Raw genomic sequence first — 113224 nt, 5'->3', positions numbered from 1 at the left:
GCGGCGCCCTGGCGGCGGCCGGAATCCTCGCGCCGCCGGGCGCCGGGGCGCCCGAGGCGAGACGGCTCCCCAGCGCGGCGCCCGGCACGCCCCTCGCCCCGCCCGAGCGGGCGGACCCCGCGCACAGCCGCCCGCCCGGCTCGGTGACGGGCCGGTACGGCGGGCCCGAGGGCCGGCACCCGGCGGCCGCGGCGGCCCGGCCGACCGGCGTTCCCGCGCGCACGCCCGGAACGGGACCGTCCCGCCCGGCGGCCGTCCCGCGTACCGGCGAGAGCCCCGGAAACCGGGAGGCCCGCCCCCGCCCCGCGCCCTCCCGGACGCTGCTCAGCGCGGGCTCACAGGGCGCGGACGTCACGGACCTCCAGCGGCGGCTGAACCGGGTGCTGCGGCGCACGATCGCCGCCGACGGGCTCTTCGACGCCGAGACCCGGCGCGCGGTCGCCCGCTACCAGCGCGCCCACGGGATCACCCGGGACGGCGACGGCATCTACGGCGAGGCCACCCGGCGCGCCCTGGAGGCGGCCACAGCGGCCAGGGCGGCACGCTGATCCGGCCGGCCGCCACGCACCGCACGGGAGCGCCGGGCCGGCCTCACGCTCACGGTGCGACGGCCTCGTACAGGCTGAATCCCGCGAGGGCGATCATGAGTCCTGCCGCGACCTTGGTGATCAGCTTGAGCGGGACGAACTTCATGAGCGTCCGCCCGCCGACGATGCCGAGTCCGGCGACCGCCCAGAGCGCCAGCACGGCGCCGAGGCCCACGGAGAGCGGGTCGTCGTAGCGGGCGGCGAGGTTCGCGGTCATGATCTGCGTCAGGTCGCCGAACTCCGCGACCAGGATGAGCATGAAGCCGCTTCCGGCCACCTTCCAGAACGACTGGTCGGCGGGCGAGGCGACCTCCTCGTCGTCCCCGTCGTCCTTCTTGAACAGCAGCACGGCGGCGCCGATCAGGAACATGACGCCGACGATGCCCTGGACGAGCCGGTGCGGCAGGAGGGTCAGCACGCTGCCGGCGGCGACGGCGAGCGCGACGTGCACGACGAACGCGGCGGCCACCCCGGCGAAGACGTAGCTCGCGCGGTAGCGGGTGCCGAGCATGAGCCCGGCCAGTGCGGTCTTGTCGGGCAGTTCGGCGAGGAAGACCACGCCGAAGACGACGGCGAGGACGGTGATGCTGATCACGAAGGTCCCTCATCGGGTCGGGCTGCCGCACCGTCGCTGGACACACTTCGGCACGGCAGCGTCGTAAACATACGGACACTGCGGCCGAAGGTCTCGCTGGCGGTGCTCGGAGGACGGCGGGCGGCCGCCCGCGGCGGTCCGTGCCTGTCCGGTGAGCCTCGCTCCGGGCGCCGGGGCAGTCGCGCTGCCCAGTGTGTCGACGGTCCGGCGAAGAGCTACTCCCCTTCTGACTCGGTCGACTCTACGCGATGCAGCAGACCCCGGGCGACGAGTTCGAGCACCACTGCGACCGAGGTCACCTGCACCGCCATCAGCGCCACCAGCACGAACAGCTGCACCGCCCCGGCCAGCAGCGGGGAGGCCCCGCCGAGCAGCATCCCGACGAACGCGCCGGGCAGCGTGACGAGCCCGACGGTCCGCGTCTGGTCCAGGCCGGGCACCAGGGCGCCGGCCGCCGCCGTCCTGGCGACCTCCAGCCGCGCCTCCCGGGGCAGGAGCCCCAGCGCCATGCCGGCCTCCACCTCACCGTTCCGCACCGTCAGCTCCTCCAGCGCGCGCCGCCCGGCCAGCACGGTCGCGGTGAGCGCGCCCCCGGTGAGGATTCCGGCGACGGGGATGAGCGCGACCCCGCGCAGCGGCACCAGCCCGGTGAGCAGCAGCAGGCTCACGACGGGGACGACGGCGGCGGTCACCGGGAGCGCGGCCCACCACCAGGTGCGGTTGGCGGTGATGCGCCGTCCGGCCGTCCTGACCGCGACGGCGAGCATCAGCAGGACGAACGCCAGCAGCGTCGGCAGCGCGCCCGTCACCCAGCCGATCACGAAGGAGACGGCGGCGAGTTGGAGGGCCGCACGCAGTCCGGCGGTGAGCATCGCCCGCGCGTAGGGGCGTCCGTCGTCCTGGGTCAGACGGGCGAACGAGGCGAGTGTGACGGCCACGAGCAACAGCGCCACCAGGACGGCCCCGAGGACCGGAGTGACGGGCAGGAGGGAGTCAGCGGCCAACACCGGGGTTGACCCTATAGGGGGTCAGGAGGCATGCGGGTGAGGCGGGTTGGGGATTCTTTGCTGTGTCCGCCTCGCGGGGTCCCGCGGCGGACACAGCACGTCGGACGCCGCGTGACGGACCGGCGGGGCGACCGGAATCAGCTGACGGAGCACCAGAGGCTTGAAGTGACGTGCACATGTCGCCACCCTGTTACCTGCCCACCGCCGGAGCGAAACCCGGCACGGGCAGCATGAGACACCACCTCTCAACATCCCCCCACACCAAGGGAGTTCGTATGCCGCGCATACGCCAGAGGCTCTACGCGCGTCGACGCAGGTCGGCCGTCTTCACCGCATTCGCCGCGCTCTGCGCCGGCCTCCTGCTGTTCGTCACCGGCGGCTCGGCCCAGGCCGAACCGCCCGCCCCGCCGAGCGCCGAAGAGGCGACGAAGATGCTCGACGGGCTGACCGAGAAGGAGGAGGGCTCCTCCGACGGCTACGACCGCGACAAGTTCCCGCACTGGATCGACCAGGGCGACGGCTGCAACACCCGCGAGGCCGTCCTCAAGCGGGACGGCGAGGGCGTCGAGACCGGCTCGGACTGCTACCCGACGAGCGGCACCTGGACCAGCCCCTACGACGGCGGGAAGTGGACGGAGCCGGGCGACGTGGACATCGACCACGTCGTGCCGCTCGCCGAGGCGTGGCGCTCCGGCGCCAGCGAGTGGACCCAGGACAAGCGCCAGGCGCTGGCCAACGACCTGGAGACCTCGCAGCTGCTGGCCGTCACCGACAACGTCAACCAGGAGAAGGGCGACAAGGACCCGGCCTCCTGGATGCCGTCGAAGACGGACTACCACTGCGAGTACGCGCGGATCTGGATCTGGGCGAAGGACGCGCACGGTCTGACCGTCGACGCGGACGAGAAGGCCGCGCTCACCAAGGCGCTCGGCACCTGCTGAACCGGTTTCCCCGCGCGGCCGTCCGTCCACCACGCGTAGTGGAGGGCCACTTCCCGTGGCCGGAAAACCGCTGCTCGTGACCGGAAAGCCGGGCCGGAAACTCGCCGGTCCCCTCCGTCGTTCCGTAGCGTGCGGGGCGACGGAGGAGGGACCTGCACATGACTGCGTTGCGCCTGGGGCCGCTGCTGCGGTACGTCGACGAGGACACGGCGACCGTCTGGGTCGAGACCGACGGGCCGGCCGAGGCGGAGGTGCGCTGCACGGAGGGCACCGCCGGCGGCAGCGCCCGTACCTGGCAGATCTGCGGACACCACTACGCGCTGATCACCGTCGTCGGCCTGGAGCCCGGCAGCGAGACGCCGTACGAGCTGCTGCTCGACGGCGAGCGGGTGTGGCCGCTGCCCGGCTCCCCCTTCCCCCCGAGCACCATCCGGACGCCCGTCCCCGACACCACGGACGTCACGCTCGCCTTCGGCTCCTGCCGCTGGGCCTCCCGCCCGGCGCACAGCTCGCACGACCCCGTCGGCCCCGACGCGCTCGACGCCCTCGCCCAGCAGGCCCTCGCGGGCGGCCCGCGCCCGGACGTCCTGCTGCTCCTGGGGGACCAGGTGTACGCAGACGAGACCTCGGAGAAGGTCCGCTCCCGGCTGGCCAGGCGCCGCGATCTGGCGGAGCCGCCGTGGGACCAGGTGGCCGACTTCGAGGAGTACACCGAGCTCTACGACGAGTCGTGGCTCGATCCGGAGGTCCGCTGGCTGCTCTCCACGGTGCCCAGCTGCATGATCTTCGACGATCACGACGTCATAGACGACTGGAACACCAGTGAGGCCTGGCAGCGCGACATCCGCGCCACCTCCTGGTGGCGGGACCGCATCCTCGGCGGGCTCAGCTCGTACTGGGTCTACCAGCACCTGGGCAACCTCTCCCCCGGCACCCTGGCCGAGGACCCGCTGTTCGCGGCGATACGCGAGGCGGAGGACGGCACCAAGCTGCTGTACGACTTCGTCGCCCGCGCCGAGGACGACCCGCGCACCGTCCGCTGGAGCTACCGCCGGGACTTCGGCAGGGTGCGGCTGCTGATGGCCGACACCCGGGGCGCGCGCCGGCTGGCCGAGCAGGAGCGCGGGATGCTCCGGGACAGCGAGATGGCGTGGCTGCGCGAACAGGCCCTGGACGGCGGCCGGGACGGCTTCGACCACCTGCTCATCGGCACCTCGCTGCCCTGGCTGCTCCCGCCCGCCATCCACGACGCGGAGACGTGGAACGCGGCACTGTGCGCGGGCGCGCGGGGCGACCGCCTCGCGCGCCTGGGCGAACGCGTGCGCCGGGCCGCCGATCTGGAGCACTGGTCGGCGTTCCCGCGCTCCTTCCGCGAACTGTCCGCACTGGTCGAGGAGGTGGCCTCGGGCGACGCGGCGCCGGCGACGGTGTGCGTGCTCTCGGGGGACGTGCACCACGCGTACGTCGCCGAGCCGGAGTTCACCGGACGGGTCTCCTCCCGGGTGCTGCAACTGACCTGCTCCCCCATGCACAACAGCATTCCGGCCTTCATGCGCGCCGGGTTCCGGTTCGGCTGGAGCGGTGCGGGGCGCGTGCTGGGCACGTTGCTGGCCTGGCACGGCAGGACCGGCCGCCGTCCGTTCACCTGGCGCCGCACCGGTGGCCCGTGGTTCGGCAACCAGCTGATGACGCTGAGCCTCCGCGACCGCTCCGCGCACCTGGCCCTCGACCAGGCCAGGCCCTCCGAGGGGAGCGGCCCCGCCGAGGTCCGGGACGCCCTCCCGCCGAGCTCCGCCACCGGCAGCGCCTCGGGCGCCACGGCGCTCGCGCACCGCTCCCGGCTGCACCGGGTGCTGGACCGGACGCTGAGCTCCGGAACGGGCCCGCCCGCGGGGCCGGGTGAGCAATCCCACACCGGGGGCTGACGCTCGGAAACGGCGTTCCCGGGCGGCATGATGGGCGGCTCACGGCCTCGCGCGACACCTTCCCCGGGAGAGAGAAAACGTGGCACAGCACCACGCCATAGCCGTCGTCGGTTCCGGACCGCGCGGGGCGAGCCTGGTGGAGAGAGTCTGTGCCTCGGCTCCCCGACTGCTGCCCCCGGGCGACCGGTTGACCCTCCACGTCGTCGACCCCTCCCCGCCCGGCGCGGGGCGCGTGTGGCGTACGGGGCAGCCGGAGCGGCTGCTGATGAACACGGTGGCGTCCCAGGTCACCCTCTTCACCGACGACAGCGTCGAGATGGAGGGCCCCGTACGTCCGGGGCCGAGCCTGCACGAGTGGCACGAGCGGACGGCTTCCGGGGCGCTCGGGCCCGACGACTATCCGAGCCGGACGCTCTACGGCCGTTATCTGGAATGGGTGTTCGCCGAAACCGTCCGCACCGCGCCGCACGGGGTGACCGTCACGGTGCACCCGGCACGCGCGGTCCGCCTGGCCGACGAGACGGGCGCGGAGCACGCCCGCGCCGGCGCGCCCCTCCAGACCCTCGAACTCTCCGACGGCACCCGCCTGACCGGCCTCTCCGCCGTCCTCCTCGCCCAGGGCCACCTGCCCACCAAACCGGACGCCACCGAACGGCGGCTGGCCGCGTACGCGCGCGAGCGCGGGCTGCGTTACCTGCCGCCCGCCAACCCGGCGGACGTCACCGCCGCACTGGACGCGCTGGCCCCCGGCCGTCCCGTGCTGCTGCGCGGTCTGGGGCTCAACTTCTTCGACCACATGGCCCTGTTGACGACCGGACGCGGCGGCCGCTTCGTCCGCGAGGACGCGTCCGGGCTGCGGTACGTCCCCTCGGGCCGCGAGCCGCGGCTCCTCGCGGGTTCGCGGCGCGGCGTCCCGTACCACGCGCGCGGTGACAACGAGAAGGGCGCGCACGGGCGGCACACCCCGCTGCTGCTCACGCCCGAGGTGATCGCGGACTTCCGGCGGCGCGCCGGGGCCGGTGACCCGCCGGACTTCCTCCGTGACGTGTGGCCGCTGGTCGCGAAGGAGGTCGAAACCGTGCACTACGCGGCACGGTTGGCGGACCCGGAACAGCGCGCCGCCTTCCGCGCGCGCTTCCCGCGTACCGCGCACGGCGGCGCCGAAGAGGCTGCGGTGCTCGACGCGTTCGGCTTCGCGCGCACGGAGCGCTGGGACTGGGACGCGCTGGCGACGCCCTGCCGCCCGGCCCGGGGCGCGCACGGGGCCCCGGACGACGGGGAGTTCGCCTCCCCCGAGGCGTTCCGCGCGTGGCTGCTCGGGGTGCTGCGCCGGGACGTGGCGCAGGCGCGGTGCGGCAACGTCAGCAGTCCGGTGAAGGCGGCCCTCGACGTCCTGCGGGACCTGCGCAACGAACTGCGCGGGATAGTGGACCACGGCGGGCTGCGCGGCACTTCGCGCCGCGACCACCTGGACCGCTGGTACACGCCGCTCAACGCGTTCCTCTCCATCGGCCCGCCGCGCCGCCGCGTCGAGGAGATGGCCGCGCTGATGGAGGCGGGCGTCCTGGACGTCGTCGGGCCGCGGCTGGAGGTGGAGCCGGGCCCGGACGGGTTCACGGCGCACTCCCCGCTGGTGCCCGGATCGCGCGTCACGGCGCACGCGCTGATCGAGGCCCGGCTGCCGGAGCCCTCCCTCCGCCGCACCGCCGACCCGCTGCTCCGCGCGCTGCTGGAGTCCGGCGGCTGCCGCCCGCACACGGCCGACGGCTACGAGACGGACGGACTCGACGTCACCCCGCGCCCGTTCCACCTCGTCGACGCACAGGGGCGGGCCCACGCACGCCGGTTCGCGGTGGGGGTGCCGACGGAGGGCGTCCACTGGGTCACGGCCGCGGGCGCCCGTCCCGGCGTCAACTCCGTGACGCTGACCGACACGGACGCCGTGGCCCGCGCGGCGCTCCGCGCCTGCGTTCCCGGGAGTTCGGTGCGGGCGGGAACACCGGAGGGAGCGCGGACGGAGCGTCAACCGGCGCCGCGAGCGGGGCAGTCGGCGGCGGAGAGCGGGAAGGTGCAGACCGCAGCAAAGATTGAACTCACAAGTGTAGTGAGGTAATCCTTAACGTGCGGCGCTCTGGTCCCCCACTTCAGAAGGAGCACGCATGCCCGATGCGGTCAACTCCCCTGTCCCCGCAGCACCGTTCACCCGCGCCACCCAGCCGTACGCCCTGGCCGCGTACCGCGTCGTGATCGGCGGGCTCTTCGCCTGCCACGGCTTCTCCTCGCTCTTCGGCGTCCCCGGCAGCCCGCACGGAACGGCCCCCCAGCTCGTCTGGCCCGGCTGGTACGCGGCCGTCATCCAGCTCGTCTGCGGCGGTCTCGTACTGCTCGGACTCGGCACCCGCGGGGCCGCGTTCCTCGCCTCCGGCTCGATGGCGTACGCGTACTTCGTCGGGCACCAGTCCGAGGGGCTCTGGCCGCTGCAGAACGGCGGCGAGCCCGCCGCGCTCTTCTGCTGGGCCTTCTTCCTGCTGATCTTCACCGGCGCCGGCGCGCTCTCCGTCGACCGCCTCATCTCCCGCGGCCGCGGCGGTGAGGAGTACGGCGCCCCCGCCGACGGACGCCACCGCAGCCGCCCCCGCGACGGCCACCCCGTCCGCGCCTGAGGCACACGACGGCGGGCGGGGCGGGGGCCACTCGCCCCCACCCCGCCCGCCGGTCACCCGCTCACCTGCCGAACGGCACCGAGAAGCAGGCCAGCCGGTCCCCCGCGACGCCCGCCTCACCGTGCCCGGTGTGCGTGGCGTGCTCGTGGATCACCACGGAACGCGCCCCGCCCTTGCGGAAGTTCCAGTCGTTCCCGGACTTCGCCGAGGCGCGGCCCTTCGCGTCCGTCGACATGTCGAGCCAGACCTCGTTCCTGGGGTTCGCGTACGCGGGGTCCTTCGAGGGCTGCACCGGGTCCTTCCGGTTCTGGTAGTGCGGCCCCGAGGAGTCCGGCACGTCAGCGCAGGGCTTGGTGTGCACATGGGCGCCGAACGTACGGTTCGGCTCCAGGCCGCTCACCTTGACCGCCACCTTCGTCCGGCCGGCCTCGGAGCGCTGCGCGACGGCGATCCGCGCGCCCTCGGGAACGGCGCGGGTGTCGTACGTCACCGCGGGCGGGGTGGCGCCCGCGCCGGGGCGCGCGAACTTGCCGTGCGCCGTCAGCCAGAAGGTGTCGCCCTTCGTCCCGGAGCGCACGTCACCGCCCTCCCCCGCGTGCGCCGAGCCGGTCACGGGCGCGCCCGTGCCGCCGCCTCCCGGGCCCGCCGCGTGCGGGGACTGCGCCCCGGCCACGCCCGGGCCGACCGTCACCGTCGCGGCCGCCGCCATCGCCGCCACCGCGGCGGCCACCGCGGTCGCTTTCCCTGCTGCCATCTCGTCTCCTTCTCACGCTCCGGATGGTGCCGCGCCCGCCGCCTCGCGGAACCGGGCCTCCCTCCGGGACGGAGAGACGAAATCCGTGGCCCCGGTCACGACGGGTGGCTCACTCCGGACCCCGTCCCGGGGCACTGTCCGTCAACGACGCCGGCCGGTGCCTCGGCACGGGCCGGGCGGGCGTCAGCGGTGCATCCGTATCGCGTAAGCCCCTGAGACCGACACCACCCGCGCCCGGCGCGTCCGGGTGAGCACCCCGGGCGTACGCTGTACGGCGGCAAGTGGCGCTGAAGCGCCGCGCAGGATCTCGGGGGCGTGGAGGAACGGGGTCGACGTGCTCGAAACCCTCGGGACGGTGACAGGGTCCCCGTGGATCTTCGGCATCATCGCCGCGTCCGTCGTCCTCGACGTCTTCCTCCCGCTGCTGCCCAGCGGCGTCCTCGTCATCACCGCCGCGACCGCCGTGGCCGGGACCACGGCGGCGGACGCGGCCGACCTCCCGTCCCGCGCCGGACGCGCGGCCGAGGCCCACCATCTCGCCGGCCCCGTCGGCATGCTCGCGCTCGTGCTGTGCGCCACGGCCGCCTCCGTCCTCGGTGACGTCGTCGCCTACCGGCTGGCCCGGCGCGGCGGCGACCGCTTCGGCCGCGCCATCTCCCGCTCCCGCAGGCTGAGTACGGCCCAGCAGCGCCTCGGCCAGGCGCTCACGCGCGGCGGCGGCGTGCTCGTCGTCCTGGCCCGCTTCGCTCCGGCCGGACGGTCCGTCGTCAGCCTCATGGCGGGGACGGCGCACCGGCGCGCGAAGGAGTTCGTGCCGTGGTCCGCGCTCGCGGGCCTGGCCTGGGCGGCGTACAGCGTGAGCCTGGGCTACTTCGGCAGCCGCTGGCTCGGCGCCTCCTGGCTCGGGACGGCCGTCTCGGTGCTCGCCCTCGTCGTCGCCGGTTCGGTGGCCGCGTACTTCCTGCGCCGGACGCCGGCGCCGGAGCCCGCCGGCCTCACGGACGCGCCCGAGAGCGTCCCGCCCGTCGTCCCCGCCGAGCTGCCCGCGCCGCGTCCCGCGCCCTGACGCCCGCTCCGGGAGTCGGACAAGGTGGCCCGATCGGGCTGTTTTCGCCCGGTTCGCCGTCCGTCGCGTGCCCCTCGGGGGCCGGTTCCGGTTTGCCGTGTGCCGTCATCCGCACACGACACCCCGCGAGGTACCCCATGCGCGCCACCGCCGGAACCCTGCTCGTCGGAGCAGCCGCCTGCCTGACCGCCGTCGTCGCCAACCCCGCACACGCCGACGGGGACAGCAGCGCGATCCTCAAGGACGACCGGATCACCGCCCCCGACGCCGACGCGCTCCACGAGACGGGACAGGGCGTCGGCTACTTCCTCAAGGCACTCTCCAGCACGGCGGCGGCCGCCCAGCAGTCCGAGTGACCCACGGCCCCAAGTGACGCCTGCCGTACCGCCGTCGGCCGTTCCGGCGGCGGGCGGTCAGCGGCCGGACGGTGCGGTGCCGAGGCGCCGTTCCGGATGGAGCACCAGTTCCGCGGGGCGCTGCGCCAGCCAGCCGGACCGCCGGTGCGCGGGCGCCTCCGTCCGTACGTGGCGGAAGCCCTGCCCCAGGTAGTACTCCTGCAGCGCGGTGTTGGACCGCCAGCAGTCGAGACGCACCCAGCCGAGGCCCGCGCGGCGAGCGGCCAGTCCCGCCCAGTCGAGGACCCGCCCGCCCAGCCCGGCACCGGCGAACGCGCGGGCGGTGATCAGCTTGGCGACGTACACCGCGTCCCCCGGCCGGTCGTCCTCGCACCAGAAGTCCGGGTCGGCCGGCGCGAGCGTCACCGTCGCGGCGACGGCGCCCGCCCCGTCCCGCACCAGCCAGGTACGCCCCTGCTCCACGTCGGCGCGCCACTTGGCCAGCGCGCGGTCGCGGAAGCCCGGCGCGCGCCACTGGTCGATCCCCGCGCTCGCCAGCCACGCCTCCGCCTCGGCCCGCAGCGCCAGCAGCGCGTCCATGTCGGCCGCGGTGGCCCGGCCGGCGACGTGGCACCCGTCCGCCATGTCCGTCCTCCTCACTGCACCGCCCGTCGCGGCTCCCTACGGAACTGTGCACGCGAAGGGCGCCCGGAACTCGGCGCCCCGGCGCGTCACTTCCGGCGCAGCCGGGGAAAGCCGGGGACGGCGGCCAGGAAGAAGAGGGTGGTGAGGATGTAGGGCCAGGTGAGGGTGTGGCCGCCGAACGGGGCGAAGAACGAGGTGACGGCGACGGTCAGCACCGTGGAGGCCGCGGCGCCGACGACGGCGTAGCCGAGGCTCCACGGCCCGCGCTCCAGGAAGACGGCGCCCAGCGCCATGGCGACCAGGACGGCGTTGTAGCCCAGCAGGCCGTGCGCGACCCCGTCGGCCGGAGCTCCGAGCGCCCAGGCCGTGACGACGCCGACGACGCTGCCGAGGCAGGCCGTCAGCCCGACGTAGACGTCCGCGACGAACAGCCCGAGGAGGAACAGCAGCCCCACGTACCACTGCGGCATGAGGAAGATCTGCCCGACGTTGGCGAGCAGCGCGTGCGCCAGCCCCGACCAGTCGAGCGCGGAGGAGCCCGAGGCGGTACGCGGCAGCGCGGCGAGCGCCGAACCGCCGTGCCATATCCGCTGGAAGCCGGGCGCCGCGATGGTGACGACGCTGGCGACGAGGCAGAACGGCAGCGTGAACGTCGGCATCGCCCAGGGCCGCAGCAGGTGCACCAGCGCACCGGTGACCACGGCCGCGCCGAGGGCGCCCGCGACGGCGAGCAGCCAGGTGGAGGCGTGGCCGGGCCCGAGGAAGGACGCGAACGCCACCGCGACGAGGCACCCGTTGAACCCTTCGAGCCCCGCGCCGATCCGCTCCCGGTCGACGCCGAGCGCGTACGCGGCCGCGGTGCCGACGGCGGTGCCGAGCAGCCCGTACAGGCCGTACTGCCAGCCCGCGGCGAACAGCGCGGCGACGAAGAAGAGCCCGCAGGCCGCGTTCGGCATGAAGTCCACCTGCGCGACACCGCGCAGGAGTTCATAGCCGAACCGCACCGGTTGCCGCCGCGCGACGGCGGGCTCGGGCAGGTCCCACGAGATGACACGACTCATGCTTGTAACGTACACATTTCCCCGCGGACCCCAGGCGCCGGGGCCGGACGGGACCCGCACCCCCACACACGACGGGAGCCCCGCGAAGAATCTTCGCGGGGCTCCCGTTCCCACTGCTCACAGCAGCGGCGTCCGATGGGCACAACTGGGATCGAACCAGTGACATCTTCCTTGTAAGGGAAGCGCTCTACCGCTGAGCTATGCGCCCCCGTGGCGGACGAGGTCACAGACTACCCTGCCGTGCCATGGGAAGCCCAAACGGTTGCGGGTTCGTGAGGGTGTGAACGATCCGGCCCGTGTGTTCGTTGTGTCCGGGTGGGAGAATGACCTCCGATCCACAACTGGCCGCGGCACACGGGAGAGGTTCGTGACGGCGATGAACGGCGGCGGGACCCGCCGCTGGGGCTGGGGCGGTGGCCGCGCCGAGAACCGCAGGGCCGAGGCCCAGGCCGCCAAGGACGCCGCGGCCGCCGCGTTCTACGAGCTGGACACCGCACAGCGTGACCTGCGGATATCCATCGAGACCCTGAGCGCCGTCGACGATTCCCCGGCCGCCGCCAAGGCCGTCGCCGACTTCGCGGCCTTCGGCTCGCGGATCGACGAGGCCAGCCACGCGTACATCACCGTCGTCGACGCCCACGACCTCGACCGCGACGGCCTGGACGCCGCCGCTGCCTCCCGCGCGCAGGCCGAGCTGAACCGCACCAAGCAGGACATGGAGCGGGTGAAGGCCGAGCTGGAGCGCTTCGGCGAGAGCCTCGGACCGCTGCTGACGCAGGCCGAGAACCAGCTGGCGCGCGTCGCGCCGGCCGTGGAGCGGGCCCGGCAGGAACTGCTGGGGGCGAGCAACGCGCTGGACGCGGCCCGGAGTTCGGGGCTGCGCGCCGACGATCTGGCGGCCCGGCTGGCGGCACTCTCGCCGGAGCTGACGAAGCTGAACGAGGGCGCCGCGCAGCACGGCGTCAAGGAGACGCTGCAGCGGGCCGACCGTGTGGTGCACGAGGCCGGTGCGGTGCGCAGCGAGGCCGGGCGGCTGCCGGAGCGCGCGGCGGAGACGGACAAGCGGCTGGCGTCGCTGCGTACGCGGGCGCAGGCGCTGCACACGCGCGCCGGTCAGGTGGAGCCGGTGCTGAGCGAACTGCGCCGCCGGTTCAGCGCGGCGTGCTGGCAGGACCTGCAGCGGGTGCCGGACGAGGCCGTGCGGTCGGTGCGGCAGGCCGAGGAGAAGCTGGACGAGGCGCGGAAGGCACGCGAGGAGCAGCAGTGGGCGCAGGCGACGTCGCTGCTGTCGACGGTGCGGGCGCTGCTCGACACCACCGACGAGGCGGTGAAGGCCGCGGGCGACCGGCTGCAACGGCTGAACGAGGTCTCCTTCGACCACAGCCAGGAGGTCGAGCGCACCCGGTTCGCCATCCGGGACGCGCAGCGGCTGGCGATGGCGGGGCGCAGCACCCCGAAGCCGGAGCACGCCCGTCCGCTGGACGACGCCGTGGCGCGGGTCGACCGCGCGGTCGACTCGCTCACGGGGCGCCACCCCGACTACTGGCACCTGCTCACCGAGCTGGACGCCGTACGCGAGACGGTGCAGCGGACGGTGGACCGCATCCGGCAGGACCGCGCGGCCGACACCGGCTCCTGACCGGGGAGTTCGCCGCCCGTTCCGGAGGCTCGCCCCGTGCGGAACGGGGGTGCGCTCGGGCGGCTAGGCTGCGGGCATGCCGCGATACGAGTACCGCTGCCGCGAATGCGGAACCGGCTTCGAGCTGAGCCGTCCGATGGCCGAGGCCAACGCCCCCGCCGACTGCCCCGAGGGGCACGGCGACACCGTGAAGCTGCTGTCGACGGTCGCCGTCGGCGGCGCCGCGGCGGCTCCCGCCGCGCCGGCCGGCGGCGGGTGCTGCGGGGGCGGCTGCTGCGGTTGAGGCCGCTCGCGCCGGGGCTGATCCTGGGCAGGACGGGGCCCCTGCCAAGGAGGGCTGATCATGGCTGCCACCGGCGCACTTCCTCCGTCCCGCGCACGTCACGCGCGGCCGCGGCCGCGCCGTACCCGCGCGGTGCTGGACGAGCACCTGCCCGTCGATCACCGGCTGAGCAAGGTCTACCGGGTCGGTGCGGGGCTGATGGGGCTGGTGCTGCTCGCGTTCGGTGTGCTCGGGCTCGTCGACCGGATCGGGTTCTTCGACACCCAGGGCGACACGGTGGCCGGGCTGAACACCAACGGGGCGCTGAGCGTTCTGTCCATCGTCGTCGGCGCGCTGCTCTTCCTCGGGATGCTGCGCGGCGGGAACTTCGCCTCCTCGCTGAACATCGTGCTGGCCATCGGCTTCCTGCTCAGCGGCTTCGTCAACCTGGCGCTGCTGGAGACGGGGCTCAACTTCCTGGCGTTCCGCATCCAGAACGTGCTGTTCAGCTTCGTCGTCGGCGTGCTGCTGCTGATCTTCGGGATGTACGGGCGGGTCGGCAGCGCCCTGCCGCACGACAACCCGTACTGGCGCAGCCGGCACCCGGAACAGGCCGAGCGGGAGCGGCGGGCCGCGCTCGCCGCCCGCCGGCACGACCGTGACCAGCAGCGCATCCTCGGCCGCGGCCGGATCAGGGAACCCTGACGGCGGCCGGCTCGGAACCGTCGACGGCCGCCGCGGCCAGCCGGAGGATGCGTTCGCCCGCCGCGACTCCGCGCTCGGCCAGCGCCGTGACGTGCGGTGCCGCCCAGCCGCTGTCGGCGAGTTCGCCGTGGCCCGGGCGCCAGCCGCTGTCGGCGGCGAGCAGCAGGTCGGCGTCGAGCAGCGAGTCGCCCGCGGCGCAGGTCGCGGGGGCGCCGACCCGGCGGGCGACCTCGGCGACGGCGGCGCTCTTGGTGAGCGGACGCGGGACGGCGTACAGCTTGCGGCCCTGGAGCGAGACCGTCCAGCCGCGCGGTTCCGCCCAGGCGGCCAGCTCGCGCACCCGGCCGGCGGGCAGCTTCTCGCGGTCGATGACGAGGTACGCGAACAGGTCCTCGGCGACGCGGTCCTTGAGTAGCCAGCCCTCCGCCTCGGCGTCGCGGCGCAGCCGGGCGCGTACCTCGTCGAGCGGGGCGCAGTCCGCGAGGCGGGCGCGTACCCGCGCGTGCCAGCCGGGGTCGGACTCGCCGTCGACGAGCAGGTGCCCGCCGTTGGCGCAGACCGCGTAGCGGGGCGGCGGGCCCGGCAGCCGGATGCGCCGGTACTGGGCGCGGGTGCGGGTGGTGGCGGGGACGAAGACGGTCCGCCGGGCCAGATCAGCCAGCAGCCGCGCGGCGGTCTCCGTCATGTACGACAGCGGCCTGCCCTCGTACACCTCGACGCAGAGCAGGCGCGGCGCCTCGGCGTCGGGGCCGGTGAGGTGCAGCGCGGCGGCGGAGTAGACGAGGGTGCGGTCGAGGTCGCTGGCGAAGACGCCGGGGGTGGTGCCGGTCATGCGACAGCCTTTCCGTCCGCGCCGGTGGCGCCCCTGGTGTAGCGGGGGTGGATGAGGCCGACGCAGCTGTACGGCAGGTCGTCGGTCTCCTCCACAGGTACTCCGCGCTGCTCACTCAGCAGTCGTACGTGGTCCAGGTCGCTGCCCGCTCCCCTGCGCGCGAGGATCTTCCACGGGACGCGGCGCAGCAGGACGCGGGTGGTCTCGCCGACCCCCGGTTTGACGAGGTTGACGTCGCCGATGCCGTACTCCTCACTGATCCGTTCGACGGCCCGCCAGCCCGCCCAGGTCGGCTCGCGGTCGGCGGCGCGCAGGGCGGCGGAATCGGCGGCGGCGGACGCGCGTACCTCCTCGAAGCGGGCGGCGACGGTGTCGACGAAGAGCCCGGAGACGTCGGACCCGGCGAGCTCGCGGTAGAACTTGCCGCCGTGGAAGTCGTCCGGGCCGACCAGCCCCTCCCGCAGGACGGTGCGCGAAATCAGCCCGGAGACGGTCGAGTTGAGGCAGGCGGAGGGGATGAGGAAGTCCTCGCGGGTGCCGTAGGTGCGCACGCAGCCGCCCGGGTCGGCGAGTACGGCGAGCTCCGGGTCGAAGCCCGGGTACGGGGCGAGGGCCTCGGCCAGCTCCCGGGTGATGGCGCCCTTGCCCGTCCAGCCGTCGACGAAGACGACGTCGGCCGGGTCGTGGTGGGCGGCGAGCCAGCGCAGCGCGGTGGTGTCGATGCCCCGGCCGCGCACGATCGAGACGGCGTAGTGCGGGAGCCGGAGCCCGTGCACCTGCTGGGCCCAGCGCCGCATGAGCACGCCGACGGGTGTGCCCGCGCGGGCCAGCGACACCAGCACGGGGCGGGGGCCGCGCTCGGCCAGCACCGTCTCGGTGACGGTGCCGACGGCGCGGGCGATGCGGGCCGCCGCGTCGTCGAGGGCGCTGTGGAAGAGCCGCTGGTACTCGGCGCTCGGCTGGTACTCGACGGGGAGCGACTCCGCGTAGTGCGCGCCGCCGTTCTGGATGGCCTCCTCCCGCTCCTCCGTCGGCGCCTCCAGCGTCACCTCCGAGACGTCCTGGAGCAGCCAGCCGACGTCCTCGGGCGCGTACGAGGAGAAGCGGGGGCCGCGGAGCGGCTCCGGGAGTCGGGACCCCGGACCGGCTTCCGCTTCCGGTTCCGGTTCCGGCGTGTAGGACGGGACGGTGGCGAGCAGCAGGGTGTCCGTGTGCGGGGCCAGGCGGGCCAGCAGGCCGCCGGGAGCGTGGAGTTCGGGGGTGTCGCCGGCCGAGTCGACCACGGCGACGACGGCGTCGAACCGGCGCGCCGCCTCGGCCCCGGGCGCGATGTTGTAGGCGTACCGGTCACCGGGGCCGTCGGCGGGCGCGTCGTGCGCGGGGAAGGTGAGCGCGGTGCGGATGGCGTACGCGGGGTCGTCGACGGCGAGCACCGGTGAGCGGGTGGTGGTCGAGAAGCGCACCTCGGCGCGGTCCCCGAGCTGCTCCTCCAGGGCGCAGCCCAGCCGCATGGGGACGTACATCAGCTCCTCGCTGCCGAGTACGAGCACGCGCGGCGCACGTCCCGCGCCCTCGGTGACTCCCCGCGCGGCCAGCGCCCCGGCCAGCTGGGCGGCCAGGTCCGGGAGCGCGGCCTCCAGCCGCTCGCGGTGCGCCGGGGTGAACCCGTGCCGGCCGCCGTCCGGAAGCCCCTCGGGCCAGCGCAGGCCGACCCGTACGGCCTCGGCCGGTGTGTCTCCCCCGGCCTCCGCTGCGGATTCCGCTTCCGCCACCAGCCGCCGTCCCCGCTCCAGTACGTCCCCGGGGAGCGTGACGCGTCCCGCCGCGAGGGAGACGACGTCGAGCCGGGCGCCGAGCTCCGCCGCGAAGGCGTCCAGGTCCGCGACGTCCCGGGCGGAGCGCATGTCGACCAGCGCGACCACGACGTAGTGCGCGCGCGGATGGCGCCGGTGGAGCGCGGCGATGGTGTTGCGCACCGTCCTGCCGGTGGAGAACTCGTCGTCGACGAGCACCAACGGGCCCTCGCCTCCCAGCAGTCCGGGGTCCTCGGGCAGCAGCAGGTGCGAGGTCGCGTGGCTGTGCTCCTCCTCGAACCCGCCGACGGGACGCGTGCCCGGCACGGGGCGCCGCGTCGAGTGCAGGTAGGGGACGCCCCCGATGCCGTCGGCGACGCTGTGCCCCAGCCCGGTCGCGGTCTCCGCGTACCCGAGCACCACCGCCCGCCGTGCCCGCGCCTCCCCGAGCAGGGCCCGCACCCGCGCGCCGAGCCCGTGGCCCGCGCCGTGCACGGTGCCGGGACGCTGCGGCACGTGCTTGCCGAGCACCTGGGACACCAGCAGGTGCGCGCGCCGGGGGTTGCGCCGGAGCGCGAGCCCCAGCAGATCCTTCAGCCCGTCACCGGCGAGTTCCACGCCCAGCCGTTCGGCGACCCAGTCGCCGGACCACACCGCATCGCTCATCTGTCGCTCGTCGTCCCCCGGGGCCGTGGCCCCGCCGTCGTTCACGTCTGTCCGCATCCGCCTGTGCCTGTGCTCGAAGTGCCTGTGCCCGTCCGCCCGTTCACCCGCCCGGCGTCAGACCGGGCTCCGGGCGACGGCCGAGGTGCCGGCCGCGAGCAGGTCGACGAAGTCGACGCCCTCCCGTGCCACGCCGAACAGCTCGGCCCGCCGCAGCGTCCGTTCCGCCCACGCGCGGTGCGGCTTCACCTCGTTCATCTTGTTCGTGTACGCGGAACGCAGCACTCCGCCGCCGCTCCGCTCCGGGCAGAGCAGATCGCTCGCGTCGCTGTACTCCTCGTGGCTGACCACGGAGAGCGCGTGCACGGGCTGGACGTGCGAGGGGTGGATGCAGGTCTTGCCCAACAGCCCGTTGGCGCGGTCCAGTTCGACCTCGCGCAACAGCCCGTCCAGGTCGTGGTCGATGAGCGCGGCGCGCAGCTCCTCGGCCCGGCCCCGGAACGGGCTCTGCCGCAACTGGGGCTTGAACATGCGTTCCTGGAGCCGGAAGTACTCCCACACCGGCCCCGTGACGGTGAACCCGGTGCCGTCCGCGCGCCCCAGCACATTGACGACGTCCCCGATGACGGAGGCGACGAGCTGCACGTCGTACGCCGTCATCTCCGGCGTACGACGCAGGCCGTACGCCGAGCAGAAGTCCGTCACGCCGAGGCGCAGCGCGAGCACCCGGTCCCGGTACTTGTCCACCGTGCGGGCGATCCCGTCCAGCGTGCCCGCGCGGGTCTCCAGGTGCAGCAGCCCGGGCGACTCCAGGACGGGCATCGCGAACAGCGGCCGCCCGTGCGCCGCTTCGGCCGCGGCCACCGCCTCCAGGAACGGAATCCCCCGCTCCTCGGTGAACTTCGGCAGCACGAATCCCGTCAGATGCCGCGCGGCCGGACCCAGCCGCCGGACGAGGTCGCCGACCTGCTCCGGGGCGCGGACGCGGACGAACAGCAGCGGCAGGGCCTCGCCCTCCTCGGCCGCCGCGCCCAGCAGCCCGAACTGCCGCACGAGGTTCTCCTCGGCCGCCGCGACCTCGGCGTCGTCGATCGAGTCCTCCAGGCAGAGCACCATCGACACCACCCCGCACCTGGCCTGCTTGAGGACACCGGCGGCGAGGTGCTCGCGGGTGGCGGGGCTGTAGAGGGTGGCGCCGAGCGCGACGGCGAGGGTGTCCGCCGGGGAGTCGGCGGTGAACTCCACCGGCTCCTTATGGAAGAGCGCCCGCCTGTCCGCGGACGACAGATGGCCGAAGTGCCGCATGAAAGCCCGTCCCCACATCCTGCCCTGACCGACCGGGCCGTCTCTGCTCGCGCTGCTCCGCCCGGCACCGATGCCTGGGCGAGAACCAGCCACTTATCGTACGTACGAGACCCGGACAAGAGTTCCGCATGGGGTGAACGTGAAGTTACCTCCGCGTACACACGGCGGGCCCCGCGTTGTCGCGGAGCGCGCCCGGAGGGCAGGATGAAGCCATGACGCACGCCATGGTCAAAGGGTCGAACATCCAGCTGGAGACGGCGTCGGTGCGTGCCGTTCTGTGCTGGTCGGCCGGAGCCGAGGCCCCCGACGTCGACGCCTCGGCGCTGCTCCTCGGGGAGCCGGGCCGAGTGCGCACCGACGCGGACTTCGTCTTCTACAACCAGCCCGACCACCCCACCGAACCGGTGCGCCACCTGGCCAAGGCCCAGGAGGGCGACCGCTTCACGGACGCCCTGGAGGTCGACGCGGCCGAGCTCGACGGCGGCGTCGAGCGGGTCGTCCTCGCCGCCTCGGCCGACGGCGGCACCTTCGCCGGCCTGAGCGACTTCCACCTGCTGCTCTACGGCCGCGGCGCCGACGGCACGGTGCCGGACGAGCCGCTGGTCCGCTTCGACATCGCGCCGGAGACGGGCTCGGAGTCGGCGATGCTGTGCGGCGAGCTCTACCGCCGCGGCGACGGCTGGAAGTTCCGCGCCCTGGGCCAGGGCTTCGAGAGCGGACTCCTCGGCCTGGCCACGCACTTCGGCGTCTCCGTCGAGGGCGACGCGGACGGCGGCCGCGAGGACGCCCCGGCGGAGCCCCGGGAAGCCCCCGCGCCCGAGGCGGACCCGGACGCCACCGTCCCCGCCGCCAGCATCCCGCAGCCGCCGCCGGAGCCCGACTTCCCGCCGCCCGAGCCCGTACCGGAACCGCGCCCCGAACCCGGTCCCGTACCGGGGCCGCCGCCCGGACCGCCCCCCGGCCCCCCGCCGGGCCCGCCCGGACCGGAACCGGAACCGCCGGGGCCGGAGCCCGAGCCGCGTCCGCAGCCGGAGACGCAGGCCGGCGCCGCGGCGTTCACGGTGCAGGGCAGCCACGGGGCACCCGTCGGCGGCCCGCCCGGCGCCCCGCCGGCGGCCGCACCGGGGTACGACGCGCACGGGCCGACGCAGGCGGTGCCGCAGCCCGGCTACGGCTACCCGCAGCCGCCGCAGCACCCGCCCGCCACCCAGCCCGCGTACGGGTACCCGCAGCCCGCGTACGGCTATCCGCAGCCGGACCCGAACTTCACGCTGCCGCCGCAGGGGCCGCAGTTCGTCAACCGCTGACGGGGCACGCCAAAAAGGGCGGCCGGTACGGATCGTCGATCCGTACCGGCCGCCCTTTCGCTTTCCGTCCCCAACCGGCCCGTGCGCGGCGGAGGTTGGGGCTCAGCGTGCCCGGGTCAGACGCTGCCCTCCTTGAGCGCGCGTCCCCACTGCAGGCCCCAGCCGTACAGCCGGTCCAGCTCCGCCTGGAAGCCGTAGACGTAGCGCACCTCGCGGCGGACCATCAGCTCGCCCTTCTGGTGCTCGAAGAGCAGCACCGCGCAGGAACGGGCCTGCGGCGCGTGCTCGTCCAGCGCGACCTCGACCCGCGGCCCGTTGCTCGGGTGCAGCGTGACGAGCGCGTCCGTACGGTCGAAGGCCGGCGTTCCGTCGTAGATGTAGACGAAGAACAGCAGGCGCTTGATGTCGTCCTTGTGATCGAGGTTGACGTAGACGGACTCACCGGAGGGTGAGCCGAACCGGTCGTCCCCGCTCAGCTTCACGTACGGCGGGGAGTTCAGGTCCCCGAGGAAGCCGCCGAGCGGCTGGACCACACCCTTGGTGCCGTCGGCCATCTCGTACATGCACGCCAGGTCGAGGTCGACGTTCACCACGCCCTGGGTGTGCGTCTGCACCACCTCGGGCTTCAGCATCTGCAACGGGTGCCGCAGCGAACCGCGCTTCGGCTTCCGGTTCAGGTCCGAACTCCGCATCCGCCAGGACAGGTTGACCCGCATGCTGCCCGTGTCGGCGCCCTGCTTCGTCAGCGAGATCGACGCATAGCGCTTGGTCAGTTCGACGGCGTACGTGTTCGGCCCGCCGACCGTGTCGAATTTCGGACCGCGCCTCCCCATGCCCACGCCGTTCCGCCAGTTCTCCCAGAGGGAGACCATCACGCACCCCCACTCAACACCTGCTCCGGGTACTCCAACTGCTGGGAGCGTTCCGCAAACCGGCCCCGGTGACACACCGGCGGGACGACGTTCCCGTCCCGCCGGTGTGCCCCGCGTCAGCCCTGCTTGACGGGTTCCGGCTGCTTCTCGCCGTCTCCGCCGTCGCCGCCCTCGGCCTCCAGCCTGCGGTTGCGCCGCACGGAGGACCAGAAGGAGGCGGCGATCAGGCACACCCCGATCAGACCGGTGATGACCTCGTTGATCTCATACCGGATGGTGACGAGGAGGATCACCGCGAGGGCGCCGATCGCGTAGTGCGCGCCGTGCTCCAGGTAGACGTAGTCGTCCAGGGTGCCCTGGCGGACCAGGTACACGGTGAGCGAACGGACGTACATGGCACCGATACCGAGGCCCAGCGCCATCCAGAAGATCTCGTTGGTGATGGCGAACGCGCCGATCACACCGTCGAACGAGAAGGAGGCGTCCAGCACTTCGAGGTACAGGAACATGAAGAAGGCCGCCTTGCCCGCGAGTCCGACCATGCTCGGGTCCTTGCCCGCGCGCTTGGCCGCCTCCTCGGCTTCCTGTTCCTTCTCCTCCTCCTCTTCGAGCTTGTTCTCGAAGTGCCCGGAGAGCCCGCCCACGATGAGGTACGTGATGAGGCCCGCGATGCCGGACAACAGGACGGTGCCGGACTTGTCCGCGTGCGTACCGCCGTGCTGGTGCGCCTCGGTCGCGAGGTACATGGCGGAGAGGAGGAGCAGGATCAGCGCGATGCAGACGGACAGCATGTCCACCTTGCCGAGCTTGGCCAGCGGGCGCTCCAGCCAGGCCAGCCACTTGTGCTCGCGCTCCTCGAAGATGAAGTCGAGGAAGATCATCAGCAGGAACATGCCACCGAAGGCGGCGATCGCCGGGTGGGCGTCCGTGACGAGCTGCTGGTACTGATCCGGGTTGTCCAGGGCCAGTTGCACGGCCTCGATCGGCCCCACCTTGGCGCTGATGGCCACGATGACGACCGGGAAGACCAGCCGCATACCGAACACGGCGATGAGAATGCCGATGGTCAGGAAGATCTTCTGCCAGAAGGCGTTCATTTTCTTGAGCACGCCCGCGTTGACCACCGCGTTGTCGAAGGACAACGAGATCTCCAGGATGGAGAGCATCGCCACCAGAGCGAACGCCTCCCATCCCCAGGCAAAGGCGGCGAAGGCCAGACCGGCGACGGTGACGCCGAAGGACCAGCCGAAGGTTCTCAGAAGCACTGGGCTACCCAATCCGGTTTACGTACGATGTGGCGTTGGACTCAGGAGACATCGACTCCGAAGTCTAGGGCGATGCCTCTCAGCCCCGAGGCGTACCCCTGGCCCACTGCCCGGAACTTCCACTCCCCTCCGTACCGGTACAGCTCGCCGAAGATCATCGCGGTTTCGGAGGAGGCATCCTCGGACAGGTCGTACCGCGCCAGCTCCTGATCGTCGTCACTGTTGACGACCCGGATGTACGCGTCCGTGACCTGACCGAACGTCTGCCGCCTGCTGTCGGCTTCGTGGATCGAGACCGGAAAGACGATCTTGTCGACCTGGGAGGGGACCACCGACAGATCCACCAGCACGGTCTCGTCGTCCTCGCCCTCGGTGCCGCCGACCAGCTCGTCGCCGGTGTGTTCGACGGATCCCTCGGGGCTGGTGAGGTTGTTGTAGAAGACGAAGTACTCGTCACCCAGCACCCGGCCGCCGGCGCACAGCAGCGCACTGGCGTCGAGGTCGAAGGCCGCGCCGGTCGTGGAACGGGGCCGCCAGCCGAGACCGACGCGCACCCGCGTCAGATTCGGTGCGGCCTTCGAGAGCGAGACATTGCCCCCCTTGGCGAGCGTGACCCCCATGCGTCGCTTCCTCTCCCCGATGATGATGTTTTCCAGTGTGTCGACACGACCAGGCGCCGCACACTGCCTGAACCGGGAAGTGTGCGGCGCCGGTGGCTTCCGGGATCGACGCTCAGACGTTGACCCCGAAGTCCTGTGCGATACCCCGCAGACCCGAGGCGTAGCCCTGGCCGATCGCGCGGAACTTCCATTCCGCGCCGTGCCGGTAGAGCTCACCGAAGACCATCGCGGTCTCGGTCGAGGCGTCCTCGGACAGGTCGTAGCGCGCCAGTTCGTTGCCGTCCGCCTGGTTGACCACGCGGATGTAGGCGTTGCGCACCTGGCCGAAGCTCTGCTGCCGGGTCTCGGCCTCGTAGATGGAGACCGGGAAGACGATCTTCTCGACATCGGCCGGGACGCCGGCGAGGTTGACCTTGACGACCTCGTCGTCCCCGTCGCCCTCACCGGTCAGGTTGTCGCCGGTGTGCTCGACGGAACCGTCCGGGCTGGTGAGGTTGTTGAAGAAGACGAAGTTCTGGTCGTTGCCGACCTTGCCCTCGGCGTTGGCCAGCAGGGCGCTGGCGTCGAGGTCGAAGTCCGACCCGGTCGTGGTGCGGGCGTCCCAGCCCAGACCGACGATCACGGCGGTCAGATTCGGGGCCTCCTTGGTCAGCGAGACGTTGCCGCCCTTGCTGAGGCTGACTCCCACGAGTCCTCCTGGATACGTTGCGTAAGGAGCACGGGGTGCCCCCCGTGGTACGGATGTCGCCGGGTCAACGAGCGGATCCCGGAAAGGGGTTCCGCCCGCCGGCCGGTTCGCTCAGAGCGTGTCGAGCGCCTTCACGTACTCGTTCAGGTCCCGCGCGTCCGGGAGGCCGTTGACGACGTTCCAGCGCACGACGCCCTCCTTGTCGATGATGAAGGTGCCGCGCACGGCGCAGCCCTTGTCCTCGTCGAAGACGCCGAACGCCTTGGACGCCTCACCGTGCGGCCAGAAGTCCGACAGCAGCGGGTACTCGAGACCCTCCTGCTCGGCGAACACGCGCAGCGCGAAGGGCGAGTCGTTCGAGACCGCGAGCAGCTGGACGTCGTCGTTGACGAACTTGGGCAGCTCGTCGCGGAGCGCGCACAGCTCGCCGGTGCACACACCGGTGAAGGCGAAGGGGTAGAAGAGCAGCACGACTGCCTTCTTGCCCTGGAAGTCGGAGAGCGCGACCTCCTCGCCGTGCTGGTTCTTCAGCGTGAAGTCCGGAGCCTTGGTGCCGACCTCGATGGCCATGGGTGTTGAGCCCCTCTCTGGAAGAGATGTCCGTAAGCGTCCCGCGCCCTCATGGCCGCCCGGGCGGCGTGGGACGGGGACGCCGCCAAGTCTTTCACCCCGCACGAAACGACGTGCGCCCCCGTCGGCCTGAGCCGAAGGGGGCGCACGTCGTCATGTCCTGTCGTGTCGGGGCTGCCGCCCGGACGGGGTCACCGCTTGCCGGGGCCCTTGGGGGTGACCAGGCGGCTGCCCGTCCAGTCCTTCCCCGCGTTGACGTTGCTCGTCTGGGCCAGACCCGCCGTCTGCGACGCCTCGCCGATCTCGCTCGGCTCGACGTACCCGGGACGGCCCGTCTTGGGCGTCATCAGCCAGACCGGTGCACCCGCGTCGATCAACGTGGTGGCGTCCACCAGCGCGTCCGTCAGGTCGCCGTCCTCGTCGCGGAACCACAAAATCACGGCGTCGGCCACGTCGTCGTGGTCCTCGTCGACGAGTTCCGTCCCCGTGATGGCCTCGATTCCCTCACGGAGTGCCTGCTCGGTGTCGTCGTCGTAACCGAGCTCCTGGACCACCATCTCGGGCTTGAAACCCAGCCTTGCGGCGGGGTTGGTCCGCTCCTCCGCGTGGTCCGCGGTCGCGCTCACGGATTGCCTCCTGTCGTCTTTCCGGAATATGTCTTGTGCCCCGCGCGCACGCGGGGCAATGGGCGTAGTCCACACGGACGGGGCGGATCGCGCAAGTACCCGGCCGCCCAGCCCGCCCAAACGGTGACCTCTCCTCCCACAATGCACGATCACTGACGATTCGTACACGGCGGTCCGGCAGGATGCGCCGGTTTTGTACCCGCGCCACGGCCCCTTTGTACCGGCACTTCGCACGTCACAGCAGATCACCCGGGCCCGGAGGTATGTGCGACGGGCCCCTCGGGCAGGCGCCCGGTATCGCGCCGACGCACACACCCCGAAACCATTCATGCGCGTATGGTGGCGATTCGCCGCCTTCCTCACCGCTGTCCCTCACCGGGGCCGGATCCCGGCTTCTCGCGGCGTCCTCGCGGCGGGCTCCGACTCTCCCCGCGGGGGCGCGAGTTACCTCCGCGTAGAGGTGACGCGGGCGCGGCAGCGGTCCACGATGGAGGCGGCCCGACACCAGTCAGCGCAAGACCGAACAGCGAAGGAACAGCGTGGCTTCCGGATCCGATCGCAACCCGATCATCATTGGCGGCCTTCCCAGCCAGGTCCCGGACTTTGATCCCGAGGAGACCCAGGAATGGCTCGACTCGCTCGACGCGGCTGTCGACGAGCGGGGCCGGGGACGTGCCCGCTATCTGATGCTCCGCCTCATCGAACGAGCCCGTGAGAAGCGCGTCGCCGTACCGGAGATGCGCAGCACGGACTACGTCAACACCATCGCCACCAAGGACGAGCCCTTCTTCCCCGGCAACGAGGAGATCGAGCGCAAGGTCCTCAACGCGACGCGCTGGAACGCGGCCGTCATGGTCTCCCGTGCCCAGCGCCCCGGCATCGGAGTGGGCGGACACATCGCCACCTTCGCGTCCTCGGCCTCGCTCTACGACGTCGGCTTCAACCACTTCTTCCGCGGCAAGGACGAGGGGGACGGCGGGGACCAGGTCTTCTTCCAAGGCCACGCCTCCCCCGGCATCTACGCCCGCGCCTTCCTCCTGGACCGGCTCACCGAGGGCCAACTCGACGGATTCCGCCAGGAGAAGAGCAAGGGCGTGGACGGGCTGTCGAGCTATCCGCACCCCCGTTCCATGCCGGACTTCTGGGAGTTCCCGACGGTGTCGATGGGCCTGGGCCCGATCGGCGCCGTCTACCAGGCCCGGATGAACCGCTACATGGAGGCCCGCGGCATCGCCGACACCTCCAAGTCGCACGTGTGGGCCTTCCTCGGCGACGGGGAGATGGACGAGCCGGAGTCGCTCGGCCAGCTGTCCCTCGCCGCCCGTGAGGGTCTGGACAACCTCACCTTCGTCATCAACTGCAACCTCCAGCGGCTGGACGGCCCCGTCCGCGGCAACGGGAAGATCATCCAGGAGCTGGAGTCGTACTTCCGCGGCGCCGGCTGGAACGTGATCAAGCTGGTCTGGGACCGCTCCTGGGACCCGCTGCTCGCGCAGGACCGCGACGGCGTGCTCGTCAACAAGCTGAACACCACGCCCGACGGGCAGTTCCAGACGTACGCCACCGAGAGCGGCTCCTACATCCGCGACCACTTCTTCGGCGGCGACCAGCGACTGCGCGCCATGACCGAGAACATGACGGACGATCAGCTGCTGCACCTGGGCCGTGGCGGCCACGACCACCGCAAGGTGTTCGCGGCGTACAAGGCGGCCAAGGAGCACCAGGGCCAGCCGACGGTGATCCTCGCCCAGACGATCAAGGGCTGGACGCTCGGGCCGAACTTCGAGGGCCGCAACGCGACCCACCAGATGAAGAAGCTGACCGTCGACGACCTCAAGGGCTTCCGCGACCGGCTGCACCTGCCGATCCCGGACCGGGAGCTGGAGTCCGGCCTGCCGCCGTACTACCACCCGGGCCGGGACTCGGAGGAGATCCAGTACATGCACGACCGCCGGAAGGAACTGGGCGGTTACGTGCCGACGCGGGTCAACCGCGCGAAGCCGCTGAACCTGCCGGACGACAAGGCCTACTCCGCGGTGCGCAAGGGCTCCGGGCAGCAGCAGATCGCCACCACCATGGCGTTCGTCCGGCTGCTGAAGGACCTGATGCGGGACAAGGAGATCGGCAAGCGGTTCGTGCCGATCGCGCCGGACGAGTACCGCACCTTCGGCATGGACTCCTTCTTTCCCTCGGCGAAGATCTACAACCCGCTGGGGCAGACCTACGAGTCCGTGGACCGGGAGCTGCTGCTGGCCTACAAGGAGTCGCCGACCGGGCAGATGCTGCACGACGGCATCACCGAGGCGGGCTGCACCGCCGCCGCCATCGCCGCCGGCTCGGCCTACGCGACGCACGGCGAGCCGCTGATCCCGATCTACGTCTTCTACTCGATGTTCGGCTTCCAGCGGACCGGCGACCAGTTCTGGCAGATGGCCGACCAGCTGTCCCGCGGCTTCGTGCTCGGCGCGACGGCCGGCCGTACGACGCTGACCGGCGAGGGGCTCCAGCACGCGGACGGCCACTCGCAGCTGCTGGCCTCGACGAACCCGGCGGCCGTCGCCTACGACCCGGCGTTCGGCTTCGAGATCGCGCACATCGTGAAGGACGGCCTGCGCCGGATGTACGGCTCCACGCCCGAACACCCGCAGGGCGAGGACGTCTTCTACTACCTGACGGTCTACAACGAGCCGATCCACCAGCCCGCCGAGCCCGAGAACGTGGACGTCGAGGGCATCGTCAAGGGGCTGTACCGCTACAGCGAGGGCGAGTCGGGAACGCACCGGGCGCACGTCCTCGCCTCCGGGGTGGCCCTTCCCTGGGCGCTGGAGGCGCAGCGGATCCTCGCCGAGGAGTGGAGCGTACGGGCCGACGTCTGGTCGGCGACGTCGTGGAACGAGCTGCGCCGTGAGGCGGTGGCGGCCGAGGAGCACAATCTGCTGCATCCCGAGGAGGAGCAGCGCGTGCCCTACGTGACGCAGAAGCTGCAGGACGCGGAGGGCCCGAAGGTGGCCGTCTCGGACTGGATGCGCTCGGTGCCGGACCAGATCGCCCGCTGGGTGCCGGGGACGTACTCCTCGCTCGGCGCGGACGGGTTCGGCTTCGCCGACACCCGGGGCGCGGCGCGGCGGTTCTTCCACATCGACGCGCAGTCGATCGTGCTGGGTGTGCTGACCGAGCTGGCGCGCGAGGGGAAGATCGACCGTTCCGCGCTGAAGCAGGCCATCGACCGCTACCAGCTGCTGGACGTGTCCGCCGCCGACCCGGGCGCGGCCGGCGGCGACGCCTGAGCGGACGGTTCCACTGCCGGAGCGGGCCCTTCCCCGGGCCCGCCCGGCGGGGGCCGGGGCGCCGGCCCGGGGACACACCCCGGGTACGACGCTCCGGCCGCCCGGGCCCCGGCCACCGGCCGGGGCCCGACGCGTGTGCGGGCGCATGTCAGTGCTCCCAGACCTTGACGGCCCGCACCCGGTAGTCGGCCCGGGGCGTCCAGGAGCCGTTCGGGTACGTGCTGAAGTCGCCGGTCTCGGCGCACTCCCGGCTCTGGTACCCGGTGACGGAGCGGCCCGTGCGGTTGGCGAAGGACTCGGCGGCGGCGCCGTCCGGCAGCGGGACGCAGGTGTCGAGGTCGACGTCGGACAGCTCGTACACCCGGTGCTCGCCCTTGAAGCCGGCGCGCTCCCAGAGGCAGAGCTGCCCCGCCGCGCACTTCCCCAGCCGCTCGCCGGACTTGGGCTCGGCGGCCGTCGCGGGGCCGCCCGCCGCCGTCAGGCCCGTACCGGCGGCCGCGAGGGCCAGTGCCAGGACGGCGCGGCGGATGCCCGCGGGCCGGACGCACAGGAAACGCCTGATGGGCCGAATACGTCGGGACACGACGATCACACTCCCCCCGTGATGTGCCGGGACGTCCGTTCCGCCCGGCGTTGTGATCAGCTTGTCCGGCCGTGCGCGGGCCGCCAAGAGGTTGCCGCGCTCTTCACCGGGACAGGTGGCGGAGTTGTCCACAACTCGCGGGTAATCAGGATGAGTTGACCTCCGCCCCACGGGAACCGGTCCTCGCCCCCATCCCGTCTCCGCCCGACGGCCCCGTCCGCACGGCCTGCTTGACCTGCGGCGTCCCCGGAAAGCCGTGGGGGCGGGCCGTACGGCTCGGCGCCGTACGACCCGCCCCGGGTCGCGCTGTTCAGACCACCCGCGAGGCCGTCACACGTGGACGGACGGGCCCGCGTCGTTCGAGCCGCGCTTGGTGAAGAAGGCGACCGCCGCGCCGACGAGGGCGATGACGCCCGCGCAGGTGAAGGCGAGGCCCATGCCGGACATGAACGAGCCGTGCACGACGCCCGTCATGGCGTCGGCGATCTGCTCGGGGGTGCCCTTCGGCGCCGGCGGTGCGACGCCGACCTCGGCCGCGCCCTTGATCGCGGACTCCTGCTCCGGCGGCAGCGGCGGCAGCTTGGCGTCCGCCCACTTCTCCGGGAAGACGGAGTCGACGCGGGAGGCCATGACGACGCCGAGCACGGCCGTGCCGAGGCTGCCGCCGACCTGCATGGCGGCCTGCTGGAGTCCGCCCGCGACGCCGGCATGCTCCAACGGCGCGTTGCCGACGATGACTTCGGTGGCGCCGACCATGACCGGCGCGAGACCGAGGCCCAGCACCGCGAACCAGACGCCGGTGACCAGGGCGCTGCTGTCGGTCTCCAGACTGGAGAGCCCGAAGAGCGCGACGGAGGCGATGACCATCGCGCCGACCAGCGGCCAGCGCGGGCCGATCCGGGAGATGACCGCACCGGCCAGCGGGGAGCCGACGATCATCATGGCCGTCAGGGGCAGCAGCCGGACGCCGCTGTCCACGGGGCTCATGCCGTGCACGTTCTGCAGGTAGAAGGTGACGAAGAACAGGCCGCCCATGAAGCCGAAGGCCATGAGGACCATGAGCACCGTTCCGGCGCTCAGCGGCACCGAGCGGAACATGCTCAGCGGGAGCAGCGGTTCCCTGGCCTTGCTCTCCCAGACGGCGAAGAGGACGAAGGCCAGCAGCGCGCCGCCGAGGAAGGCCAGCGTGGAGACGTCGCCCCAGCCCCATTCCGGTGCCTTGATGAGCGACCAGATGAGGCAGAACATCGCCACGGACAGCAGCACGATTCCCGGGAGGTCGAAGGACCTGGGGGCGTTCTCCGCCCGGTGGTCGAGCAGGATGAACAGCCCCAGCACCACGGCGAGTACGCCGACGGGGACGTTGATGTAGAAGACCGATTCCCAGTTGACGTGCTCGACGAGGAGCCCGCCGACGATCGGCCCGGCCGCCGTCGAGGCGCCGATGACGGCGCCCCAGATGCCGATGGCGGCGTTGAGCTTCGCGGGCGGGAACGAGGCGCGCAGCAGCCCGAGGGCCGCCGGCATCAGCAGGGCGCCGAACAGCCCCTGGAGCACCCGGAAGGTGATGACGAGGGAGACGCTGCCGCCGAGACCGATCGCCCCGGAGGCGGCGGAGAAGCCGACGACGCCGATGAGGAAGGTCTGCCGGTGGCCGAAGCGGTCACCGAGTTTGCCCGCGGTGATGAGGGCGACGGCGAGGGCGAGCAGATAGCCGTTGGTGATCCATTGGACGTCGGCCAGCGAGGCGTTGAGGTCGCGCTGGATGGCCGGGTTCGCGATGGCGACGATCGTGCCGTCGAGGGCGACCATCGTGACGCCGATGGCGACCGTCACCAGCGTCAGCCAGGGGTGGCCGCGTACTCCGGCCCGCTTCGGTATGTCCCGGTCCCGCGGCGGTGGCGGTCCGTCCGCCTCTGCCGCGACGGAGGTGGTCTGAGAGCTCATGCGGCGAGGTTAATGACAGCGACTGACAATTGACAAACCAAATTATTAGTCGGTAGGTGTCAGGTGGCTCACAGGTATCGTGAGCAGCATCGATCGGAGGGTGACCAGCTGTGACAGGACTGCGTGAACGGAAGAAGCAGCGCACTCGGGACGCCCTCATCCGGGCCGCCCAGGAGCTGTTCGTCACGCGGGGGTACGACGCCACCACCGTCGACGAGATCGCCGACGCGGTGGACGTCTCGCAGCGCACCTTCTTCCGCTACTTCGCCAGCAAGGAGGAAGTGGCCTTCGCCCTCCACTCGTTGATCGACGAGCGGTATCTGGCCGCCGTCCGCGAGCGCCCGCCGGGCGAGCCCCCCGCCGAGGTCCTGCGGCGCACGCTCGACGAGACCTGGCAGAGCATCGGGGAGGCCATCCAGGAGATCGTCCCGCTGCGGATCCACATGCAGATGTGGCAGATCATCGAGACCACCCCCTCGCTCGTCGCCGCGCACCTGCGGAACTCGGTGGAGATGGAGGAGCAGCTCGCCGCCGAGATCGCCCGCCGGGAGGGCGTCGACCTCGACGAGGACCCGCACCCCCGCGTCCTGGTGGCCGCCTACGTCGGCGTGATGCGCGCTGCGGGACGCCGCTGGGGCGCCTCGGGCGAGATCACCGTCGAATCGGCCCGCCGCAGCGTCGAGTCCTACGTCGACCACCTGACGCCCGCGCTCGGCGAGGACTGGCGGACGTCCCGGCCGGGCTCCCCGTCACCGGCGGCGCCGTAGCGGGAGCCGCGCCGGGGGCGCGACGGAAGCCGCTCCGGCGTGCACGCACCGCTACGGAAGCTCCCCGCACGACGGCTGCGGAGCGTCACGAGTCGCAGCACTTACGCCGGATTTGGTCCAATTACCCGCGCTGAAACGTGAGACCGCTCACCGGATGCCCGAACACGCGCCGTCGTCTCCTAGGGTGTCCCCTCAGTGACTTCCTTCTCCGCATTCGGCAACCCCCTGTCCGGGTCCGGCTTCCCCTCCGAGGGCGGCACCGGCATCACCGCCTGGCGCGTACTGCTCACGCTGGCGGTGATCCTCGTGCTGCTGGCCACCACCGGCTGGACGGCCATCCGCAAGCACGACGGCGCCCAGGGTCCACGGGCGGCGGCGGTGCAGGCGTGGGAGAAGGGCAGCATCGGCGGCCGTGCGCTGCCGGGTGTGGAGGAGTCCGCGAGCGGCATCGCCCGCTTCTTCCACTCCCTGACGGCGGCCCAGCGGCAGACCCTCGCCGACCGCTATCCGCTCGTCGTGGGCAACCTCTCCGGAGCCCCCACCGAGCTGCGCTACGACGCCAACCGCACCGCGCTGGAACAGGCGCGGGACACCGAGCGGAAGCGGACGGCGGACGAACGGCTCACCGACGACGGCCGGCACAAGGCCGGGCGCCGGATGCACCGCTTCGAGTCGATGCTGAAGCCGGGCCGGCAGATCCTCGCCTTCGACCCGACGGGACGCGGCCGCGCCGCCGAGGTCTTCGGCGACCTCGACAAGGCCCAGCGGGTCTCCGTCGTCGTGCCGGGTGTGGACACCGAGCTGCTGACGTTCGAGAAGTCCAAGCGCGCCTACTCGGCGCCGGTCGGCATGGCCAAGTCGCTGCAGAAGGAACAGCGCCAGACGCGTCCCGACGTCCGTACCGCCACCGTCGCCTGGGCCGACTACACCGCTCCCGTGGGGCTCGGGGTGGACGCCGCCTCCGGTGAGATGGCGCAGGACGGCGCGGAGCGGCTCACCGACTTCGTGCGGGACGACCTGCCGGGCTCCTCGCGGGCCTCGCTGTTCTGCCACAGCTACGGCTCGGTGGTCTGCGGCGTCGCGGCCGACGACCTGTCGCCGCGGGTCACCGACATCGCCGTCGCCGGGAGCCCCGGCATGCGGGCCGACAGCGCCGAGGCGCTGGACACCCGGGCCCGGGTGTGGGCGACGCGGGACGACGACGACTGGATCGCGGACGTGCCGCACATGGAGTTCGGCGGTCTCGGACACGGCGCCGACCCCGTCTCCCCCGCCTTCGGCGCCCGCCGCCTCTCGGCCGAGGGCTCCGACGGGCACACCGGATATTTCGTTCCGGGGACCGGAAGCCTGGCCAATTTCGCCGCCATCGGGGTCGGTTCGTCCCCCGGTGTCGACTGCGCCACGGACGACCCGGACTGCACTGCCGCCACTGATTGACGCACGTCGCGCCATGAAGGGGGACGTGCGGGCGGCTCTTGCATACGATGGCCCACATGGGTGACGTACTGGCTGGAATTCACTCCACCTGGGAGTTCGACTCGGACTCCGTGCTCATCCGCTTCGAACGGGGGATCCGCACGCCGAAGCTCTTCCATGTGCTCGGAGAGCGGCGTATTCCGTACGAGGCGCTGAGCGCGGTCGAGCTCTCGCCGGGAGGAAAACGCGGCACTGTCGTCCTGCGCGCCGTACCGCGCGCAGGCGCCGATCCCCTGCTGGAAGCGGCCGAGGGCCAGCTGAAGGAGGGCAACGATCCCTACCGTCTGGTCCTTCCGGCGGAGCGGGAGACACTCGCCGAGTACTACGCGACGGAACTGCGCGCGGTACTCGGCCCGTACGCGGCCGAGCCCGCGGAACGACATCTGGTCGCCGCGCCTCCACCACCGCTGAGCTTCAAGGCGTACGACGGCAAGGCGAGCTTCGACGGGCGGGCCGTCTCCTTCCGCTGGTTCTGGACAGGCGCGTCCTCGGCCAAGTGGAAGGCGGGCGACCAGTCCTTCCCCGTGGACGAGCTGGACGGCGTGGACTGGCGCTCCCCCGAGGTCGCCGGCGGGCATCTGCGGCTGCGGGTGCGGGGCACCGAGGCCCCCGGCGAGGTCGACCGGGACCCGGCCACCGTGGTGTTCGGGCTGGGGTACGGGCTGGTGCACGAGTCGCTGCCGTTCGCCGCTTCGGTGCTGGAGGCCGTACGCGCAGCCGAGCCCGCGCCGGCCCGCGAGACCGCGCCCGCCACCGCTCCTGCCGCCGCGGGACCGCCCGCGCGGCCCGATCCCGCCGACATCGCTGAAAGGATCCGCCACCTCGGCGAACTGCACGAGGCGGGGCTCCTCACGGACGACGAATTCACGGAGAAGAAGGCCGAACTCCTCGCCGAACTCTGAGCGTTGCCCGTCCCCCTCCGGTCGGACCGCGTCTCCGTCCCGTCCTCGCTCCGGCTCCTCCGGAGCGGGGCAGCCGTAGTCCACCCCCTACCGTCGTAGGGGGTGCCGAGCGGTACTCGGGCAGGACGCCGGGGCGGGCGCCCGCGCCCTACGCTGGCCCGGAGATGACCACCACACCTCCGCCTCCGGGCCCGCCGAACGCTCCGCCCCCGCCCGTACGGGCCCGCGCGGGGCGCGCCGCGCGCGAGGGCCTGCGCACCTTCGGTGCCGCTCTCGCCACCCCCGCGCGCTCCACCGCACCGCTCCTCTCCGGCTCCTCCCGCTCCTGGCTGCGGCTGCTGCCGTACGTGCTCGCCGTCGGCCTCGTCGCCACACTGATCCCCGTCACCACGCAGGTGCTCGCCGGGGAGTACGGCGTCGGCGGCGGGCTCGCGGGGGCGCTGGCCGTGGCGCAGAGCGCGCCGCTGCTGCTGGCCGTCACACGGCCGCTGCCCGCCTGGTGGATCGTGGTCACCGCCGATCTGCTCGGCGCCCTCGTCCTGCTCAAATCGTCGCTGGAACCGGCCCGTCCGTGGCCGTGGACCCCGATGGTGATCGTGGGCTATCTCGCGCTGTGCCTCGCGCTGTCCCTGCGGGAGCGGCGCCGTACGGTCCTCGCCGTGTGGCTGGTGACGGCGGCGCTCTCCGTCGCCCTGGGCTTCGTCGGGCAGGACCGCGGCGACGGCACCGGCGTCCTGCTGGTCGTCCTCAGCGGCGCGGTGCTGCTGCTGGGCGCCTCCTTGCGTGAACGGGCCGACGCACAGCGGCGGCTGGCCGCGCAGGAGACCATCAGCGAAGCCGAACGGGCCCGGCGCACGGTGCTGGAGGAACGCGCCCGCATCGCCCGTGAACTGCACGACGTCGTGGCGCACCACATGTCCGTCATCACCGTGCAGGCGGACAGCGCGCCCTACCGTCTGGCCGGTCTGCCGCCGTCCGCGCGGGAGGAGTTCGGCACGATCGCGGAGACCGCGCGGGAGTCGCTGTCCGAGATGCGCCGGCTGCTCGGCGTCCTGCGGAGCGAGGAGGCGTCCGGGGAGCGGGCGCCGCAGCCGGGGCTCGACCGGCTGGCGCAGCTGGTGGAGGCCACGGTACGGGCCGGCGTGCCCACCGAACTGTCCGTCGGGGAGGGCCTGTCGGAGCTGCCGCAGACGGTGCAGCTGTCGGTGTACCGCATCGTGCAGGAGGCGCTGGCCAACGTCGTACGGCACGCTCCCGGTGCCGCCACCCGCGTCACGGTCGAGGAGAGTGACGACGGAGGCGCCGGTTCCGTGCGGGTCCTCGTCGTCAACGGGCCCTCGCCCGCGCCCCCGCAGGCCCCGCTGGAGACGGCGGGCACCGGCCACGGGCTGGTCGGCATGCGGGAACGGGTCCGGCTGGTCGGCGGCAGCGTCGACGCGGGGCCGCTGCCGGAGGGCGGTTTCCGCGTCACGGCCGGCATCCCCGCCAACGGGAAGGAACACTCCGCCACATGACCACGCGCGTGATCATCGTCGACGACCAGGCCATGGTGCGGGCCGGCTTCGCCGCGCTGCTGGCCGCCCAGACCGACATCGACGTGGTCGGGGAGGCACCGGACGGGGCGCGCGGCGTGGAGGTCAGCCGCCAGGTGCACCCCGACGTCGTCCTCATGGACGTCCGGATGCCCGAGATGGACGGGCTCCGGGCCGCACGGGAACTGCTCGAACCGCCGCCCGGTGTGACGCACCGGCCCAAGGTCCTGATGCTGACGACCTTCGATCTGGACGACTACGTCTACGAGGCGCTGCGCGCCGGGGCCAGCGGCTTCCTGCTCAAGGACGCGCCGCCGGCCGATCTCATCGCCGCCGTCCGCGTGGTGGCCGAGGGCGAGGCGCTGCTGGCGCCGTCCGTCACCCGGCGCCTGATCGCCGACTTCGCCCGGCAGCGGCCCTCTGCCCCGCCCTCCGGGCAGGCGCTCCGGCTGAACGGGCTCACCGAACGCGAGACCGAGGTGCTGGTGCTGGTCGCCCGGGGCCAGTCCAACATCGAGATCGCCGGCTCGCTCGTCCTGGCCGAGCAGACGGTGAAGACGCACGTCAGCCGCATCCTCGGCAAGCTCCGTCTGCGGGACCGGGCCCAGGCCGTGGTCTTCGCCTACGAGTCGGGGCTCGTGTCACCGGGAGAGGGGTAACGCCTCGTGGAGTGCGGCGAGTTGCTCCGTCGCGGGGACGACGCCCGGTGGTCCCCCTCCGGGAGGAGGCCGGGTGGCCGGCCAGTACCCCGGTATCAGTGGGGAGTTGGCTCCCCGGTGTGACGCGGCGTACCGCTTCGTCACCGCACGCTCCCTTCCGCACGGCGGCCGGATTCCCCGGCGGCCGCAGGAGGGAGCAGCACGATGACGAAGCGTCTCAGGCGCACCCTGGCCACGGTGGCGCTGGCATGCGTCGCGGTGACGGGGACAACGGGCTGGGCGGCCGGTTCGGCGCAGACCGCCGTCACGGGGCCGCCGCCGGGTACCGCGGCCTGGCGCGCGGAGGGCTCACCGGGGCAGCGGCTCCCCGACCCGGCGACGGCCCGGCCGGAGCGGGTCGCGGCGTACTTCGCCCGGCTCGACGGCACCGAGCGGCACGCCCTCGCCCACCGTCACCCGCTCGTCGTCGGCAATCTGGACGGCGCCCCCGTCCGCCTGCGGTACGAGGCGAACCGGAGCGCACTGCGGAACGCACTGCGCCGCGCACGGGCCACCGCCGAGGACCTCTCCCGCGGCACGGAGGAACGCCACAAGGCCCGAAGCGCGGTCCGGCGCTACGCCTCGCTGCTGGCCCCCGGACGCCGCATCCTCGCCTTCGACCCGCGCGGAAGGGGCCAAGTCGCCGAGGCCTACGGGGAGTTGAGCACCGCACGGCACACCGCCGTGATCGTGCCCGGTTCGGACATCGACCTCGGCACCTACGACCGCCGGGGGCCCAACCGGTACGGCACCCCGGCCGGAATGGCCCAATCCCTGCACCGTGCGACGGAGCACCGGGCCGGGGCCCGTACGGCCGTCGTCGCGTGGACCGGGTACACCACGCCGGTGGGCCTGGGCCCCGACGCGGCCACGGCCCGGCTCGCCGAGGCGGGCGCGCCCCGGCTGGCCCGCTTCCTCCGCGGGCTCTCGGCCGCGGACGTCGCCGCGCCCACGGTGCTGTGCCACAGCTACGGCTCGGTGGTCTGCGGCGCCGCCGCCCACACGGTCACCGCCGAAGACGCCGCCGGCCTCGTCCTGTTCGGCTCCCCCGGTACGGGCGCCCGCTCCGCCGCCGCGCTCGGCACCCCCGTCCCGGTGTGGGCGGCGCGCGCGGAGGACGACTGGATCAGCCACGTCCCCGGCGTCCGCCTCCTCGGGCTGGGGCACGGAACGGCGCCGACCGACCCCGGCTTCGGGGCGCGCGTCCTCTCCGCCGACGGCGCGCGGGGCCACACCGGCTACCTCCGCCCCGGCACGGCGTCCCTCGCCAACTTCGCCTCGGTGACGCTCGGTTCGTACGAAGCGGTGCACTGTGCGGCGCGGGGGTGCACCGATGGCCTCTGACGCCGCCCTGCTCACCCGGCTCCGGACCGCCGCCCGCGCGGTGGACGCGCGGACGCCGGCGGACCGGGACCGGGCCGTGGACGGGCTGCGTGCCCTGGCGCTGCTCGCGGTGCCCACCGGTCACTGGCTGGTCGGCGGCTTCACCCGGGACGCGGACGGCGCGCTGCACAACGCCAGCCCGCTCGGCGCGCTGCCCCTCCTGGCACCGGCCAGCTGGGCGCTCCAACTCCTGGGCCTGTTCTTCCTGGTGGGCGGCGCTTCCTCGGTGCACTCCCACCGCCGCGCGCTCGCGCGCGGGCAGAGCACGGCGCTGTGGCTGCGGGCCCGACTGGTCCGCCTGGGCCGTCCGGTGCTCGGGGTGACCGCCGTCTGGGCCGTGCTGATCCCGGTGCTCGCCCTGAGCGGGGTGCCGAGGGCCACGCTGCGGACGTCGGCCGTACTCGTCGTCCAGCCGCTGTGGTTCGTCGCCGTGTACGCCGGCGTCACGGCGCTCACCCCGCTCTGCGTCCGGGCCGCCGCGCGCATGGGCGGCTGGGCCGCCGCCCCGCTCCTGGCCACCGTCGCCGTCGTCGACTTCCTGCGGTACGGACCCCTCGCGGCGGCCGTCCCCGCCTGGACCGGCCTGGTGAACCTGCTGCCCGGCTGGCTCTTCGCCTACCAACTCGGCGTGTCCTGGGGGACGGGACGGCTCTCGCGGCGCTCGGGGGCGCTGCTGCTCGGCGGGGGCGCGGCGCTCTTCGCGGTGCTGCTGCTCGTCTTCCACTACCCGGCGTCGATGGTGGGCGTCCCCGGGGAGGCGCGGACCAACTCCCATCCGCCGTCGCTGCTGGTGCTCGCGCTGGCCGCCGTCCAGTGCGGCGCCGCGGTCCTGCTCCGCGACCGGCTGGCCGCGCTGCTGCGCAGGCCCGCGCTGTGGGCGCCCGTGGTGGCCGTCAACCTGTGCGCGATGACCGTCCTCTGCTGGCACCAGACGGCCATGCTCGCGGTGGCGGTGCCGAGTTCGCCCCTGGGCACCGTCGGCGGCCTCACCTCCGCGCCCGACGGCCCGGCCTGGCTGGTGGCACGGCTGGCGTGGCTGCCGGTCTTCGCGCTGTCCCTCGCCGCCGTCGCCCGCCTCACCCGCCACTTCGACGCACCGTGGCGGACGGCGCCCCGGGTGCGCGGCACGGTGGCGGCGCTGGCGGCCGGCTTCGCCGTGTACGCCGTCGCCGTGGTGTGAACCCGGCACGGCGGCCGTGCCTCCGTCCGGACGGAGGCACGGCCGCCGTGCGCCGGCTACTCGCGGCCCGCCGAGGTGAACTTGGGGTCGGCGTAGCGTCCGCCCCGCACGCTGTCCGCGATCGGGTCGAGCAACGCCAGCTCCTCGGCGTCCAGTTCGATGCGGGTGGCCGCGGTGTTCTCCGCCAGGCGGCTGCGCTTGCGGGTGCCCGGGATCGGCACGACGGTCATGTCCCGCAGCGTCGCCTGCTGCTGGACCCAGGCGAGCGCGATCTGGCCGAGCGTGGCGCCCCTGCGCTCCGCCAGCTTCCGCACCGGCTCCAGCAGCGCCGCGTTGGCGGCCGCGTTGTCCCCGGAGAAGCGGGGCATGGTGCGCCGCGAGTCGCCGCTGGTGAGTTCCTTGTCGGCGGCGACGAAGGAACCGGTCAGGAAGCCCCGTCCCAGCGGCGAGTACGGCACGAAGACGACGCCCAGTTCCTTCGCGGCGGGCACCGCGGTCCGCTCCACGTCACGGGAGAAGAGCGACCACTCCGACTGGAGCGCGGAAATCGGGTGCACGGCGTGCGCCCTGCGCAGTTCGTCCCCGGTGACCTCGCTCAGCCCGAGACGGCGCACCTTCCCCTCGGCCACGAGTTCGGCCATGGTCCCGACGGTCTCCTCGATCGGGATCTCGGGGTCGATGCGGTGCATGTAGTAGAGGTCGATGGTGTCGATGCCGAGCCGGGCCAGGCTGCCCTCGACGGACTTCCGGATGTGCGCGGTGTCGTTCCTGACCGTGCGCCGGGAGGGGTCCTCCGGGTCGAGCACGATCCCGAACTTCGTTGCCACCAGCAGCTCTTCGCGGTGGGCGCGGAAGAACGGCGAGAGGAACTTCTCGTTCTCCCCGGAGCCGTACATGTCGGCCGTGTCGAAGAGGGTGACGCCCAGTTCCAGGGCGCGCTCCAGGGTGGCGCGGGCCTCGTCGGCGTCGGTCGGGCCGTAGCCGAAGTTCATGCCCATGCAGCCGAGTCCCTGGACGCCGGTCACGGGTCCGTCCGTGCCGAGCCGGGTGGTCGCGATCCGGGTGGTGCTGTGGTCGGTGCTCATCAGGTCCTCAGTGCCCCTTCCGACGCCCTGCGGGCGTCCGCATACTTGTCGATCTTGAAATCCAGGACCGCCAGGGTCTCCTGCAGTTCGGCGATCCGCGCTCTCACGTCCCGCCGCGTCGCCACCAGCAGCTCCAGCCGCTCGGCGACGGTCGCGTCACCGGCCCGTACGAGCTCCGCGTACCGCACCATGTCCGCGACCGGCATGCCGGTCAGCCGGAGCTTGGCCACCAGGTCCAGCCAGTCGAGATCCCGGTTGGTGAACCGGCGTTGGCCCGTGTGGGACCGGTCCACGTGCGGCATCAGGCCGATCCGCTCGTACCAGCGGAGGGTGTACGCGCTCAGCCCGGTGTACGTGGCCACCTCGCTGATGGTGTACCGGTCCCGGCCCTCGGGCCGCGGGTGCGCCGGTCTCCGCGCCGGGCAGCTCGCCGGCCGCGGCACTTCCACCGCGGTCTCCCCGGTCATCACGTTCGTTCCCACCCTCGCCCCCGGTTCCGTCTCCGTCACGGTCACAAGTGAACGCTACGGAGTTGGAGTGCGCTCCAAGCAAGCGCGGAGAGGGACCGGATCGGCGGCGGCGTTAGGGTCGGGAGACATGAACAGCCTGCGGATGATCGAGAACTGGCCGGTACCGACCGCGGCGGCGGCCGTGGTACGCGCCGACGGCGGCGTCGCCGGGACGTACGGCCCCACCGGCCGCCGCTTCCCGCTCGCCTCCGTGACGAAGCCGCTGGCGGCGTACGCGGCGCTCGTCGCCCTGGAGGAGGGCGCGGCCGAACTCGACGAGCCCGCGGGCCCGGACGGCTCGACCGTCCGCCACCTCCTCGCCCACACCTCCGGGCTCGCCTTCGACGACACCCGCGTCCAGGCCGCGCCCGGCAGCCGCCGGATCTACTCCAACGCCGGCTTCGAGGCACTCGGCGACCACCTTGCCGAGGTCACCGACATCCCCTTCCCCCAGTACCTGCGCGAGGCCGTGCTGGAACCGCTGGGCATGACGTCCACCGACCTGCCCGGCTCCCCCGCGAAGGACGCCGTCTCCACCGCCGACGACCTCGCCCGCTTCGCCGCCGAGCTCCAGCGCCCCACCCTCGTCGACCGCACGACGCTGGACGAGGCCACCACCGTCGTCCACCCGGGCCTGAAGGGCGTGCTGCCGGGCTACGGCAACCAGTCGCCGAACGACTGGGGGCTCGGTTTCGAGATCCGCGACGGCAAGTCGCCGCACTGGACGGGCACTTCGTCCTCGCCCCGCACCTTCGGCCACTTCGGCCAGTCCGGCACCTTCCTGTGGGTCGACCCGGACGCGCAACTCGCCTGCGTGGCACTCACCGACCGCGACTTCGGCCCGTGGGCCGTCGAGGTCTGGCCCGCGTTCACGGACGCGGTGCTGGCCGAGTTCCGCACGCCCTGAACCGCGGCTCAGCCGTACGACGGCTCCGCGTGCATCTCCCACACCAGGAGTTCCGCGGGGCCCTCGGCCGCCGCCACCTCCAGATCCCGCGCGTCCGCGATCCGGGCCGCGTCCCCCGCGGTGAGCCGCTCACCCGCGATCTCCGCCGCACCGCGCACCACGTGCAGGTACACCCACGCCGCGTCCGGAACGGCGCTGCGCTCACCCGGCGCCAACCGCCGTACGTGCAGCACCGCTTCCGTCCCCGGCAGCGCGAAGGGGGTGCCGTCGGCGATGCCGCGCACCACCTCGTACTCCGGGTCACCGCCGAAGCTGCCGGGCACCAGCCACATCTGCACGAACCGCAGGGGCCCGTCCCCCGCGTTGCGCTCCACGTGCCGCACCCCGCCGCCGGCCCGCAGCCGCTGCACGTCCCCGGGGCGCACCACGCAGCGCTGACCGGTGGAGTCGACGTGCTCCAGCTCGCCCTCGACGACCCAGGTGACGATCTCGACGTCCCGGTGCGGATGTTCACCGAATCCGGAACCCGGAGCGAGACGTTCCTCGTTGCAGGCGACGAGGAGCCCGAACCCGACGTTGTCCGGGTCGTAGAAACCGGAGAACGAGAACGCGTGCCGGGTCTCGATCCCGGCGTCCCTGTCGCCGCCCCGGTACCGGCCGGCCTCCCGCCACACCTGAAGCATGCCCCCACCGTAGTCCGCCCGGGGCCGCTCCCGTCCGGCGGGAGCCGCCCACCGGGCCCCCGCACCGCCCCACGCCCCGCGCACCCCACCCGATAAGGCAGGCTTGTCCCGTGCCCGAACCCCAAGACCCCGCTGAGTCTGCCCAGCCCTCCGAACCGTCCGGACCCTCGTCGTACCCCGCGGATCCCCGCGGCGGCACGGCGCCCGAGGGGGAGCCGTCCGCCGCGGACGGACCCGCGGGTTCCGGGCGCCCGGAGCCCGTGGAGCACCCGCACAAGGCCACGCTGCGGCGGCTCGAACAGTCGTCGGGCAAGCTCGCCGCCGCCGCGATCGCGCGCATGGACGAGCAGTTGCCGTGGTACCGCGCGATGCCGCCGGAGAACCGGTCCTGGATCGGACTGGTCGCGCAGGCGGGCATCGCGGCCTTCACCGAGTGGTTCCGGCACCCGGAGACCCCGCAGGCCATCAGCACCGACGTGTTCGGCACGGCTCCGCGCGAGCTGACCCGCGCCATCACGCTGCGGCAGACCGTCGAGATGGTGCGCACCACGATCGAGGTCGTCGAGACCGCGATCGACGAAGTGGCCGCCCCCGGCGACGAGTCCGTGCTGCGCGAGGCCCTCCTCGTCTACGCGCGGGAGATCGCCTTCGCCACCGCGCAGGTGTACGCGCAGGCCGCCGAGGCCCGCGGCGCCTGGGACGCGCGGCTCGAATCGCTCGTCGTCAACGCGGTGCTCTCCGGCGAGGCCGACGAGGGCGCCGTCTCCCGCGCCGCCGCGCTCGGCTGGAACTCCCCCGAACACGTCCTGGTCATCCTCGGCACCGCGCCGGACGGGGACAGCGAACTCACGGTCGAGGCCATCCGCCGCGCGGCCCGGCACGCCAAGCTCCAGGTGCTGACGGGCGTGCTCGGCAACCGTCTCGTGGTGATCGCGGGCGGCAGCGACGACCCGTTGCGCTCGGCGAAGTCCCTGATCGGGCCGTTCGCGCCGGGCCCCGTGGTCGCCGGCCCGGTCGTCGGCGACCTGCTGTCCGCCACCGGCTCGGCACAGGCCGCAGCCGCCGGGCTGCGCGCCTGCGCGGCCTGGCCGGACGCCCCGCGCCCGGTGCTCGCCGACGACCTGCTGCCCGAGCGCGCGATGGCGGGCGACCCCGCCGCGCGGGACCTGTTGGTGGAGGAGATCTACAGACCGCTGGAGGAGGCCGGTTCGGCGCTGCTGGAGACGCTCAGCGTCTACCTGGAACAGGCCAGCAGCCTGGAGGGCGCGGCCCGGATGCTGTTCGTGCACCCCAACACCGTCCGCTACCGGCTGCGACGTGTGACGGATGTCACCGGATGGTCGCCGTCGGACGTCCGTTCCGCCTTCACGCTGCGTATCGCGCTGATCCTGGGGCGCCTCACGGACTTCGGCAGCAATCCCTGAGCCGGACCATCGCCCTTGTCGAGGGTCCACAATTCCCCTGACGGTTCTTCGTATCGGTCCCCACCGGCGGGGACCACAGACCACAAGAGAGAGTGAAAGGGTGCTCGTACTCGTCGCTCCCGGCCAAGGCGCTCAGAAGCCTGGCCTCCTGAAGCCCTGGCTCGACCTCCCCGGTGTCGCGGACCGCCTCGCCGCCTGGTCGGCCGCCATCGACCTGGACCTGGTGCACTACGGCACCGAGGCCGACGCGGACGCGATCCGCGACACGGCCGTGGCCCAGCCCCTGCTCGTCGCCTCGAGCCTCGTCTCCGCGAGCGCGCTGCTGGACGGCGTCAAGGCCGACGGCGTGCCCGGCGCCACCGCCGGCCACAGCGTCGGCGAACTCGCGGCCGCCGCACTCGCCGGCGTGCTCTCGCCCGCCGACGCGATGTCGCTGGTGCGGACCCGCGGCAAGGCGATGGCCGAGGCCGCCGCCGTCACCGAGACCGGCATGTCCGCCGTCCTCGGCGGCGACCCGGACGAGGTCACCGCACACCTGGAGAAGCTCGGCCTCTCCCCCGCGAACGTCAACGGCGGCGGGCAGATCGTCGCGGCCGGCACCGCCGAGCAGCTCGCGGCGCTGGCCGAGGACAAGCCCGAGAAGGCGCGCGTGATCCCGCTGAAGGTCGCGGGCGCGTTCCACACGCAGCACATGAGCCCCGCCGTCTCCGTCATGGAGAAGGCCGTCGAAGGCGTCACCGCCAACGACCCTTCGGTGCCCTACGTCTCCAACCTGGACGGCACCGAGGTCGCCTCCGGCGCGGACGTCGTGCGGCGGCTCGTGCACCAGATCTCGGCGCCCGTCCGCTGGGACCTGTGCATGGAGACGTTCCGGAAGATGGGCGTCACGGCGATGATCGAGGTCTGCCCCGGCGGCACCCTCACCGGGCTGGCCAAGCGCGGCCTGCCGGGCGTGAAGACCCTGGCAGTGAAGTCCCCCGACGACCTGGACGCGGCCCGCGAGCTCCTCGCGGAGCACGCGCCCACTGCCTGAGCCCAAGGAGAGCCCGAGCATGACAGCGAAGATCAAGCCCCCCAAGGGTTCCCCGTACGCGCGGATTCTCGGCGTCGGCGGCTACCGCCCGACCCGCGTGGTGCCGAACGAGGAGATCCTCAAGCACATCGACTCGTCCGACGAGTGGATCCGCTCCCGCTCCGGCATCGCGACGCGGCACTGGGCCGGCCCCGAGGAGACCCTCGCCGAGATGACCCTGGAGGCGGCGGGCAAGGCCGTCGCCGACGCCGGGATCACCGCCGACCAGGTGGACGCGGTCATCATCTCGACGGTCTCGCACTTCAAGCAGACCCCCTCGATCGCGACCGAGATCAGCGACCGGATGGGTGCGGGCAAGGCCGCCGCCTTCGACATCAACGCGGGCTGCGCCGGCTTCGGTTACGGCCTGACGCAGGCCAAGGGCCTGATCGCCGAGGGCAGCGCCACCTACGTCCTGGTCGTCGGCGCCGAGCGGCTCTCCGACCTGACCGACCTCACCGACCGCTCCACCGCCTTCCTGTTCGGGGACGGCGCGGGCGCCGTCGTCGTCGGCCCGTCCGAGGAGCCCGCGATGGGCCCGTCGGTCTGGGGCTCCGAGGGCGACAAGGCGGACGTCATCTCGCAGACGGTGGCGTGGGACGAGTTCCGCATCGGGGACGTCTCGCAGCTGCCGGTCGACGCGGACGGCGAGGTGAAGTTCCCCGCCATCCGCCAGGAGGGCCAGACGGTCTTCCGCTGGGCCGTGTTCGAGATGGCGAAGGTGGCCCAGGAGGCGCTGGACGCCGCCGGGGTCTCCCCCGAGGACCTGGACGTCTTCATTCCGCACCAGGCCAACATGCGGATCATCGATTCGATGGTGAAGACTCTCAAGCTGCCGGAGCACGTCGCGGTCGCCCGTGACGTGGAAACGACCGGCAACACCTCGGCCGCCTCCATCCCGCTCGCGATGGAGCGGATGCTGGCGACCGGGGAGGCGAAGAGCGGCGACACCGCGCTCGTCATCGGATTCGGGGCGGGTCTCGTCTACGCAGCGATGGTCGTTACCCTCCCATAGTCAAGATCCACGCAGCTCCGACAAAGAGGTCGGGGCCGCGCGGCAGAACCACCCTCACCGCAACACACCGAAGGAGCGCCGCAATGGCCGCCACGCAGGAAGAGATCGTCGCCGGTCTCGCCGACATCGTCAACGAGATCGCCGGCATCCCGACCGAGGACGTCGAGCTCGGCAAGTCCTTCACCGACGACCTGGACGTCGACTCGCTGTCCATGGTCGAGGTGGTCGTCGCCGCCGAGGAGCGCTTCGACGTGAAGATCCCGGACGACGACGTCAAGAACCTCAAGACGGTCGGCGACGCGACCGACTACATCCTCAAGCACCAGAGCTGAATCATCAGTTGACGCGTTTGTCGCCACCCTGCGTGCATCCCCGGGACGACGTCCCCGGGGGCACCGGCAGGGTGGCCCAAACGGTTCACCCCCTACCAGTGGAGACAGGAATCCTGTGAACGCGACCCAACACTCCGTGGTCGTCACCGGTATCGGCGCAACCACACCGCTGGGTGGCGACAGCGCATCGACCTGGGACGGCCTGATCGCCGGGCGCTCCGGTGTCGCACGGCTCGAGGACGAGTGGGCCGCCGAGCTCCCCGTCCAGATCGCCGCCCGTGTCGCGGTGGAGCCGACCGAGACGATCCCCCGCCCGCAGGCCCGCAAGCTGGACCGCTCGGCGCAGTTCGCGCTGGTCGCGGCCCGTGAGGCGTGGGCGGACGCGGGCTTCACGGCCAAGGCGGGCGAGGACACCTCGGTGTCCCCCGACCGTCTGGGCTCGGTCGTCGCCTCCGGCATCGGCGGCGTCACGACGCTGCTCGACCAGTACGACGTGCTCAAGGAGAAGGGCGTACGCCGCGTCTCCCCGCACACCGTGCCGATGCTGATGCCCAACAGCCCCAGCGCGAACGTCGGCCTGGAGGTCAACGCCCGCGCCGGTGTGCACACCCCGGTGAGCGCCTGCGCGTCCGGCACCGAGGCGATCGGCTACGCGATCGAAATGATCCGCAGCGGCCGCGCCGACGTCGTCATCGCCGGCGGCACCGAGGCCGCCATCCACCCGCTGCCGGTGGTCGCCTTCGGCAACATGATGGCGATGTCCAAGAACAACGACGACCCGCAGGGTGCGTCCCGCCCGTTCGACACCGACCGCAACGGTTTCGTGCTCGGCGAGGGCGCGGGCGTGATCGTGCTGGAGTCCGCGGAGCACGCCAAGAAGCGCGGCGCCCGGATCTACGCCGAGGCCGTCGGCCAGGGCGTCTCGGCGGACAGCCACCACATCACGCAGCCCGAGCCCAGCGGCAACGGCATCGCGCTCGCGCTGGAGAACCTCGTGGCCGGCACCGACCTCGAGGCCGCGCAGATCCAGCACATCAACGCGCACGCCACCTCCACCCCGCAGGGAGACATCGCGGAGCTCAAGGCGCTGCGCAAGGTCTTCGGCGACGACGTCGACCACATGGCGCTCTCCGCCACGAAGTCGATGACGGGCCACCTGCTGGGCGGCGCGGGCGGCATCGAGAGCGTCGCCTCGATCCTGGCGCTGTGGAACCGCACCGCACCGCCGACGATCAACATCGAGAACCTCGACCCCGAGGCCGATGCCGACATCGTCCGCGACAAGCCGCGCGCGCTGCCCGAGGGCACGATCGCGGCGCTCAACAACTCCTTCGGCTTCGGCGGCCACAACGTCGTCCTGGCCTTCCGTACGGTCTGACGTCCGGCTCGTACAACAACACGCGTGAGGGGCGGCCTCCCAGGAGGCCGCCCCTCACGCGTGTGTCCGCCCTCGGCTCACGGACAGGCGACGACCTGCCCGGCCCAGGACAGGCCGCCGCCGAAGGCGAAGAGCAGAACCGGCGCACCGGCCGGGATCTCCCGCCGTTCGACGAGCTTGGCCAGCGCGAGCGGCACCGAGGCGGCCGAGGTGTTCCCCGACTCGACGACGTCCCGGCCCACCACGGCCCGGGTGGCGCCGAGTTGGCGGGTGACCGCCTCGATGATCCGCAGATTGGCCTGGTGCGTGACGACCCCGGCGAGCTCCTCGGGCGCGACGCCGGCCCGCTCGCACGCCTCCCGCGCGAGCGGCGCGAGGAAGGTGGTCGTCCAGCGGTAGACCGCCTGGCCCTCCTGCGCGAAGACGGGCCGCCAGCCGCCCTCCTCGTCACCGATCCGTACGGCGTCGCTCTTCGTCGGGTCCGAACCCCAGACGACGGGGCCGACGCCGGGCTCCTCGGAGGCGCTGAGCACAGCCGCGCCCGCTCCGTCCCCGAGCAGCACGCAGGTGGAGCGGTCGCTCCAGTCGGTGATGGCGGACATCTTGTCGACCCCGATGACGAGCGCGTGCCGCGCCGCCCCCGCGCGGACGGAGTGGTCGGCGGTGGCGAGGGCCGTGGTGAAGCCCGCGCAGGCGTTGTTGAGGTCGAAGGCCGCGGCGGCGGGGATGCCGAGCCGCCCGGCGACGCGTGCCGCGACGGACGGGCAGCGGTCGGTCTCCGTGCAGGTGGCGACCACGACCAGCCCGATGTCCGCCGGGTCCGTACCGGCCGAGGCCAGGGCCTTGGCCCCTGCCTCGGCGGCCATGTCGGTCACGGTTTCCGCGTCCGCGATCCTGCGGGTGACGATCCCGGTGCGCTGCCGGATCCACGCGTCACTGGTGTCCACCGTGCGCGCCAGGTCGTCGTTGGTGACGACCCGTTCGGGCTGGTGGCGGCCGAGTGCGGTGAGACGTGTTCCAGGACTCATGTACCAAGGGTGGTGCCGAGGGGCACCAGTCGGTGTTAGCGACCCCCGACAAGACTTCCGTGTCTTTCTGTCAGCCCTGCGACCGCCCGTCGTCGAAGCTCGCGTAGTACGACGCCGCCATGTCCTCCTGCCCGTGGCCCTGTTCGGCCGCGCGGCGGAACCGCTCGGCCCCGGCCGCGGTGACGTCGAGCCGTACCCCGGCGGCCTCGCCCGCCGAGACGATGAGCCGGCTGTCCTTCTCCGCCGTCGTCACCGCGAACGAGGGGCTGAAGTCGCCGGACCCGATGACGGCGGCCTTCGCCCGGAGGTACCCCATGTCGAGCGGCCCGCCGCCGACGGCGTCCAGGAAGGACCGCGGGTCGACGCCCAGCCCCTCGGCCAGCGCCAGCGCCTCGGCCACCCCGTGATTGACGGTCAGTACCCAGGTGTTGCAGACGAGTTTGAGGCTGCTGGCGTCCCCGGGCCGCTCGCTGACCCAGACCGTGCGGGAGCCGACGGCGCCCAGCACGGGCGCCAGCCGGTGCCGCGCGGTGTGCGGCCCGGAGGCGAGGACGACGAGGTCGCCCGACTCGGCCGGTCCGCGGGTGCCGAGCACGGGGGCGTCGACGAGGACGAGCCCGTAGTCGTGGGCCAGCCCGTCGAGGTCGCGCAGTCCTTCGGTGCCGGCGCTGGTGCTCTGCATCCACAGCGTTCCCGCCCGGAGGCCGGGGGCGGCGGCGCGGATGATCTCGGCCGTGGTCGGGGCGTCGTAGAGCATCGTGAGCACGATGTCCGCGTTCTCGACGGCTTCGTCGGGCCGGTCGGCGACGCGGGCCCCTTCGTCGGCGAGCGGTGCGGACTTGGCGCGGCTGCGGTTCCAGACGGTCACGTCGAGCCCGGCCCGGCAGAGGTTGCGGGCCATGGCGGCGCCCATGATCCCGGTGCCCAGGACGGCTACGGAGATGCGGTCGGTCATGCGACGCACGCTAGGTCATTCCGGGCCGTACGCGTCGGCGGCTCACAGCCGGTTCCGCCGGTGACGGGCTCTCATTCCTCCTGGCGGCGACCGGCGTCGGGCTCCCGCTCAGACGACCTGGTGCAGCCAGCGGACGGGGGCGCCTTCTCCGGCGTACCGGAACGGCTCCAGCTCGTCGTCCCAGGGCTTGCCCAGCAGACGGGAGATCTCCGCCTCCAGGTCGGTCTCTCCGCTGCCGGAGCGGGCGATCGCGGCGCGGAGGCGGTCCTCGGGGATGAGGATGTCGCCGTGCATGCCGGTGACGGCGTGGAAGATCCCCAGGTCCGGGGTGGAGCTGTAGCGTTCGCCCTCCGCCGAGCGGCAGGGTTCGGCCGTCGTCTCGAAGCGAAGGAGGTGCCAGCCGCGGAGCGCGGAGGCCAGCTTCGAGGCCGTGCCCGGGTCGCCCTGCCAGGAGAGTTCGGCACGCCAGGTGCCGGGCGCGGCGGGCTGTCTGATCCAGTCCAGGCTGACACGAGTGCCAAGGACTCCTGCCACGGCCCATTCGACGTGCGGGCACAGCGCGCGGGGCGCGGAATGCACGTACAGAACTCCACGTGTCGTCGTCACCGGGACCTCCAGTGCGGTTCGAGGGTCGCCTACACCAGCGGCCTCGACTGCCTACCGGTCACGCGCCGGTTCGGCGCCTGACATTCTGCACCACCGGCCACTTCCCTACCAGCGTCCGAGGTTACGAATAGTAAACACCATTGCCATCAATTCTCCCCGAAAGGGACATGAAGTGACGCGATGTAATATTTAGTTGTCGCTGCCGTCCCCGGCCTTCGGTGACGTCGCGTTCACGGTCCTCACAGCCGCGCACGTCACGCGGCCCGGAGGCAAAGCTATCGTGCCGCTCCGGGTGGCGGGTGACGTACCGTCGGAACTACACCGGCGGACGCGGCCGGGACAACCGAACAGGCCCGGGAACAGCGGTGGACGGGAGCGAATCCGTGCCGGAAAGTCCGGAGAATCCGAAGAACCGGAACGGGAAAGCCCCGGTGGAAGGCGAACCGGAGAGCCGGATTCCGCGACCTGGGGGCAACCGCGGTGAGCGGAGCGGCGGAGTGGGGAAACGTGCCCTCGCGATCGGTTCCGGTGCCCTCGCGCTCCTCCTCGGGCTGACCCTGGCGGCGGCCTGCGGCAGCCCGGGTGGCGGAGCGCATGAGGGGCGTGACCAGCCCTCCGCACGCCCCTCCGATGCGCAGTCACACTCTTCTCCCGGGCCGCACTCCCCCTCGGCTGCTCACTCCCCGTCGTCAACCACGGGCTCCCGGGACCGCTCCGGATGGGACACCTCGCCCGACTCGCTCGCGGCCGTGGGCGACTCCATCACCCGGGGATTCGACGCCTGTTCACTGCTCTCGGACTGCACCGCCGCGTCCTGGGCCACCGGCTCCGACGACGGCGTGCGCTCCCTCGCGGGCAGGCTGCTGGACGACCCCGCGGCGCAGAGCTGGAACTACGCCGTCAGCGGCTCGACGATGGCCGGCCTCGCGTCGCAGATGAAGCGCGCGGCGGCCAGGGATCCGGACCTCGTCACGGTGATGACCGGGGCCAACGACGCCTGCCGCCCGGACGTCGAGGGCATGACGAGCGTGCCCGAATTCCGCGAGGGCTTCCGGCGGGCGCTGCGGACGCTGTGGGACGAACGGCCCGACGCGCAGGTGTACGTGGCGAGCGTGCCCGACCTGAAGCGGCTCTGGTCCGTCGGGCGGGACAGCCAGGAGGCGCAGCGTGCCTGGAAGTTCGGGATCTGCCGGTCGATGCTGGACGCGCCGCGGTCGGTGAGTGCCGCGGCGACGGAGCGCCGGGACCGGGTGCGTGAGCGCGTGATCGCGTACAACGGTGTGCTGCGCGAGGAGTGTGCGGAGCACACGCGTTGTCGGTACGACAACGGCGCGGTCTTCTCGTACCGCTTCACCGAGCGGGAGTTGAGCCCCTGGGACTGGTTCCATCCGGGACGGGCCGGGCAGCGTGAACTCGCGGCGCTGGCGCACCGGGAGATCGTCTCGCCGAGGCCGTGAGGGGAGTTGGGCGGACGCGCGCGTGTCGTAGGCTGCCCGGACGTCGGGAGGGAGGCGCGGTGGCAGGCAGCGGTCGGCCCAGGCACAGGGCGCGGGGCGAGGAGCGCCGGCAGGAGATCCTCCGGGCGACGTTCGAGGTCATCGCCGAGCGGGGCTACCGGGGTACGACGCTCGCCGCCGTCGCCGAACGGGCCGGGCTCACCCAGCAGGGGCTGCTGCACTACTTCCCGACGAAGGAGGCCCTGCTCGTCGCCGTGCTGGAGGAACGCGACGCCTGGGACACCGGCGGTGCTCCCGCGCGCGAGGAACGTCACGGTGCGGAGCGCGTCTGGCCGTTGGGCAATCTGGAGACGCTCGTCGAGTACAACGCGATGCGTCCGGCGATCGTCCGGACCTTCTCCGCACTGCTCGGCGAGAGCGTCACCGACGACCATCCGGCGCGGGACTACTTCACCGAGCGCTACGCCTGGGCACGCGAGGCGTTCGCCGCGACGCTCCGGCAGGAGTACGGCGAGCGGCTGCCGGGCTCCGGGCTCACCCCGGAACAGGCCGCTCCGCTGATGGCCGCGGTGATGGACGGGCTGCAGTTCCAGTGGCTGCTGGACCCGGAGGCCGTGGACATGCCCGCGTCCTTCCGCCGCTTCCGCGCACTGCTCGGCGACGTACCGGAGCCCGGCGCCACCTGAACGTGCGGCGGGGAGCGCGCGGACGGTGCGTCCGCGCGCTCCCCGGCTGCCGGCTATACCCCCACGGTCTCCTTCCGCGTGTTCTTCGGGCTGCCCTTCCGGGCGCGTGACCCGCGCTGCTCCAGTTCGATCGCGATCGGGGCCGCCGTGAACATCGACGACCAGGTGCCCGCACCGGTACCGATCAGCAGTGCCACGGCGAAGTCCGTGAGCGTGTCACCGCCGAGCAGGGCGAGCGCGGCCAGGATGAACACGGCGCCCATACCGGTGTTGACGGTGCGCGGAACGGTCTGCAGCAGGGCGTGGTTGACCACGTCGGCGAACGGTTTGCCGCGCCGGGCCGCCCACAGCTCCCGCACCCGGTCGAAGACCACCACCGAGTCGTTGACCGAGTAGCCGATCACCGTCAGCAGGGCGGCGAGGAAGACCCCGTCGATGGGCTTGCCCAGCCAGGCGAACACGCCGATGAGCACGATCACGTCGTGCATCAGCGCGACCACCGTCGCGGCGCCGAAGGTCCAGCGGAACCGCACCGCGAGATAGAGGAGTTGCGCCGCGAGCGCGACACCGAGGGCGATCAGGGCTCCGGTGCGCAGCTCCTCGCCGAGGCTGGGGCCGATCAGCTCGTCGCGCACCTTTTCCGCGCCCTGGCCGAGGTCGCTGACCGTCTTGGTCACCTCGTCCTCCTCGGCCTCGGTCAACGGGTCCGTGCGGACGGTGAGTTCGCCGTCCGACGCGTCCCCGCCCCCGCCCTGGGAGCTCTGCACCTGGGCCTGCGGGTATCCGGCGTCGGCGAGCGCGGAGCGCGCCCGGTCCGGGTCGACCTGCTGGGTCGTCGTGTACTCGATGAGCCGTCCGCCGGTGAACTCGACGCCGAAGTCCAGCCCCCGCACCAGGATTCCGGAGCCGGCGAGCAGCAGCGCGACCGCCGAGGCGGCGAGCCAGCGCCTGCGGTACCGCATCAGGTCCGGCGCACGGCGGGTGATCCACTCGCGGACGCGTCCGACACCGGCGATCCCGGACATGCGGTGCCGTCCCCGTACCGGGCGGCGGGTGACGGCGAACTCCGCGAGCGCGCGGGTCACCACCAGGGCGCTCACCATCGAGGCGAGCACGCCGAGCGACAGGGTCACGCCGAAACCGCGCACCGGGCCGGAGGCGAGGAAGAACAGCAGGCCGGCGGCGAGCAGGGTGGTGATGTTCGAGTCGAGGATGGCGCTCAGGGCGTTGCGGAAGCCCGACGCGAGTGCCGAGCGCAGGCTTCTGCGTCCCGGCCTGGCCGCCGCGTACTCCTCGCGGGCCCGTTCGAAGACCAGCACGTTGGCGTCCACCGCCATGCCGATGGCCAGCACGAATCCGGCGAGTCCCGGAAGGGTGAGGGTGGCGCCGATCGCCACAAGACCGGCGTAGGCGATCACCGCGTAGCAGACGAGGGCGAGGGCCGCGATGCCGCCGAGCAGGCGGTAGACGTAGGTGACGAAGAGCGAGGTCAGGCCGATGCCGATGACCGCGGCCCAGGCGCTGTCCTCGATGGCCTCGGCGCCCAACGTCGGGCCCACGGTGCGCTGTTCGAGCGTCTCGACGGGGACGGGCAGTGCGCCGCCGCTGATCAGCAGGGCGAGGTCGCGGGCCTCCTGCTGGTCGAAGCTGCCGGTGATCTCGGTCGATCCGCCCGCGATCCCGGCGCCGCAGCGGACCGAGGGGTTCACCTCGGGCGAGGAGATGACCTTGTCGTCCAGCACGATCGCGACGCGGCGCGTCGGGTCACCGGGCGGGGCGCACGCGGCCTCGCCCGTGAGGTCGGCCCAGGTGTCCTTGCCCTTGCCCTTGAAGTCGATGGAGACCGTCCAGCCCGGGCCCTTCTGCGGGTCCGTGCGCGGGTCGGCGCCGCCGACCCCCTCGCCGGTCATCTCCGGGGGACCGAGACGCAGGACGTTGCCGTTCTCGTCCGGGACGCGGCGCTCGCCGTCGGCCTTCTCGGTCTTCCCGGGTTCCTCGGTCTCCTTCTTCTTGGGCTCGACGCCCAGGACGGGGTGGAAGGTGAGCTGCGCTGTGCGCCCGAGGACCTCCGACGCCTCGCGCGGGTCCTGGAGTCCGGGCAGTTCGACGATGATGCGCCGGTCGCCGGAGCGGGTGATCTGCGGTTCGCTCACGCCCAGCGCGTCGACGCGCTGGCGGAGCACTTCGAGGGTGCGGTCGGTGGCCTCCGGGGTGGCCTTGGTGGTGGGTGAGTCCTGGGTCTCCAGGACGATCTGGGTGCCGCCGCGCAGGTCGAGACCGAGGCGGGCGGGGTTGGTCAGGGCGATCCATACGGACAACGCCACTACGGCGAGGGCGAACAGCGCCCTCCACCGGGCAGTACGCGTCACAGTGCGTCTCCCTCAGGCAGCACCCGACGCACCGCGTGGCCGGGGCCGGTCGCGGTGTGCGCGGGTGCGGGAAGTGTGGAATTCCAGAAGTCGCCGAAGGCGACGGTCAGTTGCCTGAGGGAGCGGGCGGGGCCCGTCCGAGGTGACGCGCGCCGCGCAGCAGGTCGCCGTCGGCGACCGGGGTCGCGGGCAGCGGCCGCGCCCAGGGGCGGAGGCGCGGGACGTAGGTCCCTCCGCAGAGGGCAGCGCCGCCGGGGTGGGCGAGATGACGTTCGGAGCCGGTGTCCCGGAAGGCGTGCGGCGGTGCGGCCTCCGCCGCATCGCACACGGACTCGGTGGCGCCGGTTCCGGGGCGGTCGTGGGTTTCGGGACGGTCGTTGTCGTTGTCGTCGGCGGTGGGTGCGGCGACGATGGCCGCGCCCGCGAGGGGGACCGCCGGGGCCGGCACCGCCGGGCCGGGGATGCCGACGCCGAGCAGGACCGCGACGAGGGCGAGCAGCGTGCCCAGGCCGGTGGACACGGCGGCGTTCGGCCGTCGCTCCGTCATGTCCACCTCTCCGTGCTCGTTCCTGCCCCGCGCATGCGGTCGCCCTGCGTGAGGCGTCCTCGCGGTCACCGTACGCAGGGTCACCGTACGCGGGGGTCACCCTGTGGGGCAGCCCAACGCCGGGACCTCGCCCCGTACATGTACCGAGGGCCGCCCCGGCGTGCTGCCGGGGCGGCCCTCCCGCGAACGTTCCGCGCGCGCTGACCGTTCCGCGTGCCCGGCTCCGGGGCCGGGCACGCGGTGGCGCGGGATCAGGCGACGTCGAGGGTGACCTCGATGTTGCCGCGCGTGGCGTTGGAGTAGGGGCAGACCTCGTGGGCCTTCTCCAGCAGCTCCTTGGCCTTGGCCTTGTCCACGTTCGGGATGTTCGCCTCGAGGGCCACCGTGAGGCCGAAGCCGCCGGACGGCGTGCTGCCGATGCCGACCTTGGCGGTCACGGTGGAGCCGGATATGTCGGCGTTCTCCTTGCGGGCGACGACGCCGAGGGCGCCCTGGAAGCAGGCGCTGTAGCCGGCGGCGAAGAGCTGCTCGGGGTTGGTGCCCGCGCCGCTTCCGCCCATCTCCTTCGGCGGGTTGACCACGACGTCGAGCTTGCCGTCATCGGTGGCGACCCGGCCGTCACGGCCGTTCTCGGCGGTGGCGACTGCGGTGTACTTGACGTCGACGGACTGGATGGACATGAATCCTCCTGTTCGGTGGCATGGCCGGCGCTCTCGCGCCCACGAGTCACCGGCCGGTGACGAGCCTAACCGCCCGGCGCCCGGGCAGGCACGGGAGTGCCCGGCCGGGGCCGGTGGCCGGGGATCGGCGGGGGCTCAGGCGTCGAGGGAGACGATCATCTTTCCGGTGTTCTCGCCCTTGAGCATGCCGAGGAAGGCGTCCACGCCGTTCTCGATGCCGTTGACGACGGTCTCGCGGTACTTGAGTTCGCCGGAGCGGATCCAGGCGGAGACCTCCTCGAAGAACTGCTGCTTCAGGTCCGCGTGGTCCATCACGAGCATGCCCTGGATGCGCAGCCGCTTGCCGATGACGAGCGCGAGGTTGCGCGGGGCGGCGGGCGGTTCCGTGGCGTTGTACTGCGAGATCATCCCGCAGATGGTGGCGCGGCCGTGCACGTTGAAGGAGCTGATCGCCGCCTCCAGGTGCTCGCCGCCGACGTTGTCGAAGTAGACGTCGATGCCGTCCGGCGCCGCGGCCTTCAGCTGCTCGGCGACGGGGCCTTCCTTGTAGTTGAAGGCGGCGTCGAAGCCGTACTCCTCGGTGAGCACGCGGACCTTCTCCGCCGAGCCCGCGCTGCCGATGACCCGGGCCGCGCCCTTGAGCTTCGCGATCTGGCCGACCTCGCTGCCGACGGCGCCGGCCGCGCCGGAGACGAAGACGGTGTCGCCCGGCTTGAAGGAGGCCACCTCGAGCAGGCCCGAGTAGGCGGTGAGGCCGGGCATGCCCAGCACACCGAGGAAGGCGGGCAGCGGGGCGATCCCGGGCGAGACCGCGGTGGCGTGCCGGGCGTCGAGCGTGGCGTACTCGCGCCAGCCGGAGTTGTGCAGGACGTGGTCACCGGCGGCGAACTTCTCGCTCCCGGAGGCGAGAACGACGCCGACCGCGCCGCCCTCCATCGGCTCGTCGAGGGGGAAGGGCGGGACGTAGGACTTCACGTCGTTCATCCGGCCGCGCATGTACGGGTCGACGGAGAAGTGCAGATTCCGCACGAGGATCTGGCCCTCGCCGGGGTGGGCGACGGGGGCTTCCCTGAGGGCGAAGTCCGCCGGGGTCGGCCAGCCCTGGGGGCGTGCGGTCAGGTGCCACTCACGGCCGGTGGCGGGGAGGCTGCCGGGGGAGGCGGAAGGCGTCATGCGGAGATCATCCTCCAGAGGTCTTTCAGGAACTGAAACAACCATGCTCCTCGATATTTCATGTTGTCAAGCAACCGGGTACGGTGGTGTCCATGACCGCCAGTGCCGCCCGCGCCTCCGGGCACACCCCCGGAGCCGACGGGCCCGAGAGACCCGATGCCGTCACCCACGAGGTGGTGGAGCTCATCGGCACCGTTGTCGCGCGCTACCACGAGGAGTACGAGCTGGCCGCCGGGCAGCATTCGCTGACCGGCGCGCAGGCGCGGGTCCTCGCGCTGCTCGCGCGCGAGGCGACGCCGATGCGGCAGGTGGCCAGGCAGCTGAAGTGCGAGCCGTCGAACGTGACGGGGATAGTGGACCGGCTGGAGTCCCGCGGGCTCGTCGAGCGGCGTCCCGATCCGGCCGACCGCCGGGTCAAGGTCGCCGCCGTCACGGAGGAGGGCCGCGAGACCGCGGGCCGGCTGCGCGGCTCCCTCGACTTCGCCCGGGAGCCGCTCGCCGGGCTGACCACGGTCGAACGCGCCCTGCTCCGCGACCTGTTGCGGCGCATGCTCGGCGAGGACGTGACGCCCGGAGACGAGTGAGCCCCGGGGCCGCGGGGTTCACCGGGCGCGGGGGTTCACCGGCCGGTGAGTTCGCCGCGCAGGCGCAGGGTGCGCAGCACCATTTCGAGTTCGAAGCGCCGGTCCGGTTCGTCGATGCCGTCGCCCCAGCGTTCCCGGATCTGCCGCAGCCGGTAGCGCACCGTCTGCGGATGGACGCCGAGGCGTGCCGCGACCTCCGGTGCGCCGCCGCGCGTCTCCAGCCAGGCGAGGAGGGTTTCGGCGAGCCGTCGCCGGTGGGCGGGGCCGCAGTCGTCGAGCGGGGCGAGGAGGCGCCGGGTCAGGTCGTCGATGAGTTCCTCGGGCGGCAGCAGGACGAGTGCCTCCATGTGCTCGGTGCAGTCCAGGAGTTGGCCGCCGGGCAGCAGGCCGCGCTCCATCAGCGCGACCGCCGCGCGCGCCCAGTGCAGCGATTTCGCGGCCTGCTCGGGCGGTACGGGCGGCCCCATCGCGCCCGCCCACCCGGCCATGGCGCGGCGCAGCAGTTCGGCGCGTCCGGCCGCCTCGGGTTCCGGGACGACGACGCGCGGCTGTTCGCACTCCATGTCGAGCAGGACGTCCTCGCCGACGGCGGGCGGCACGGCCGAGCGGCCGGGGCGTAACAGGACGGCGACGGCGACGGTGCGGGGCAGCGCCCAGCCGATCCGGGCCGCGCGGTCGGCCAGTTCCTCGCGGGCGGCGCCGGCCGGGTGGCCGTGCCGTTCGGACAGCATCAGGTCGAGCAACCGCCGCTGGAGGCGCAGGCGTTCACCGGCCTGGCGGGCCGCGGCCTCGGCGTAGCCGCGTACGGATTCGGCCACCAGGCCGTCGAGGTAGCGGAAGCCGGCGTCGGCCAGTTCGTACATGGCGGGTGGCGGGATCTCGACCTGGGTGCCGATCTGCGCGAGGCGGCGCCAGGCGAGACGGATGCCCAGCCGGTAGACGGCCTGGAGCGCGTCGAGGCTGCGCCCCTGGAGCACCTCGCCGCGGCCGAACTCCTGGAAGACGCGCGGCGGTACGTGGGGTCCGTCGAGCCCGGTGGAGAGGTGTTCGACGAAGTGCTCGATCGCGCGGCGGATGCCGACGAGCGCCATCGGCTCGCCCGAGCCGTCGACGACGAGGGGCAGTCCGGGGTACTCGCGGCGGATGGCGCGGAGGATGTCCTGCGCGAGCACGGGGGCCTCGGCCAGGGCCCGTTCGGTGAACCGGGCCACCCGCGCCCGCGGCACGTCCTGCCAGGCGGAGCGGGAGGTCACGGCCGTCACCACGGCTCAGCGCTCCACTGCGGAGGCGGAACCGTCCGCTCCGGCGGGTTCGGAAGGCTCCGGCGAGGGCGACGGGGAGTCCGCGCCGGGGAGCTCGTCCGGGGACGAATGGAAGTGCACCAGCGGCACGTTGGGCTGTTCCGGTGTGGCGTCGAGCGCGGCGACGATGCCCAGTGCCGCGCCGATGGCGCAGGCGGCTGCGCCGACGCAGGTGAGCGCGGCTGCGAGGAGTCTGTGCATGGCGGGGCGGACCTCTCTTCGTCGGTACGCACCAGCCCCGCCCCAGGGCCGACCCCTCTCAAGGTGCTGAGTTTCGGGAAGCATTGACGCCGTGTCAAGGCTCGCTCTACGGTTACCGACCCGTACGAGCCTTCACGCTTCGCACCGCTTCTCGACCGTTCGTCTCCGGTTCGTGCACAGATGTGTTCGCCGTTCCGACCGCCGGACGCGCTGTCCCCCACGCCGACGTCCCACCCGCGTACGCGCCGCACCGCCGCTCAGCGCACCACCGCTCCGCGTTCCCCCGCGTACCGCCCCTCGCACCGCTCCGCCTCCGGCGTGAACCCAGCGCGACGAAGCACCACTTCACCCCACGGAGTGCCCTGCCATGCGCCGTACCGTCCCGTCCTCCCCGCCCCGGCCGTCCCCCACCGGGCTCGTCCTGCTCGGCCTGGGCGTCTTCCTCCTCGTGCTGGCCCCGCTGCTGGCCTGGTACGTGGAACCGCGCGCCAAGCGCACGCCCGTCGACATCGACTCGACCTCCGTCCTGACCGGTTCGGGCAGCTATTTCGACCAGAACGCGCTGCGCACCCGGCACGGCCAGAAGCTGACGGTCACCCGCCGGGTGCTCGGTGACGTCGCCGCCAGTGAGCGGAGCGGGAAGGCCGTCTGGAACGTCTCGCAGACGATCGACAATCCACGCACCGTGAAGCTCGACGACCCGCGCAAGTCGTTCCAGTGGACGACGGAGCGCTGGGTGACGGACCGGGCCACCAATCTGCCGGTGCGGTGCTGCGGGCTGAAGCCGGACAACATCGGCGGCGAGGCGTACCTGAAGTTCCCCTTCGATGTGGAGGAGCGCGGATACACCTGGTGGGACGGCACCTTGGGGGCCACGGTGCCCCTCCGGTACGCGGGCCGCGCACGGGTCGACGGGTACGAGGGGCTGCGGTTCACCGGCCGCGTACCGCCCACCCGCGCGGGCAGCAGGCAGGTCCCCGGCGTGCTGGTGGACCGGCCGGACAGCGGCCAGGTGCACGCCGAGGAGTGGTACGCCAACACGCGGCTGGAATTCGTCGTCGACCAGCGCACCGGACGCATCCTGCACACCGTCACCGCGCCCCGCGTCACCCTGCGCGCCCCGGGGAGCGAGAAGGACGCGGTGACGCTGCTGCGCAGCAGGAAGCTGGAGTTCACCCCGGCCACCCGGAGCGAGGCCGTCGAGCTCGCGGCCGACGACAGCGGCCGGCTGGAGATGCTGCGGGTGACCGCGCCGCGCGGCGCCTCCCTCGCGGGCGGCGTCGCCGCGCTGGCCGGCGCCCTGCTGACGGTGCGCGGGCGCAGGGTCCGGGTGCGGGACGCGTGACCCGGGCAGGTGCGTCCGGCCCGCCGTCCCCGCGGGCGGCCGCACCCTGCGCCGACCGCGCACGAAGTGCGGCCCGAACGCCCGGACGGAGCGCGGAAATTGTCATCCCCGTGAGTAGCCGCGACCGAACCGGGCCCCAACACTGAGCACACACTGAGCACTCCGAAGCGCACAGCCCCGCACCGTCCCCGCACCCCCCACGCACACCGCTCACACTCTCCACCCGGTCCCCCCGTACCGCACCCCTGACGAGTTGGAGCACGTATGCCCCAGCACGTACCTCCCTCCCTGGTCCCCCCACGCGGCACGCACTCCCCCGCCGGCACGGCCGCCGCCCCCACGGGCGACCGCGCCACCAGCACGAGCCCCGACGGTCCCCCTCCCGCCGACGGCTCCCCCCGCCGCATCGTCTTCCTCGCCCGGCGCGACCTGGGCAACCCGGCCGCGGGCGGCTCCGAGCTGCTCGTCGACCGGATCGCCGACGGGCTCACCGCGCTCGGCCACGAGGTCACCCTGCTGTGCGGCGGACCCGCCGCACACCGCGACTACCGCGTCGTCTCCGCCGGCGGCGACGCGGGTCACTTCCTGCGCGCCCGCGGCGCCTTCACCCGCCGGGTCGGCTCCTGCGACCTGCTGGTCGAGGTCTGCAACGGCATGCCGTACCTGGCGCCGCTGTGGCACCACGGGCCCACCCTGTGCTTCGTCAACCACGTCCACACCGAGCTGTGGGGCATGCGCTATCCGGCGCCCGCCGCGCGGCTGGGGCGCCGGCTGGAGCACTGGGCGCTGGCCGGGAGCCACCGGCGCAACCTCAAGGTCGCCGTGTCCGGTTCGACCGCGGGCGCGTTGCGCGGACTCGGCGTGCCGGACGAGGAGATCCGCATCGTCCACAACGGCGTGGAGGAGCCGGAGCCGCCGGTTCCGGCGGCGCCCGAGCCGATGTTCCTCGCCATGGGACGGCTGGTCGAGTACAAGCGGATCGACCTGCTGCTCCGGCTCTGGGAACGGGTACGGCCCGTCACGGGCGGACGTCTGGTCATCGTCGGCGACGGGCCCGAGCGCGAGCGGCTGGCCGCGACGGCCGGCCCCGGCGTCGTCTTCACCGGGCACGTCAGCGAGGCCGAGAAGCACCGGCTGCTGTGCCAGTCCTGGCTGCTGCTGCACCCGTCGCTGGTGGAGGGCTGGGGGCTGGTGGTCACCGAGGCCGCCGTCCGGGGCACGCCCGCCGTCGGCTTCGACATCCCCGGACTGCGCGACTCCGTCGAGGACGGGGTGACGGGCCTGCTGGCCCGCGGGGAGAGCGCGTTCGCGGCCCACTGGTGCACCCTCGCGCTGTCCACCGAGCGCCGCACCGCCATGGGACGTGCCGCGCTGCGCCGCGCCGAACGCTTCCGCTGGGCGCACACGGTGACGAGCTTCCGCGCCGTCGCGGCCGAGGCGTACGCCCGTTTCCACGCCTCCGCGCCGCCCCCGGCCCGCCTGCCCGTGGCCGCCGCGCCCCGCGAGAGACGGTGACGGCCGTGCGCGATCCCTCGGTCCGCAGGTCCGTGACCCTCTTCCGCGCCTTCCTCCGCGAGCAGCAGGACCCCGAGCACGTCTACGGGCTCCTCGCCCGCGACGCGGTCGCCCAAGTGGCGCGGTACGCCCCGGTGTCGGGCGCCACCGTCGCCGATGTCGGCGGCGGCAGCGGGCACTTCACCCGGGAGTTCCGGCGCCGGGGTGCCCGGTGCTTCCTCTTCGAGCCCGACCCGCGCGAGCTGCACGCGCACGGCCCCGGCCCGGACGGAGCGGTGATCGCCGACGGCTATCTGCTCCCCCTCGCGGACGGCGCGGCCGACGTGTGCTTCAGCTCCAACGTGCTGGAGCACGTCGCCGACCCGCCCACCTTCCTGTCCGAAATGGTGCGCGTCACCCGCCCCGGCGGGCTGATCTACGTGGCGTTCACCAACTGGTACTCCCCCTGGGGCGGCCACGAGACCGCGCCCTGGCACTACTTGGGGCACGAACGTGCCCGCGCGCGCTACCGGCGCCGGCACGGGCGCGAGGCCAAGCACACCGTCGGCGAGAACCTGTTCGCCGTCCATGTCGGTGCCACGCTGCGGCACGTAAGGGCCCGCGACGACGTCGAGATCGTCTCGGCGCGGTCGCGCTACTGGCCGTTCCTGGCCGGGGCCGTCACCCGCGTCCCCGGGCTGCGCGAGTTCGCCACCTGGAACCTCCTCCTCATCCTCCGGCGGTGTCCCCGATGACCACGTCGTACGTCCCCCCGCACGCCCGCGGCCCCGCGCCGCCCGCCCGGGGCGCGCCCCCGGACGCCGGCCGGCCCGGCACCGCACCGGCTCCGGCGGAGCCCGGCGGGCGGCGGCACCGGGGCTGGCTGCTCGGTGTGTGGGCCGCGCTGTTCGCCGCCTTCCTGGCCAAGTCGCCCGGCCGGATGACGTTCGAGACGAAGCTCGGCGTCGCCACCGATCCCTGGCGCTTCCTCGGCGACCTCGGCGGCCTCTGGCACGACACGGCCGGCTTCGGCGGCATCACCGACCAGTACGCCGGCTACCTGTTCCCGATGCTGCCGTACTACGGCCTGACCGACCTCGCGCGGATTCCGACCTGGCTGGCCGAACGGCTGTGGCTGTCACTGGTGGTGGCCGCCGCGTTCTGGGGCGCGCTGCGGCTGGCCGAACGGCTCGGCACGGGCTCGCCGCGTACCCGCCTGCTCGCGGCGCTCTGTTACGCGCTGTGGCCCACTTTCACCGTCGTCGTCGGCTCGACCTCGGCGGCCGCGCTGCCGGGTGCCGCGCTGCCGTGGGTGCTGCTGCCGCTGCTGTCGACGACGCTGACCGCGAGGGTGGCGGCGGCCCGTTCGGCGCTGCTGATCCCGTTCATGGGCGGGGTCAACGCCGCCTCCACCCTCGCCTCCCTGCTGCCCGTCGGCCTCTACCTGCTCACCCGCACCGGGCGCAGGCGCCGCTCGCTGCTGGCCTGGTGGCTGCCCGGGGTGGTGCTCGCGACGCTGTGGTGGACGGTGCCGCTGCTGCTGCTCGGCAGGTACGGCGAGGACTTCATGCCGTACGTCGAGTCGGCGCGCACCACCACCGGCACCATGTCCGCGACGGAGATGCTGCGCGGCGCCGGGAACTGGACCGCCTACCTCAACTTCGGCGAACCCTGGCTGCCCGCCGGCTGGGCCGTCGCCACCGGCCTGCTCACGGTGCTCGCGGGCGCGTTCGCCGCGGCGCTCGGCCTGGCCGGGCTCGCCCGCCGCGACCTGCCCGAGCGGCGCTGGCTGGTGCTCACGGTGACCGTCGTCAGCGGGATCATGCTCGCCGGGTACGCGGGCGCGCTGGGCGGGCCGTTCGCGGAGACGGTGCAGTCGTGGCTGGACGGGGCGCTGCGCCCGTTCCGGAACATCTACAAGTTCCAGCCCGGCCTGGCCCTGGCCCTCGCCCTCGGACTCGCCCACCTCCTCGCGGTGGCCTTCCGGACCCGGCTCCCGGAACCCGACGGCGCCCCAACTCCCCCGGACGGCGGGACGGTTGTGCTGCCGCGCGCCGCCCGGCACGCCGCGCCGCCGCAGCGCACGGCGGCACCCCGCGCCACGTTCCGCCGGCTGCTGCCGGGGCTCGCCGCGCTGCTCCTGCTGCCGGGACTGGCCCTGCCGTACGCGACGGGGGACATCCTCCAGCCCGGCGCGTTCAAGGAACTCCCCGCGCACTGGCGGCAGACGGCCGACTGGCTGGAGAAGCACTCCCCGGACAGCCGCGCCTACGTCACCCCCGCCACCGCGCACGGCATCCACACCTGGGGCTCGCCCATCGACCAGCCGCTCGACGTGCTCGCCTCGTCCCCGTGGGCCCAGCGCGACTACGTACCGTTCGGGACACCGGGCAACCGGCGCGCGATGGACGCGGTGGAGCAGGCGCTCACCACGGGTGGTGAAGTGCCGGGCCTGCGCGCCTTCTTGAACCGCGCCGGACTGCACGACGTCGTGGTCCGCAACGACCTCGACCCCGACCAGATCGGTTACGTCCCGCCGCAGACGGTGAAGCGCACGCTGGAGGCGTCCGGGTACCGGAAGGTGAAGAGCTTCGGCCCCCTGCTGACGGGCGGCCGGATTCCGGGCGGAACGCCCCTCCAGGTGGCCGGTTTCTACCCGCGCCAGCGCGCGGTGGAGATCTACGAACCGGTCGGCACGGAACGTCCCTCCCAGGCCGCGCTGAAGCCCGTCGCGGACACCGCGCAGGTGAGCGGCGGGCCCGAAGCGCTGCTCCAACTGGCCGACGACCCGCGACTGAAGGACCGTCCCACGGTGCTCACCGGCGACGGTCACCCCGGGCTGGCGGAACCGTCCCTCCAGGTCACGGCCGACGGGATGCGGCGGGCCGACACCCGGTTCGGGCTGGTCAACACCAACACCTCGTACACCTACACCGCACGCGAGCGGAACCACCCGGACAGCGCGCAGAACCCGGGCGAGGAGCCGAAGCAGATCCTCCCGACGGAGGGGACGGAGCACCAGACGGTGTCCGTGGTGCGAGGCGCCTCCTCCGTCACCGCCTCCAGCAGCGGCAACTGGCTGTTCCACCTCCCCCAGTTCGACCCGGTGGGCGCCTTCGACGGTGACCCGGAGACGGCGTGGGCGGAGGGCAGCACGGGCGAGCCGGAGGGCCAGTGGCTGCGCGTCGGCTTCGACGAGCCGGTCCGCGTCCCGTCCTCCCTGGAGGTCACCCCGCTGCCGGCCGAGGCCACCCGCGCGGCGCCCACCCGGGTCCGGGTGGAGACCGACGAGGGGAGCCGGACCAGCACCCTGCGGACCGACGGCTCCCGCCAGCGGATCGCCGCGCCCCGGGGCAGCGCCGAGTGGCTGCGCCTGACCATCGTGGACGCGCAGAAGCCGCGCCCCGGCCTCTCGGGCGCCGGCTTCGCCGAAGTCCGGGTGCCCGGCGTCCAGTTGACGCGGCTGCTGCGGCTGCCGTCCGACGCGGCGGGCGGGCAGGCGGACGGCGGCATCGTCTCCCTGCACCGGGGCAGCGACCCCGGCGCGCTGTCCCCCGCCGCCGCGGAACGCGGGCTGCACCGCCAGTTCCGCACGGACACCGCGGCCCGCCACACCCTGACGGCCCGCGCGCTGCCGCAGCAGGGCGCCGAACTGGACCGCCTGCTGGACCGGGTGGCTCCCGGATCGCGGAACCGGATCACCGCCTCGGCGGACTCCACCAGCCGCACCGGCACGCAGCTCAGCGCCCGCAACCTCGTGGACGGCGATCTGTCGACCGCGTGGATCGCCGGGGACAAGCCGACCATCCGGCTCAGCTGGCCGGGCAAGAAGGAGATCGACGAAATGGTCCTCGCGGGCGCGGGCGGCATCTCGGCCCGCCCCGAGGAGATCCGGATCAGCTCCCCCGACGGCGCCGCGACCGCGGGCGTCGACAAGAACGGCCAGGCCCGGTTCGAACCGATCCGGACCGACCGGCTCACCGTCACGGTCACCAAGACCCGCCCGCTGACCGTGCACAACCCGCTGGCCGGGAAGGCGCTCCAACTGCCCGTCGGCCTCAACGAGGTGTACCTGCCCGCGCTGAAGGACCTCCGCGTCCCGCCGCCCGACCCGGACCGCCGCTTCACCGTCCCCTGCGGGCAGGGCCCGGCCGTCTCCGTCGACGGCACCCTGCACACCACCCGCGCCGAGGGAACCGTCCGGGACCTCACCGAACGCCGCCCCGTCGACGTCGAACTGTGCGCCGGGAAGGCGGAGGACGGCCGGCTGACGCTGGAGGCCGGGCGGCACACCGTCGAGTCCGCGGGCCCGGGCGCGCTCGCCGTCACCGACATCACCCTCAGCGGCGGCGAGGCGGCCAAGAAGGCCGGTTCCGCCGCGAGTTCGAGCCCGCGCGGGCTGTCCGTGACCGACTGGTCGGGGGACAGCCGCGCGGTGCGGGTCGGCGAGGGGTCCGCTTCGTACCTCCAGATCCACCAGAACGTCAACGAGGGCTGGAAGGCCACGCTGGACGGCGAACAGCTCACCCCGCTCCGGCTGGACGGCTGGCAGCAGGGCTTCCTGGTACCGGCCGGAGCCGCCGGTGACGTACGCCTGGAGTATGAGCCGGCCCGCTGGTACGACGCCGGGTTCCTCGCGGCGGGCGCCGGACTCCTCGCCCTGCTGGGCCTGGCGTTCCTCCGCCGCCGGGGCGGCACCCCGCTCGGCGACGACGGCCCGCCGCCCGCGCCGGGCGCCGTCCTCGGCACGCTGGCCGTCACCCTCGTCGTCGCCCTGGCGGCGGGCCCGTACGCGGTGCTGGTGCCCGTGCTCGCGGTGGCGGCCAGGTTCCGGCCCCGACTGCTCGTCCCCGTGGCCCTGTCGGCGATGGCGGGCGCGGGCGTCGCGGCGGCGGTGGGCGTCCCCTCGGCCGTCGCGGAGGGGCAGGGCGCCTTCGGCCACCCGGCACAGGCCCTCGCCCTGCTCGCCCTGTCGGCCGCCCTGGTCACCTTCCCGCGCCGCGGCACCACCCGCGGCTCGCCGCCCGAGGACACCGGCCGACCGGAGAACGGGGGACGTACCGCATGACCGTGCTCCAGCCCGCGCACAGCGAACTCCCGGACGAGGCCGTGCCGCGGCGCATCCCGTTCCCCACGGTGGACGAGATCACGCGGCACTGCCTCGCCCCCGACGAGCCGGAAACCGTACACATCGAGATCCACCTGCCGGCCCGTCCCGACCCGGCCCGGCTGCGGCAGGCGCTCGGCGAGGCGCTGCGCCGCCATCCCCGCATCCTGGTCCGCCAGTTGCCCACCCGCTGGTGGCACCGGCGGTACCTCTGGCACGGCACCGGCGCCCCCGACGCCGTCCCCCTCTCCTGGCCGGAGGGCACGCTGGAGGACGCGCGCCGCAGGGCCCTCGCGCTCTGCCCGCCGCTCGACACCTCACCGCCCGTCCGCGTGGAGGTCGTCCCGCACGGCACCGGCTGGGTGCTGTTCACCACCATCAACCACACCGCGCTGGACGGCCCTTCCTGCCTGCGCGTCCTCGCCACGGCGGCCGAACTGTACGGCGGCGCCGACAACTCCCCGGCGCCCGCACCGGTACGCGCCACGGGGGCGGCCGGACCACCGCCCGCCGGCACACCGCTCCGGCGGCGGCCGGCCCGCGTCGCCCCCGACACCCGGCACCCGGGACGGGCCGGGAACGGGATGCTCATCGCCGACCTGCCCCTACCGGCCCGGCCGCCCAGAACGGCGGGCGCACCGGGCCCGTACACCGTCAACGACCAGCTGCTGGTGGCCACTTGGCTGATGTGCGCGCGCTGGAACCGGAGCCACGGGCGTGCCCCGCGCCCGGTCCGGGTCACCATGCCCGTCGACGACCGTCCCCGTACCGCCGACATGCCCATCGGGAACGGGACGCGGCTCGTGGAGGTCACCTTCGGCCCCGCGGAACGGGAGCTCCACGAGGCGCTGACCGCGCACGAGCGGCCCGACCCGGAGGCCGTCGGCACGCTGCTGCGGGCGACGGCGGAACGCACCAGGGCGCTGAAGTCCGCCGACCGTCCCCAACTCGGCTTCAGCGGCGCCCTGCTGACCGCGCCCGTGCTGCCCGTCGGCGTGCGCGCCGCCTACGTGCGCGGCCTGCGCGCCGCCGCCGGGCCCTGGGCCTCGACCACGCTGCTGTCCAACATCGGCCGGGTGCCCTACCCGCTGGACTTCGGCGACGCGGGCCGCGCCCGTGCCGTCTGGTTCTCCGCCCCCGCCCGCTCACCACGCGGACTGTCGGTCACCACCGTCTCCACGGCGGGCCGGCTGCACCTCGCCCTGCGCTGGTCCCGCTCCCGGCTGGACGACGAGGCGGGAGCGCGGCTCGGTTCGCTCTTCGCCGCGTCCCTCGCCGCCACCTCGTACGAGCAGCCGACCGCCGAGGAGCAGGAGGAGCACCCATGACGGCGCGCCCCACCAGCCGGAACACCCCTCCGCGCGCGGGCGGCCCGGAACCGCACGACAGCCTCCGCCGCCTGTACGAGGACCCCGCCACCCCGGTGGCCTCGGGCCCCGACCGGGCCCGCCGCCAGGCGGCCCTGCTCGCCTCCGCGCTGCACCGCGACCCGGCACCGTCCGCCTCCCCGCACCAGAGCCCCGGCCACCACCCGCCCGCGCCCCGCACCGTCCTCGACATCGGCTGCGGGGACGGCACGGCGGCGGCGGTCATGGCGGAGACCCTGGGCCCGCGGCACCGGCTCGTCGGCATCGACTGGTCCCAGGACGCGCTGCGCCGCGCCCGCGGCCACCTCACCGCGGTACGGGGCGAACTCACCGCGCCCGGGCTGCCGTTCGCCGACGGCTCCGCCGACGCCGTCGTCCTCAGCGAGGTCATCGAGCACCTGGTGGACCCGGACGCGGCGCTGGACGAGCTGCGCCGCGTGCTCCGCCCCGGCGGCCACCTCCTGCTGTCCACCCCCAACCTGGCCGCCTGGTACAACCGCGCCCTGCTGCTCTGCGGCACCCAGCCGGTCTTCTCCGAGGTGTCGCTGCGCGGCATCCACGGGCGTCCGGGCTCCCAGGTGGTGGGCCACCTGCGGCTCTACACGGCGGCCGCGCTCCGCTCCCTGCTGCCCGCCACCGGCTTCACCGACGTACGGCTCGCGGGCGCCCCGTACCACGACGTGCCGCGCCCGTTCCGGCCGCTGGACCGGCTCGCCTGCCGCGTGCCTTCCCTGTCCTCCATCCTGCTCGTCCACGCCCGCAAACCGTCCGGCCGGACCGCGGGGACGTCCGGAGCCGTCGGAGCGGGGAACCGCTGATGCTGTGGGGTGTGACGGCGGCGCTGCTCGCCAACCTCCTCTTCAGCGCCGGCTTCGTCATCGAGAAGCGGGCGCTGTCCGCGCTCCCCGCGCTCTCGGCAGCGCGCCCCACCCGCGTCGTGCTCCATCTCGTCCGCAGCCCCCTCTGGCTGGCCGGCGCCACCGCGCTGCTCCTGGGCTTCGCCGCGCAGCTGGCCGTCTACCGCACGCTGCCGCTGGTCGCCGCGCAGGGCCTGTTCGTGACCGGGCTGGTGATGCTGCTCCTGCTGTCGTCCCGGTTCCTCGGCGAACGCCCCGGCGGACGGGAACGCCTGGCGATGGCCGCCATCCTGGCCTCCCTGGTGATGATCGTCCTCTCGCTGCGCGGCACCCCCGAGCGGATCAGCCAAATCGCCCCGCTGACCGGCCTGTTGAGCGTCTGCGTCCCCTCACTCGGCTTCGCGGTCGGCCTCCATCTGGCCGCCGATCGCCGCTCCCGGCGCCGCCACCGCCGCCCCACCGCGGGCGTCCCCTACGGCGTCGCCATCGGCTGTCTGTACGGGGTGAGTTCGCTCGCCATCAAGGGCGTCGCGGGCCTGCTCGACCCGTCCGACGTCCCCGGCACCCTCACCGCCGTGCTGTCCTCCCCGTACCCCTACCTCCTGCTGTTCACGGGACCGGCCGGGCTCGTCCTCTCCCAGACGGCGCTGCAACGCTGCCGCGCCTCGCTCATCGTGCCCGTGTGCACCACCGTGAACTTCCTCTACGCCGTCACCAGCGGCACCCTCGTCTTCGCCGAACCGCTCCCCGGCGAACCCCTGCGCCTCGCCCTGCGCCTGGGCGGCGCCCTCCTCGCCGTCACCGTCCTCCTCGCCCTGCCCCGGCACGACACCGCACCCCGCGAGACGCCGGACCAGCGGCCCCGCGCCCCGCTCCCGCCCGCCGGACGGCCGCTGTCCGCCACGGTGCGCCCGCCACCAGTGGATGAGCCACCGAACCACCGCCCCTCCCCCACCCCGAAAGGCACCCCCCATGCCCCTCTCCGCTGACGATCCCCTGCTCGCCATCCTGGCCTGCCCCCTGGACAAGGGCCCGCTCGTCCTCCTCCAGCCCGAACAGGCCCTCTACAACCCGAGGTTGCGCCGCCGCTACCCCGTCGTCGAAGGCATCCCCCAGCTGCTCCCCTCCTCTGGCGAACAGGTGGACGACGAGGAGCACGCCCAGCTCCTCAAACGCGTCGACGCACCGGAGGGCCACCCGTCATGACCCTCGCCGCACGCCTCGCCCCCCATCTGCCGCCCCGCCTGCTCACCACGGCGACGGACCTCCTCTACCCGCGCTTCGAACCGGAGCTGCGCCACCTCGCCGACTTCTGCCCACCGGGCGGCACGGCCGTCGACGTCGGCGGCTGGTACGGACCGTGGACGCGCCGGCTCGCGCACCGCGCCACCCGCGTCGTCACCGTCGAGCCCGTGCCCCATCTGGCACAGCGCCTCCGGGACACCACCCCGGCCAACGTCGAGGTGCTCCAGGCCGCCGCCACCGACCGCACGGGCACCGCCACCCTCTGGCTCCCCCGGGACGGACGCGGCGACCGCGGCGTCTCCTCCCTCGTCCGCCGCCGCGAGATCCACGCCACCCCGCTCGACGTCCCGTGCCTCGCCCTGGACGAACTCGCCCTCAGCGACGTCACGATGCTCAAGATCGACGTGGACGGCAGCGAACTGGCCGTCCTCCAGGGCGCGGAGCAGACCATCCGCAGATCACGTCCCGCGCTCTTCATCGAACTCGAACTGCGCATCCAGCCGATGACCCCGGTCCTCGACCTGCTGTCCACCCTCGACTACGGAGGCTGGGTCCGCCCCGCCCAACAGTGGCTCCCGCTCGACAGGTTCGACCTGGCCCACCACCAGAAGTGCACCGCGCACGTCGCCGAACACGGCCTGCTCCGCCGCTCCCTGGCCCCCCACCGCCGCTACGTGAACTCGGTGCTCTTCCTCCCCCGCCACCGCGTCCCCGCCGAGGCCGGCACCCGGACCCACCACGGGAGGCACTCCCCGCAGGCCCCCTGAACCGCCCGGCAGTACGGCCCCGCACTCAGGCGGACCTGCGGGGACGTGCGCTCTTCTTGGCGGTGCTCTTCTTCGCCGCCCCGGACGACTTCGCCGCGGCCTTCTTCGCCGCCTTCTTCGCCGCCTTCGCCCCGCCGGACTTCGCCCCGCCCGTCTCCGCCGCCTTCGCCCCGCTCTTCTTCGCCGCGGCACCCTTCTTCCCGCCGGACGCGCTCTTCTTCGCCGCCGTCTTCTTCGCCGTGCCCCCGGAAGCGGGCCGCTTCGCCGCACGCCGCTCGGAGAGCTCGTGCACCGTCGCCTCCCCGCCCTCCCCGCGGGACTCCTTCGCGGCCTGCACGCTGTTCTCCAGCACCGACATCAGATCGACGACCCGGCCGCTCCTCCCCGCCTCGGCGGCCGGCTCCTCGGGCAGCTCCGCCCCCTCGGCCTTCGCCCGGACCAGCTGCTCCACGGCGGCGCGGTACTCGTCGTGCAGCTCGTCCCAGTCCAGCTCGCCCAGGGTCTCCATCAGGGTGTCCGCCAGATCGAGTTCGGCGTCCCGGACGGTGACGCTCTCGGCGGGAGCGAGCCCGCCCGCCGACCGGATCTCGTCGGGCCACAGCATGGTGTGCAGCGCGAGCACGTCCCCGTAGACCCGCAGCATTCCGAGACTCTCCCGCCCCCGCATCGCCAGCTTGGCGACGGCCACCTTCCCCGAGCGCTCCAGCGCCCGCCGCAGCAGCGCGTACGGCTTGTCCGCCGCCTGCCCGTCGCCCTCCAGGAAGTACGAGCGGTCGAGCTGGATGGGGTCGATGTCCCCGGCCGGCACGAACCCGAGGATCTCGACCGTCTTCGCCGTGGGCAGCGGCAACGAGGCCAGGTCGTCGTCCGTCAGCTGCACCGTGGTCCCGTCCCCGGTCTGGAACCCCTTGCCGATCTCCTCCTTCGGCACCTCCTTCTCCTCCAGCTCGCACACCTTGCGGTAGCGGATCCGCCCGCCGTCCGTGGTGTGCACCTGGTGAAAGGAGACGCTGTGGCTCTCCGTGGCGGAGACGACCTTGATCGGGATGGAGACCAGACCGAAGGAAATGGACCCTTTCCAGATAGAACGCATCCTTTGTCCCTTCTGTGGGACTCTCAGGGTATGCCGTACGCGGAGATCGAGGGCCGCCGTCTGGCCCTGAGCAATCTCGACAAGGTGCTCTATCCGGCCACCGGCTTCACCAAGGGCGAAGCCCTGCACTACTACGCCTCGGTCGCCGGCGCGGTCCTGCCGCACCTCTTCGGACGCCCGCTCTCCTTCCTCCGCTACCCGGACGGCGTCGACGCCCCCTCCTTCTTCGCGAAACACGTCCCGCCCGGCACCCCCTCCTGGGTGACGGTCCGCGAGACCACCCGCATCAGCAGCACCCCCATGAACCAGGTCCTCATCCAGGACCTGGCCACCCTCGTCTGGGCCGCGAACCTCGCCGCACTGGAACTCCACACCCCGCAGTGGCAGATCGACCACGAGGCCATGGCCGACCGCCTCGTCCTCGACCTCGACCCGGGCCCCGGCGCCGGAATCCTCGAATGCCGGACCGTGGCCCACTGGCTCCGCGAACGCCTGGAAGGGGACGACCTGACCGTCCTCGCCAAGACCTCCGGCTCCAAGGGCCTGCACCTGCTCGCCCCCGTGGAGCTCACCGACTCCTCGGCCGTCTCCGCCTACGCGAAGCGGATCGCCCAGGAGGCCGAGGCCGCGATGCCGGACCTCGCACTCAGCAGGATGACGAGAGCCCTCCGCCCCGGAAAGGTCTTCGTCGACCACTCCCAGAACGCGGCCGCCAAGACCACGGCCGCCCCCTACACCCTCCGCGCCCAGCAGCAGCCCACCGTCTCCACCCCGGTCACCTGGGACGAGCTGGACGCCGCCGGAACCCCCGACGACCTGGTCTTCCTCGCCACCGACCTGCCCGCACGCCTGGAACGGCACGGCGACCTCCTCGGCCCCCTCCTCAACGCCTCCCGCGCCCGCCCCCTCCCCACCTGACCCGCGCCTCCCCGCACAAAAAACGGGCCCTCCCACCCGGGCACCGCGGTCAACGCGGCACCGGACGGAAGGGCCCGCCGGGGAATCGGCGCGCTACGTGTTGCTCCTGCCCCAGTCGTCGTCCAGCGGCGTCCGCTGGTCGCGCAGGGCCCGCACCTTGTCGCCGACGGAGTCGGGCAGCCGGCTGCCGAGCTTGTCGGTGACGACACCGGCCGCCTTGGAGGCCGCTTCCCGGCCACTCTGCGCGGCGACTTCGGTCGCGTTCCGCACCGCGGGATTCTCGGCCATTCGCCTGCCCGCCTCCCGCAGACGCTCGTAACGCTCGCGACCGGCGCGCGTACCGAGCACGTATCCGACGGCCAGTCCAGCGGCGAACGTGAGCCGGTAACGCATGGCAACACCCTTCTCTCGGTTCCCTGGTGGGGGCGGTCCGAGGACCGTACCCGGGGCCCCGCGGTCACCGATTTCGGCGTAGGCCCTGGCATGCGCTAATGTATTGCTCACAGCGAGGGAACGCCCCCGACACCAAGTGGGCGTGTCCGAGCGGAACAATCCCGTGTAGCTCAATCGGCAGAGCAGCCGGCTGTTAACCGGCAGGTTACTGGTTCGAGTCCAGTCGCGGGAGCAAACGAAGAAGGGCCCCTCCGGGGGTCCTTCTTCTTGTTGGTCCACCTGGTCCCGTCGGCGTCCGCCACCCGTGCATGTGATCCCGATCACGCCGATTCGGTGCCCGGGCAAGGATGTTGGGGATCTCGGGAACCAACCGCCCCAAGATCGGAGTCCTCCCCTGCGTACGGCTCCCCCCGGCAGGGGCGGGAGATCGTATGAGCAGCTATGCTGCGGCAGAAGCGACGCGCACAGATGTACGCGCGCCGTCCCGGGGCGGTAGCTCAGCCGGTTAGAGCAACGGACTCATAATCCGTCGGCCGTGGGTTCGAGTCCCACCCGCCCCACCACTGCCGGAGCGTGCAGAAACGTTCTGAGCTGGGTGAATTACCGCGAAGGCCCTCACGGGAGCGTGAGGGCCTTCGTTGTGTCCGCGAAAGGCAAGGGGGCTCGCGCCTTGGCACCCCGAACGGGTCATGGGCGGGGTGCGTGACGGTGGGTCATGTCCGGGTGGTGGGCCGCTGTTCTCTCTTCAGGGCGGTGCGGTACGTGTTCGGGGGCCGGCCGGTGATGCGGTGGACCGTGTCGGTGAGGCGGTTCTCGGCGCCGTGGGCGATGGCGTGGTCCATGTCGGCCAGCATGGTGGCGAACTCGGGCGGGAGCGCTGCCGTGAGGTGGTCGCGGAGCTGGGTGCGGGTGAGGTGACGGTGGGCCACGGGGTGGCCGGTGACGTCCGTGGTGATGGCGGCGATGTCGTCGTGGCTGAGGGCCTGGGGGCCGGTGAGGAGCAGGTCGGTGTTGGGGGCCCGTTCATCGGTCAGGGCGTGTGCGGCGACGGCTGCGATGTCCTCGGCGTCGACGAAGCCGATCCGGCCGGTTCCGGTGGCGGTGCGGATGACGCCTTCCTCGCGGATGCTCACGGCGTGCGGGTGGGTGCCGGTGAAGTTCTGCATGAACCAGGAGGGGCGCAGCACCGCCCACTGGGGGAAGAGGCCGGGCAGCGCCTCGTGCACCTTTCCCACCGCCGGGCCGCCGGACGGGATGGCGGAGGAGCTCAGCAGGACCGCGCGGCGCACTCCGGCGGCCCTGGCCCGGTCGAGGAAGGGCAGCATGACCGCCGCCGGGTCGGGATCGCCGACGGGCGGGACGAGGTAGACACGGTCGGCGCCGTCGAGGGCGGCGGCGTGGGTGGCGGGATCGGTCCAGTCGAAGCGGACGGGCTCGGCGCCGGGGACGTGCGTGGTGCGGCGGGTGGCGGCGCGTACGCGGTGGCCGGCGGCGGTGAGCCGTGCGGTGGTGCGGCTGCCGGTGGTGCCGGTGGCGCCGATGACCAGGACGGGGGACGTCATCGCGCGCTCCCGGTGAACTCGGCGCCGGGAGTGAGGGGGCTCCAGTAGTCGCGGTAGGTGGTGATGCGGCCGTGCCGGAAGGTGACGACGGCGATGTACCGGGTCTCGAAGGGGGCGCCGGATTCCACCAGTTGCCCCACGCCGCGCATCTCGGCGACGACGGTTCCCGGGTCGGTGGTCTCGTGGATGCGTACGTCGCGGAAGTCGTGCAGGTCGATGTGGTCGGGGTAGGGGCGCATGTAGGCGGCGACGGCATCCCTGCCCTCCAGGCGGCGGGGGCGCCCCTCGGGGGCGAAGGGGAACTCCATCACGCCGTGGTCGTCCCACAGGGCGACCCAGCCGGGGATGTCCTTGGCGAGCAGCAGGCGCAGGCTGTGGCGGAAGAGCTGCGCGGGGGTAGAAGCCGGTTCGGACACGGTGATCCTCCGTCTCGTAGAATGCGGACCGTCGGTCCGCTTTGAACGTAGCGGACCGGCGGTCCGTTTCGCAAAGGGAGGGCAGCGTGCCCGAACGCACGTCCCGTAAGGACGCCGTACGCAACCGGGAGGCCGTACTCGCGGCCGCCGACGCCCTGTTCGCCCGGAGCGGGCGGCCCGAGGACGTCACGATGGCGGAGGTCGCGGCGGCGGCCGGGGTCGGGAAGGGCACGCTGTTCCGGGCCTTCGGGGATCGCGCGGGGCTGCTCCGCGCGCTGTACGCGGCGCGGCTCGACCCCGTCCGGGAGGCCGTCGAGAGCGGGCCGCCGCCGCTGGGGCCCGACGCCCCGCCGCGGGAGCGGGTGGCCGCGCTGCTCGACGCCCTCCTGTGCTTCAAGCTCGACAACCGCCGCCTCGCGCAGGCGCTGGAGGGGGGCGGGGGCGGGAGTCCGTACCGGGCCGAGCACTACGAGCGGTGGCACGGGCTGCTGCGGGGTGTGCTGGAGCGGGTGGACGGGCCGGACGGGAGTGACTTCACGGCGCACGCCCTGCTCGCCGCCGTCCGGGCCGACCTCGTCGGGCACCTGGCCGATCACGAGGAGGTGCCGCGCGAGGAGCTGCGGGCGCGGCTGGCCGGGTTCGTCGCGCGGGTGCTGCCGCCCGGGCCGTGAACGGGCGGGCGGGCGGCGGCCGTTGGGGTGCGGTCAGCGGGCCTGCCAGACGGGCAGGGCCGGGGCGCCGCTGGGGAGCATGTACTTGGCGGCGAGCAGCGGCGTCCGCTCCAGGCGGACGACCTGGGTGACGAGGACCGCGGGGGTGTCGCCCGAGCGTCCGAACTGCTCGCCCCGCTGGCGGCCGAGCATGGTGGCCACGACGGTGCTGGCGCCGCTCAGCGGTAGTCCGCGGCCCGCGCGCAGCAGCAGGGCCAGCATGGTGGAGCCGCTGCTGTCGGGGCCGTCGAGGAGTCCGGCGGCCTCGGGGACGTGTTCGGCGAGGACCTCGTCCGGGGCCGACCACTCCTGGGTCAGGCAGCAGGGCACCCCGCCGGAGTCGACGCGGCTCTCCCAGAAGCGGACCTCGCTGCGCGCGGGCAGCAGGAGGTGCTGGGTGGAGAAGTCGGTGGGCTCCTCGACCGTCCGCAACAGGGCGCTGGTCCGGGCAGGTTGGCCCTCCGAGAGCAGTTGCTCGACGGGCTTGAGGTACTCGAATCCGCGGGGCGGCAGGTGCTGGCTGACGGTGCGGCCCACCCCGCGCCGTACGGTGATCACGCCGTCCTCCTGGAGGAGGATCAGCGCCTCGCGGAGGGCCGGCCTGCTGACGCCGAGTTCGGTGGCGAGGCGGGGTTCGGTGGGCAGCTGCGAGCCGGGCGGGTAGGTGCCCTCCCTGATCGCGTCGACGATCCGCTCGTACAGCGTGACGACCGGGCGCCGCTGGATCTGTCTGCCGGCCATTCCGTCTCCCCGAGGTGTGTTCCGTCGCTCCCTGCGCGCCCCGTCGGCCGCGAAGGGCCTCGGGAGCGGCCTCAGTTTCGCACTGGTGGACGCCGGGAGCGGCGGCGCGGGCAGCGTGAGCGGGGCCCGGGCGGCCCGCTCCGCTCCCCTGCGCGGCGCGCCGCCGTTACGCGGTGGCGCCCAGGGCGCCCTGCGGCACCCGGTCGACGGCGCCGGTGCGCAGCCGCGCGTACCCCGGGCGGATGACCTCGTGGATCAGGGCCGAGCGCTCGGTGAACGGGATGAAGGCGGACTTCATCGCGTTCAGCGTCAGCAGCTCCATCTCGTCGAGGCCGTAGCCGAAGGTGTCCACCAGGTGCTGGAACTCGCGCGTCATCGTCGTCCCGCTCACCAGCCGGTTGTCGGTGTTGACGCAGACCCGGAACTTCAGCCGGCGCAGCAGGTCGATGGGGTGCTCGCGGTACGAAGTGGCGGCGCCCGTCTGGAGGTTGGAGGTGGGGCACACCTCCAGGGCGATGCGGGTGTCGCGTACGTAGTTGGCGATCTCGCCGAGGGTGACGGTGCCGTCGGCGGCGACGTCGATGTCGTCCACCAGTCGTACGCCGTGGCCGAGGCGGCGGGCTCCGCAGCTGCGTACGGCCTGCTTGATGGAGGGCAGGCCGAACGCCTCGCCGGCGTGAATGGTGATGTGGCTGCTGCGGCTGGTGATGTGGTGGAAGGCGTCGAGGTGCCGCTCGGGCGGGTTCCCGGCCTCGGCCCCGGCGATGTCGAAGCCGACGACGCCCGACTGCCGGTGGGTGACGGCGAGTTCGGCGATCTCACGGGAGCGGGTGGCGTGCCGCATGGCGGCGAGCAGGGTGCGGACGCGGATGGCGGAGCCGGCCGCCTCCGCGCGGCGCTCGCCCTCGCGGAAGCCGTCGTTGACCGCCTCGACGACCTGGTCCAGCGTGAGGCCGCGCTCCAGGTGCTGCTCGGGCGCGTAGCGCACCTCGGCGTAGACGACGCCGTCGGCCGCGAGGTCCTCGGCACACTCGGCGGCGACGCGGAACAGCGCTTCGCGGGTCTGCATCACGGCGCAGGTGTGCGCGAAGGTCTCCAGGTACCGCTCCAGGGAGCCGGAGTCGGCCGCGTCCCGGAACCAGGTGCCGAGGCGCTCGGGGTCGGTGGTCGGGAGGTTCTCGTAGCCCGCCTCGCGGGCCAGTTCCACGATGGTCGCCGGGCGGAGGCCGCCGTCGAGGTGGTCGTGGAGCAGCACCTTGGGGGCGCGGCGGATCAGGTCACTGTTGAGGGCTGCACCGCGAGGGGCGTTGTCTGACAAGTACATGGACAGAGCCTAGGGCCAATCCACCCCGACCGTGAAACCGGTTCCCTGGGTGGCGTGCGTCACTCCGTCGCGAATGGTGACGGCAACTGGGCTTCCGGGGCGAGATCTTGACAGGCGCATCCGGCGAGGATAGACCAGACCCTCAACGTCGCCCTGTCAGACAACTCGGGGTGACGTGTGAGTGTCGTTTCTCCTCGTCCGCGAGTGGCTGCGTCCTCTCGTGCCTGCCGACCGTGCGGACCGCACTGCCCCGATCGGGCTGTCCCGCCGTCCCCGCCCGCGCGGTCCCCCGCCGACGCCTCGCGCCACCCGCGCCGCCCGGCCACCATGCCGCCGCCGTCCCGTACGTCCCCTCCCGCCGCCCTGTCGCCCGGGCGGGACGGCGTGCCGGTGCGCCCCCGCCGTCCCGTCCCACCCCTAGGAGCCACCATGTCGACGTGCGTCGGCCGTCCGCCCCGGGAGTCCGGCAGCCGCCCCGGCATGCTCGTCGCCCTGGTCCTGGCCGTACTCGGCTACCAGCTCAACGCCACCATGCTCTCTCCGGCGCTGCCCGACGTCGTCCGGCGGCTGGACACCACCAGCGGGCTCGTGGGGCTCTCGCAGACGCTGTTCTTCCTGTTCGCCGCGATCGGCCAGGTCACCCTCGCGCGGCTCAGCGACTTCCGGGGCCGGAAGCCCGTCATGCTGCTCTGCTCGGCGCTGGTGATCGTCGGCGACCTCGCCTGCGCCTGCGCCCCCGACATCGGCTTCTTCATCGCCGGGCGGATCCTCCAGGGCGCCGGCGCCGCGATGTTCACGCTGTCCTTCCTCGCGCTGGACGACGTGCTCACGCCCGCCAGGTTCGGCCGGGCCGCCGGGATCATCACCGCGGTGAACGGCGGGTTCGCGGGCGTGGACACCGTCCTGGGCGGGCAGCTGGCGGACACCGTGGGCTTCCGCGGCATCTTCGTCGCCTCCCTGCTGGTCGCGGCCGGGGGCACGCTGGCGATCGTCAGGTACGTGCCGTCCGTGCCGCCGTCCGCCGGCGGCAGCATGGACTGGCGGGGGGCGGCGCTGCTCGGGCTGGGACTGACCGGACTCATGATCTGCCTCGCGCAGGGCCAGAGTTGGGGCTGGACCTCGCTGCCGACGCTCGGCTGCGCCCTCGCCGGACTCGCCGCGCTCGCCGTCTTCGGCGCGGCCGCACGCCGTACGCGCGACCCGCTGGTCGACACCACCCTGCTCGCCTCCCGCCGCGCCTGGCCGCTGCTGCTGACGACGACGCTGACGCTCGGCGGCGCCTTCGGCGCGATCATGCTGACCGTCCCGCTGCTCACCCAGGACCCGGACACCGGCTACGGGCTCTCCGCCACGCACTCCGCGCTGATGTACTCCATGCCCGCGCAGGCGCTCGGCGTGATCGGTGCGCCCCTGGCGGGGCATCTCGGGCCGCGGCTGGGGTGGCGGCGCAGCGTGGTCCTCGGCTCCGTCGGCTCGCTGCTCGCGATCGCGGTCGCCGTGCCGTTCATGACCTCGCCCTGGGTGCTGTGCGCCGCGCTGTCCGTGCTGGGGGTCACCTACAACGGGCTGAGCATCACCGCGCTGAACGGGCTCGCCGTCGTCTCCGCGCCGCAGGACCAGAAGGGCGCGCTGCCCGGGCTGAACGGGGCGTGCTTCGGCATCGGGGCCTCGCTCGGCAGTGCCCTGCCCTCGGCGCTGATCACGGCGGCCGGTGACGGGGGCGCCTCCGGCACCGGTGTGTACGCGGGTGCCATGTGGGCGTCGTTCGGGCTGCTGGCAGCCGCGCTGGTGACCACCCTCGCCATCCAGGCCGTCCCCCGGGCGACGGGGAGCGGCGACCGGCCCGCGCCCGTCGCCACCCATCTGTGACCGCGCGCCAACTCCCCGCGCCGCTCCCGGGGTTCCGCCATGGCGGGCGGGTGAACGGGAGACGAGCGGTTACGGAAGGGGCTGTGCGGGCGCGTGCACACCGGTGTGCGGCGGCCTGTGCCCGGCCGCAGGCCCCGTAACGCGCCCGCGCGCCGGGGCGCTGAGAGGGCAGCGGGCGTGCCCCTGAAGCGCCCGCCGGCCGCACCGGATGTCCCCACAGGGGTGGATGCGCCCTGTTTCCGCCGCGGCGTGACCGTCCCCCGTCACCGAGGCGCGCACGCGCCGGATTGAGACCCCCGTGAGTAACCCCTACGAGCCGCCCAGGCCCGGCCCCTCCGCTTACGACCACCAGCCCCCCGGCTACGGCTACGACCAGCCCGCGCCGTACGAGCCCCCCGCGCCCTACGACCGGCCCTCGCGGCGCGGCGACGGCCGGGGCCAGGACCGCACCGCGCTGGTCGTGCACACCGTCGCCGACATCGCCGCCGGCTTCCTCGGGCTGTGGATCCTGCTGTACCTGCTGGACGCGAACCAGGCGAACGTCTTCGTCTCCTTCGTCCAGGGCGTGGCCGACTGGCTCGCCGGATGGTCGCAGGACATCTTCGTGATGGAGACCGAGAGCATCCGCGTCCTGTTCAACTACGCGCTCCCCGCGGGCGTCTACCTGGCCATCGGCCACGGCGCGGCCGCCTGGATACGCCGCATGTGACCCGCGAAGGCACGGCCGGGACGGTGCGCCGAAAACGCGCACCGTCCCGGCCGTTCGCGTACGGGCCTAGCGTCCGCCGCCCGCCGTCGCCGGGACCTTCGAGAGGGAGCCGCGGACGACGGCGACGGGGCAGTGGGCGTGGTGCAGCAGCGCCTGGCTGACGGAGCCGAGCAGCAGGCCGGTGAAGCCGCCCCGCCCGCGCGCGCCGAGGACCACGAGCTGGGCCTCCTCGCTGCCGTCGATCAACGCGGTCCTGGTGAAGGAGCGTTCGAGGCGGCGGTGCACCGTGACGTCCGGATACAGCTCGTGCCAGCCCGCGACGGCCTGGGCGAGGACGCGCTCCTCCTCGTCCCTGAGCATGTCGGTGTCGTACACCAGGGGCATCATGTCGCCCGGCCCGGAGGAGACGGGTCCGGTCCAGTCGTTCCAGGTGTGCAGCGCGACGAGGTCCACACCGCGGTGGGACGCCTCGGCGAAGGCGAAGCCCACGGCCGCCGAACCGTCGGGCGAGCCGTCGACGCCCAGCAGCACGGGGCCCGTCGGCTCCTGTCTGCCCCGGACGACGAGCACCGGGCAGTGGCCGTGCGCCGAGAGGTGGACGGCGACGGAGCCGAGGAGCAGGCCGGTGAAGCCGCCCAGGCCGCGGCTGCCGACGACCACGAGTTCGGCGTGCTCGGACTGTCCGGCCAGCACGGTCAGCGGTTCGCCGGTGACGATCTCGTCCGTGACGAGCACGTCCGGCTCGGTCTCCCGCGCCCGGGCGACGGCCTCGGAGACCGTCTGCTCGGCGAGGTTCTGCAGCCCGCCCTCGGAGGGACCGACCGCCGAGGGCCCCAGCGGGACGTGCATCAGGGGCCAGGTGAACGCGTGCACGACGTGCAGGCGGCAGCGGCGGCTGTGCGCCACCCGTGCCGCGGCCTCGACCGCCTCGAGCCCCGACTGCGAGCCGTCGGCGCCGACGACCACCGGGGGCTGGACGCTGTTGCTGGTGTCCGCCATGGGGAAACCTCCTCGGCTCCCAGGCTGGTCCGGTTCGGACCACCCCGCCAGGGCAGACGGGCCCGCACGGGACGGGACCTTCGCCCCGTACGGACCGGGCGCGGACTCAGCCCGCCCGGCGCACCCGCCGCTGGCCCTGCCCCGAGCCCTGGCCGCCGGACGCCTGGCCCTGTCGCTGCCCCTGGCTCTGGCCCTGCCCCTGGCGCTGGTTCGCCCGCGAGGCGCCGGGCTTCGCCACGGCGGCCCGCGCCGCGGCGCCCGGCCTGCGGCCACGTCCCCGGCCGCCGCGTCCGCCCCGCTTGGCGCCCTCGCCGGAACCGTCACCGGCGGACGGACCGCCGGAGCCCGAGCCGCCCTTGCGCGGACCGCGGCCCGCGCCGGAACCGCCCTTGCGGGAGGCCCCCTTCGCCCGCTCGGGGCTCTTCTCGGCTTCCGGTTCGGTGATCGTCACCGGGACGCCGGAGGGCTCGCGGGCGCCCGTGATGCGGCTGAGCTCCGCGTCCTCGGGGCGTACGGCGGTGATCTGCGGCGCGATCTCGGCGTCCGCCATCAGCCGGGTCATGTCGCGGCGCTGGGCCGCGGTGACCAGGGTGACGACCGTGCCGGAGGCACCGGCGCGCGCGGTGCGGCCGCCGCGGTGCAGGTAGTCCTTGTGGTCGCCGGGCGGGTCCACGTTGACGACGAGGTCGAGGCTGTCGATGTGGATGCCGCGCGCCGCCACGTTGGTGGCGACGAGGACGGTGACCTGGTCGTTCTTGAACTGCGCCAGGGTCCGGTTGCGCTGGTTCTGCGACTTGCCGCCGTGCAGCGCGCCCGCGCGCACCCCGTTCGCCAGCAGGCTGCGCGTCAGCCGGTCCACCGAGCGCTTGGTGTCGAGGAACATGATGACCCGGCCGCTGCGCGCCGCGATCCGCGTGGTGACGGTCTTCTTGTCCTCGTCCGTGACGTGCAGGACGTGGTGCTCCATCGTCGAGACCGCACCGGCCGACGGGTCGACGGAGTGCACGACGGGGTCGGTGAGGAAGCGGCGCACCAGCCGGTCGACGTTCCGGTCGAGGGTGGCCGAGAAGAGCATCCGCTGTCCGTCCGCCGGCACCTGCTGGAGCAGCGCCGTGACCTGCGGCATGAAGCCCATGTCGGCCATCTGGTCGGCCTCGTCGAGGACGGTGACCGCGATCTGGTCCAGCCGGCAGTCGTCCCGCTCGATCAGGTCCCGCAGCCGGCCCGGGGTGGCGATGACGACCTCGGCGCCGTCCCGCAGGGCCCGCGACTGCTTCCCGATGGAGACGCCGCCGACCACGGTGGTGATCCGCAGCCGCACGGCGCGCGCGTACGGCGTGAGCGCGTCGGTGACCTGCTGCGCCAGCTCGCGGGTGGGCACCAGGACGAGGGCCAGCGGCCGCCCGGGCTCCGCGCGGCGGCCGGCCGTGCGGGCGAGCAGGGAGAGGCCGAAGGCGAGGGTCTTGCCGGAGCCGGTGCGGCCGCGGCCCAGGACGTCCCGGCCCGCGAGCGCGTTGGGCAGGGTGGCGGCCTGGATGGGGAAGGGCTCGGTGACGCCGAGGCCGGTGAGCCGTTCCTGGATCTGCTCGGGCAGGTCCAGTCCGGCGAAGGTCTCGACGGGCGGCAGGCCCGGGGTGGTGCCGACGGGCAGTGCGAAGTCGGCCTTGGGCGGCGGCGCCTTGCGGGGCGCGGAGCCCTGGGAGCGGCCGCGCTGCTGCGGGGCGCGGGCCCTGCGCCTGCCGGCGGATCGGTCGTCGCGGTTCATACGGGATGCCTCCTCGGGCGGTGCGGCGCGTGCCGGGGAAGATTCCGTGGCCTGACGGCCGGTGAAATTCGCAGACGAGCCGACGGGTCCGCGCGCGGAATTGCGCGGGGACGGGGGGAGAGGGTTGCGGGCCCGTGCGGAACGGCCCGGACCGTCACTCTCTGTACGCACAGGTCGGGGCCCGTCCCTCGCACGGGAGCGAGGGACGGACCCCGACCGGGTGCCGCGTCCGCGGTCAGCCGATGATGGAGATGTTCTCCGCCTGCGGGCCCTTCTGGCCCTGCGTGACGTCGAACTCGACCTTCTGGCCTTCCTGGAGCTCACGGAAGCCCTGGGCGTTGATGTTCGAGTAGTGGGCGAAGACGTCGGCGCCGCCACCCTCCTGCTCGATGAAGCCGAAGCCCTTTTCCGAGTTGAACCACTTCACGGTGCCAGTAGCCATGATTTGTCTCCCTTTTTGACTGGGGCTGTTCACCGGTATCCGCACTTCACGGATTCCGTTGTCGCCGCTATGACCCCACCCGGAGAGACCGGAAAAACAAAAACGCCTGAAGACAGATGCCTTCAGGCGCACACATCGTTCGTGGGCAGCAAAACTTCACTGATGCCAAAACTGCAACTCCAGTAAAAGTAGCACGTCTGGCACCCCGGGCGGAAGTGGCACAGATCACCGGACCCTCTGGTGACTCTCCGCAACTCCCCGCTCACTCCCGGGAGACCGCCCCTCCCGCCCCCGCGTCGGGGTGCGCCCGCCACCCTCGAACTCGGCCCGCACACAGGTGACTTGCGCGTACGGAACGTCAAGTCGCCGCAGGTGAAGGAGTTCTGACGGCGCATTGGGAAAATCGTGCGGGAGGGACGTACAACCCTCGGACGGGGAGGCGGGTCTCACCGGGTGTGCGTCGCATGGGGCACATGCCTCCGATGGCGCGGTTCACACGGAAAAGTACAGAGAAGTGCATATGAAGGGGGAAATCTTATGCGTACGACTCGGTACAGGAAGGTCCTGGTGGCGGCCGCCACCGCCGCTCTGCTCGTCCCGGCCGGCGCCGCCACGGCGGCCGCCGCTCCCGCCTCGTCCGGAAAGGCGGCCGACACCAGGCCGTCCCCGGAGGGCAACCCGCTCAGCAGGACCGCGAAGGCGGCCGGTGTCTGCGCGGACGCCCGTGAGGTCGGCAGCCGCGGCCTGATCCAGCGGAACGGCGAGACGCTGGCCTCGGTCAAGCAGTTCTACTCCAAGGAGTGCAACGAGAACTACGGCTACGTGTGGGTCTGGGCCGGATTCCACGACAAGGGCCAGCCCTACGACCTGACCGTCGGCGTGCACAGCTACGACGACGACGCGGTGCACGGCAAGCGGGTCCTGAAGGCCACCGACAAGCAGGAGGTCTGGTCGGTCGGGACGGACACCGTCGCCCAGGCCACCTCGGGCATCGGCACCCTGCGTCCCGCCGGTGACCCGACGACCTACCAGGGCCTCTCCAGCAAGCGGGGCTGAGGCACCGCACGGCACAACGGGGGGGCGAGGGGACCGGCGGCCGGCCGGTCCCCTCACGCCGACCCAGCCCGGCTCACCCCACGGCGGACGCCATTCTGCGGACGGCCTCCTCCAGCACCTCGGGTGACGTCGCCAGGTTCAGCCGCACGTGCCCGGCCCCTCCGCTGCCGAAGCCCGCACCGGGGACGAGGGCGACGCGGCCGCGCTCCAGGAACGCGGCCGCCGGGTCGTCGCCGAGCCCGAGTCCGCGGCAGTCGAGCCAGGCGAGGTAGGTGCCCTCGTGGGGGCCGTGGCGTACCGGCGGCAGGTGCCGGGCGAGCAGCTCGGCGAGCAGGGCGCGGTTCTCGTCGAGACCGGCGAGCAGCGCGTCCAGCCAGGGGCCGCCGTGCCGGAAGGCGGCGGCGTGCGAGAGGACCCCGAGGTGGCTGGGCCCGTGACTGACCTCGGGCGGCAGCCGCTCCAGGTCGGCGGCGGCCGCGCTGCCCGCCACCGCGAGGGCCGCCTTGAGCCCGGCCAGGTTCCACGCCTTGGACGCGGACAGCAGCGCGAAGGCGTCCTCCGTCCCCGGGAGCGAGAGGTAGGGCGTGTGCGGGGTGCCGGGCAGCGCGAGCGGCGCGTGGATCTCGTCGGAGACGACGCGGACGCCGTACGTCCGGGCGAGGCCGGCGACCGCCGTCAGCTCGTCCCGGGTGTGCACGGTGCCGGTCGGGTTGTGCGGGCTGCACAGCAGGTAGGCGGTACGCCCGGTGGGCGTCCTGCCGCGCTCGGCGGCGCGGAAGGCGCGGGCGAGGGCTTCGGGGTCGATGCGGTGGTCCGGGGTGAGCGGGGCCTCGGTGACGTGGCGTCCCGCGCGGGAGACGAAACGGTAAAAGGGCGTGTAGGCGGGCGAGTTGACGACCACCGTGTCGCCGGGTTCCGTGACGAGGTCCAGCAGTTCGACGGCGCCGCGCATGATGTCCGCCACCACGGCCGTGTGCGCGGGGCGCACCCGCCAGCCCCAGCGCTCCCGCGCGAACGGCGCCAGCGCCTCCGCGTAGCCGGTGCCGGTCGCGTAGCCGGTGTCGCCGCGGCCGATCGCGGTGTGCAGGGCCTCGGCGACGGGTGCGGCGAGGTGGACGTCCATCTCGGCCACCCAGAGGGGCAGCACGTCGGGCGGGTAGCCGCGCCACTTGGCGCTGGTGCGGGAGCGGAGCTCGTCCGGGGTGCACTGCCGCAGCGGGTTCGGCACTTGCTCGGAGAGAGGCACGGGTTCCACGCTAGGCCGCGGCGCGGGATTCGGGCAGAGGGCGCACGCCCGTCGGCCGGCGCCGCCGGACGCCCCCGTGTTCCGGACGGGTGAGGGCCTACCTCCCCTTCGGCACCGACCGCGCGTAAGGCATCATTCCGGCCATGGGGATAGTCGCCGGTCTGGACAGTTCAGCCGAGTACACGCGCATCGTCGTCTGCGACGAGGAGACGGGCGCGGTCATCAAACAGGGGCACGCGGAACACCCCGGCGAGCGCGACGACCCGCAGTCCTGGCTGGCCTCGCTCGGCAAGGCGGCGGGCGGCGGCACGCTCTCGGACGTCCGCGCGATCGGAGTGTCCGCGCAGCAGCAGGGCCTGATCGCGCTCGACGGGACGGGTACGCCGGTGCGCCCCGCGCTGCTGGGCAACGACCGGCGGGTGCAGCCCGCCGCCGCAGGCCTGGTGGACGCGCTGGGCGGGCGCGAGGCGTGGGCACAGGCGGTGGGCGCCGTGCCGCAGGGCGCGCACCCGGTGTCGAAGCTGCGCTGGCTGGCCCGTAACGAGCCGGAGCAGGCGGCCCGGATCACCGAGGTCATGCAGCCGCACGACTGGCTGGTCTGGCAGTTGCTGGGCCGCCCCGAGCGGCGCACGACCGACCGGGGCGACGCCTCCGGCACCGGCTTCTGGTCGCCGCTCACCGAGTCCTACCGCCCCGACCTCGTCGAGCTGGCCCTCGGCCACGGCGTCGGCCTCCCGGACGTGCTCGGCCCGGCCGAACCGGCGGGGCGGACGCCCGAGGGCCTGCTGATCTCGGCCGGTACGGGCGAGACGATGGCCGCCGCCTTCGGTCTCGGCGTCGGCATCGGGGACGCCGTGATCTCCCTCGGCGCCTCCGGCTCCGTCTTCGCCGTGCACCACGAACCCCTCGCCGACCAGGCCGGATCGCTCACCTCGTACGCCGACGCCACCGGCATGTACCTGCCCGCCGTGCGGACGCTGAACGCGACCCGCGTGCTGCGGGGCACGGCCGAGCTGCTCGGTACGGACCTCGACGGGCTGTCCGAGCTGGCGCTGCACTCCTCCCCCGGCGCGCACGGGATGGTGCTGCTGCCGTACCTGGAGGGCGAGCAGGTGCCGGCGCTGCCGCACACCGCCGGATCCCTGCACGGGATGCGCCGCGAGAGCATGAAGCCCGAGCACCTGGCGCGGGCCGCGGTGGAGGGCATGCTGTGCGGGCTGGCGGACGCGCTGGACGTGCTGCGCGTCCGGGGCGTGCAGGTGCGGCGGGTGTTCCTGCTCGGTCAGGCGGCGGGGCTGCCCGCCGTGCAGGCGGCGGCGCCCGGGCTGTTCGGGGCGCAGGTCGTGGTGCCGCAGCCGGCCGACTACACGGCGCTGGGCGCGGCCCGGCAGGCGGCCTGGGCGCTGGCGGGCGGCGGCATGCCGCCGCAGTGGCCCGCCGCCGCGTGCCAACTCTTCGACGCGGGCGAGGAGTCGGCGGTCGGCCAGGCCGTGCGGCAGCAGTTCGTGACCGTCCGCGAGGAGACCCACCCGGGCGCCCTCGGGTAGTCCTCGCGGAGCGGGTCAGTCGAGGTAGCCGCGGAGCTGGTCGGCGAAGGCGTGGTCGCGGAGCTTGTCGAGGGTCTTGGACTCGATCTGGCGTATTCGCTCCCGCGTGACGCCGAACAGCCTGCCGATCTCCTCCAGGGTGCGGGCGCGGCCGTCGACGAGCCCGTACCGCAGCTGGACGACCTTGCGTTCGCGCTCGCCGAGGGTGGAGAGCACGGCGTCCAGGTGTTCGCGCAGCAGCAGGAAGGACGCGGACTCGACGGGTGAGGGCGCGTCGCCGTCCTCGATGAGGTCGCCGAAGTCGACGTCGTCCTCCTCGCCGACGGGGGTCTGGAGCGAGACCGGTTCCTGGGCGAGGCGGAGGACCTCGGTGACCCGGGCCTCGGTCAGGTCGAGACGCTCGGCGACCTCCTCGGCGCTGGGCTCGTGCCCGCGCTCCTGGAGCAGCCGGCGCTGGACCCGGACGACGCGGTTGATCAGCTCGACGACGTGCACCGGGACCCGGATGGTGCGGGCCTGGTCGGCCAGCGCCCGGGACATGGCCTGCCGGATCCACCAGGTCGCGTACGTCGAGAACTTGTAGCCGCGCGCGTAGTCGAACTTCTCGACGGCGCGGATGAGTCCGAGGTTGCCCTCCTGCACCAGGTCGAGCATGGTCAGGCCGCGGCCGATGTAGCGCTTGGCCACGGAGACGACCAGCCGCAGGTTGGCCTCGATGAGGCGGCGCTTGGCCATCCGGCCCTGGACGGTGAGCCGGTCGAGGTCGTGGGCGAGCGCGCTGTCCGTGCCGGGTTCGCGCCGCAGCTTCTCCTCGGCGAAGAGTCCCGCCTCGACGCGGCGGGCCAGCTCCACCTCCTCGGCGGCCGAGAGCAGCGGTATCCGGCCGATCTCGCGCAGGTACTGCCGGAACAGGTCGGCGGAGGCGCCGGTGCCGGCGGGCTCGGGGCGCGGCGGCTTCTCGTGCGGGGCGGCCTCGGGGGCGTCCTCCCGGGGGCGCGCGTGCGCCCCCTCCCCCGCGCCGTCCGTCGCCGGGCCGGTGGTGGTGCGTTCGGCCTCCGGGGGGCCGGGCTGTACGGGGACGAAGTCCCGTACGAGGCCGCGGGTTTCCTCGGCCGGGGCGGGGGCGGCGGGGAGCGGTGCCGTGTCCACGGCGGCGGCCGGGGCAGGCGCCTCGGGCGCCGCGCTGGTCAGGGTCCGGGTCTGCACGGGGGCGACCTCCAGGGTGATCGCTGCCGGTTCGTGGGCGACGACGCGCGAGACGGGGGCGGGACGCGGCCCTGCCGCGTGCCGTCCGGCCGTGTGTGCGGGGAACCACGGGGGAATGCGGCCGTCGCCGGCCGACGCCGCCCCGCTGACGAGGACTCGGGCACCGCCCACCAGTGTGGAGTACGGCACACGCCCACCACGAGAGTCGTGCGCCCAGTTTTTGCGCGGGAGCGTGACCCGGCGCTCACGCACCGCTACGCGCCGACGCGGAGGGCGCGGACGCCTCAGAGCGCGTCGGCGCCGCGTTCGCGCAGGGCACGGCCGTACTGCTCAAGCGTCCAGATCTGGCGGCGGACGGTGGCCGAGCTCTCGTAGTCCCGCTGGGCCTCCAGCCGCCTGGCCGAGCCCTCCATGTCCGTGAGCCGGGCCTTCACGGCGGCCAGCCGGACGGCGACGAGCTGGTTCCCCGCGTACGTCTCGTCCGGCGCCCGGCCGCGGGCCATCCGCAGGGGCTCGACGGCGAGTTCGGTGACGAGGGTGCGGACCGTGTCGTCCGGGGCCGCCTCGCGGACCCGCGTCAGATAGCCGCCGTCGCCCTCGGCGGCGGTGACCCCGCCGGCCGCCTCGATGGTCTCGCGGACCAGCGCGTACGGCGGTGCCGTGAACTCGTCGGCGCCGTACGCGTCGAAGGCGGGGGCGACCAGTTCGGGGCGCTGGAGCGCGAGCTTCAGCAGCTCCCGCTCCACGCGGTGCGCGGGGCTGCGCAGGTTCAGCGGGGGCCCGTACGGTGCGGGCGCGGCGCCCTGGGTGCGGCCGGGGGCGGCGGCCGCAGGGCCGCCGGGGCGCTGCTCGCGCGCGGGCGCGGACTGGCCCGCGCCGGGGCGCGTACCGCGCTCGCGCGCCCAACGGGCCAGCTGGGCAACGCGTTTGACGACGAACTGGGTGTCGAGGATGCCGAGCAGACCGGCCAGCCGGACCGCGTACTCGTGCTGGATCGAGGCGTCCTTGATCCGGGCGACGACGGGCGCGGCCTGTTCCAGCGCGGCGGAGCGGCCCTCGGCCGTGTCCAGGTTGTACTGCCCGACGATGGACTGGATCGCGAACTCGAACAGCGGCGCGCGGCTGTCGACGAGCCGCGCGACGGCGTCGTCGCCCTGCGCGAGCCGCAGGTCGCAGGGGTCCATGCCGCCGGGGGTGATGGCGATGGAGGTGCGCGCGGCGAACTTCTGGTCGTCCTCGAAGGCGCGCAGCGCGGCCTTCTTGCCCGCCTCGTCGCCGTCGAAGGTGAAGACCACCTCGGACTGCGCGTTGTCCATCAGCAGGCGCCGGAGGATCTTGATGTGCCCCTCGCCGAAGGAGGTGCCGGAGGTCGCGATGGCGGTGGTGACACCGGCCAGGTGGCAGGCCATCACGTCGGTGTAGCCCTCGACGACGACCGCGCGGTTGGCCTTGGCGATGTCCTTCTTCGCGAGATCGATCCCGTACAGCACCTGGGACTTGTGGTAGATGGGCGTCTCGGGGGTGTTGAGGTACTTCGGGCCGTTGTCGTCCTCGCGGAGCTTGCGGGCGCCGAAGCCGACGACCTCGCCGGTGATGTCGCGGATGGGCCACATCAGGCGGCCGCGGAAGCGGTCGATGGGGCGGCCGTTCCTGGCCTCCTGGGCCAGGCCCGAGGTGATCATTTCCTTGTCGGTGAAGCCCTTGCCCCGCAGGAAGCGCACCAGGTGGTCCCAGCCCGCCGGGGAGTAGCCCATGCCGAAGTGCTGCGCGGCGCTCTGCTCGAAGCCGCGCTCGGCGAGGAACCGGCGGCCGGGCTCGGCCTCGGGGCTGTCGAGCTGCTCGGCGTAGAACTTCTGGGCGATCTTGTGCGCCTCGACGAGACGCGTCCGCTCGCCCTGCTGGCTGGCGCGGCCGTACCCGCCCTCCTCGTACCGGAGCGTGATGCCGGCCTGCGCGGCGAGCCGCTCGACGGCCTCGGAGAAGGAGAGGTGGTCGACCTTGCGGATGAAGTCGAGGGTGTCCCCGCCCTCCTGGCAGCCGAAGCAGTGGTAGAGGCCCTTGCTCGGACTGACGTGGAAGGAGGGGGACTTCTCGTCGTGGAAGGGGCAGAGGCCCTTGAGCTGGCCGCCGCCCGCGTTGCGCAGCTGGAGGTATTCGGAGACGACGGCGTCGATCGGGACCGCGTCCCTGACCGCCTTCACGTCCTCGTCGTTGATCCTTCCAGCCACGTAGGAAGTGTACGGCGCACCCGTGAGCGCCCCCGGCCCCTCCCCCGGGTCACCGGGCGCCCGGGCCGGTGATCACGGGCGGGGGATGTTGCGCAGGTTGGAGCGTGCCATCTGCACCATCCGTCCGACGCCGCCCTCCAGCACCGTCCGGCCCGCGGACAGCGCGAAGCCGCTCACCTGCTCGCGGGTGATCTTCGGCGGGAGGGAGAGCGCGTTCGGGTCGGTGACGACGTCGAGCAGCGCGGGCCCCTTGTGCCGGAGCACCTCGCGCAGCGCCCCGCGCAGCTGCTTCGGCTTCTCGACGCGGACGCCGTGCGCCCCGGCGGCGCGGGCGATGGCGGCGTAGTCCTGCTCCGGGTAGCCGGTGCCGTACGAGGGCATGCCGTCGACCATCATCTCCAGCTCGACCATGCCGAGCGAGGAGTTGTTGAACAGGACGACCTTCACCGGCAGGTCGTACTGGACGAGGGTGAGGAAGTCGCCCATCAGCATCGAGAACCCGCCGTCCCCCGACATGGAGACGACCTGCCGCCCCGGGTCGGTGAACTGCGCGCCGATGGCCTGCGGCAGCGCGTTGGCCATCGAGCCGTGGGTGAAGGAGCCGATGACGCGGCGGCGGCCGTTGGGCGTGAGGTAGCGGGCGGCCCAGACGTTGCACATGCCGGTGTCGACGGAGAAGACGGCGTCCTCGTCCGCCTCCTCGTCGAGCAGGGAGGCGACGTACTCGGGGTGGATCGGGGTGTGCTTCTCGACCTTGCGGGTGTACGCGCCGACGACGCCCTCCAGCGCGTCCGCGTGCTTCTTCAGCATCCGGTCGAGGAACTTCCGGTTGTTCTTCTCCCGCACCCTCGGGACGAGGCAGCGCAGCGTCTCCCGCACGTCGCCCCAGACGGCCAGGTCGAGGGTGGTGCGGCGGCCCAGGTGCTCGGGACGGACGTCGACCTGGGCGATCTTCACGTTCTTCGGCAGGAACGCGTTGTACGGGAAGTCCGTGCCGAGCAGGAGCAGCAGATCGCACTCGTGGGTGGCCTCGTACGCGGCGCCGTAGCCGAGGAGTCCGCTCATGCCGACGTCGAAGGGGTTGTCGTACTGGATCCACTCCTTGCCCCGCAGCGCGTGCCCGACCGGGGACTTCACCCGCTCCGCGAGCTGCATCACCTCCTCGTGCGCCCCCGCCGTCCCGCTGCCGCAGAAGAGGGTGACGGTGCCCGCCTCGTCGATCAGGCGGGCCAGCGCGTCGATGTCCTCGTCGCCGGGGCGCGCGGTGGGGCGGCCGGTGACGATCGCGTGCTCCTCGGGGCGCTCGGGCGCCTCCTCGGCCGCGATGTCGCCGGGGAGGGTGACGACGCTGACGCCCTGGCGTCCGACGGCGTGCTGGATGGCGGTCTGGAGGACGCGCGGGAGCTGGTTCCGGGTGGAGATGAGCTCGCTGTAGTAGCTGCACTCGCGAAACAGCCGGTCGGGGTGGGTCTCCTGGAAGAAGCCGGTGCCGATCTCGCTGCTGGGGATGTGCGAGGCCAGCGCGAGCACCGGGGCCATCGAACGGTGCGCGTCGAACAGGCCGTTGATCAGGTGCAGGTTGCCGGGGCCGCACGATCCGGCGCAGGCCGCCAGACGCCCGGTGACCTGGGCCTCGGCCCCGGCCGCGAAGGCCGCCGTCTCCTCGTGGCGCACCTGGATCCAGTCGATCGCCGAGGTGCGGCGGATGGCGTCCACGACCGGGTTGAGGCTGTCCCCGACGACCCCGTACAGCCGTCGCACCCCGGAGCGGACGAGGGTGTCGACGAACTGTTCGGCCACGGTCTGCTTCGCCATGCTGCTCACTGCCTTCCGCCGCTGTTGCCCGGATGGGACCGGCCGCCTGGGCTGCCGTGCCCATCGTGGGCACGGCAGCGCCGGACCGTTCACCCCGGGTGCCCCATCCGGCGGCGGTCAATCAGCCCCGGGAGTCGCCTTCGGCCAGCCGCTCCAGCGGGACGGCCGGGTCGGCGAGGCCGTGCGGGTCGACGGTGACGCCGGAGGTGATCAGCCGCTGCACGGCCTCCGTGACGTCCCAGACGTTGACGTTCATGCCGGCCAGCACCTTGTTGTCCCGCAGCCAGAACGCGACGAACTCCCGCTTGCTCACGTCGCCCCGGCACACGACCTGGTCGTAGACGCCGGGCGGCGCGTACCCGGAGAACTCCATGCCGACGTCGTACTGGTCCGAGAAGAAGTAGGGCACCCGGTCGTAGCGCACCTCGTCGCCGAGCATGGCGCGGGCCGCCGCGGGGCCGCTGTTCAGCGCGTTCGCCCAGTGCTCCACGCGCAGCCGCCCCTCGGGCAGGCCGTCGCCCGTGAACCGCGGGGCCTCGCCCGACGGCAGCTCACCGGCGAAGGGGTAGCGCACGGCGGCCACGTCACCGGCGGCGTAGATGTCCGGGTCGGAGGTGCGCAGCGCGGCGTCGACGGCGATGCCGCCGCCGCGGCCCTCGGCCAGCGCGAGCCCGGCGGCCTCGGCGAGCGCGGTGCGGGGCGCGGCGCCGATGGCGGCCAGGACGTCGTGCGCCGGGTGCTCCTCGCCGTCGTCGGTGCGGACGGCCTGGACGATGCCGTCCTGGCCGGTGATCCCGGTCAGCCGGGCGCCGAAGTGGAAGCGGACGCCGTGCTCGCGGTGCAGGTCGGCGAAGAGCCCGCCGAGCTCGGGCCCGAGGACGGCGTGCAGCGGGGTGGCCGAGGGCTCGACGACGGTGACCTCGGCACCGTACCCGCGCGCGGCCGCGGCGACCTCCAGGCCGATCCAGCCGGCGCCCGCGATGACGAGGTGGCCGTTCTCCTGGCCGAGGGCGGCCAGCCGTCCGCGCAGCCGGTCGGCGTGCGCGAGCCGGCGCAGGTGGTGCACCCCGGCGAGGCCGGTGCCGGGGATGTCGAGGCGGCGGGGCTCGGCGCCGGTGGCCAGCAGCAGCCGGTCGTAGTGGACGCGGGTGCCGTCGCCGAGGACGACGCACTTGGCGGCCCGGTCGAGGTGGACGGCGGGCTGGCCGAGGTGGAGTTCGACGTCCGCGCCCGCGTACCAGGCGGGTTCGTGCACGAAGACGCTGTCGCGTTCGTCGTCGCCGGTCAGGTACCCCTTGGAGAGCGGGGGGCGCTCGTAGGGGTGGTCACGTTCGTCCCCGATGAGGATGACGCGGCCGGTGAAACCCTCTTCCCGCAGGGTCTCGGCGGCTTTCGCCCCGGCCAGTCCTCCGCCGACGATGACGAACGTCCGGTGTGCGTCGACCACTTGTTGCCTCCTCGCTGTCCCCCCGGCAGAAAACGTCCAGGAGCGAGCGTCCCGCATCGCCCGGGGCACGGGAAGGGGGGACCGTCGGCGAGCCCCGGACCGGTGCGGCGGCGGGAGCCGGGTGTGTCACCGTACGCCCGTCAATCGCCCGTGCAGCGTGCGCGCCGAGGTGTCGGTGAGTGACGCGATCTGATCGACGATCACGCGCAGCCGGGCCGCGTCGTCACCCGCCTCGGCGTACAGGGCGCGGAACTGCGGGTCGAGGCCGTCGGGGGCGCGGGCCGTCAGCGCCTCGGCCAGCTCGGCGAGGACGACGCGCTGTTCGGCGCGGAGCCGCTCCAGGTCGGGCCGCTGCATCACGTACAGGTCGGCGACGGCCTTGAGGACGGCGCACTCCAGGCGTACGCCGTGCGGCACGATGAGCTCGGCGGCGTAGCGCGTGAGCCGGCCCGAGCCGTACGCGGCGCGGGTCGCGCCCTCGGCGGCGAGGCAGAAGCGGCCGATCAGCTGGCTGGTGGCGTCCTTGAGCCGGGCCTGCGCGAGGGCCGAGCCGTCGTAGCCGTGCGGCCACCACTCCTGGGCGAGCAACCGGTCGAGCGCGGCGGCCAGTTCGCCGTCCTCGGCGCCCGGCGCGTAGCGGGCCGCGGCGACGGCGAACACATCGCGCCGTTCCGGTTCGGCGAGCAGCAGGTTGGGGTCGAGGTGGCCGGCGTGCAGGCCGTCCTCGACGTCGTGCACGGAGTAGGCGACGTCGTCGGCCCAGTCCATGACCTGGGCCTCGAAGCAGGTGCGGTGGCCGGGCGCGCCGCGCCGGAACCAGGCGAAGACCGGCAGGTCGTCCTCGTACACGCCGAACTTGGCCGAGGACGGGTCGGTGGGGTGACCGCCGCGCGTCCAGGGGTACTTGGTGGCCGCGTCGAGTGCGGCGCGGGTGAGGTTGAGGCCGACCGAGACCGGGGGGCCGGCGTCGGGCGCGGTGTGCTCGGCCTCGTGGGCGCTGCGGGCTGTTGTGGTGCGGGAGGTGTGGCCGGCTCCGGTGGTGAACGGGTCGGCGAAGCGCTTGGGTTCGAGACGGGAGAGCAGCCGGAGCGACTGGGCGTTGCCCTCGAAGCCGCCGCAGGGCGCGGCGATCTCGCGCAGCGCGTCCTCGCCGTTGTGGCCGAACGGCGGGTGGCCCAGGTCGTGCGCCAGGCAGGCGACCTCGACGAGGTCCGGGTCGCAGCCGAGGGAGGCGCCCAGTTCGCGCCCGACCTGGGCGCACTCCAGGGAGTGGGTGAGCCGGGTGCGGGGGCTGGCGTCCCACGCCTGCGCGCTCGATCCGGGCGCGACGACCTGCGTCTTGCCCGCGAGGCGGCGCAGCGCGGCGGAGTGCAGGACGCGGGCGCGGTCGCGCTGGAAGGCGGTGCGCCCGGGGCGTTTGTCCGGCTCCGGCGCCCAGCGTTCGATGTCGGCGGGCGCGTAGCAGGGGCCGGAGGCTCCGCCGGAGACGTCGGTCTCGTCCATGCCGTGCATGTGCCGACCGTAACCGCGCGCGGCGGCCTTGGCCCACGCTCGGGGCCGGCGAGGGGCGCTTCCCGGCCGCCGGACGTCACGCGCCGGGCGCCACGGGGACCGTCCGGCGTTCCGTCCCCGCGCCGCGTACCGCCTCGTCGTAGCGGTGCAGGACGAGGCGGGCGAGGGACGGGTGCGGGCCGAGGGGCGGGGCCACCGGGCCCGGGGCCGCGTGGGCGGCCTGGGTCGCGAAGCGGCCAGGCGCGGCGAAGCAGGAGGCGGTGGCGATGCTCCGGTGCCCGCGCGCCCGGAGACCGCGCACCGCCTCGTCGACGGTGGGGCGCGCGGCCGAGGCGTACGCCGGGACCACCAGCAGCCCGTCCAGCCGCGCCGACAGGTCGCGGGCGATCCGTCGGGTGCCGGCCGTCGCGTCCGGGTCGCGGGAGCCGGCGGCGGCGAGGACGACGGCGGTGCAGCCGGCGGCGCGGAGCGCGGCGGCCGGGTGCCCTCCGGCGAGGCCGCCGGGGAGGGCCCGGGCCAGGCGGTCGGCCAGGGCCTCGGCGAGCAGGGGGTGCGGGCCGAGCGGGGCGGCCAGGGTGGCGCGGGTGTGCGGGGCCGCCCGGGCGACGGCGTGCGGGAGGTCGTGCTTGACGTGGTGGCCGCGGGTGAAGAGCAGCGGCACGACCACGGCGGGCGTCCCCGCGGGGAGCGCGGCGAGCGCCTCGGGGAGGGAGGGCGCGGTGAGTTCGACGTGGCCGAGCGCGGTGCGCAGCCCGGGCCGCAGCCGCCGTACCCGGGCCAGCAGGGCCCGTGCCGCGCGCTCGGCCGCCGGGTCGCGCGAGCCGTGCGCGACGCACACGAGCGCGGGCCGGGTGAGCCGGGAGCGGGACTGTGCGGTGATCAGAGACATGGGCTGCGCCGTGCGGTAGAAGACCGGTGTGCGGGGGCCGCGGAAGGGGCGGCACCGCCGTGGAGCGAGTCTGCGCGTACGGCGTTGCCCCGCCGTTGCGCAGGCGTGACGGCGGATTACCCGCGGCTCACAGAGCGGTCGTTGACGGCGTGCGGGCGCGGTGCTCTGATGCGTATGCCGATTAGTCATATGCATCGGGGACGGCGCACCGCGGTGACCCGGGTGCGCGCAAGCGCCGCGTGATCGCGGCAGCGGTTGAACGAGGAGAGACAGCATGGCTGCCGACCTGCAGGGCAAAGTCGTCGTCGTCACGGGAGGCGCGCGCGGGCTGGGCGCCGCCGCCGCGCGGGAGGTGGTGGCGGGCGGCGGCAGCGTCGTCGTCACCGACGTCCTGGAGCACGAGGGCCGGGAGACCGCCGAGGCGCTGGGCTCCGCCGCGCGGTTCCACCACCACGACGTCACCAGCGAGGACGACTGGCAGACGGTGCTGGAGCACGCCGTCGCGGAGTTCGGGCAGTTGACGGGAGTGGTGAACAACGCGGGGGTGTCGGCCGCCTCGCTGCTGGAGCACGAGTCGGTGGCCCACTTCCGCAAGGTCCTCGACATCAACCTGACCGGTGTCTTCATCGGTATGCAGAAGGCGATCCCGCTGCTGCGCGCCGCGGGCGGCGGCTCGATCGTCAACATCTCCTCCGCCGCCGGGCTCACCGCGCTGCCGCTGACCGGCCCGTACGGTGCCTCGAAGTGGGGCGTGCGGGGGCTGACGAAGATCGGCGCGATGGAGCTTTCGGAGTCCCGGATCCGGGTCAACAGCGTGCACCCCGGCATGGTCTACACGCCGATGACGGCGGTCACCGGGCTGGAGCGGGGCGAGGGCAACTACCCGGGCACCGCGATGGGCCGCGCCGGGGAGCCGGAGGAGATCGCCGCCGCGGTCGCCTTCCTGCTGTCGGACGCGGCCTCGTACATGACGGGCTCCGAGATCGCCGTGGACGGCGGCTGGACCGCGGGCAAGACCCTGCGGGAGCTGACCGGCGGCACCCTGCCCCCGGGCAACGAGCCGCAGGTGCACGGACGTTGACGGCGCCGGGGCCCCGGGGCTCACGGCCCGGCGCGGGGCGCGCTGAGCACCCCGTGCCGGGGCCGTAACCCGGGCGGCGGCCGGGGGAAACACGCCGGGCCGAGCCTGTCGCCATGGACGACGGAACCAGCCGCCGGGACGGGCCCGGGGAAGCGGAAGCGCCGGGGACGGACACGCACTGTCCGTACTGCGCGCTCCAGTGCGGAATGCGGCTCGTGCCCGACGGCACGGGGGTGACCGTCGCGGAACGCCCCGCCTTCCCCGTCAACCGGGGCGCACTGTGCGGGAAGGGGAGCAGCGCGGCCGAGCTCCTGGCGCCCGGCGCGCGGCTCACCACCCCCCTCGTCCGCGATCCGGCCACCGGTGAACTGGTGCCCGCCGACTGGGAGTCGGCGCTGGCGCGCACCGCGGAGGGGCTGCGGCGGGCCCGCGAGGAGCACGGGGCCGACGCCGTCGGGGTGTTCGGCGGGGGCGGGCTGACGAACGAGAAGGCGTACGCGCTGGGCAAGTTCGCGCGGCTGGTGCTGGGCACCTCGCAGATCGACTACAACGGCCGCTTCTGCATGTCCTCGGCCGCCGCCGCCAACGTCCGCGCGTTCGGTCTCGACCGGGGCCTGCCGTTCCCGCTGGCCGACGTCTCCCGCACGGGCTGCGTGCTGCTCGTCGGCGCCAACCCGGCGGAGACCATGCCGCCGGCGGTACGCCATCTCACGCGGCTGCGGGAGAACGGCGGCACGCTCGTCGTGGTCGACCCCCGGCGCACGCGGACGGCCGAGCTGGCCGACCTCCATCTGGCGCCCCGTCCCGGCACCGATCTCGCCCTCGCGCTGGGCCTGTTGCACCTCGTCGTCGCGGAGGGCCGGGTCGACCAGGACTTCGTGGACGCGCGCACCACGGGCTGGGCGGGGGCGCGCGGGGCGGCGATGGCGCACTGGCCGGAGCTCGTGGAGCGGATCACCGGCGTGCCCGTGCCCGAACTGCGCCGGGCGGTGCGCCTGTTCTGCGCGCCGGAGAGTGCGATGGTGCTCACCGCGCGCGGCCCGGAGCAGCACGCCAAGGGGACGGACACGGTCAGCGCCTGGATCAACCTCGCGCTGGCCACCGGCCGTCCGGGGCGCCCGTTCTCCGGGTACGGCTGCCTCACCGGGCAGGGCAACGGGCAGGGCGGGCGCGAGATGGGCCAGAAGGCCGACCAGCTCCCCGGCTACCGCAGGCTGGACGACCCGGCGGCGCGCGCCCACGTGGCCGGCGTCTGGGGCGTGCCCCCGGACAGCCTGCCGGGCCCGGGGCGCAGCGCCTTCGAGCTGCTGGACGCGCTCGGCGAGGACGTGCACGCGCTGCTGCTGATGGGCTCCAACCCGGTGGTGTCCGCACCGGACGCGGGGCGCGTCACCGAGCGGATGCGCTCGGTGGACTTCCTCGCCGTCTGCGACGTGGTGCTCTCCGAGACGGCCCGGCTCGCGGACGTCGTCCTCCCCGTCACCCAGTGGGCGGAGGAGACGGGGACGACGACGGGGCTGGAGGGCCGGGTGCTGCTCCGGCGGAAGGCGCTCGACCCGCCGCCGGGCGTACGGTCCGATCTCGCGGTGCTCAACTCCCTTGCCGCGCGCCTCGGTTGGGAGAAGGGTTTCCCCGCCGACCCGGAGGAGGTCTTCGAGGAGCTGCGCCGCGCGACCTCGGGCGGGCCGGCGGACTACGCGGGCCTCAGCTACCGGCGGATCGCCGCGACGGAGCACGACGAGGAGGGGCTGCACTGGCCCTGCCCCGCGCCCGGCCCGGACGGCGCGGAGCACCCCGGCACACCCCGGCTGTTCCTGGACCGCTTCGCCACCCCGGACGGGCGGGCCCGCTTCGTCCCCGTCACGCACCGCCCCGCCGCCGAGGAACCGGACGCCGCCTATCCGCTGCGGCTGACCACCGGACGCGTCCTCGCGCAGTACCAGTCCGGGGCGCAGACCCGTCGGGTCGCGGCGCTGTCGGCGGCCGCCCCCGGCCCGTACGTCGAGCTGCATCCGCGGCTCGCGGAGCGGCTGGGTGCGGCGGAGGGGGAGCCGGTGGCCGTCGTCACGCGGCGGGGGCGCGCGGTGGCGCCCGCGCGGATCACCCGCTCCATCCGCGCCGACACCGTCTTCATGCCGTTCCACTGGCCGGGAGAGGGACGCGCGAACACGCTCACCCACGCCGCGCTCGACCCGGACTCGCGGATGCCGGAGTTCAAGGTCTGCGCGGCCCGCGTCGAACCCGTCGACGCGGCGGACCGATGAATTCAGGCCCGCCGCGCCGTCTCTCTCTTCAGCGGCGGCCACCGCACCGCGAGCGGCGCGGTACGGACGGGAAGCCGGGAAGAGAGGGACGGATCATGTCCGGGACGAGCATTTTCGTGAACCTTCCGGTCAAGGACCTGGACCGGTCGAAGAAGTTCTTCGGAGCCCTCGGCTACTCCTTCAACGAACAGTTCTCCGACGAGAACGCGGCCTGCCTGGTGATCAGCGACACCATCTACGCGATGCTCCTCGTCGAACCGTTCTTCCAGACGTTCACCAAGAAGAGGATCGCCGACGCGTCCAGCACCACCGAGGTCCTGATCGGCCTCTCCGCCGACAGCAGGGAGGACGTCGACCGGCTCGCCGAGGCGGCCTTCGCCGCCGGCGGGGAGCCGGCGGGCGAGCCGACCGACGAGGGCTTCATGTACGGGCGCAGCTTCCAGGACCCGGACGGCCACGTCTGGGAGCTGATCTGGATGGACCCGAGCGCGATCGAGGGCGGGTCCTGAAACCGGGGGGCGGTGCTCAGCCGGCCGCGCCGGTCTCCTCGGCGACCCAGGCGAGGTAGTCGGCGTTCCCCCGCACCACAGGCGTCGCGATGATCTCCGGCACGTCGTAGTCGTGCGCCTGCCGGAGGTACGCCTCCAGGTCGTCGTAGCGCGCGGCGGCCGTCTTGAACAGCACCTGCCACTCCGGATCGGTCTGCACTGCGCCCTCCCACCGGTAGACCGAGGTCACCGGGGTACTGATCTGGGCGCAGGCGGCGACGCGGCGCTCCACGGCACCCGCCGCCAGCGCACGCGCCCGCTCCTCGCTGTCGACGGTCGTCAGCACGGTCAGGATGTCGGTCATGAACTCACCGTAGCCGGGCGCGGATCGGGGCCGGGCGGGGCGGGTGGCCGATTCGTTCAAGACCTCCGGCACGGCCCGGCCCTACCGTACGGATATGACTCCACGCTTCGACCTCATCGGCATCGTCACGTCCGACATGGCGGCGTCCCTGGCCTTCTACCGGCGCCTCGGTCTCGACGTCCCCGCCGACGCCGACGGCCACCCGCACGTCGAGGCCACGCTGCCCGGCGGGCTGCGCCTCGCCTGGGACACGGACGAGACGGTGCGCTCCTTCCAGCCCGAGTGGTCACCGGGCGCACCGGGCAGCGGGCGGATCAGCCTGGCCTTCCTCTGCGCGGACCCGGCGGAGGTGGACTCCCTCTACCGCGCGCTGACCGGCGACGGCTACGTCGGCCACAAGGCCCCGTGGGACGCGGGGTGGGGGCAGCGCTACGCGGTGGTGCTGGACCCGGACGGCAACACCGTCGACCTGTTCGCACCGCTCGCGCAGGCCGCTATGGACGTCCCCGCCGAGGAGCCGGCGGACTGAAGGAGCTCGCCGGGACACCCGTCAACGCCCGGACGTCCCGGGCGAGATGGGCCTGGTCGGCGTAGCCGGTGCGGGCGGCCACCTCCGCCAGGGCCACGCCCTGTCCGGCCAGGGTCACGGCCCGCTGCATGCGCAGCACCCTGGCCAGCGTCTTCGGCCCGTAGCCGAAGGCATCGAGGCTGCGGCGGCGCAGCTGGCGTTCGCTGAGTCCCACCGCGCGTGCGGCCCGGGTGACGCCGCTGCCGCCGCGCAGCAGCCGCACCACCTCGGCGCGTACCGGGTCCTCTTCCCTCGGGCCGGCGCGGCGGGCGGCCGCCTCCTCCAGCACGCGCGCCGGGTCGCGCGCCGCCGCCGCGCGCTCCTCCAGGGGTCGGACCTCGGCGGCCGGCCACAGGTCGGAGAGCGGAACCCGGCGGTCGCGCAGTTCGTGCGCCGGTACCCCGAGCAGCGGCGGCGCCGTGCCGGGCGCGAAGCGGAGCCCGGTGACGCGGTCGCCCGGGGTGCCGGCGAAGACGTGCGGGCGCGAGTCCGGTCCGGCGATCACCAGGCGGCCGTTCCACAGCAGCAGGTCCATGCAGCCGTCGGGCAGGACGCGCGTCGTCCCGTCCGGCGCCCCGGTGCCCGTCCACGCGACCGCCCCCGGCACCCGCGAAGCCCGCTCCACGTACATGGGGCCCAGGCTGCCACTCCCCGGTGAACACCCGGCCGCCCGTCACCCCGTGCGGTCGCGCTGTGCCGCGCGGTGGTCCGGGAACGGGTGCCCGGCGGCCCGGCTTGCGGTGCGCACCGCGCCATTGACGATGGAGGAATGGACGATCTGACCGCACTCGCGGAACGCCACATGGCGCAGGCTCGGACGGATCCGCACGGCCGGAGTTCGCATCTGTTCCTGCACGACGGGCCGCTGCGGCAGAGCGTGATCGCGCTCGTCGAGGGCGAGTCGCTCGACGAGCACAACGCGCCCCCGGCCGCCGGTCTGCACGTGCTCCAGGGACGGGTGCGGGTGACGGTGAAGGACGGCGGCGAGGAGGAGCTGACCGCCGGGCAGGTGCACGCCGTACCGCGCGAACGGCACGGGATGACGGCGCTGGAGGACTCCGTCGTCGTCCTCACCACCGTGACGGGAGCGGACTGGCCGGGACGCGCCGACAGCGCGGGCTGAACCGCTCACCGCCCCGGGTGCGCCCGCGTGCGGAGGCCTCACAGGGGCGCGCGGGGGCGGTTGAGCGCGGCGTTCCGCGGGGGAAACGGACGTGATGCGGCCGGGTAACAGCGGCTCGGCAGGCTGCCGTCATGAACTCGGCAGAGCGCGTGGTGGTGATCGGCGGCGGCATGGCGGGCGCCCGGCTCGTCCAACGGCTCGCGGCGGCGGGCCCCGGCGTCCACGACGTCACCCTCGTCGGCGAGGAACCGCACGCGCCGTACACCAGGGTGCTGCTGGCCGAGGTGCTCGCCGGACGGTACCCGCCCGACGTGATCTCCCTGCCGCACCCGCCCGCCGTCCGCCGGCTGCCCGGCGTCCGCGCCGTGCGGATCGACCGCGCACGGCGTGAGGTGGAGTGCGACGACGGCGGCGTACTCGCGTACGACCGGCTCGTCCTGGCGACGGGCGCGAACCCCGTACTGCCGCCGCTGCGCGGCCTGTTCCCCACCGGCGGGGGGCAACTGCCCGGCGGGGTGCACCCGTTCCGCACGCTGGACGACTGCCTGGCGCTGGACGCCGCCGTCCGGGACGGGGAAGCCGCGGGGCGCGACGGCGGTACCGGCGGCAACGGCGCCGTGGTGATCGGCGGCGGGCTGCTGGGCGTGTCGGCGGCGCGGGCGCTCGCCGCGCGGGGTGTGCGGACCGTGCTGGCGCACCAGGGCGAACGGCTGATGGAGGGCCAACTCGACGACGGCGCCTCGGTGTTGCTGCGGCACCATCTGGAGGGCCTCGGCGTCGAGGTGCACACGGAGTGCCGGGTGCGGGGACTGCGCACCACTCCGGCCGGCGCGGTGCGCGCCGTCGAACTCGCGGACGGCTACGTCCTGGACGCCGGTCTGGTGGTGCTCGCCTGCGGCGTGCGCCCCCGGACCGGGCTCGCCGCCGAGGCGGGGCTCACGGTCGCGCGCGGCGTCGTCGTCGACGATGAGCTGCGCACCAGCGACCCGCGCATCCACGCCGTCGGCGACTGCGCGGAGCACGCCGGGACGGTGTACGGACTCGCCGGGCCCGCGCTGGAACAGGCCGACGCCCTCGCCCGCGTGCTGTCGGCGCGCCACGGGGACTCCGCACGCCCGCCCGGCTACCCGGGCACCAGGGCACTGACCCGGCTGACGCTGGCACCCCCGCCGCACCCCGGCGCACCGGACGGTTCGGACGTCCAGGACCCGCTCGACATCGCCTCGTTCGGGGTGACCACCCCGCTGCCCGAGGACGACGTCATCCGGTTCACCGACGCGACCCGGGGCGTGCACCGGCAGGCCGTGGTGCGCGGCGACCGGCTCGTCGGCGGGGTGCTCCTCGGCGACCTCGGCGGGGTCGGCGCGCTCGCCACGGCCTGGGAGGCGGACGAGCCGCTGCCCGACACCCCACTGCTCCACCTGCTGACCGACGACGGAGGCTCCTGACATGCCGAGCACGACCACGAAAACGGCCGACTCCCCGACCACGGAGGCGACTTCGCGGCACCCGCACCGCGCGGACGGCGACGGCACGCCCACGGTGCTGCTCGTCGGGCACGGAATGGTGGGCCAGCGCTTCCTGGAGGCGCTCGCAGCGCAGGGCGTCACCGAGCGGGCGCGGGTGGTCGTGCTGTGCGAGGAGCCCCGGCCCGCGTACGACCGCGTGCAGTTGACCTCGTACTTCTCCGGTACCACCCCGGAGGGGCTGGCGCTGGCCGAGGAGGGGTTCCTGGCGCGGCACGGCATCGAACTGCACCTCGGTGACCCGGCCGTCGACGTCGACCGTGCGGCGCGCACCGTCACCGCGCGCTCCGGCGCCGTGCACCGCTACGACACCCTCGTCCTCGCCACCGGCTCCTACCCCTTCGTACCGCCCGTCCCCGGCAGCGACAGCACGGGCTGTTTCGTCTACCGCACGATCGAGGACGTGCTCGCCATCGAGGACTACGCGCGCGGCGCCCGTACCGGCGTCGTGGTGGGCGGCGGGCTGCTCGGGCTGGAGGCCGCCGGAGCCCTTCAGGGGCTCGGACTGGCCACGCACGTCGTGGAGTTCAACCCGCGGCTGATGGCACTCCAGGTGGACGAGGGCGGCGGCGCCGCGCTCCGGCGCACGCTGGAGGGGCGGGAGCTGACGGTGCACACCGGCGCGGCGGGCAAGGAGATCCGCACCGGCCCGGACGGCGCGGTGACCGGGATGCTGCTGTCCGACGGCGAGGAACTCGCCACCGACATGGTGGTCTTCTCCGCCGGTGTCCGCGCGCGCGACCAGCTGGCCCGCGCGTGCGGGCTGGCCACCGGCGAGCGCGGCGGCGTCGCCGTCGACGCGTACTGCCGCACGGACGACCCGCGGGTGTACGCGATCGGCGAGTGCGCCAGGGCGGCGGACGGCACCGTGTACGGGCTGGTCGCGCCGGGCTACGAGATGGCCGAGACGGCGGCCCGCGCGATCGCGGAGCAGACGCCCGGCGCCCAGGTCACCGGCGGGCGGCGGACGTTCACCGGCGCCGACACCTCCACGAAGCTCAAGCTGCTCGGCGTCGACGTCGCCTCCTTCGGCGACGCGCACGGCACCGCCGAGGGCGCGCTCGACGTCGTCTACTCCGACTCCCGCGCCGGCGTCTACAAGAAGCTCGTCGTGGGCCCGGACGGGACCCTGCTCGGCGGTGTCCTGGTGGGGGACGCGGAGGCGTACGGGATGCTGCGGCCGCTGACCGGTTCGGTGCCGCCCGCGCCGCCCGAGTCGCTGGTGCTGCCCGCGGGCGCGGGCGCCCCCGCGGCGCTGGGCCCGGCCGCGCTGCCGGACGAGGCGGTGGTGTGCAACTGCCACGGCGTGGACGCGGGCGCGGTGCGCGCCGCGCTCGGGGAGCACGGCTGCGCGGACGTGCCCGCGGTGAAGCGGTGCACCAAGGCCGGTACGGGCTGCGGCAGTTGCGTGAAGCTGCTGGGACAGCTGGTGGACGCCGAGCTGGAGGCCGGCGGCGTCACCGTCGACAAGGGGCTGTGCGGCTGCTTCTCGCACACCCGCGCCGAGCTGTACGAGATCGTGCGCGCCCTGCGCGTCACCTCCTTCACCGCCCTGGTCGACGGGCACGGGCGGGAGGCGGCGCGGGGCGAGGACGGCTGCGAGGTGTGCAAGCCGGTCGTCGCCTCCATCCTCGCCTCGCTCGCCCCGTCCATCGGCGCGGAGGGGCACGTCCTGGCCGGAGAGCAGGCCGCGCTCCAGGACACCAACGACCACTTCCTCGCCAACATCCAGCGCAACGGCTCCTATTCGGTCGTCCCCCGCATCCCCGGGGGCGAGATCACGCCGCAGAAACTCATCACCATCGGTGAGGTGGCCCGCGACTTCGGCCTCTACACGAAGGTGACGGGCGGCCAGCGGATCGACCTGTTCGGCGCGCGCGTCGACCAGCTCCCGGAGATCTGGGGGCGGCTGGTCGAGGCGGGCTTCGAGTCGGGGCACGCGTACGGGAAGGCGCTGCGCACGGTGAAGTCCTGCGTGGGGCAGACCTGGTGCCGCTACGGCGTGCAGGACAGCGTCCGCATGGCCATCCGGCTGGAGCTGCGGTACCGGGGGCTCCGCTCGCCGCACAAGCTCAAGTCGGCGGTCTCCGGCTGCGCCAGGGAGTGCGCGGAGGCGATGGGCAAGGACTTCGGCGTCATCGCCACCTCCACCGGCTGGAACCTGTACGTCGGCGGCAACGGCGGCGCCACCCCGCGCCACGCGGACCTGCTCGCGCAGGACCTGGACGACGAGCGGCTGATCCAACTGACCGACAGGTTCCTGATGTTCTACATCCGCACCGCCGACCGTCTGGAGCGCACCTCCGCCTGGCTGGAACGCATCGACGGCGGACTGGAGCACGTACGGGACGTCGTCGTGCACGACTCACTCGGCATCGGCGACGAATTGGAGGCGCTGATGGCCGCGCATGTGACGCACTACCGCGACGAGTGGGCCGAAACGCTCGCGGACCCCGCGAAGCTGAGCCGCTTCGTTTCCTTCGTCAACGCCCCCGGCACCCCGGACCCGTCGGTGCGCTTCGTCGCCGAACGGGAGCAGATCCGCCCCGACCTGACGCTCCTCTCCGGCCCCGACATCCCCGTCCGCACCGGCACGGCCCCCGCTCTGGAAGGGAGCACCGCACGATGACCCTCGCCCCCGAACCCACCACCACAGGACGGGACACCGCCGTGGTCGAAGTACGCCTGGCGGACGGCTGGTTCGGGGTGTGCCCCCGCTCGGCCCTGGTCCCGGGACGCGGGGTGGCCGTGCTGCTGCCCGACGGCACGCAGGCCGCGGTCTTCACCGACCGCGCGGGCCACCCGTACGCGGTCGGCAACCGTGACCCGTTCACCGGTGCCTACGTCCTCTCCCGCGGCCTCCTCGGCACCGCCGACGGCACCCCCTTCGTCTCCTCCCCCCTGCTGAAACAGCGCTTCGCCCTGACCACGGGCCACTGCCTCGACGACCCGGAGGTCACCGTCCCGGCCTACACCTGCCGGACCACGCCGGGGCACGGGCCGGAGGACGGCTAGCCCCGCAGCTCCTCCGCCGCCTCGGCGACGCGGGCGAGGAGGCGGAGGAGCGTCTCCTGTTCGGCCTCGTCGAGGGGGGTGAGGAAGACGCGGTTCATGCGGACGGTGCGGGCGGCGAGTTTCCGGTGCAGGGCCGCGCCCTCGTCCGTCAGTTTGAGGACGTTCCGGCGGCCGTCCTCCGGGTCGCGGACCCGGCGGACCAGGCCGCGCCGGCCGAGCCGGGCGACCAGGTCGGCGATGGTGGAGCGGTCGAGGTGGACGTGCTCGCTCAGGGTGCGCTGGTCTATGTCGGGCTTCTCGGCGAGCGCGTTGAGCACCGCGAACTGCGGGGACGTGGTCTCCTCCGAGACCATCGCGCCCCACAGCAGCGTGTGCGCCTGCTGGAGCCGCCGGGCCAGATGCCCGGGGTGCGTGTTCAGGTCGACCGCCGGTACCACCCGGGCCTCCTCGTGTGCCGCGCCGTTTCCGTACGTGTACTGACGGGATTCTCACCGCCCGCCGCGCCTCTGTCGAGCCGGACCCCGTGAACTCCCGCACTGGTGAGGGGTATTGACGACGCTCGGCGGCGGCTGGCAGCGTACCCGGCACCTCGGCGGATCGTCAGTGCACTGAGCATGTTGCAGGGAAGAGGGCGGGCGGATGGACAAGGTGGTGGCCACGGCCGGGGAGGCGGTGGCGGACGTTCCGGACGGGGCATCGTTCGCGGTGGGCGGCTTCGGCCTGAGCGGGGTCCCGGACGTCCTCATCCAGGCCGTGCACGACGCGGGACCCACGGGGCTCTCGGTGGTCTCCAACAACTGCGGCGCACTGGACTCGGGGCTCGCGCTGCTGCTCTCGGCCGGCCGGATCAGCCGGGTGACCGGCAGCTACGTCGGCGGGAACAAGGAGTTCGCGCGGCAGTACCTCGGCGGCGAGCTGGAACTCGAACTCATACCGCAGGGCACCCTCGCCGAGCGCCTCCGCGCCGGCGGCTGCGGCATCCCCGCCTTCTACACCCCGGCGGGCGTCGGCACCCAGGTCGCCGACGGCGGACTGCCCTGGCGGTACGCCGGGGACGGCAGCGTCGCGGTGGCCTCCCCGCCCAAGGAGGTGCGGGAGTTCGACGGGCGGGAGTACGTGCTGGAGCGGGCCCTCACCACCGACTACGCGCTGGTCCGCGCCGCGCGCGGCGACCGGCACGGCAACCTCGTCTTCGCCAAGTCCGCCCGCAACTTCAACCCGCTGGCCGCGATGGCGGGCCGGGTGACCATCGCCGAGGTCGAGGAACTCGTCGAGCCGGGCGCGCTCGACCCGGACTCCGTGCACCTGCCGGGGATCTTCGTCCAGCGGGTGCTGGCGCTCACCCCGGAGCAGGCGGCGGACAAGCGGATCGAGCAGCGGACGGTGCGGACCCGATGACCTGGAACGAGCAGCAGATGGCGGCCCGCGCGGCGGCCGAACTCCCCGACGGCGGCTACGTGAACCTCGGCATCGGACTGCCGACCCTCATCCCCGGCCACCTGCCGGAGGACGTGCACGTCGTACTGGAGTCGGAGAACGGAATCCTCGGCGTGGGCCCGTACCCGACCGAGGACGAGGTCGACCCGGATCTGGTGAACGCGGGCAAGGAGACGGTCACCGTCCTGCCCGGCGCCTCCTTCTTCGACTCCGCGCTCTCCTTCGGGATGATCCGCGGCGGGCACATCGACGCCGCCGTGCTCGGCGCCATGCAGGTCTCGGCCCGCGGCGACCTCGCCAACTGGGCCGTGCCCGGCCGGATGATCAAGGGAATCGGCGGCGCGATGGACCTGGTGCACGGCGCGCGGCGGGTCCTCGTCCTGATGCGGCACACCGCCAGGGACGGCACCCCGAAGATCGTCGAGGAGTGCGGCCTGCCACTCACCGGCAAGGGCTGCGTCGACCGCGTCATCACCGACCTCGGCGTCCTGGACGTCACCGCGGACGGGCTCGTCCTCGTCGAGACCGCGCCCGGCGTCACCGCCGAGGACGTCAGGCGGCACACCGCCGCACCCGTCCGTGCGGCCGGCGACCCGTCACGGGCCACCGCCGGGCAGTGACAGGAGTGGAGACATGCCCCTCACCCAGCAGGACCTCGACCGCGAGATCGCCGCGGCCCGCGCGGACGCGCCCCCGTCCCCCCACCCTCCCCGCGACTACCCGCCCTACCGCAGCAGCGCCCTGCGCCACCCGCACCGGGCACCCGTCGTCGTACGGGGCGACGACCCCGACCTGGTCGAGCTGCACACCCCGGTCTTCGGCCCGGCCGACGTGACCGAGCTCGACAGCGACCTCACCCGGCAGCACCGGGGCGAGCCGCTCGGCGAACGCATCACCGTCTCGGGCCGCGTCCTCGACTCCCGGGGGCGGCCCGTGCGCGGCCAGCTGATCGAGCTGTGGCAGGCCAACGCCTCCGGGCGCTACGCGCACCGGCGCGACCGGCACCCGGCGCCGCTGGACCCGAACTTCACCGGCCTCGGACGCGCCCTGACCGGCGACGACGGCGGCTACCGCTTCACCACCGTCAAACCGGGCGCCTACCCCTGGCGCAACCACGAGAACGCCTGGCGGCCGGCGCACCTGCACTTCTCGCTGTTCGGCACGGCGTTCGCCCAACGCCTCGTCACGCAGATGTACTTCCCCGGCGACCCGCTCCTGGCGTACGACCCGATCCTCCAGTCCGTGCCGGAGGCCGCCGCGCGGGAGCGGCTCGTCGCCGCCTGGGACCACGGCCTCACGGTGCCCGAGTTCTCCCTCGGCTACCGCTGGGACATCGTGCTCGACGGCCCGTCCGCCACCTGGACCGAGGAGGGCCGATGACGTCGCTGCCGCCGACCCCGTCGCACACCGTCGGCCCGTTCTACGGCTACGCGCTCCCCTTCCCCGGCGGCGGCGAGCCCGCCCCGCCCTGCCACCCGGACACCGTCACCGTGCACGGGTACGTGTACGACGGCGCGGGCGAGCCCGTGCCCGACGCGCTGCTCGAACTGTGGCAGGCGGGCCCGGAGGGCGAGATCCCCGGAGCGCCCGGCTCGCTGCGCCGGGACCCGGCGACCGGCCGCCATCCCGGCCGCGACGGCGTCGAGTTCACCGGTTTCGGCCGCGTCGCCACCGGCGCCGACGGCCACTGGGCGTTCCGCACCCTGGTGCCGGGGGCGCGCGGCGGGCACGCCCCGTACCTCTCCCTCTGCCTGTTCGCGCGCGGCCTGCTGCACCACCTCTTCACCCGGGTGTACCTCCCCGACCTGCCGGGACAGGGCAGCGCACAGGCCGAGGCGCAGACCCGGGACCCGCTGCTCGCCTCGCTGGACGAGGAACGGCGCGGCACGCTGGTGGCGGCGGCCGAGCCCCGCACCGGCACGTTCCGCTTCGACATCCGGATACAGGGCGAGAAGGAGACGGTCTTCCTTGACTTCCACTGACACCGGCCAGGAGGACAGGGACGGCTCCGGCATCACCGACGCCGGCCTGCTGGCCCCCGTCCGCGCCGGAAGCCGGGCCGAGGCGGACACCGGGGACACCGCGTTCCTCCAGGCCATGCTGGACGCCGAGGCCGCGCTGACCCGCGCCCAGGCCGGGCTCGGCCTCGCGCCGGACGAGGCGGCGCGCGCGGTCGGCGCCGCGGCCCGCACCGAACGGTTCGACCCGCGGAGCCTCGCGCTGCGCGGCCGCTCCGGCGGCAACCCCGTCATCCCGCTCGTCGCCGACCTGACCGAGGCCGTCGGGCCGGACGCCGCGCCGTACGTGCACCGGGGCGCCACCAGCCAGGACATCCTCGACAGCGCGCAGATGCTCGTCGCGGCCCGCACCCTCGACGGGCTGCTGCCCCAACTGGCCCGCACCGCGCGGGAACTGGCCGCGACGGCGGCCGGGCACCGGGACACCCCGCTGCCGGGCCGCACCCTGACCCAGCACGCCGTGCCCACCACCTTCGGCCTCAAGGCCGCGGGCTGGCGCAGCCTCGTCCTCGACGCGTACGACCGGCTGGCCGCCGTCCGCGCCGGGCTGCCGGCCCAACTCGGCGGCGCGGCGGGCACCTTGGCCGCCTTCGGGGCCCACGCCGAGGCCGACGGCGCGGCGGACTCCGGCGGGGGCACCGAGAGCGAGCACCCCGGGCTGCGGCTCGTCCCGCGCTACGCGCGCGAGCTCGGGCTCGCCGAACCGGCGCTGCCCTGGCACACCCTGCGCACCCCCGTCGCCGACCTCGCCTCGGCGCTGGCCTTCGCCTGCGGGGCGCTCGGCAAGTTCGCCGGCGACGTGCTCGTCCTCTCCCGCAGCGAGATCGGCGAGGTGGCGGAGGGCAGCGGCGGCGGCTCGTCCGCGATGCCGCACAAGAACAACCCGGTACGGGCGGCCCTCGTCGCGTCCGCGGCGCGCCAGGCACCCGCGCTCGCCGCCACCCTGCTCGGCTCGCTCTGCGCGGAGGACGAGCGCCCCGGCGGCGCCTGGCACGCGGAGTGGCAGCCGCTGCGCGAGCTGCTCCGGCTCACCGGCGGCGCGACGGAGGCGGCGGCCGGTCTCGCCGAGGGGCTGCGGGTCTTCCCGTACCGGATGCACGAGCACCTCGGGCTCACCGAGGGGCTGATCGTCAGCGAGCGGATCGCCGCGGCGCTCGGGCCGCTGCTCGGCCGGGCCCGCGCCGGGGAGCTGCTGTCGGCGGCGTGCCGGACGGCGGCCGAGGAGGGCATCACCCTCGACGAGGCGCTGGAGGAAGAGGAGCCGCGGCTGCGGGAGCTGCTGTCCAAGGAGCGGCTGCGGGAGCTCGCCGACCCGGCCGGATACACCGGCGCAGCCCCCGCGCTCACCGACCGCGCGCTCCGCCGCCTTCCCTTCACCCCGCCGCCGGAGGACTGAACTCCCCGGCGCCGCACCCCCGTTCACCCCGTCCCGGAGAGACCCGCCATGCCCCCTGCCGCTTCCGCCGCCGGTCCCGCGCCGCTGCTCCAGCACCGGCTGGACGGTCCGGCCGACGGTGTCCCGCTCGTCCTCGGGCCCTCGCTCGGCACCTCGCTCCGCCTGTGGGAGCCCCAGCTGGCGGCCCTCACCCGGGAGCACCGCGTCCTGCGCTGGGATCTGCCCGGGCACGGCGGCTCCCCCGCGCACCTGCTCCCGCAGGACGGCACCGCCGAGGTCGGCACCCTCGCCGGCCTGGTGCTCCGGCTGGCCGACGCGCAGGGCTGGGACCGGTTCGCGTACGCGGGCGTCTCGCTGGGCGGCGCCGTGGGGCTGGAGCTGGCGGACCGTCACCCGGAGCGGCTCACGGCGCTCGCCGTCGTCTGCTCCTCCGCACGCTTCGGCGACCCGGACACCTGGCGGGGCCGCGCCAGGAAGGTGCGGGAGGAGGGGACGGAGTCGATGGTGAGCAGCCGTCCCGGCGTCTGGTACGGGCAGGACTTCTCACGCTCGGCCGCCGCCGCCGAGCTCCTCGCGGACCTGCGGGCCGCCGACGACGCGGGCTACGCGGCCTGCTGCGACGCGCTCGCCGCCTTCGACCTGCGGGAACGCCTGCCGTACCTGGCCGTTCCCGTACTCGCCGTCGCCGGCCGCGAGGACCCGGCGACGCCGCCCGCGCACGCCCGCGAGATCGCCGACCGGGTGCCGGGCGCCGCACTGGTGGAGGTCCCGGGCGCCGCGCACCTCGCGAACGCCGAGCACCCGGAGCCCGTCACCGCGTCCCTCCTCACCCACCTCGCGGCCCACGCACGCGCGTCCCCGCGACGGTGAGGGCCACGGCGGCGGGCGCGCACTCCCTCGCGCCCGCGCCCCGCCGCGCATACCCTGTGCCGCATGGGCTGGACGGCGCGGAACATTCCCGACCAGAGCGGGCGTACCGCCGTGGTGACGGGGGCGAACAGTGGACTCGGATACGTCACGGCGCGGGAGCTGGCGCGGCGCGGCGCGCGGGTGGTGCTCGCCTGCCGCAGCACGCGGCGCGGCACCGAAGCGCGGGAGCGGCTGCTGCGTGAAGTGCCCGAGGCGCAGGCCGAGTTCCGGCAGCTGGACCTCGCGGACCTGGCCTCGGTCCGGGCCTTCGCCGAGGCGCTGCCGTCCGAGCGACTGGACCTGCTGGTCAACAACGCGGGCCTGATGGCCGTCCCGTACGCGCGGACGGTGGACGGCTTCGAGATGCAGTTCGGGGTGAACCATCTCGGGCATTTCGCCCTTACCGGTCTGCTGCTGGAGCGGCTGCTGGCCACCCCGGGCGCGCGCGTGGTGACGGTGTCGAGCCTGGCGCACGCCCTGTCGAACATCGACA

105 protein-coding genes and 3 tRNA genes (1 of these 108 cut by a window edge) are annotated in these 113224 nt (G+C 73.6%); 60 read left to right on the top strand and 48 right to left on the bottom strand.

Translation table 11 applies throughout. From position 1 onward, the window contains the following. The coding region (locus HCC30_RS18850) for a peptidoglycan-binding domain-containing protein (protein WP_169443761.1) at positions 1 to 548 on the top strand (548 nt) is incomplete at its 5' end. A 49-nt stretch (positions 549 to 597) separates the two neighbouring features. Here HCC30_RS18850 and HCC30_RS18845 read toward each other — a convergent pair. Both HCC30_RS18845 and HCC30_RS18840 read right to left on the bottom strand, forming a co-directional pair. Beyond that, a complete protein-coding gene (locus HCC30_RS18845; protein ID WP_169443760.1) occupies positions 598 to 1182 on the bottom strand; it encodes a TMEM165/GDT1 family protein in 585 nt (194 codons plus the stop codon). Between the two features lie 215 nt (positions 1183 to 1397). Then, on the bottom strand, positions 1398 to 2189 hold the full coding sequence (locus HCC30_RS18840) for an ABC transporter permease (RefSeq protein WP_346776685.1): 792 nt from the start codon (positions 2187 to 2189) through the stop codon (positions 1398 to 1400). Between the two features lie 275 nt (positions 2190 to 2464). Here HCC30_RS18840 and HCC30_RS18835 point away from each other — a divergent pair, with 275 nt between their 5' ends. From HCC30_RS18835 to HCC30_RS18820, 4 genes are all read left to right on the top strand, one after another. Beyond that, positions 2465 to 3130 (top strand): HNH endonuclease family protein, encoded by a 666-nt coding sequence (locus HCC30_RS18835; RefSeq protein WP_169443759.1) that lies wholly within the window; start codon positions 2465 to 2467, stop codon positions 3128 to 3130. A gap of 158 nt (positions 3131 to 3288) precedes the next feature. Next, positions 3289 to 5055 carry an alkaline phosphatase D family protein gene (locus HCC30_RS18830; RefSeq protein WP_169443758.1) on the top strand — a complete coding sequence of 589 codons (1767 nt, stop codon included), beginning with the start codon at positions 3289 to 3291 and terminating at the stop codon, positions 5053 to 5055. A gap of 79 nt (positions 5056 to 5134) precedes the next feature. Beyond that, complete coding sequence (locus HCC30_RS18825; protein ID WP_169443757.1) at positions 5135 to 7168, top strand: FAD/NAD(P)-binding protein; 2034 nt, start codon at positions 5135 to 5137, stop codon at positions 7166 to 7168. A 46-nt stretch (positions 7169 to 7214) separates the two neighbouring features. Beyond that, positions 7215 to 7718 carry a DoxX family protein gene (locus HCC30_RS18820; RefSeq protein ID WP_169443756.1) on the top strand — a complete coding sequence of 168 codons (504 nt, stop codon included), beginning with the start codon at positions 7215 to 7217 and terminating at the stop codon, positions 7716 to 7718. Between the two features lie 61 nt (positions 7719 to 7779). Here HCC30_RS18820 and HCC30_RS18815 read toward each other — a convergent pair whose 3' ends face one another. Beyond that, positions 7780 to 8472 carry a superoxide dismutase family protein gene (locus HCC30_RS18815; protein ID WP_169443755.1) on the bottom strand — a complete coding sequence of 231 codons (693 nt, stop codon included), beginning with the start codon at positions 8470 to 8472 and terminating at the stop codon, positions 7780 to 7782. A 334-nt stretch (positions 8473 to 8806) separates the two neighbouring features. Here HCC30_RS18815 and HCC30_RS18810 point away from each other — a divergent pair, with 334 nt between their 5' ends. Next, positions 8807 to 9538 carry a VTT domain-containing protein gene (locus HCC30_RS18810; RefSeq protein WP_169443754.1) on the top strand — a complete coding sequence of 244 codons (732 nt, stop codon included), beginning with the start codon at positions 8807 to 8809 and terminating at the stop codon, positions 9536 to 9538. A gap of 137 nt (positions 9539 to 9675) precedes the next feature. Beyond that, positions 9676 to 9894: a hypothetical protein gene (locus HCC30_RS18805; RefSeq protein WP_169443753.1), complete on the top strand. Its 219-nt coding sequence runs from the start codon at positions 9676 to 9678 to the stop codon at positions 9892 to 9894. Positions 9895 to 9951: 57 nt separating this feature from the next. Here HCC30_RS18805 and HCC30_RS18800 read toward each other — a convergent pair whose 3' ends face one another. The 3 genes from HCC30_RS18800 to HCC30_RS18790 all read right to left on the bottom strand — a co-directional run bounded on the left by HCC30_RS18800 (position 9952) and on the right by HCC30_RS18790 (position 11787). Next, positions 9952 to 10518, bottom strand: a complete 567-nt coding sequence (locus HCC30_RS18800) for a GNAT family N-acetyltransferase (RefSeq protein WP_169443752.1) — start codon at positions 10516 to 10518, stop codon at positions 9952 to 9954. 86 nt (positions 10519 to 10604) lie between these two features. Next, positions 10605 to 11579, bottom strand: a complete 975-nt coding sequence (locus tag HCC30_RS18795) for an urea transporter (protein ID WP_169443751.1) — start codon at positions 11577 to 11579, stop codon at positions 10605 to 10607. A gap of 136 nt (positions 11580 to 11715) precedes the next feature. Next, positions 11716 to 11787, bottom strand: a tRNA-Val gene (locus HCC30_RS18790). 168 nt (positions 11788 to 11955) lie between these two features. Between HCC30_RS18790 and HCC30_RS18785 the strand changes: the two genes are divergently transcribed. The 3 genes from HCC30_RS18785 to HCC30_RS18775 all read left to right on the top strand — a co-directional run bounded on the left by HCC30_RS18785 (position 11956) and on the right by HCC30_RS18775 (position 14185). Beyond that, a complete protein-coding gene (locus tag HCC30_RS18785) occupies positions 11956 to 13218 on the top strand; it encodes a hypothetical protein (RefSeq protein ID WP_206324029.1) in 1263 nt (420 codons plus the stop codon). Between the two features lie 76 nt (positions 13219 to 13294). After that, positions 13295 to 13501, top strand: coding sequence for a zinc ribbon domain-containing protein (locus HCC30_RS18780; protein ID WP_169443749.1), 207 nt, complete (start codon positions 13295 to 13297; stop codon positions 13499 to 13501). A 60-nt stretch (positions 13502 to 13561) separates the two neighbouring features. Beyond that, positions 13562 to 14185, top strand: coding sequence for a DUF4383 domain-containing protein (locus HCC30_RS18775; RefSeq protein WP_169443748.1), 624 nt, complete (start codon positions 13562 to 13564; stop codon positions 14183 to 14185). Here the strand turns inward: HCC30_RS18775 and HCC30_RS18770 are convergent. From HCC30_RS18770 to HCC30_RS18760, 3 genes are all read right to left on the bottom strand, one after another. Next, a complete protein-coding gene (locus HCC30_RS18770; RefSeq protein WP_169443747.1) occupies positions 14172 to 15017 on the bottom strand; it encodes an HAD family hydrolase in 846 nt (281 codons plus the stop codon). The genes HCC30_RS18775 and HCC30_RS18770 overlap by 14 nt on opposite strands. Beyond that, positions 15014 to 17476: a phosphoribosyltransferase gene (locus HCC30_RS18765; RefSeq protein WP_240979693.1), complete on the bottom strand. Its 2463-nt coding sequence runs from the start codon at positions 17474 to 17476 to the stop codon at positions 15014 to 15016. The genes HCC30_RS18770 and HCC30_RS18765 overlap by 4 nt, the downstream gene beginning before the upstream one ends. A 114-nt stretch (positions 17477 to 17590) precedes the next feature. Further along, a complete protein-coding gene (locus HCC30_RS18760; protein WP_169443745.1) occupies positions 17591 to 18778 on the bottom strand; it encodes an HpcH/HpaI aldolase/citrate lyase family protein in 1188 nt (395 codons plus the stop codon). A gap of 212 nt (positions 18779 to 18990) precedes the next feature. On the opposite strand from HCC30_RS18760, the gene HCC30_RS18755 reads away from it, so the two are divergent. Then, positions 18991 to 20085, top strand: coding sequence for a TerD family protein (locus tag HCC30_RS18755; protein ID WP_169443744.1), 1095 nt, complete (start codon positions 18991 to 18993; stop codon positions 20083 to 20085). Positions 20086 to 20201: 116 nt separating this feature from the next. On the opposite strand, the gene HCC30_RS18750 is transcribed toward HCC30_RS18755, so the two are convergent. From HCC30_RS18750 to HCC30_RS18725, 6 genes are all read right to left on the bottom strand, one after another. Beyond that, positions 20202 to 20957, bottom strand: a complete 756-nt coding sequence (locus HCC30_RS18750; protein WP_169443743.1) for a Tellurium resistance — start codon at positions 20955 to 20957, stop codon at positions 20202 to 20204. Positions 20958 to 21073: 116 nt separating this feature from the next. Further along, a complete protein-coding gene (locus HCC30_RS18745) occupies positions 21074 to 22222 on the bottom strand; it encodes a DUF475 domain-containing protein (protein ID WP_169443742.1) in 1149 nt (382 codons plus the stop codon). A gap of 41 nt (positions 22223 to 22263) precedes the next feature. Then, complete coding sequence (locus tag HCC30_RS18740; RefSeq protein WP_169443741.1) at positions 22264 to 22842, bottom strand: TerD family protein; 579 nt, start codon at positions 22840 to 22842, stop codon at positions 22264 to 22266. A 112-nt stretch (positions 22843 to 22954) separates the two neighbouring features. Beyond that, positions 22955 to 23530 (bottom strand): TerD family protein, encoded by a 576-nt coding sequence (locus HCC30_RS18735; RefSeq protein WP_169443740.1) that lies wholly within the window; start codon positions 23528 to 23530, stop codon positions 22955 to 22957. 111 nt (positions 23531 to 23641) lie between these two features. Next, complete coding sequence (locus HCC30_RS18730) at positions 23642 to 24100, bottom strand: peroxiredoxin (protein WP_169443739.1); 459 nt, start codon at positions 24098 to 24100, stop codon at positions 23642 to 23644. Between the two features lie 191 nt (positions 24101 to 24291). Continuing rightward, a complete protein-coding gene (locus HCC30_RS18725; protein WP_169443738.1) occupies positions 24292 to 24726 on the bottom strand; it encodes a DUF3052 domain-containing protein in 435 nt (144 codons plus the stop codon). Between the two features lie 539 nt (positions 24727 to 25265). Between HCC30_RS18725 and aceE the strand changes: the two genes are divergently transcribed. Continuing rightward, a complete protein-coding gene (gene aceE, locus HCC30_RS18720; protein ID WP_169443737.1) occupies positions 25266 to 28013 on the top strand; it encodes a pyruvate dehydrogenase (acetyl-transferring), homodimeric type in 2748 nt (915 codons plus the stop codon). A gap of 148 nt (positions 28014 to 28161) precedes the next feature. On the opposite strand, the gene HCC30_RS18715 is transcribed toward aceE, so the two are convergent. Together HCC30_RS18715 and HCC30_RS18710 are read right to left on the bottom strand one after the other, a co-directional pair. Continuing rightward, positions 28162 to 28494 carry a peptidase inhibitor family I36 protein gene (locus HCC30_RS18715; protein WP_240979714.1) on the bottom strand — a complete coding sequence of 111 codons (333 nt, stop codon included), beginning with the start codon at positions 28492 to 28494 and terminating at the stop codon, positions 28162 to 28164. Between the two features lie 432 nt (positions 28495 to 28926). Continuing rightward, on the bottom strand, positions 28927 to 30543 hold the full coding sequence (locus HCC30_RS18710) for an MFS transporter (RefSeq protein WP_169443736.1): 1617 nt from the start codon (positions 30541 to 30543) through the stop codon (positions 28927 to 28929). Positions 30544 to 30653: 110 nt separating this feature from the next. Here HCC30_RS18710 and HCC30_RS18705 point away from each other — a divergent pair, with 110 nt between their 5' ends. The 7 genes from HCC30_RS18705 to HCC30_RS18675 all read left to right on the top strand — a co-directional run bounded on the left by HCC30_RS18705 (position 30654) and on the right by HCC30_RS18675 (position 38481). Then, a complete protein-coding gene (locus tag HCC30_RS18705) occupies positions 30654 to 31310 on the top strand; it encodes a TetR family transcriptional regulator (protein WP_169443735.1) in 657 nt (218 codons plus the stop codon). Positions 31311 to 31505: 195 nt separating this feature from the next. After that, complete coding sequence (locus HCC30_RS18700; RefSeq protein ID WP_169443734.1) at positions 31506 to 32747, top strand: alpha/beta hydrolase; 1242 nt, start codon at positions 31506 to 31508, stop codon at positions 32745 to 32747. 56 nt (positions 32748 to 32803) lie between these two features. Beyond that, complete coding sequence (locus tag HCC30_RS18695) at positions 32804 to 33688, top strand: DUF4429 domain-containing protein (protein WP_169443733.1); 885 nt, start codon at positions 32804 to 32806, stop codon at positions 33686 to 33688. Between the two features lie 164 nt (positions 33689 to 33852). Continuing rightward, a complete protein-coding gene (locus tag HCC30_RS18690; RefSeq protein ID WP_169443732.1) occupies positions 33853 to 35202 on the top strand; it encodes a sensor histidine kinase in 1350 nt (449 codons plus the stop codon). After that, positions 35199 to 35879 carry a response regulator transcription factor gene (locus tag HCC30_RS18685; RefSeq protein WP_169443731.1) on the top strand — a complete coding sequence of 227 codons (681 nt, stop codon included), beginning with the start codon at positions 35199 to 35201 and terminating at the stop codon, positions 35877 to 35879. Before HCC30_RS18690 ends, HCC30_RS18685 begins: the two co-directional genes overlap by 4 nt. Positions 35880 to 36083: 204 nt before the next feature. Then, positions 36084 to 37262 (top strand): alpha/beta hydrolase, encoded by a 1179-nt coding sequence (locus tag HCC30_RS18680; RefSeq protein ID WP_206323994.1) that lies wholly within the window; start codon positions 36084 to 36086, stop codon positions 37260 to 37262. Next, complete coding sequence (locus HCC30_RS18675) at positions 37252 to 38481, top strand: acyltransferase (protein ID WP_169443730.1); 1230 nt, start codon at positions 37252 to 37254, stop codon at positions 38479 to 38481. The genes HCC30_RS18680 and HCC30_RS18675 overlap by 11 nt, the downstream gene beginning before the upstream one ends. A gap of 56 nt (positions 38482 to 38537) precedes the next feature. Here the strand turns inward: HCC30_RS18675 and HCC30_RS18670 are convergent, their stop codons facing one another. Both HCC30_RS18670 and HCC30_RS18665 read right to left on the bottom strand, forming a co-directional pair. Further along, positions 38538 to 39566, bottom strand: coding sequence for an aldo/keto reductase (locus HCC30_RS18670; RefSeq protein WP_169443729.1), 1029 nt, complete (start codon positions 39564 to 39566; stop codon positions 38538 to 38540). Further along, entirely contained in the window at positions 39566 to 40033 is a 468-nt protein-coding gene (locus HCC30_RS18665) for a MerR family transcriptional regulator (RefSeq protein ID WP_169443728.1), read from the bottom strand. The genes HCC30_RS18670 and HCC30_RS18665 overlap by 1 nt, the downstream gene beginning before the upstream one ends. Before the next feature lie 130 nt (positions 40034 to 40163). Here HCC30_RS18665 and HCC30_RS18660 point away from each other — a divergent pair, with 130 nt between their 5' ends. After that, positions 40164 to 40982: a serine hydrolase domain-containing protein gene (locus tag HCC30_RS18660; RefSeq protein ID WP_169443727.1), complete on the top strand. Its 819-nt coding sequence runs from the start codon at positions 40164 to 40166 to the stop codon at positions 40980 to 40982. An 8-nt stretch (positions 40983 to 40990) separates the two neighbouring features. Here the strand turns inward: HCC30_RS18660 and HCC30_RS18655 are convergent, their stop codons facing one another. Next, the gene (locus HCC30_RS18655; protein WP_169443726.1) at positions 40991 to 41665 is read right to left on the bottom strand and encodes a pirin family protein; all 675 of its coding nucleotides are present in this window, start codon (positions 41663 to 41665) and stop codon (positions 40991 to 40993) included. Between the two features lie 260 nt (positions 41666 to 41925). On the opposite strand from HCC30_RS18655, the gene HCC30_RS18650 reads away from it, so the two are divergent. From HCC30_RS18650 to fabF, 5 genes are all read left to right on the top strand, one after another. Further along, positions 41926 to 43089: a helix-turn-helix domain-containing protein gene (locus HCC30_RS18650; RefSeq protein ID WP_169443725.1), complete on the top strand. Its 1164-nt coding sequence runs from the start codon at positions 41926 to 41928 to the stop codon at positions 43087 to 43089. Between the two features lie 100 nt (positions 43090 to 43189). Next, positions 43190 to 44122 carry an ACP S-malonyltransferase gene (locus tag HCC30_RS18645; protein WP_169443724.1) on the top strand — a complete coding sequence of 311 codons (933 nt, stop codon included), beginning with the start codon at positions 43190 to 43192 and terminating at the stop codon, positions 44120 to 44122. Positions 44123 to 44141: 19 nt separating this feature from the next. After that, on the top strand, positions 44142 to 45176 hold the full coding sequence (locus HCC30_RS18640; protein ID WP_169443723.1) for a ketoacyl-ACP synthase III: 1035 nt from the start codon (positions 44142 to 44144) through the stop codon (positions 45174 to 45176). Positions 45177 to 45259: 83 nt separating this feature from the next. Continuing rightward, entirely contained in the window at positions 45260 to 45508 is a 249-nt protein-coding gene (locus tag HCC30_RS18635) for an acyl carrier protein (protein ID WP_169443722.1), read from the top strand. Positions 45509 to 45623: 115 nt separating this feature from the next. Continuing rightward, the gene (fabF, locus tag HCC30_RS18630) at positions 45624 to 46886 is read left to right on the top strand and encodes a beta-ketoacyl-ACP synthase II (protein ID WP_169443721.1); all 1263 of its coding nucleotides are present in this window, start codon (positions 45624 to 45626) and stop codon (positions 46884 to 46886) included. Between the two features lie 77 nt (positions 46887 to 46963). On the opposite strand, the gene HCC30_RS18625 is transcribed toward fabF, so the two are convergent. From HCC30_RS18625 to HCC30_RS18615, 3 genes are all read right to left on the bottom strand, one after another. Next, complete coding sequence (locus tag HCC30_RS18625) at positions 46964 to 47914, bottom strand: beta-ketoacyl-ACP synthase III (RefSeq protein WP_169443720.1); 951 nt, start codon at positions 47912 to 47914, stop codon at positions 46964 to 46966. Positions 47915 to 47984: 70 nt separating this feature from the next. Next, entirely contained in the window at positions 47985 to 48869 is an 885-nt protein-coding gene (locus HCC30_RS18620; RefSeq protein ID WP_169443719.1) for an NAD(P)-dependent oxidoreductase, read from the bottom strand. A gap of 108 nt (positions 48870 to 48977) precedes the next feature. Next, positions 48978 to 49475 carry a DUF3145 domain-containing protein gene (locus tag HCC30_RS18615; protein WP_346776684.1) on the bottom strand — a complete coding sequence of 166 codons (498 nt, stop codon included), beginning with the start codon at positions 49473 to 49475 and terminating at the stop codon, positions 48978 to 48980. Between the two features lie 497 nt (positions 49476 to 49972). Here HCC30_RS18615 and HCC30_RS18610 point away from each other — a divergent pair, with 497 nt between their 5' ends. Both HCC30_RS18610 and HCC30_RS18605 read left to right on the top strand, forming a co-directional pair. Continuing rightward, complete coding sequence (locus HCC30_RS18610) at positions 49973 to 50932, top strand: GDSL-type esterase/lipase family protein (RefSeq protein WP_346776683.1); 960 nt, start codon at positions 49973 to 49975, stop codon at positions 50930 to 50932. 59 nt (positions 50933 to 50991) lie between these two features. After that, positions 50992 to 51618 carry a TetR/AcrR family transcriptional regulator gene (locus HCC30_RS18605; protein ID WP_169443717.1) on the top strand — a complete coding sequence of 209 codons (627 nt, stop codon included), beginning with the start codon at positions 50992 to 50994 and terminating at the stop codon, positions 51616 to 51618. A gap of 53 nt (positions 51619 to 51671) precedes the next feature. Here HCC30_RS18605 and secD read toward each other — a convergent pair whose 3' ends face one another. The 4 genes from secD to HCC30_RS18585 form a co-directional block, all read right to left on the bottom strand. After that, positions 51672 to 53987, bottom strand: coding sequence for a protein translocase subunit SecD (gene secD, locus HCC30_RS18600; RefSeq protein ID WP_169443716.1), 2316 nt, complete (start codon positions 53985 to 53987; stop codon positions 51672 to 51674). Between the two features lie 106 nt (positions 53988 to 54093). Next, positions 54094 to 54534 (bottom strand): hypothetical protein, encoded by a 441-nt coding sequence (locus tag HCC30_RS18595; RefSeq protein ID WP_169443715.1) that lies wholly within the window; start codon positions 54532 to 54534, stop codon positions 54094 to 54096. A 251-nt stretch (positions 54535 to 54785) separates the two neighbouring features. Then, positions 54786 to 55214 carry an organic hydroperoxide resistance protein gene (locus HCC30_RS18590; RefSeq protein ID WP_169443714.1) on the bottom strand — a complete coding sequence of 143 codons (429 nt, stop codon included), beginning with the start codon at positions 55212 to 55214 and terminating at the stop codon, positions 54786 to 54788. Between the two features lie 135 nt (positions 55215 to 55349). Continuing rightward, positions 55350 to 56387, bottom strand: a complete 1038-nt coding sequence (locus tag HCC30_RS18585) for an NADP-dependent oxidoreductase (protein ID WP_169443713.1) — start codon at positions 56385 to 56387, stop codon at positions 55350 to 55352. A 92-nt stretch (positions 56388 to 56479) separates the two neighbouring features. Between HCC30_RS18585 and HCC30_RS18580 the strand changes: the two genes are divergently transcribed. After that, complete coding sequence (locus HCC30_RS18580) at positions 56480 to 56971, top strand: MarR family transcriptional regulator (protein ID WP_169443712.1); 492 nt, start codon at positions 56480 to 56482, stop codon at positions 56969 to 56971. Positions 56972 to 57006: 35 nt separating this feature from the next. Here the strand turns inward: HCC30_RS18580 and HCC30_RS18575 are convergent, their stop codons facing one another. Both HCC30_RS18575 and HCC30_RS18570 read right to left on the bottom strand, forming a co-directional pair. Then, a complete protein-coding gene (locus tag HCC30_RS18575) occupies positions 57007 to 58224 on the bottom strand; it encodes a helix-turn-helix domain-containing protein (RefSeq protein ID WP_169443711.1) in 1218 nt (405 codons plus the stop codon). A gap of 15 nt (positions 58225 to 58239) precedes the next feature. Further along, positions 58240 to 58473, bottom strand: a complete 234-nt coding sequence (locus tag HCC30_RS18570; protein WP_169443576.1) for a hypothetical protein — start codon at positions 58471 to 58473, stop codon at positions 58240 to 58242. 367 nt (positions 58474 to 58840) lie between these two features. On the opposite strand from HCC30_RS18570, the gene HCC30_RS18565 reads away from it, so the two are divergent. The 9 genes from HCC30_RS18565 (at position 58841) to HCC30_RS18525 (ending at position 70655) form a co-directional block, all read left to right on the top strand. After that, positions 58841 to 59818 (top strand): DUF3068 domain-containing protein, encoded by a 978-nt coding sequence (locus tag HCC30_RS18565; protein WP_169443710.1) that lies wholly within the window; start codon positions 58841 to 58843, stop codon positions 59816 to 59818. Positions 59819 to 60082: 264 nt separating this feature from the next. Continuing rightward, entirely contained in the window at positions 60083 to 61333 is a 1251-nt protein-coding gene (locus tag HCC30_RS18560) for a glycosyltransferase family 4 protein (RefSeq protein ID WP_169443709.1), read from the top strand. Between the two features lie 5 nt (positions 61334 to 61338). Further along, entirely contained in the window at positions 61339 to 62067 is a 729-nt protein-coding gene (locus HCC30_RS18555; protein WP_169443708.1) for a class I SAM-dependent methyltransferase, read from the top strand. After that, a complete protein-coding gene (locus tag HCC30_RS18550; protein ID WP_169443707.1) occupies positions 62064 to 66380 on the top strand; it encodes an alpha-(1->3)-arabinofuranosyltransferase family protein in 4317 nt (1438 codons plus the stop codon). The genes HCC30_RS18555 and HCC30_RS18550 overlap by 4 nt, the downstream gene beginning before the upstream one ends. After that, positions 66377 to 67747, top strand: coding sequence for a condensation protein (locus HCC30_RS18545; RefSeq protein WP_169443706.1), 1371 nt, complete (start codon positions 66377 to 66379; stop codon positions 67745 to 67747). The genes HCC30_RS18550 and HCC30_RS18545 overlap by 4 nt, the downstream gene beginning before the upstream one ends. Beyond that, positions 67744 to 68604 carry a class I SAM-dependent methyltransferase gene (locus HCC30_RS18540; protein WP_169443705.1) on the top strand — a complete coding sequence of 287 codons (861 nt, stop codon included), beginning with the start codon at positions 67744 to 67746 and terminating at the stop codon, positions 68602 to 68604. Before HCC30_RS18545 ends, HCC30_RS18540 begins: the two co-directional genes overlap by 4 nt. Then, positions 68604 to 69632 carry a DMT family transporter gene (locus HCC30_RS18535; RefSeq protein WP_169443704.1) on the top strand — a complete coding sequence of 343 codons (1029 nt, stop codon included), beginning with the start codon at positions 68604 to 68606 and terminating at the stop codon, positions 69630 to 69632. Before HCC30_RS18540 ends, HCC30_RS18535 begins: the two co-directional genes overlap by 1 nt. Next, a complete protein-coding gene (locus HCC30_RS18530; protein ID WP_169443703.1) occupies positions 69616 to 69849 on the top strand; it encodes a Trm112 family protein in 234 nt (77 codons plus the stop codon). Before HCC30_RS18535 ends, HCC30_RS18530 begins: the two co-directional genes overlap by 17 nt. After that, a complete protein-coding gene (locus HCC30_RS18525) occupies positions 69846 to 70655 on the top strand; it encodes an FkbM family methyltransferase (protein ID WP_169443702.1) in 810 nt (269 codons plus the stop codon). The genes HCC30_RS18530 and HCC30_RS18525 overlap by 4 nt, the downstream gene beginning before the upstream one ends. Before the next feature lie 25 nt (positions 70656 to 70680). On the opposite strand, the gene HCC30_RS18520 is transcribed toward HCC30_RS18525, so the two are convergent. Further along, entirely contained in the window at positions 70681 to 71748 is a 1068-nt protein-coding gene (locus HCC30_RS18520) for a Ku protein (RefSeq protein ID WP_169443701.1), read from the bottom strand. 30 nt (positions 71749 to 71778) lie between these two features. On the opposite strand from HCC30_RS18520, the gene ligD reads away from it, so the two are divergent. Beyond that, positions 71779 to 72666: a non-homologous end-joining DNA ligase gene (ligD, locus tag HCC30_RS18515; RefSeq protein WP_169443700.1), complete on the top strand. Its 888-nt coding sequence runs from the start codon at positions 71779 to 71781 to the stop codon at positions 72664 to 72666. Positions 72667 to 72759: 93 nt separating this feature from the next. Here the strand turns inward: ligD and HCC30_RS18510 are convergent, their stop codons facing one another. After that, on the bottom strand, positions 72760 to 73059 hold the full coding sequence (locus HCC30_RS18510; RefSeq protein ID WP_169443699.1) for a YtxH domain-containing protein: 300 nt from the start codon (positions 73057 to 73059) through the stop codon (positions 72760 to 72762). A gap of 159 nt (positions 73060 to 73218) precedes the next feature. Between HCC30_RS18510 and HCC30_RS18505 the strand changes: the two genes are divergently transcribed. Both HCC30_RS18505 and HCC30_RS18500 read left to right on the top strand, forming a co-directional pair. Continuing rightward, positions 73219 to 73291, top strand: a tRNA-Asn gene (locus HCC30_RS18505). Between the two features lie 254 nt (positions 73292 to 73545). Next, positions 73546 to 73622, top strand: a tRNA-Ile gene (locus HCC30_RS18500). A gap of 150 nt (positions 73623 to 73772) precedes the next feature. Here the strand turns inward: HCC30_RS18500 and HCC30_RS18495 are convergent. Both HCC30_RS18495 and HCC30_RS18490 read right to left on the bottom strand, forming a co-directional pair. After that, positions 73773 to 74621, bottom strand: a complete 849-nt coding sequence (locus tag HCC30_RS18495) for an NAD(P)H-binding protein (RefSeq protein WP_169443698.1) — start codon at positions 74619 to 74621, stop codon at positions 73773 to 73775. Then, on the bottom strand, positions 74618 to 75037 hold the full coding sequence (locus HCC30_RS18490; RefSeq protein WP_169443697.1) for a nuclear transport factor 2 family protein: 420 nt from the start codon (positions 75035 to 75037) through the stop codon (positions 74618 to 74620). The genes HCC30_RS18495 and HCC30_RS18490 overlap by 4 nt, the downstream gene beginning before the upstream one ends. 86 nt (positions 75038 to 75123) lie before the next feature. Here HCC30_RS18490 and HCC30_RS18485 point away from each other — a divergent pair, with 86 nt between their 5' ends. Beyond that, positions 75124 to 75708: a TetR/AcrR family transcriptional regulator gene (locus HCC30_RS18485; protein ID WP_169443696.1), complete on the top strand. Its 585-nt coding sequence runs from the start codon at positions 75124 to 75126 to the stop codon at positions 75706 to 75708. A gap of 33 nt (positions 75709 to 75741) precedes the next feature. Here the strand turns inward: HCC30_RS18485 and HCC30_RS18480 are convergent, their stop codons facing one another. Next, the gene (locus tag HCC30_RS18480) at positions 75742 to 76488 is read right to left on the bottom strand and encodes a GntR family transcriptional regulator (RefSeq protein WP_169443695.1); all 747 of its coding nucleotides are present in this window, start codon (positions 76486 to 76488) and stop codon (positions 75742 to 75744) included. Between the two features lie 166 nt (positions 76489 to 76654). Continuing rightward, entirely contained in the window at positions 76655 to 77812 is a 1158-nt protein-coding gene (locus HCC30_RS18475) for an adenosine deaminase (protein WP_169443694.1), read from the bottom strand. A gap of 429 nt (positions 77813 to 78241) precedes the next feature. On the opposite strand from HCC30_RS18475, the gene HCC30_RS18470 reads away from it, so the two are divergent. Both HCC30_RS18470 and HCC30_RS29215 read left to right on the top strand, forming a co-directional pair. Continuing rightward, positions 78242 to 79681, top strand: a complete 1440-nt coding sequence (locus HCC30_RS18470; RefSeq protein WP_240979692.1) for an MFS transporter — start codon at positions 78242 to 78244, stop codon at positions 79679 to 79681. Positions 79682 to 79979: 298 nt separating this feature from the next. Further along, entirely contained in the window at positions 79980 to 80390 is a 411-nt protein-coding gene (locus HCC30_RS29215; RefSeq protein ID WP_346776682.1) for a hypothetical protein, read from the top strand. A 66-nt stretch (positions 80391 to 80456) separates the two neighbouring features. Here the strand turns inward: HCC30_RS29215 and HCC30_RS18460 are convergent, their stop codons facing one another. From HCC30_RS18460 to HCC30_RS18450, 3 genes are all read right to left on the bottom strand, one after another. Continuing rightward, complete coding sequence (locus tag HCC30_RS18460) at positions 80457 to 81389, bottom strand: universal stress protein (protein ID WP_169443693.1); 933 nt, start codon at positions 81387 to 81389, stop codon at positions 80457 to 80459. 106 nt (positions 81390 to 81495) lie between these two features. Continuing rightward, complete coding sequence (locus tag HCC30_RS18455) at positions 81496 to 83154, bottom strand: DEAD/DEAH box helicase (protein ID WP_169443692.1); 1659 nt, start codon at positions 83152 to 83154, stop codon at positions 81496 to 81498. Between the two features lie 235 nt (positions 83155 to 83389). Then, entirely contained in the window at positions 83390 to 83596 is a 207-nt protein-coding gene (locus tag HCC30_RS18450; RefSeq protein ID WP_169443691.1) for a cold-shock protein, read from the bottom strand. A 537-nt stretch (positions 83597 to 84133) separates the two neighbouring features. On the opposite strand from HCC30_RS18450, the gene HCC30_RS18445 reads away from it, so the two are divergent. Next, complete coding sequence (locus HCC30_RS18445) at positions 84134 to 84652, top strand: hypothetical protein (protein WP_169443690.1); 519 nt, start codon at positions 84134 to 84136, stop codon at positions 84650 to 84652. A 73-nt stretch (positions 84653 to 84725) separates the two neighbouring features. Here HCC30_RS18445 and HCC30_RS18440 read toward each other — a convergent pair whose 3' ends face one another. Next, positions 84726 to 85898, bottom strand: coding sequence for an aminotransferase class I/II-fold pyridoxal phosphate-dependent enzyme (locus HCC30_RS18440; RefSeq protein WP_346776681.1), 1173 nt, complete (start codon positions 85896 to 85898; stop codon positions 84726 to 84728). A gap of 143 nt (positions 85899 to 86041) precedes the next feature. On the opposite strand from HCC30_RS18440, the gene HCC30_RS18435 reads away from it, so the two are divergent. Beyond that, positions 86042 to 87445 (top strand): FGGY family carbohydrate kinase, encoded by a 1404-nt coding sequence (locus HCC30_RS18435; protein ID WP_169443689.1) that lies wholly within the window; start codon positions 86042 to 86044, stop codon positions 87443 to 87445. Between the two features lie 15 nt (positions 87446 to 87460). Here the strand turns inward: HCC30_RS18435 and HCC30_RS18430 are convergent, their stop codons facing one another. From HCC30_RS18430 to HCC30_RS18405, 6 genes are all read right to left on the bottom strand, one after another. Beyond that, positions 87461 to 88672, bottom strand: a complete 1212-nt coding sequence (locus HCC30_RS18430) for an RNA polymerase sigma factor (protein ID WP_346776691.1) — start codon at positions 88670 to 88672, stop codon at positions 87461 to 87463. Between the two features lie 263 nt (positions 88673 to 88935). Beyond that, entirely contained in the window at positions 88936 to 90879 is a 1944-nt protein-coding gene (gene dnaG, locus HCC30_RS18425) for a DNA primase (protein ID WP_169443688.1), read from the bottom strand. Positions 90880 to 90951: 72 nt separating this feature from the next. After that, entirely contained in the window at positions 90952 to 92694 is a 1743-nt protein-coding gene (locus HCC30_RS18420) for a pyruvate dehydrogenase (protein ID WP_169443687.1), read from the bottom strand. A gap of 121 nt (positions 92695 to 92815) precedes the next feature. Continuing rightward, complete coding sequence (locus HCC30_RS18415; RefSeq protein ID WP_169443686.1) at positions 92816 to 94141, bottom strand: FAD-dependent oxidoreductase; 1326 nt, start codon at positions 94139 to 94141, stop codon at positions 92816 to 92818. Positions 94142 to 94267: 126 nt separating this feature from the next. Then, a complete protein-coding gene (locus tag HCC30_RS18410) occupies positions 94268 to 95644 on the bottom strand; it encodes a deoxyguanosinetriphosphate triphosphohydrolase (protein WP_240979708.1) in 1377 nt (458 codons plus the stop codon). Between the two features lie 85 nt (positions 95645 to 95729). Beyond that, positions 95730 to 96542, bottom strand: a complete 813-nt coding sequence (locus HCC30_RS18405) for a CbiX/SirB N-terminal domain-containing protein (RefSeq protein ID WP_169443684.1) — start codon at positions 96540 to 96542, stop codon at positions 95730 to 95732. A 274-nt stretch (positions 96543 to 96816) separates the two neighbouring features. Here HCC30_RS18405 and HCC30_RS18400 point away from each other — a divergent pair, with 274 nt between their 5' ends. From HCC30_RS18400 to HCC30_RS18390, 3 genes are all read left to right on the top strand, one after another. Further along, on the top strand, positions 96817 to 97623 hold the full coding sequence (locus HCC30_RS18400; protein ID WP_169443683.1) for a glucose 1-dehydrogenase: 807 nt from the start codon (positions 96817 to 96819) through the stop codon (positions 97621 to 97623). 113 nt (positions 97624 to 97736) lie between these two features. Further along, complete coding sequence (locus HCC30_RS18395; protein ID WP_169443682.1) at positions 97737 to 99887, top strand: molybdopterin oxidoreductase family protein; 2151 nt, start codon at positions 97737 to 97739, stop codon at positions 99885 to 99887. Between the two features lie 95 nt (positions 99888 to 99982). Next, on the top strand, positions 99983 to 100396 hold the full coding sequence (locus HCC30_RS18390) for a VOC family protein (RefSeq protein WP_169443681.1): 414 nt from the start codon (positions 99983 to 99985) through the stop codon (positions 100394 to 100396). A gap of 16 nt (positions 100397 to 100412) precedes the next feature. On the opposite strand, the gene cutA is transcribed toward HCC30_RS18390, so the two are convergent. Further along, positions 100413 to 100739: a divalent-cation tolerance protein CutA gene (gene cutA / locus HCC30_RS18385; protein ID WP_169443680.1), complete on the bottom strand. Its 327-nt coding sequence runs from the start codon at positions 100737 to 100739 to the stop codon at positions 100413 to 100415. A gap of 94 nt (positions 100740 to 100833) precedes the next feature. On the opposite strand from cutA, the gene HCC30_RS18380 reads away from it, so the two are divergent. Next, positions 100834 to 101268 (top strand): VOC family protein, encoded by a 435-nt coding sequence (locus HCC30_RS18380; protein ID WP_169443679.1) that lies wholly within the window; start codon positions 100834 to 100836, stop codon positions 101266 to 101268. On the opposite strand, the gene HCC30_RS18375 is transcribed toward HCC30_RS18380, so the two are convergent. Then, on the bottom strand, positions 101234 to 101938 hold the full coding sequence (locus tag HCC30_RS18375; RefSeq protein WP_169443678.1) for a helix-turn-helix transcriptional regulator: 705 nt from the start codon (positions 101936 to 101938) through the stop codon (positions 101234 to 101236). The two genes, HCC30_RS18380 and HCC30_RS18375, sit on opposite strands and share 35 nt — an antisense overlap. A 138-nt stretch (positions 101939 to 102076) precedes the next feature. On the opposite strand from HCC30_RS18375, the gene HCC30_RS18370 reads away from it, so the two are divergent. From HCC30_RS18370 to nirD, 4 genes are all read left to right on the top strand, one after another. Then, complete coding sequence (locus HCC30_RS18370; RefSeq protein ID WP_169443677.1) at positions 102077 to 102430, top strand: cupin; 354 nt, start codon at positions 102077 to 102079, stop codon at positions 102428 to 102430. Positions 102431 to 102561: 131 nt separating this feature from the next. Further along, on the top strand, positions 102562 to 103878 hold the full coding sequence (locus HCC30_RS18365; RefSeq protein ID WP_169443676.1) for an FAD-dependent oxidoreductase: 1317 nt from the start codon (positions 102562 to 102564) through the stop codon (positions 103876 to 103878). Between the two features lie 115 nt (positions 103879 to 103993). Continuing rightward, positions 103994 to 106585, top strand: coding sequence for a nitrite reductase large subunit NirB (gene nirB / locus HCC30_RS18360; protein WP_240979707.1), 2592 nt, complete (start codon positions 103994 to 103996; stop codon positions 106583 to 106585). Next, a complete protein-coding gene (gene nirD, locus HCC30_RS18355; RefSeq protein ID WP_169443674.1) occupies positions 106582 to 106971 on the top strand; it encodes a nitrite reductase small subunit NirD in 390 nt (129 codons plus the stop codon). The genes nirB and nirD overlap by 4 nt, the downstream gene beginning before the upstream one ends. On the opposite strand, the gene HCC30_RS18350 is transcribed toward nirD, so the two are convergent. Next, on the bottom strand, positions 106968 to 107408 hold the full coding sequence (locus HCC30_RS18350) for a MarR family winged helix-turn-helix transcriptional regulator (protein WP_169443673.1): 441 nt from the start codon (positions 107406 to 107408) through the stop codon (positions 106968 to 106970). The genes nirD and HCC30_RS18350 overlap by 4 nt on opposite strands. Before the next feature lie 202 nt (positions 107409 to 107610). Between HCC30_RS18350 and HCC30_RS18345 the strand changes: the two genes are divergently transcribed. The 7 genes from HCC30_RS18345 to HCC30_RS18315 form a co-directional block, all read left to right on the top strand. After that, positions 107611 to 108369: a CoA transferase subunit A gene (locus HCC30_RS18345; protein ID WP_169443672.1), complete on the top strand. Its 759-nt coding sequence runs from the start codon at positions 107611 to 107613 to the stop codon at positions 108367 to 108369. Then, entirely contained in the window at positions 108366 to 109028 is a 663-nt protein-coding gene (locus HCC30_RS18340; RefSeq protein WP_169443671.1) for a CoA transferase subunit B, read from the top strand. Before HCC30_RS18345 ends, HCC30_RS18340 begins: the two co-directional genes overlap by 4 nt. A gap of 13 nt (positions 109029 to 109041) precedes the next feature. Continuing rightward, positions 109042 to 109788 carry a protocatechuate 3,4-dioxygenase subunit beta gene (gene pcaH, locus HCC30_RS18335; RefSeq protein ID WP_169443670.1) on the top strand — a complete coding sequence of 249 codons (747 nt, stop codon included), beginning with the start codon at positions 109042 to 109044 and terminating at the stop codon, positions 109786 to 109788. Further along, complete coding sequence (pcaG, locus tag HCC30_RS18330; protein ID WP_169443669.1) at positions 109785 to 110390, top strand: protocatechuate 3,4-dioxygenase subunit alpha; 606 nt, start codon at positions 109785 to 109787, stop codon at positions 110388 to 110390. Before pcaH ends, pcaG begins: the two co-directional genes overlap by 4 nt. Then, the gene (gene pcaB / locus HCC30_RS18325) at positions 110377 to 111822 is read left to right on the top strand and encodes a 3-carboxy-cis,cis-muconate cycloisomerase (RefSeq protein WP_240979691.1); all 1446 of its coding nucleotides are present in this window, start codon (positions 110377 to 110379) and stop codon (positions 111820 to 111822) included. The genes pcaG and pcaB overlap by 14 nt, the downstream gene beginning before the upstream one ends. A 48-nt stretch (positions 111823 to 111870) precedes the next feature. Then, positions 111871 to 112692 (top strand): 3-oxoadipate enol-lactonase, encoded by an 822-nt coding sequence (pcaD, locus tag HCC30_RS18320; RefSeq protein ID WP_169443668.1) that lies wholly within the window; start codon positions 111871 to 111873, stop codon positions 112690 to 112692. Positions 112693 to 112755: 63 nt separating this feature from the next. After that, positions 112756 to 113224 carry the 5' portion of an oxidoreductase gene (locus HCC30_RS18315; protein ID WP_169443667.1) on the top strand. Its footprint extends 449 nt past the window's final position, so the window shows 469 of its 918 coding nt (coding positions 1-469); its start codon is at positions 112756 to 112758; the stop codon falls past the right edge of the window.

This window comes from Streptomyces sp. HNM0574 (assembly GCF_012726235.1).
Taxonomy (GTDB): domain Bacteria; phylum Actinomycetota; class Actinomycetes; order Streptomycetales; family Streptomycetaceae; genus Streptomyces.
This window is presented reverse-complemented; position numbering and strand designations above follow the sequence as displayed.

Bases quoted from the DNA above. Each gene is read 5' to 3' on its own strand.
- HCC30_RS18450 (WP_169443691.1), bottom strand. From the start codon at position 83,596: ATGGCTACTGGCACCGTGAAGTGGTTCAACTCGGAAAAGGGCTTCGGC.
- HCC30_RS18540 (WP_169443705.1), top strand. From the start codon at position 67,744: ATGACGGCGCGCCCCACCAGCCGGAACACCCCTCCGCGCGCGGGCGGC.
- HCC30_RS18470 (WP_240979692.1), top strand. From the start codon at position 78,242: ATGTCGACGTGCGTCGGCCGTCCGCCCCGGGAGTCCGGCAGCCGCCCC.
- HCC30_RS18510 (WP_169443699.1), bottom strand. From the start codon at position 73,059: ATGCGTTACCGGCTCACGTTCGCCGCTGGACTGGCCGTCGGATACGTG.
- HCC30_RS18640 (WP_169443723.1), top strand. From the start codon at position 44,142: ATGACAGCGAAGATCAAGCCCCCCAAGGGTTCCCCGTACGCGCGGATT.
- HCC30_RS18435 (WP_169443689.1), top strand. From the start codon at position 86,042: ATGGGGATAGTCGCCGGTCTGGACAGTTCAGCCGAGTACACGCGCATC.
- pcaG (WP_169443669.1), top strand. From the start codon at position 109,785: ATGACGTCGCTGCCGCCGACCCCGTCGCACACCGTCGGCCCGTTCTAC.
- HCC30_RS18395 (WP_169443682.1), top strand. From the start codon at position 97,737: ATGGACGACGGAACCAGCCGCCGGGACGGGCCCGGGGAAGCGGAAGCG.
- HCC30_RS18800 (WP_169443752.1), bottom strand. From the start codon at position 10,518: ATGGCGGACGGGTGCCACGTCGCCGGCCGGGCCACCGCGGCCGACATG.
- HCC30_RS18685 (WP_169443731.1), top strand. From the start codon at position 35,199: ATGACCACGCGCGTGATCATCGTCGACGACCAGGCCATGGTGCGGGCC.
- HCC30_RS18375 (WP_169443678.1), bottom strand. From the start codon at position 101,938: ATGTACGTGGAGCGGGCTTCGCGGGTGCCGGGGGCGGTCGCGTGGACG.
- ligD (WP_169443700.1), top strand. From the start codon at position 71,779: ATGCCGTACGCGGAGATCGAGGGCCGCCGTCTGGCCCTGAGCAATCTC.
- HCC30_RS18585 (WP_169443713.1), bottom strand. From the start codon at position 56,387: ATGACGCCTTCCGCCTCCCCCGGCAGCCTCCCCGCCACCGGCCGTGAG.
- HCC30_RS18340 (WP_169443671.1), top strand. From the start codon at position 108,366: ATGACCTGGAACGAGCAGCAGATGGCGGCCCGCGCGGCGGCCGAACTC.
- cutA (WP_169443680.1), bottom strand. From the start codon at position 100,739: ATGACCGACATCCTGACCGTGCTGACGACCGTCGACAGCGAGGAGCGG.
- HCC30_RS18655 (WP_169443726.1), bottom strand. From the start codon at position 41,665: ATGCTTCAGGTGTGGCGGGAGGCCGGCCGGTACCGGGGCGGCGACAGG.
- HCC30_RS18410 (WP_240979708.1), bottom strand. From the start codon at position 95,644: ATGGACGAGACCGACGTCTCCGGCGGAGCCTCCGGCCCCTGCTACGCG.
- HCC30_RS18565 (WP_169443710.1), top strand. From the start codon at position 58,841: ATGCGCCGTACCGTCCCGTCCTCCCCGCCCCGGCCGTCCCCCACCGGG.
- HCC30_RS18370 (WP_169443677.1), top strand. From the start codon at position 102,077: ATGGACGATCTGACCGCACTCGCGGAACGCCACATGGCGCAGGCTCGG.
- HCC30_RS18520 (WP_169443701.1), bottom strand. From the start codon at position 71,748: ATGCGTTCTATCTGGAAAGGGTCCATTTCCTTCGGTCTGGTCTCCATC.
- HCC30_RS18750 (WP_169443743.1), bottom strand. From the start codon at position 20,957: ATGGTCTCCCTCTGGGAGAACTGGCGGAACGGCGTGGGCATGGGGAGG.
- HCC30_RS18460 (WP_169443693.1), bottom strand. From the start codon at position 81,389: ATGGCGGACACCAGCAACAGCGTCCAGCCCCCGGTGGTCGTCGGCGCC.
- HCC30_RS18835 (WP_169443759.1), top strand. From the start codon at position 2,465: ATGCCGCGCATACGCCAGAGGCTCTACGCGCGTCGACGCAGGTCGGCC.
- HCC30_RS18740 (WP_169443741.1), bottom strand. From the start codon at position 22,842: ATGGGGGTCACGCTCGCCAAGGGGGGCAATGTCTCGCTCTCGAAGGCC.
- HCC30_RS18345 (WP_169443672.1), top strand. From the start codon at position 107,611: ATGGACAAGGTGGTGGCCACGGCCGGGGAGGCGGTGGCGGACGTTCCG.
- HCC30_RS18475 (WP_169443694.1), bottom strand. From the start codon at position 77,812: ATGTACTTGTCAGACAACGCCCCTCGCGGTGCAGCCCTCAACAGTGAC.
- HCC30_RS18795 (WP_169443751.1), bottom strand. From the start codon at position 11,579: ATGAGTCGTGTCATCTCGTGGGACCTGCCCGAGCCCGCCGTCGCGCGG.
- pcaD (WP_169443668.1), top strand. From the start codon at position 111,871: ATGCCCCCTGCCGCTTCCGCCGCCGGTCCCGCGCCGCTGCTCCAGCAC.
- HCC30_RS18665 (WP_169443728.1), bottom strand. From the start codon at position 40,033: ATGACCGGGGAGACCGCGGTGGAAGTGCCGCGGCCGGCGAGCTGCCCG.
- HCC30_RS18695 (WP_169443733.1), top strand. From the start codon at position 32,804: ATGGGTGACGTACTGGCTGGAATTCACTCCACCTGGGAGTTCGACTCG.
- HCC30_RS18830 (WP_169443758.1), top strand. From the start codon at position 3,289: ATGACTGCGTTGCGCCTGGGGCCGCTGCTGCGGTACGTCGACGAGGAC.
- HCC30_RS18535 (WP_169443704.1), top strand. From the start codon at position 68,604: ATGCTGTGGGGTGTGACGGCGGCGCTGCTCGCCAACCTCCTCTTCAGC.
- HCC30_RS18400 (WP_169443683.1), top strand. From the start codon at position 96,817: ATGGCTGCCGACCTGCAGGGCAAAGTCGTCGTCGTCACGGGAGGCGCG.
- HCC30_RS18785 (WP_206324029.1), top strand. From the start codon at position 11,956: ATGAACGGCGGCGGGACCCGCCGCTGGGGCTGGGGCGGTGGCCGCGCC.
- HCC30_RS18620 (WP_169443719.1), bottom strand. From the start codon at position 48,869: ATGACCGACCGCATCTCCGTAGCCGTCCTGGGCACCGGGATCATGGGC.
- HCC30_RS18405 (WP_169443684.1), bottom strand. From the start codon at position 96,542: ATGTCTCTGATCACCGCACAGTCCCGCTCCCGGCTCACCCGGCCCGCG.
- HCC30_RS18595 (WP_169443715.1), bottom strand. From the start codon at position 54,534: ATGACGGAGCGACGGCCGAACGCCGCCGTGTCCACCGGCCTGGGCACG.
- nirD (WP_169443674.1), top strand. From the start codon at position 106,582: ATGACCCTCGCCCCCGAACCCACCACCACAGGACGGGACACCGCCGTG.
- HCC30_RS18420 (WP_169443687.1), bottom strand. From the start codon at position 92,694: ATGGCGAAGCAGACCGTGGCCGAACAGTTCGTCGACACCCTCGTCCGC.
- HCC30_RS18560 (WP_169443709.1), top strand. From the start codon at position 60,083: ATGCCCCAGCACGTACCTCCCTCCCTGGTCCCCCCACGCGGCACGCAC.
- HCC30_RS18495 (WP_169443698.1), bottom strand. From the start codon at position 74,621: ATGACGTCCCCCGTCCTGGTCATCGGCGCCACCGGCACCACCGGCAGC.
- HCC30_RS18775 (WP_169443748.1), top strand. From the start codon at position 13,562: ATGGCTGCCACCGGCGCACTTCCTCCGTCCCGCGCACGTCACGCGCGG.
- HCC30_RS18670 (WP_169443729.1), bottom strand. From the start codon at position 39,566: ATGAGCACCGACCACAGCACCACCCGGATCGCGACCACCCGGCTCGGC.
- HCC30_RS18380 (WP_169443679.1), top strand. From the start codon at position 100,834: ATGACTCCACGCTTCGACCTCATCGGCATCGTCACGTCCGACATGGCG.
- HCC30_RS18805 (WP_169443753.1), top strand. From the start codon at position 9,676: ATGCGCGCCACCGCCGGAACCCTGCTCGTCGGAGCAGCCGCCTGCCTG.
- HCC30_RS18480 (WP_169443695.1), bottom strand. From the start codon at position 76,488: ATGGCCGGCAGACAGATCCAGCGGCGCCCGGTCGTCACGCTGTACGAG.
- HCC30_RS18820 (WP_169443756.1), top strand. From the start codon at position 7,215: ATGCCCGATGCGGTCAACTCCCCTGTCCCCGCAGCACCGTTCACCCGC.
- HCC30_RS18675 (WP_169443730.1), top strand. From the start codon at position 37,252: ATGGCCTCTGACGCCGCCCTGCTCACCCGGCTCCGGACCGCCGCCCGC.
- HCC30_RS18580 (WP_169443712.1), top strand. From the start codon at position 56,480: ATGACCGCCAGTGCCGCCCGCGCCTCCGGGCACACCCCCGGAGCCGAC.
- HCC30_RS18545 (WP_169443706.1), top strand. From the start codon at position 66,377: ATGACCGTGCTCCAGCCCGCGCACAGCGAACTCCCGGACGAGGCCGTG.
- HCC30_RS18570 (WP_169443576.1), bottom strand. From the start codon at position 58,473: ATGCACAGACTCCTCGCAGCCGCGCTCACCTGCGTCGGCGCAGCCGCC.
- HCC30_RS18680 (WP_206323994.1), top strand. From the start codon at position 36,084: ATGACGAAGCGTCTCAGGCGCACCCTGGCCACGGTGGCGCTGGCATGC.
- nirB (WP_240979707.1), top strand. From the start codon at position 103,994: ATGGTGGGCCAGCGCTTCCTGGAGGCGCTCGCAGCGCAGGGCGTCACC.
- HCC30_RS18390 (WP_169443681.1), top strand. From the start codon at position 99,983: ATGTCCGGGACGAGCATTTTCGTGAACCTTCCGGTCAAGGACCTGGAC.
- HCC30_RS18530 (WP_169443703.1), top strand. From the start codon at position 69,616: ATGCCCCTCTCCGCTGACGATCCCCTGCTCGCCATCCTGGCCTGCCCC.
- HCC30_RS18525 (WP_169443702.1), top strand. From the start codon at position 69,846: ATGACCCTCGCCGCACGCCTCGCCCCCCATCTGCCGCCCCGCCTGCTC.
- HCC30_RS18365 (WP_169443676.1), top strand. From the start codon at position 102,562: ATGAACTCGGCAGAGCGCGTGGTGGTGATCGGCGGCGGCATGGCGGGC.
- HCC30_RS18635 (WP_169443722.1), top strand. From the start codon at position 45,260: ATGGCCGCCACGCAGGAAGAGATCGTCGCCGGTCTCGCCGACATCGTC.
- HCC30_RS18730 (WP_169443739.1), bottom strand. From the start codon at position 24,100: ATGGCCATCGAGGTCGGCACCAAGGCTCCGGACTTCACGCTGAAGAAC.
- HCC30_RS18760 (WP_169443745.1), bottom strand. From the start codon at position 18,778: ATGCGGCACTTCGGCCATCTGTCGTCCGCGGACAGGCGGGCGCTCTTC.
- HCC30_RS18815 (WP_169443755.1), bottom strand. From the start codon at position 8,472: ATGGCAGCAGGGAAAGCGACCGCGGTGGCCGCCGCGGTGGCGGCGATG.
- HCC30_RS18660 (WP_169443727.1), top strand. From the start codon at position 40,164: ATGAACAGCCTGCGGATGATCGAGAACTGGCCGGTACCGACCGCGGCG.
- HCC30_RS18550 (WP_169443707.1), top strand. From the start codon at position 62,064: ATGACCACGTCGTACGTCCCCCCGCACGCCCGCGGCCCCGCGCCGCCC.
- HCC30_RS18770 (WP_169443747.1), bottom strand. From the start codon at position 15,017: ATGACCGGCACCACCCCCGGCGTCTTCGCCAGCGACCTCGACCGCACC.
- HCC30_RS18765 (WP_240979693.1), bottom strand. From the start codon at position 17,476: ATGAGCGATGCGGTGTGGTCCGGCGACTGGGTCGCCGAACGGCTGGGC.
- HCC30_RS18455 (WP_169443692.1), bottom strand. From the start codon at position 83,154: ATGAACCGCGACGACCGATCCGCCGGCAGGCGCAGGGCCCGCGCCCCG.
- HCC30_RS18690 (WP_169443732.1), top strand. From the start codon at position 33,853: ATGACCACCACACCTCCGCCTCCGGGCCCGCCGAACGCTCCGCCCCCG.
- HCC30_RS18710 (WP_169443736.1), bottom strand. From the start codon at position 30,543: ATGAGCTCTCAGACCACCTCCGTCGCGGCAGAGGCGGACGGACCGCCA.
- HCC30_RS18755 (WP_169443744.1), top strand. From the start codon at position 18,991: ATGACGCACGCCATGGTCAAAGGGTCGAACATCCAGCTGGAGACGGCG.
- pcaH (WP_169443670.1), top strand. From the start codon at position 109,042: ATGCCCCTCACCCAGCAGGACCTCGACCGCGAGATCGCCGCGGCCCGC.
- HCC30_RS18780 (WP_169443749.1), top strand. From the start codon at position 13,295: ATGCCGCGATACGAGTACCGCTGCCGCGAATGCGGAACCGGCTTCGAG.
- HCC30_RS18590 (WP_169443714.1), bottom strand. From the start codon at position 55,214: ATGTCCATCCAGTCCGTCGACGTCAAGTACACCGCAGTCGCCACCGCC.
- HCC30_RS18625 (WP_169443720.1), bottom strand. From the start codon at position 47,914: ATGAGTCCTGGAACACGTCTCACCGCACTCGGCCGCCACCAGCCCGAA.
- HCC30_RS18445 (WP_169443690.1), top strand. From the start codon at position 84,134: ATGCGTACGACTCGGTACAGGAAGGTCCTGGTGGCGGCCGCCACCGCC.